At 39.1% G+C, this 115,343-nt stretch carries 115 protein-coding genes, 1 rRNA gene, 1 pseudogene, 3 riboswitches and 1 other annotated feature; of the genes and pseudogenes, 27 read left to right on the plus strand and 90 right to left on the minus strand.

Annotation, left to right across the window (positions count from 1 at the left end; genetic code table 11):
• The 9 genes from E2K98_RS21100 to E2K98_RS21140 all read right to left on the minus strand — a co-directional run.
• Positions 1-111, minus strand: a 16S ribosomal RNA gene (locus E2K98_RS21100); the annotation flags it as partial.
• Positions 112-551: 440 nt separating this feature from the next.
• On the minus strand, positions 552-776 hold the full coding sequence (locus E2K98_RS21105; RefSeq protein ID WP_133337652.1) for a hypothetical protein: 225 nt from the start codon (positions 774-776) through the stop codon (positions 552-554).
• A 97-nt stretch (positions 777-873) separates the two neighbouring features.
• Positions 874-2,208, minus strand: a complete 1,335-nt coding sequence (locus tag E2K98_RS21110) for a flavin monoamine oxidase family protein (RefSeq protein ID WP_133337654.1) — start codon at positions 2,206-2,208, stop codon at positions 874-876.
• Between the two features lie 24 nt (positions 2,209-2,232).
• Positions 2,233-3,657, minus strand: a complete 1,425-nt coding sequence (locus E2K98_RS21115; RefSeq protein ID WP_133337656.1) for an amino acid permease — start codon at positions 3,655-3,657, stop codon at positions 2,233-2,235.
• 80 nt (positions 3,658-3,737) lie between these two features.
• Positions 3,738-4,835: an aromatic ring-hydroxylating oxygenase subunit alpha gene (locus E2K98_RS21120; protein WP_133337658.1), complete on the minus strand. Its 1,098-nt coding sequence runs from the start codon at positions 4,833-4,835 to the stop codon at positions 3,738-3,740.
• A gap of 310 nt (positions 4,836-5,145) precedes the next feature.
• The gene (locus E2K98_RS21125) at positions 5,146-5,889 is read right to left on the minus strand and encodes an amino acid ABC transporter ATP-binding protein (RefSeq protein WP_133338056.1); all 744 of its coding nucleotides are present in this window, start codon (positions 5,887-5,889) and stop codon (positions 5,146-5,148) included.
• Positions 5,890-5,926: 37 nt separating this feature from the next.
• Positions 5,927-6,589 carry an amino acid ABC transporter permease gene (locus E2K98_RS21130; protein ID WP_133337660.1) on the minus strand — a complete coding sequence of 221 codons (663 nt, stop codon included), beginning with the start codon at positions 6,587-6,589 and terminating at the stop codon, positions 5,927-5,929.
• Between the two features lie 56 nt (positions 6,590-6,645).
• Entirely contained in the window at positions 6,646-7,809 is a 1,164-nt protein-coding gene (locus E2K98_RS21135) for a saccharopine dehydrogenase family protein (RefSeq protein WP_133337662.1), read from the minus strand.
• A gap of 60 nt (positions 7,810-7,869) precedes the next feature.
• Positions 7,870-8,670 (minus strand): transporter substrate-binding domain-containing protein, encoded by an 801-nt coding sequence (locus tag E2K98_RS21140; RefSeq protein WP_133337664.1) that lies wholly within the window; start codon positions 8,668-8,670, stop codon positions 7,870-7,872.
• Positions 8,671-8,907: 237 nt separating this feature from the next.
• On the opposite strand from E2K98_RS21140, the gene E2K98_RS21145 reads away from it, so the two are divergent.
• The gene (locus tag E2K98_RS21145; RefSeq protein WP_133337666.1) at positions 8,908-9,582 is read left to right on the plus strand and encodes a GntR family transcriptional regulator; all 675 of its coding nucleotides are present in this window, start codon (positions 8,908-8,910) and stop codon (positions 9,580-9,582) included.
• Between the two features lie 186 nt (positions 9,583-9,768).
• Positions 9,769-10,989, plus strand: a complete 1,221-nt coding sequence (locus E2K98_RS21150) for a CdaR family transcriptional regulator (protein ID WP_133337668.1) — start codon at positions 9,769-9,771, stop codon at positions 10,987-10,989.
• Positions 10,990-11,454: 465 nt separating this feature from the next.
• Here E2K98_RS21150 and E2K98_RS21155 read toward each other — a convergent pair whose 3' ends face one another.
• A complete protein-coding gene (locus E2K98_RS21155; RefSeq protein WP_133337670.1) occupies positions 11,455-12,621 on the minus strand; it encodes an NAD(P)/FAD-dependent oxidoreductase in 1,167 nt (388 codons plus the stop codon).
• Positions 12,622-12,874: 253 nt separating this feature from the next.
• Here E2K98_RS21155 and E2K98_RS21160 point away from each other — a divergent pair, with 253 nt between their 5' ends.
• The gene (locus E2K98_RS21160) at positions 12,875-14,107 is read left to right on the plus strand and encodes a CdaR family transcriptional regulator (protein WP_133337672.1); all 1,233 of its coding nucleotides are present in this window, start codon (positions 12,875-12,877) and stop codon (positions 14,105-14,107) included.
• A 125-nt stretch (positions 14,108-14,232) separates the two neighbouring features.
• On the opposite strand, the gene E2K98_RS21165 is transcribed toward E2K98_RS21160, so the two are convergent.
• The 14 genes from E2K98_RS21165 to E2K98_RS21230 form a co-directional block, all read right to left on the minus strand.
• The gene (locus E2K98_RS21165; RefSeq protein ID WP_133337674.1) at positions 14,233-14,940 is read right to left on the minus strand and encodes an ABC transporter ATP-binding protein; all 708 of its coding nucleotides are present in this window, start codon (positions 14,938-14,940) and stop codon (positions 14,233-14,235) included.
• Between the two features lie 2 nt (positions 14,941-14,942).
• Positions 14,943-15,707, minus strand: coding sequence for an ABC transporter ATP-binding protein (locus tag E2K98_RS21170; protein ID WP_133337676.1), 765 nt, complete (start codon positions 15,705-15,707; stop codon positions 14,943-14,945).
• Positions 15,704-16,717 carry a branched-chain amino acid ABC transporter permease gene (locus tag E2K98_RS21175; protein WP_133337678.1) on the minus strand — a complete coding sequence of 338 codons (1,014 nt, stop codon included), beginning with the start codon at positions 16,715-16,717 and terminating at the stop codon, positions 15,704-15,706. The genes E2K98_RS21170 and E2K98_RS21175 overlap by 4 nt, the downstream gene beginning before the upstream one ends.
• Before the next feature lie 13 nt (positions 16,718-16,730).
• Complete coding sequence (locus E2K98_RS21180) at positions 16,731-17,630, minus strand: branched-chain amino acid ABC transporter permease (protein WP_133337680.1); 900 nt, start codon at positions 17,628-17,630, stop codon at positions 16,731-16,733.
• A 20-nt stretch (positions 17,631-17,650) separates the two neighbouring features.
• Entirely contained in the window at positions 17,651-18,811 is a 1,161-nt protein-coding gene (locus tag E2K98_RS21185) for a branched-chain amino acid ABC transporter substrate-binding protein (RefSeq protein ID WP_133337682.1), read from the minus strand.
• Between the two features lie 346 nt (positions 18,812-19,157).
• A complete protein-coding gene (locus E2K98_RS21190; RefSeq protein WP_133337684.1) occupies positions 19,158-20,237 on the minus strand; it encodes a tartrate dehydrogenase in 1,080 nt (359 codons plus the stop codon).
• 10 nt (positions 20,238-20,247) lie between these two features.
• Positions 20,248-21,243 (minus strand): hydroxyacid dehydrogenase, encoded by a 996-nt coding sequence (locus tag E2K98_RS21195; RefSeq protein WP_133337686.1) that lies wholly within the window; start codon positions 21,241-21,243, stop codon positions 20,248-20,250.
• A gap of 20 nt (positions 21,244-21,263) precedes the next feature.
• Positions 21,264-22,457 carry a thiolase family protein gene (locus E2K98_RS21200; protein ID WP_133337688.1) on the minus strand — a complete coding sequence of 398 codons (1,194 nt, stop codon included), beginning with the start codon at positions 22,455-22,457 and terminating at the stop codon, positions 21,264-21,266.
• Positions 22,458-22,474: 17 nt separating this feature from the next.
• A complete protein-coding gene (locus E2K98_RS21205; protein WP_133337690.1) occupies positions 22,475-23,623 on the minus strand; it encodes an acyl-CoA dehydrogenase family protein in 1,149 nt (382 codons plus the stop codon).
• A gap of 15 nt (positions 23,624-23,638) precedes the next feature.
• On the minus strand, positions 23,639-24,415 hold the full coding sequence (locus tag E2K98_RS21210) for an enoyl-CoA hydratase/isomerase family protein (protein WP_133337692.1): 777 nt from the start codon (positions 24,413-24,415) through the stop codon (positions 23,639-23,641).
• Between the two features lie 24 nt (positions 24,416-24,439).
• Positions 24,440-25,120, minus strand: coding sequence for a 3-oxoacid CoA-transferase subunit B (locus E2K98_RS21215; protein ID WP_165976333.1), 681 nt, complete (start codon positions 25,118-25,120; stop codon positions 24,440-24,442).
• Positions 25,101-25,814 (minus strand): CoA transferase subunit A, encoded by a 714-nt coding sequence (locus E2K98_RS21220; protein ID WP_133337694.1) that lies wholly within the window; start codon positions 25,812-25,814, stop codon positions 25,101-25,103. Before E2K98_RS21220 ends, E2K98_RS21215 begins: the two co-directional genes overlap by 20 nt.
• Positions 25,815-25,831: 17 nt before the next feature.
• Positions 25,832-26,680, minus strand: a complete 849-nt coding sequence (locus tag E2K98_RS21225; RefSeq protein WP_133337696.1) for a 3-hydroxyacyl-CoA dehydrogenase — start codon at positions 26,678-26,680, stop codon at positions 25,832-25,834.
• A gap of 25 nt (positions 26,681-26,705) precedes the next feature.
• Entirely contained in the window at positions 26,706-28,130 is a 1,425-nt protein-coding gene (locus E2K98_RS21230; protein ID WP_328591990.1) for an NAD-dependent succinate-semialdehyde dehydrogenase, read from the minus strand.
• Between the two features lie 233 nt (positions 28,131-28,363).
• Here E2K98_RS21230 and E2K98_RS21235 point away from each other — a divergent pair, with 233 nt between their 5' ends.
• Positions 28,364-29,017, plus strand: coding sequence for a GntR family transcriptional regulator (locus tag E2K98_RS21235; RefSeq protein WP_133337700.1), 654 nt, complete (start codon positions 28,364-28,366; stop codon positions 29,015-29,017).
• Positions 29,018-29,118: 101 nt separating this feature from the next.
• Here E2K98_RS21235 and E2K98_RS21240 read toward each other — a convergent pair whose 3' ends face one another.
• The 9 genes from E2K98_RS21240 to E2K98_RS21280 form a co-directional block, all read right to left on the minus strand.
• Positions 29,119-29,835 carry a FadR/GntR family transcriptional regulator gene (locus tag E2K98_RS21240; protein ID WP_165976334.1) on the minus strand — a complete coding sequence of 239 codons (717 nt, stop codon included), beginning with the start codon at positions 29,833-29,835 and terminating at the stop codon, positions 29,119-29,121.
• A gap of 301 nt (positions 29,836-30,136) precedes the next feature.
• Positions 30,137-31,039: a DMT family transporter gene (locus tag E2K98_RS21245; RefSeq protein ID WP_133337704.1), complete on the minus strand. Its 903-nt coding sequence runs from the start codon at positions 31,037-31,039 to the stop codon at positions 30,137-30,139.
• 111 nt (positions 31,040-31,150) lie between these two features.
• A complete protein-coding gene (locus E2K98_RS21250; RefSeq protein ID WP_133337706.1) occupies positions 31,151-32,521 on the minus strand; it encodes an MFS transporter in 1,371 nt (456 codons plus the stop codon).
• A gap of 134 nt (positions 32,522-32,655) precedes the next feature.
• Positions 32,656-33,822, minus strand: coding sequence for a saccharopine dehydrogenase family protein (locus E2K98_RS21255; protein ID WP_133337708.1), 1,167 nt, complete (start codon positions 33,820-33,822; stop codon positions 32,656-32,658).
• Between the two features lie 24 nt (positions 33,823-33,846).
• The gene (locus E2K98_RS21260) at positions 33,847-34,800 is read right to left on the minus strand and encodes a 2-hydroxyacid dehydrogenase (RefSeq protein ID WP_133337710.1); all 954 of its coding nucleotides are present in this window, start codon (positions 34,798-34,800) and stop codon (positions 33,847-33,849) included.
• A gap of 28 nt (positions 34,801-34,828) precedes the next feature.
• The gene (locus E2K98_RS21265) at positions 34,829-35,266 is read right to left on the minus strand and encodes a Rieske (2Fe-2S) protein (protein WP_165976335.1); all 438 of its coding nucleotides are present in this window, start codon (positions 35,264-35,266) and stop codon (positions 34,829-34,831) included.
• Positions 35,267-35,290: 24 nt separating this feature from the next.
• On the minus strand, positions 35,291-36,427 hold the full coding sequence (locus E2K98_RS21270; RefSeq protein WP_133337714.1) for an amidohydrolase family protein: 1,137 nt from the start codon (positions 36,425-36,427) through the stop codon (positions 35,291-35,293).
• A 343-nt stretch (positions 36,428-36,770) separates the two neighbouring features.
• Complete coding sequence (locus tag E2K98_RS21275) at positions 36,771-38,252, minus strand: aldehyde dehydrogenase family protein (RefSeq protein WP_133337716.1); 1,482 nt, start codon at positions 38,250-38,252, stop codon at positions 36,771-36,773.
• A gap of 15 nt (positions 38,253-38,267) precedes the next feature.
• Positions 38,268-39,443: an LL-diaminopimelate aminotransferase gene (locus E2K98_RS21280; RefSeq protein WP_133337718.1), complete on the minus strand. Its 1,176-nt coding sequence runs from the start codon at positions 39,441-39,443 to the stop codon at positions 38,268-38,270.
• Between the two features lie 233 nt (positions 39,444-39,676).
• On the opposite strand from E2K98_RS21280, the gene E2K98_RS31110 reads away from it, so the two are divergent.
• On the plus strand, positions 39,677-39,838 hold the full coding sequence (locus E2K98_RS31110) for a hypothetical protein (RefSeq protein ID WP_165976337.1): 162 nt from the start codon (positions 39,677-39,679) through the stop codon (positions 39,836-39,838).
• A 71-nt stretch (positions 39,839-39,909) separates the two neighbouring features.
• On the opposite strand, the gene E2K98_RS21285 is transcribed toward E2K98_RS31110, so the two are convergent.
• The 10 genes from E2K98_RS21285 to E2K98_RS21330 form a co-directional block, all read right to left on the minus strand.
• On the minus strand, positions 39,910-40,680 hold the full coding sequence (locus E2K98_RS21285) for a class I SAM-dependent methyltransferase (RefSeq protein WP_133337720.1): 771 nt from the start codon (positions 40,678-40,680) through the stop codon (positions 39,910-39,912).
• Positions 40,681-40,787: 107 nt separating this feature from the next.
• Positions 40,788-41,540, minus strand: coding sequence for an exodeoxyribonuclease III (locus E2K98_RS21290; RefSeq protein ID WP_133337722.1), 753 nt, complete (start codon positions 41,538-41,540; stop codon positions 40,788-40,790).
• Positions 41,541-41,685: 145 nt separating this feature from the next.
• Positions 41,686-42,492: a formate dehydrogenase accessory sulfurtransferase FdhD gene (gene fdhD / locus E2K98_RS21295; protein ID WP_133337724.1), complete on the minus strand. Its 807-nt coding sequence runs from the start codon at positions 42,490-42,492 to the stop codon at positions 41,686-41,688.
• 9 nt (positions 42,493-42,501) lie between these two features.
• Positions 42,502-42,861 carry a DUF2294 domain-containing protein gene (locus tag E2K98_RS21300; protein WP_133337726.1) on the minus strand — a complete coding sequence of 120 codons (360 nt, stop codon included), beginning with the start codon at positions 42,859-42,861 and terminating at the stop codon, positions 42,502-42,504.
• 80 nt (positions 42,862-42,941) lie between these two features.
• On the minus strand, positions 42,942-43,547 hold the full coding sequence (locus tag E2K98_RS21305) for a trimeric intracellular cation channel family protein (RefSeq protein WP_133337728.1): 606 nt from the start codon (positions 43,545-43,547) through the stop codon (positions 42,942-42,944).
• Between the two features lie 83 nt (positions 43,548-43,630).
• Positions 43,631-44,128: a DUF1641 domain-containing protein gene (locus E2K98_RS21310; RefSeq protein ID WP_133337730.1), complete on the minus strand. Its 498-nt coding sequence runs from the start codon at positions 44,126-44,128 to the stop codon at positions 43,631-43,633.
• Entirely contained in the window at positions 44,128-47,085 is a 2,958-nt protein-coding gene (gene fdhF, locus E2K98_RS21315; protein WP_133337732.1) for a formate dehydrogenase subunit alpha, read from the minus strand. Before fdhF ends, E2K98_RS21310 begins: the two co-directional genes overlap by 1 nt.
• Positions 47,086-47,399: 314 nt before the next feature.
• Positions 47,400-49,103 carry a 2-isopropylmalate synthase gene (locus E2K98_RS21320; protein WP_133337734.1) on the minus strand — a complete coding sequence of 568 codons (1,704 nt, stop codon included), beginning with the start codon at positions 49,101-49,103 and terminating at the stop codon, positions 47,400-47,402.
• A gap of 64 nt (positions 49,104-49,167) precedes the next feature.
• Positions 49,168-49,387: a binding site (T-box leader), on the minus strand.
• Positions 49,388-49,551: 164 nt separating this feature from the next.
• Entirely contained in the window at positions 49,552-50,340 is a 789-nt protein-coding gene (locus E2K98_RS21325; protein ID WP_133337736.1) for a divergent polysaccharide deacetylase family protein, read from the minus strand.
• A 218-nt stretch (positions 50,341-50,558) separates the two neighbouring features.
• Positions 50,559-50,999 (minus strand): peptidylprolyl isomerase, encoded by a 441-nt coding sequence (locus tag E2K98_RS21330; protein ID WP_026576902.1) that lies wholly within the window; start codon positions 50,997-50,999, stop codon positions 50,559-50,561.
• Positions 51,000-51,189: 190 nt separating this feature from the next.
• Here E2K98_RS21330 and E2K98_RS21335 point away from each other — a divergent pair, with 190 nt between their 5' ends.
• Positions 51,190-51,789 (plus strand): NADPH-dependent FMN reductase, encoded by a 600-nt coding sequence (locus E2K98_RS21335; protein WP_133337738.1) that lies wholly within the window; start codon positions 51,190-51,192, stop codon positions 51,787-51,789.
• A gap of 212 nt (positions 51,790-52,001) precedes the next feature.
• Positions 52,002-52,871 carry a cation diffusion facilitator family transporter gene (locus tag E2K98_RS21340; protein WP_133337740.1) on the plus strand — a complete coding sequence of 290 codons (870 nt, stop codon included), beginning with the start codon at positions 52,002-52,004 and terminating at the stop codon, positions 52,869-52,871.
• 170 nt (positions 52,872-53,041) lie between these two features.
• Here E2K98_RS21340 and E2K98_RS21345 read toward each other — a convergent pair whose 3' ends face one another.
• The gene (locus tag E2K98_RS21345; protein WP_235824899.1) at positions 53,042-53,503 is read right to left on the minus strand and encodes a CBO0543 family protein; all 462 of its coding nucleotides are present in this window, start codon (positions 53,501-53,503) and stop codon (positions 53,042-53,044) included.
• A complete protein-coding gene (locus E2K98_RS21350) occupies positions 53,430-54,488 on the minus strand; it encodes a DUF2515 domain-containing protein (protein WP_133337742.1) in 1,059 nt (352 codons plus the stop codon). Before E2K98_RS21350 ends, E2K98_RS21345 begins: the two co-directional genes overlap by 74 nt.
• A gap of 164 nt (positions 54,489-54,652) precedes the next feature.
• Between E2K98_RS21350 and shc the strand changes: the two genes are divergently transcribed.
• Positions 54,653-56,518 (plus strand): squalene--hopene cyclase, encoded by a 1,866-nt coding sequence (gene shc, locus E2K98_RS21355; RefSeq protein WP_133337744.1) that lies wholly within the window; start codon positions 54,653-54,655, stop codon positions 56,516-56,518.
• Between the two features lie 37 nt (positions 56,519-56,555).
• On the opposite strand, the gene E2K98_RS21360 is transcribed toward shc, so the two are convergent.
• The 21 genes from E2K98_RS21360 to E2K98_RS21460 form a co-directional block, all read right to left on the minus strand.
• Positions 56,556-57,062 (minus strand): mismatch-specific DNA-glycosylase, encoded by a 507-nt coding sequence (locus E2K98_RS21360; protein ID WP_133337746.1) that lies wholly within the window; start codon positions 57,060-57,062, stop codon positions 56,556-56,558.
• 86 nt (positions 57,063-57,148) lie between these two features.
• Complete coding sequence (locus E2K98_RS21365) at positions 57,149-57,733, minus strand: YitT family protein (RefSeq protein WP_133337748.1); 585 nt, start codon at positions 57,731-57,733, stop codon at positions 57,149-57,151.
• Positions 57,734-57,936: 203 nt separating this feature from the next.
• Positions 57,937-58,365, minus strand: coding sequence for a cell wall hydrolase (locus tag E2K98_RS21370; RefSeq protein WP_026576895.1), 429 nt, complete (start codon positions 58,363-58,365; stop codon positions 57,937-57,939).
• 231 nt (positions 58,366-58,596) lie between these two features.
• Entirely contained in the window at positions 58,597-59,358 is a 762-nt protein-coding gene (locus E2K98_RS21375) for a nucleoside phosphorylase (RefSeq protein ID WP_133337750.1), read from the minus strand.
• Entirely contained in the window at positions 59,351-60,016 is a 666-nt protein-coding gene (locus E2K98_RS21380) for a sulfite oxidase-like oxidoreductase (RefSeq protein WP_133337752.1), read from the minus strand. The genes E2K98_RS21375 and E2K98_RS21380 overlap by 8 nt, the downstream gene beginning before the upstream one ends.
• A 15-nt stretch (positions 60,017-60,031) precedes the next feature.
• On the minus strand, positions 60,032-60,952 hold the full coding sequence (locus E2K98_RS21385; protein ID WP_133337754.1) for an ABC transporter permease: 921 nt from the start codon (positions 60,950-60,952) through the stop codon (positions 60,032-60,034).
• Entirely contained in the window at positions 60,936-62,006 is a 1,071-nt protein-coding gene (locus E2K98_RS21390; RefSeq protein WP_133337756.1) for an ABC transporter permease, read from the minus strand. The genes E2K98_RS21385 and E2K98_RS21390 overlap by 17 nt, the downstream gene beginning before the upstream one ends.
• Positions 61,981-63,507, minus strand: a complete 1,527-nt coding sequence (locus tag E2K98_RS21395) for an ABC transporter ATP-binding protein (RefSeq protein ID WP_133337758.1) — start codon at positions 63,505-63,507, stop codon at positions 61,981-61,983. The genes E2K98_RS21390 and E2K98_RS21395 overlap by 26 nt, the downstream gene beginning before the upstream one ends.
• A gap of 91 nt (positions 63,508-63,598) precedes the next feature.
• Complete coding sequence (locus E2K98_RS21400) at positions 63,599-64,612, minus strand: BMP family protein (RefSeq protein ID WP_133337760.1); 1,014 nt, start codon at positions 64,610-64,612, stop codon at positions 63,599-63,601.
• 126 nt (positions 64,613-64,738) lie between these two features.
• Positions 64,739-64,847: riboswitch (SAM riboswitch) on the minus strand.
• A 142-nt stretch (positions 64,848-64,989) separates the two neighbouring features.
• Positions 64,990-65,403 (minus strand): hypothetical protein, encoded by a 414-nt coding sequence (locus tag E2K98_RS21405; RefSeq protein WP_133337762.1) that lies wholly within the window; start codon positions 65,401-65,403, stop codon positions 64,990-64,992.
• Positions 65,404-65,458: 55 nt separating this feature from the next.
• The gene (locus E2K98_RS21410) at positions 65,459-66,868 is read right to left on the minus strand and encodes a S1C family serine protease (protein ID WP_133337764.1); all 1,410 of its coding nucleotides are present in this window, start codon (positions 66,866-66,868) and stop codon (positions 65,459-65,461) included.
• 161 nt (positions 66,869-67,029) lie between these two features.
• Positions 67,030-68,454 carry a sensor histidine kinase gene (locus tag E2K98_RS21415; protein WP_133338062.1) on the minus strand — a complete coding sequence of 475 codons (1,425 nt, stop codon included), beginning with the start codon at positions 68,452-68,454 and terminating at the stop codon, positions 67,030-67,032.
• A complete protein-coding gene (locus E2K98_RS21420) occupies positions 68,444-69,145 on the minus strand; it encodes a response regulator transcription factor (protein ID WP_133337766.1) in 702 nt (233 codons plus the stop codon). Before E2K98_RS21420 ends, E2K98_RS21415 begins: the two co-directional genes overlap by 11 nt.
• A 468-nt stretch (positions 69,146-69,613) precedes the next feature.
• Positions 69,614-70,588 (minus strand): quinone oxidoreductase family protein, encoded by a 975-nt coding sequence (locus E2K98_RS21425; protein WP_133337768.1) that lies wholly within the window; start codon positions 70,586-70,588, stop codon positions 69,614-69,616.
• 8 nt (positions 70,589-70,596) lie between these two features.
• The gene (locus E2K98_RS21430; RefSeq protein ID WP_133337770.1) at positions 70,597-71,664 is read right to left on the minus strand and encodes a phosphotransferase family protein; all 1,068 of its coding nucleotides are present in this window, start codon (positions 71,662-71,664) and stop codon (positions 70,597-70,599) included.
• A 97-nt stretch (positions 71,665-71,761) separates the two neighbouring features.
• Complete coding sequence (locus E2K98_RS21435) at positions 71,762-72,328, minus strand: TetR/AcrR family transcriptional regulator (RefSeq protein WP_133337772.1); 567 nt, start codon at positions 72,326-72,328, stop codon at positions 71,762-71,764.
• 83 nt (positions 72,329-72,411) lie between these two features.
• Positions 72,412-73,185, minus strand: coding sequence for an SDR family oxidoreductase (locus E2K98_RS21440; protein WP_133337774.1), 774 nt, complete (start codon positions 73,183-73,185; stop codon positions 72,412-72,414).
• 14 nt (positions 73,186-73,199) lie between these two features.
• Positions 73,200-74,408, minus strand: a complete 1,209-nt coding sequence (locus E2K98_RS21445; RefSeq protein ID WP_133337776.1) for an acyl-CoA dehydrogenase — start codon at positions 74,406-74,408, stop codon at positions 73,200-73,202.
• 93 nt (positions 74,409-74,501) lie between these two features.
• The gene (locus tag E2K98_RS21450; RefSeq protein WP_133337778.1) at positions 74,502-74,696 is read right to left on the minus strand and encodes a hypothetical protein; all 195 of its coding nucleotides are present in this window, start codon (positions 74,694-74,696) and stop codon (positions 74,502-74,504) included.
• A 147-nt stretch (positions 74,697-74,843) separates the two neighbouring features.
• A complete protein-coding gene (locus tag E2K98_RS21455; RefSeq protein ID WP_133337780.1) occupies positions 74,844-75,821 on the minus strand; it encodes an alpha/beta hydrolase in 978 nt (325 codons plus the stop codon).
• Between the two features lie 21 nt (positions 75,822-75,842).
• Entirely contained in the window at positions 75,843-76,382 is a 540-nt protein-coding gene (locus E2K98_RS21460) for a helix-turn-helix domain-containing protein (RefSeq protein ID WP_133337782.1), read from the minus strand.
• Between the two features lie 159 nt (positions 76,383-76,541).
• Here E2K98_RS21460 and E2K98_RS21465 point away from each other — a divergent pair, with 159 nt between their 5' ends.
• Entirely contained in the window at positions 76,542-77,420 is an 879-nt protein-coding gene (locus E2K98_RS21465; protein ID WP_133337784.1) for a VanW family protein, read from the plus strand.
• A gap of 33 nt (positions 77,421-77,453) precedes the next feature.
• On the opposite strand, the gene E2K98_RS21470 is transcribed toward E2K98_RS21465, so the two are convergent.
• The 3 genes from E2K98_RS21470 to E2K98_RS21480 form a co-directional block, all read right to left on the minus strand.
• Positions 77,454-77,756: a hypothetical protein gene (locus E2K98_RS21470; RefSeq protein WP_133337786.1), complete on the minus strand. Its 303-nt coding sequence runs from the start codon at positions 77,754-77,756 to the stop codon at positions 77,454-77,456.
• Between the two features lie 94 nt (positions 77,757-77,850).
• Positions 77,851-78,432, minus strand: coding sequence for a YkoP family protein (locus E2K98_RS21475; RefSeq protein WP_133337788.1), 582 nt, complete (start codon positions 78,430-78,432; stop codon positions 77,851-77,853).
• A 124-nt stretch (positions 78,433-78,556) separates the two neighbouring features.
• Complete coding sequence (locus tag E2K98_RS21480) at positions 78,557-79,399, minus strand: metallophosphoesterase (RefSeq protein WP_133337790.1); 843 nt, start codon at positions 79,397-79,399, stop codon at positions 78,557-78,559.
• Positions 79,400-79,552: 153 nt separating this feature from the next.
• Here E2K98_RS21480 and E2K98_RS21485 point away from each other — a divergent pair, with 153 nt between their 5' ends.
• The 3 genes from E2K98_RS21485 (at position 79,553) to E2K98_RS21495 (ending at position 80,994) form a co-directional block, all read left to right on the plus strand.
• A complete protein-coding gene (locus tag E2K98_RS21485; RefSeq protein WP_133337792.1) occupies positions 79,553-80,263 on the plus strand; it encodes a class I SAM-dependent methyltransferase in 711 nt (236 codons plus the stop codon).
• Positions 80,264-80,400: 137 nt separating this feature from the next.
• Positions 80,401-80,634 (plus strand): hypothetical protein, encoded by a 234-nt coding sequence (locus E2K98_RS21490; protein ID WP_133337794.1) that lies wholly within the window; start codon positions 80,401-80,403, stop codon positions 80,632-80,634.
• 105 nt (positions 80,635-80,739) lie between these two features.
• The gene (locus tag E2K98_RS21495; protein WP_133337796.1) at positions 80,740-80,994 is read left to right on the plus strand and encodes a sigma-G-dependent sporulation-specific acid-soluble spore protein CsgA; all 255 of its coding nucleotides are present in this window, start codon (positions 80,740-80,742) and stop codon (positions 80,992-80,994) included.
• A gap of 445 nt (positions 80,995-81,439) precedes the next feature.
• On the opposite strand, the gene E2K98_RS21500 is transcribed toward E2K98_RS21495, so the two are convergent.
• The 5 genes from E2K98_RS21500 to E2K98_RS21515 all read right to left on the minus strand — a co-directional run bounded on the left by E2K98_RS21500 (position 81,440) and on the right by E2K98_RS21515 (position 86,718).
• The gene (locus E2K98_RS21500; RefSeq protein ID WP_372512773.1) at positions 81,440-82,300 is read right to left on the minus strand and encodes a YitT family protein; all 861 of its coding nucleotides are present in this window, start codon (positions 82,298-82,300) and stop codon (positions 81,440-81,442) included.
• 180 nt (positions 82,301-82,480) lie between these two features.
• Positions 82,481-82,636, minus strand: coding sequence for a hypothetical protein (locus E2K98_RS31115; protein WP_165976332.1), 156 nt, complete (start codon positions 82,634-82,636; stop codon positions 82,481-82,483).
• A 1,162-nt stretch (positions 82,637-83,798) separates the two neighbouring features.
• Positions 83,799-85,598 carry a DHA2 family efflux MFS transporter permease subunit gene (locus tag E2K98_RS21505; protein ID WP_133337798.1) on the minus strand — a complete coding sequence of 600 codons (1,800 nt, stop codon included), beginning with the start codon at positions 85,596-85,598 and terminating at the stop codon, positions 83,799-83,801.
• An 8-nt stretch (positions 85,599-85,606) separates the two neighbouring features.
• Positions 85,607-86,272: an HlyD family efflux transporter periplasmic adaptor subunit gene (locus E2K98_RS21510; protein ID WP_133337800.1), complete on the minus strand. Its 666-nt coding sequence runs from the start codon at positions 86,270-86,272 to the stop codon at positions 85,607-85,609.
• Between the two features lie 5 nt (positions 86,273-86,277).
• Positions 86,278-86,718: a MarR family winged helix-turn-helix transcriptional regulator gene (locus E2K98_RS21515; protein ID WP_133337802.1), complete on the minus strand. Its 441-nt coding sequence runs from the start codon at positions 86,716-86,718 to the stop codon at positions 86,278-86,280.
• A gap of 262 nt (positions 86,719-86,980) precedes the next feature.
• Here E2K98_RS21515 and E2K98_RS21520 point away from each other — a divergent pair, with 262 nt between their 5' ends.
• Positions 86,981-88,237: an erythromycin esterase family protein gene (locus E2K98_RS21520; RefSeq protein WP_133338066.1), complete on the plus strand. Its 1,257-nt coding sequence runs from the start codon at positions 86,981-86,983 to the stop codon at positions 88,235-88,237.
• Between the two features lie 46 nt (positions 88,238-88,283).
• Here the strand turns inward: E2K98_RS21520 and E2K98_RS21525 are convergent, their stop codons facing one another.
• Complete coding sequence (locus E2K98_RS21525) at positions 88,284-88,625, minus strand: YmaF family protein (RefSeq protein ID WP_133337804.1); 342 nt, start codon at positions 88,623-88,625, stop codon at positions 88,284-88,286.
• A gap of 145 nt (positions 88,626-88,770) precedes the next feature.
• Here E2K98_RS21525 and E2K98_RS21530 point away from each other — a divergent pair, with 145 nt between their 5' ends.
• From E2K98_RS21530 to E2K98_RS21540, 3 genes are all read left to right on the plus strand, one after another.
• Complete coding sequence (locus E2K98_RS21530; protein ID WP_026576867.1) at positions 88,771-88,974, plus strand: DUF1657 domain-containing protein; 204 nt, start codon at positions 88,771-88,773, stop codon at positions 88,972-88,974.
• Positions 88,975-89,067: 93 nt separating this feature from the next.
• Entirely contained in the window at positions 89,068-89,271 is a 204-nt protein-coding gene (locus E2K98_RS21535) for a DUF1657 domain-containing protein (RefSeq protein WP_133337806.1), read from the plus strand.
• Between the two features lie 19 nt (positions 89,272-89,290).
• On the plus strand, positions 89,291-90,151 hold the full coding sequence (locus E2K98_RS21540) for a DUF421 domain-containing protein (RefSeq protein ID WP_133337808.1): 861 nt from the start codon (positions 89,291-89,293) through the stop codon (positions 90,149-90,151).
• Positions 90,152-90,347: 196 nt separating this feature from the next.
• Here the strand turns inward: E2K98_RS21540 and E2K98_RS21545 are convergent, their stop codons facing one another.
• Positions 90,348-91,163: a YitT family protein gene (locus E2K98_RS21545; protein WP_035425019.1), complete on the minus strand. Its 816-nt coding sequence runs from the start codon at positions 91,161-91,163 to the stop codon at positions 90,348-90,350.
• Positions 91,164-91,488: 325 nt separating this feature from the next.
• A riboswitch (Lysine riboswitch) is annotated at positions 91,489-91,680 on the plus strand.
• Positions 91,681-91,822: 142 nt separating this feature from the next.
• On the opposite strand from E2K98_RS21545, the gene E2K98_RS21550 reads away from it, so the two are divergent.
• Positions 91,823-93,304, plus strand: a complete 1,482-nt coding sequence (locus tag E2K98_RS21550) for an amino acid permease (protein WP_133337810.1) — start codon at positions 91,823-91,825, stop codon at positions 93,302-93,304.
• A gap of 142 nt (positions 93,305-93,446) precedes the next feature.
• On the opposite strand, the gene E2K98_RS32360 is transcribed toward E2K98_RS21550, so the two are convergent.
• On the minus strand, positions 93,447-93,665 hold the full coding sequence (locus E2K98_RS32360) for a helix-turn-helix domain-containing protein (RefSeq protein WP_133337812.1): 219 nt from the start codon (positions 93,663-93,665) through the stop codon (positions 93,447-93,449).
• A 167-nt stretch (positions 93,666-93,832) separates the two neighbouring features.
• Between E2K98_RS32360 and E2K98_RS31120 the strand changes: the two genes are divergently transcribed.
• A complete protein-coding gene (locus E2K98_RS31120; protein ID WP_165976338.1) occupies positions 93,833-94,006 on the plus strand; it encodes a hypothetical protein in 174 nt (57 codons plus the stop codon).
• A gap of 62 nt (positions 94,007-94,068) precedes the next feature.
• On the opposite strand, the gene asnS is transcribed toward E2K98_RS31120, so the two are convergent.
• Positions 94,069-95,460 (minus strand): asparagine--tRNA ligase, encoded by a 1,392-nt coding sequence (gene asnS / locus E2K98_RS21560; protein WP_133337814.1) that lies wholly within the window; start codon positions 95,458-95,460, stop codon positions 94,069-94,071.
• A gap of 238 nt (positions 95,461-95,698) precedes the next feature.
• Here asnS and E2K98_RS21565 point away from each other — a divergent pair, with 238 nt between their 5' ends.
• The gene (locus tag E2K98_RS21565; RefSeq protein ID WP_133337816.1) at positions 95,699-95,929 is read left to right on the plus strand and encodes a hypothetical protein; all 231 of its coding nucleotides are present in this window, start codon (positions 95,699-95,701) and stop codon (positions 95,927-95,929) included.
• A gap of 6 nt (positions 95,930-95,935) precedes the next feature.
• On the opposite strand, the gene E2K98_RS21570 is transcribed toward E2K98_RS21565, so the two are convergent.
• A complete protein-coding gene (locus E2K98_RS21570; RefSeq protein ID WP_235824901.1) occupies positions 95,936-96,409 on the minus strand; it encodes a GNAT family N-acetyltransferase in 474 nt (157 codons plus the stop codon).
• A 142-nt stretch (positions 96,410-96,551) separates the two neighbouring features.
• Here E2K98_RS21570 and E2K98_RS21575 point away from each other — a divergent pair, with 142 nt between their 5' ends.
• A complete protein-coding gene (locus E2K98_RS21575; RefSeq protein WP_133337818.1) occupies positions 96,552-96,695 on the plus strand; it encodes a BA3454 family stress response protein in 144 nt (47 codons plus the stop codon).
• 43 nt (positions 96,696-96,738) lie between these two features.
• Here E2K98_RS21575 and helD read toward each other — a convergent pair whose 3' ends face one another.
• Positions 96,739-99,057: an RNA polymerase recycling motor HelD gene (gene helD, locus E2K98_RS21580; RefSeq protein ID WP_133337820.1), complete on the minus strand. Its 2,319-nt coding sequence runs from the start codon at positions 99,055-99,057 to the stop codon at positions 96,739-96,741.
• A gap of 382 nt (positions 99,058-99,439) precedes the next feature.
• Between helD and E2K98_RS21585 the strand changes: the two genes are divergently transcribed.
• Positions 99,440-99,970 (plus strand): YceI family protein, encoded by a 531-nt coding sequence (locus E2K98_RS21585; protein ID WP_133337822.1) that lies wholly within the window; start codon positions 99,440-99,442, stop codon positions 99,968-99,970.
• Between the two features lie 92 nt (positions 99,971-100,062).
• Here the strand turns inward: E2K98_RS21585 and E2K98_RS21590 are convergent, their stop codons facing one another.
• Positions 100,063-101,004 (minus strand): ATP-grasp domain-containing protein, encoded by a 942-nt coding sequence (locus tag E2K98_RS21590; protein ID WP_133337824.1) that lies wholly within the window; start codon positions 101,002-101,004, stop codon positions 100,063-100,065.
• A gap of 362 nt (positions 101,005-101,366) precedes the next feature.
• Between E2K98_RS21590 and E2K98_RS21595 the strand changes: the two genes are divergently transcribed.
• Positions 101,367-103,763, plus strand: a complete 2,397-nt coding sequence (locus tag E2K98_RS21595) for an immune inhibitor A domain-containing protein (protein WP_133337826.1) — start codon at positions 101,367-101,369, stop codon at positions 103,761-103,763.
• Between the two features lie 50 nt (positions 103,764-103,813).
• On the opposite strand, the gene E2K98_RS21600 is transcribed toward E2K98_RS21595, so the two are convergent.
• A complete protein-coding gene (locus E2K98_RS21600) occupies positions 103,814-104,302 on the minus strand; it encodes a L,D-transpeptidase family protein (RefSeq protein WP_133337828.1) in 489 nt (162 codons plus the stop codon).
• A gap of 276 nt (positions 104,303-104,578) precedes the next feature.
• Here E2K98_RS21600 and E2K98_RS21605 point away from each other — a divergent pair.
• The 3 genes and pseudogenes from E2K98_RS21605 (at position 104,579) to E2K98_RS21615 (ending at position 106,637) form a co-directional block, all read left to right on the plus strand.
• Positions 104,579-105,472: pseudogene (locus E2K98_RS21605) on the plus strand (LysR family transcriptional regulator).
• A 104-nt stretch (positions 105,473-105,576) separates the two neighbouring features.
• Entirely contained in the window at positions 105,577-105,945 is a 369-nt protein-coding gene (locus E2K98_RS21610; protein WP_133337830.1) for a CidA/LrgA family protein, read from the plus strand.
• On the plus strand, positions 105,942-106,637 hold the full coding sequence (locus tag E2K98_RS21615) for an LrgB family protein (RefSeq protein WP_133337832.1): 696 nt from the start codon (positions 105,942-105,944) through the stop codon (positions 106,635-106,637). The genes E2K98_RS21610 and E2K98_RS21615 overlap by 4 nt, the downstream gene beginning before the upstream one ends.
• Before the next feature lie 46 nt (positions 106,638-106,683).
• Here the strand turns inward: E2K98_RS21615 and E2K98_RS21620 are convergent, their stop codons facing one another.
• Together E2K98_RS21620 and E2K98_RS21625 are read right to left on the minus strand one after the other, a co-directional pair.
• Positions 106,684-108,189, minus strand: coding sequence for an aminotransferase class V-fold PLP-dependent enzyme (locus E2K98_RS21620; RefSeq protein WP_133337834.1), 1,506 nt, complete (start codon positions 108,187-108,189; stop codon positions 106,684-106,686).
• Positions 108,190-108,317: 128 nt separating this feature from the next.
• The gene (locus E2K98_RS21625; protein WP_133337836.1) at positions 108,318-108,665 is read right to left on the minus strand and encodes a hypothetical protein; all 348 of its coding nucleotides are present in this window, start codon (positions 108,663-108,665) and stop codon (positions 108,318-108,320) included.
• A 361-nt stretch (positions 108,666-109,026) separates the two neighbouring features.
• Positions 109,027-109,104: riboswitch (glycine riboswitch) on the plus strand.
• A gap of 85 nt (positions 109,105-109,189) precedes the next feature.
• Here E2K98_RS21625 and E2K98_RS21630 point away from each other — a divergent pair.
• Together E2K98_RS21630 and E2K98_RS21635 are read left to right on the plus strand one after the other, a co-directional pair.
• A complete protein-coding gene (locus E2K98_RS21630) occupies positions 109,190-109,465 on the plus strand; it encodes an ACT domain-containing protein (protein WP_133337838.1) in 276 nt (91 codons plus the stop codon).
• Positions 109,466-109,483: 18 nt separating this feature from the next.
• On the plus strand, positions 109,484-110,845 hold the full coding sequence (locus E2K98_RS21635) for a PFL family protein (protein ID WP_133337840.1): 1,362 nt from the start codon (positions 109,484-109,486) through the stop codon (positions 110,843-110,845).
• 239 nt (positions 110,846-111,084) lie between these two features.
• On the opposite strand, the gene E2K98_RS21640 is transcribed toward E2K98_RS21635, so the two are convergent.
• The 6 genes from E2K98_RS21640 to E2K98_RS21665 form a co-directional block, all read right to left on the minus strand.
• Positions 111,085-111,909: a DUF2935 domain-containing protein gene (locus E2K98_RS21640; protein WP_133337842.1), complete on the minus strand. Its 825-nt coding sequence runs from the start codon at positions 111,907-111,909 to the stop codon at positions 111,085-111,087.
• Positions 111,910-111,995: 86 nt separating this feature from the next.
• Positions 111,996-112,730, minus strand: a complete 735-nt coding sequence (locus E2K98_RS21645) for a polysaccharide deacetylase family protein (RefSeq protein WP_133337844.1) — start codon at positions 112,728-112,730, stop codon at positions 111,996-111,998.
• A 68-nt stretch (positions 112,731-112,798) separates the two neighbouring features.
• Positions 112,799-113,452, minus strand: coding sequence for a DUF2306 domain-containing protein (locus tag E2K98_RS21650; RefSeq protein ID WP_133337846.1), 654 nt, complete (start codon positions 113,450-113,452; stop codon positions 112,799-112,801).
• A 13-nt stretch (positions 113,453-113,465) separates the two neighbouring features.
• Positions 113,466-113,984 (minus strand): GNAT family N-acetyltransferase, encoded by a 519-nt coding sequence (locus E2K98_RS21655; protein WP_133337848.1) that lies wholly within the window; start codon positions 113,982-113,984, stop codon positions 113,466-113,468.
• Positions 113,985-114,055: 71 nt separating this feature from the next.
• A complete protein-coding gene (locus E2K98_RS21660; protein WP_133337850.1) occupies positions 114,056-114,652 on the minus strand; it encodes a TetR/AcrR family transcriptional regulator in 597 nt (198 codons plus the stop codon).
• 22 nt (positions 114,653-114,674) lie between these two features.
• Entirely contained in the window at positions 114,675-115,316 is a 642-nt protein-coding gene (locus tag E2K98_RS21665) for a VC0807 family protein (RefSeq protein WP_133337852.1), read from the minus strand.
• Positions 115,317-115,343: the final 27 nt, after the last annotated feature.

Raw genomic sequence — 115,343 nt, forward strand, 5'->3', positions numbered from 1 at the left:
CACCCGTCCGCCGCTAACCAACAGGAGCAAGCTCCTATTGATTCGCTCGACTTGCATGTATTAGGCACGCCGCCAGCGTTCGTCCTGAGCCAGGATCAAACTCTCCAAGAAAGTTGATATAGCTCATTTGTTACGTTGGCTCATGTTCTCTATATAAAAGAAGAAACATGATTATTATTGTTTGTTGACGTTTTTGTTTGTTTAGTTTTCAAAGAGCAAGTTGACTCATTTTTTAATCAATCGCTCAGAAGCGACTTTATTATTATACTAACATATCATTTAATATGTCAATATCTTTTTTTTGAATGTGTCATCTAAAAACTGTTTGTTTTTCAGCGACTTTTATACTTTAACATCATTATCGCATTTAAGCAAGATAATTTTTCATATTAAAATATCCTGTCACATTAAATAATATTCTTCCATTAATCTATTTGTTTGTTTTACAAGATCTTTTACCCTCTGTCTTAAAAGATGAACTTATTTTAGATTGTTTCTTTTACCTTTTCCTCTAAACCAAACCTCATCCGGGCAATGCAACCCTCTTCCTTTTACCTTTTCCTCCAATCCAAGCCCCATTCGGGCAATGCAACCCTCTTCCTTTTACCTTTTCCTCCAATCCAAGCCCCATTCGGGCAATGCAACCCTCTTCCTTTTACCTTTTCCTCCAATCCAAGCCCCATTCGGGCAATAACAACCCTCTTCCTTTTACCTTTTCCTCCAATCCAAGCCCCATTCGGGCAATGCAACCCTCTTCCTTTTACCTTTTCCTGCAAACAAAACCTCATCCGGGCAATGCAACCCTCAAACAAATGAACCCAATCACAGCAAAAAAATACACGGGCCAAAGAACCCGTGTATTTCTTTCGAATATTATTTCATTTCATACATTTGATTAGGTACCTTTTCTCGCGTAAGATGTTTATGCACCTTTCTCCCCGTGGTAATCCCGCTCTCAATCGCCCCATCAATAAAGCCAGCCCAGCCATTTGCATAAGTGGTACCGGCCAAAAACACATTATTTTCCGGCGTATTCCATTCCTTATGATAGGTGGTCAACTGGTTCGGCTTTAACATCGGCCAGGTTTCCCTGGAAAACTCATCATTTACCCAATCATGACCGGTACTTTCTAGCACCTCAATATCCGGAATCCAATGCCTTAATGCTGACTCCACCCCAGCCCTGTCAGTTGGGCTAAGCATTGCCGCGCTTGGTCCAAACCCTACCACAATCGTATCTTCACCCGAATACCGATCCACGTGAACCGAATTTAACGGATAACTGCCTGGGGCGAGAGCATCAAATGGGTCGTACTTCCCTTTTACGAGCGCCCATACTTTAACCCCTTTCGCAGTTTGCCCTTCCTTAGATGAAGCTTGTTTTTCGCAAGAAAGTGCCGGTACAAATTCAATATCCTGAAGTGTTGAAAGCGGGACGGTGACAATGATTGCTTTTCCCGTAAAAGAAGAACCATCAAATGTCGTAACTTCAACAGAACCTTCATCATGCTCGATTTTTTTTACAACGGTTGATAGCTTGATTTCAGCGTCAGCATCTTCTGCAATAGACTCCACCAAAGCCTTTGTCCCCTTTTTCAACCGGTAACTCGATACCATAGCACTATGGGTTTCCCAATTTCCGCGTGAAAAAATCCACCAACGGAAAATTTGAGTTACTGCTCCTTCTTCAGGTGCACCGCAGTAGTCAGAGGCCACCCAACCGTGTAAAATATCATATTCCTCTTGCGTTAGGCCAAAATCCTTCATAAATTGGGCTGCAGTAACCCCATCAAGCTTTCTAAAATCAGGTGAATGTAAAGGTTCAAATGGCAGAGGCATATATTTCATGCTCTCGCTCATTAACCTTTCAACCGTGTTCTTGAGCTTATTTTTAAATTCAGATACTGGAGCAGAATGCATCTTCCCCTCAGCAATCCAATAGACCTTTTCCGTTTTTGGACCAGTAGCTAGTTCCAGGCCATAGCGGGTAATTTCTGTCCAAACATGCGGCTGATGCCAATGGACGTAAGTTCCTCCCATTTCAAGCTCCGAACCTAGACGGGTGTCCACCCATGTCCTGCCGCCAAGACGATCGCGAGCCTCTAAAATCAGGACACGATGTCCTAATTGCCGTAACTCCCTTGCAGCGGTAACCCCCGAAAATCCACCGCCGATAATGATCACATCATAATCTTTTTCATTTACCATTCATCTTTCCTCCCATTCCAATCGTTAAATCTCTTCCGTCTCAATCGCAATCGCTTTGGTTTCCTGATGAATTGGCAGCGTGATATTTCTTCGTTTGAACCAAAGGTAATAATATAAGTAGCAGGCAGCAATAAACCCAAATCCCCAATATAACGATGCACGTTGTGTTGGATCAAAGGCCATAAAGCCGAAAATGAACAAACACATAATAATACAGAGAATCGGGATAAAGGGATAGAATCGAACCTTATATTTCAAATCTTCCACTTTACCGCCATTTTTAATGTATTGTCTTCGAAATCCCATTTGGGCAACCGCTATCGCTAACCACGTCAGCGTTCCACCGATTCCACTGACAGCCAATAGAACAACAAATAATGTATCAGCAGCCACAACACTAGTAAGAAGTGATAGTAACGCAAAAATTAAGGTTACTAATAAGGCGTTAAAAGGAATTCCGCGTTTGTTAATTTTGCCAAGTGCTTTCGGGGCCATCCCATTTTCCGCTAAAGAAAACATCACACGCGTACAAGCAAACAGGCCGGTATTTCCAACGGAAAGAATCGCGGTTAAAATTACAAAATTCATAATGTCTGCTGCATAGGGAATCCCTACCATATCAAAAACAGTAACGAACGGACTTTCTAGTACACCGGCCTTTTTCCATGGAACAAGAGCTGATAAAACAAACATCGCTAATACATAGAAAATTAAGATACGGAAAACGATATTGCGGATCGCCCGTGGAATATTTTTTTCCGGCTCTTCCGTTTCCCCTGCTGCCACTCCCATAATTTCCGAGCCCTGAAAGGCATAAATTACACTCATCATGGAAACGAAAACACCAACCATACCGGCAGGGAACAAGCCATCACCTAGAAAATGTGTAAAATATGGGGTGGATTCATGTTTCAGACTTATTCCTCCGAACATAGCTCCTAACCCAACAAGAATGAACATAATTACAGCTAAAACCTTAATGCCCGCAAACCAATACTCTGTTTCGGCGAAGGTTCTTGTCGTAAGAGAGTTAATAGAAAAGAGAAGGACAATAAAGATTGCACACCAAATCCAAACCGGAACATCTGGAAACCATCGCTTCATTAGCACACCGGCCGCTGTAAATTCAAGCCCTACATACATGGCCCAGCTCAGCCAATAGACCCAGCCGACCACAAACCCGGTAGCAGGTCCAATAAATTTTGTCGCATGGGCTTGAAAAGACCCGGATACTGGCATAACAACGGATAATTCCCCTAAACAAACCATGACTAAATACATGAGAAGGCCGCCGACTAAATAGGCTAGGATCGCTCCTAATGGACCAGCCTCACCGATTGCGTACCCAGACCCTAGAAACAGGCCCGTTCCAATAATCCCTCCTAAAGACATCATAAACAAATGCCTGCTCTTCATTGCCCGTTTCAATTCTACTTTGTTATTTTCCATTATCTCACCTATCTTCCACAATTGGTTTATATTAAGGAAGCGCTTACACACAGGTGATGATTAAGAGATATTTCTATCTCTTAAAAGGTCTTGGATGGATCTGCAGTTTGCAGCGGCAAAACTGTTTCTAAATCCCTTTGCAGCAGTAAATGGAATTGATGAACTAAATTTTCAGTAAGAGAAAATCTTCCTTGGGTATAGGCCCCGGTCTCGATCCCTTTCTGCACCACTTCACAAATATCTAAATCCTCTTTTCTCACCAATTGATCCATCGCCATTAGTTCTTCTTCTTCCTCCGTAATTTCATCGGTCATGAAAAAAGTAGTATAAACATACTTAGTAGTTTTATGATCGATTGGGATCGATTGGTGGATTGATAGATTTGCAGGACCAGGATCGAAAGAGAACCAAGTATTTGGATAGAGCCAATAATATCTGCCCCCTTGACCAAGTCCAAAGTCACTATTTTTACCTTTTAACGGGGTGCCTTGGTAAGAATAGTATTCTAGCATCTCCATCTCGTATAATTTCATATCAAGCTTAGAAACTAAAGTTTTATGAACAATCGAGCAGTGGTCGCATTCAAGGTAATTATCAATCCCAATTTTCCAGTTCGATTTACAAATCGTTTCTTTTACGCGAATTTTCTTGAGTTTGCTCAGATCATATTTTTCTACATGTTTAAACAGATCCGGAAATTGAGATACCATGGAAGGAGCATCGGGGTCTAAATTGACAAAAATAAAAGATTGGATGATTTCTAGTTGGATTGTTTTTAAACAAAAATCCTGGTAGTCAAAATGTTCACAACCGCCCATATTTGGCGCTCTTAACAGAGAGCCGTCTGTCCGAAATGTCCATGCATGATAGGGGCAGGTAAAGACTTGTTTATTCCCCTCCCCTTCTGCTAACTTTGCCGCACGATGTGTGCAGACATTATAGAAGGCATGAATTTCACCATCCTGTCCGCAGCTTACAATAATCGGGCGGTCTGCCACTTCAGTGGTAAAATAATCACCTGGCTTAGTTACTTGACTAATATGACCAACGTATTGCCAGGTTTTACAAAAGATTTCTCTTTTCTCTACTTCAAGAACTTCAGGCTTGGTGTAGAGCCATGAGGGCAATGTATGGGCTTCACTAAGATTTTCACTTACTCTTACTTCTTTATTGTTCATGCACATAACCTCCTTTTACCTTTTTCAACATAGGGTAATTGTAAATTAAAAATATTCTGAATCATATGTACAGTTTAACTAAAAAAACAGAAATAGAGAAATCACTTTTTGTCTTTTTTCACTAAAATTAACTAAAAAATACGGAAAATTATGTGCTTCCTGTGCAATCTTTCCAAAGAATCCGGCTGCTTTTTCTTCATTTTCATGGAAAATACACAGTTGATTTTCTTAAACCAGATGGGAACTTCAAAAATTTCACTTAATAAAAAATTGCAGTCCTACGATTGTAGAACTGCAGTTTTTTCTATTTTTATATTACCTTCATAAGGAATCTTTTTGTTCTTTCTTCCTTTGGATGGTTGAAAACTTCTTCTGAAGATCCTTGCTCGACAATGACTCCCCCATCCATAAAAATGACACGATCAGCAACCTCTCTGGCAAATTGCATTTCATGTGTTACGACAACCATTGTCATCCCCTCTTGCGCTAAATCCTTCATGACCTGTAGTACCTCTCTAACTAGTTCTGGATCCAATGCAGAAGTAGGTTCGTCGAAAAGAATCACCATCGGTTTCATGGAGAGTGCCCTCGCTATTGCCACGCGTTGTTGTTGCCCACCTGATAGCTGAGAAGGATAATGGTTACACCGTTCTCCTAAACCTACTTTTTCAAGAAGGGTCTGAGCGAATTTTCTTGCTTCCTCACGCTGAACGCCTTGTACGACAATTGGTCCTTCCATCACATTTTCAATGGCTGTTTTATGTGGGAAAAGATTAAATTGTTGAAAAACAAATCCTGTGCTTTGCCGTAACGACCTGATTTCATTTTTCCGTTTTCGAGTAAGCTTTTCACCTGCTGGTAACATATGCTTGCCAATTTTAATAATCCCTTCGGTAGGTTCTTCTAAAAATGTAAGGCACCGCAATAGTGTTGACTTTCCCGATCCACTTGGTCCCATTAGAACAACCACTTCACTTTTATTTATCGAAAGATCAATTCCATGAAGAACTTCAAGATCGCCAAACTTCTTTTTAAGGTTTTGTAACTGGATGATACTCATTACTCCTCTCCTTCCTGCAAAGCTTTTTATTTCAATTGCCAAGTGTTATATGCTGAGATGAACGTTTTTCAAGTTTGTCTAATAAGTTTGAGAAAAAGGCTATAATGATCCAATACAGCACGGCTGCCAATAAATAAATGGTTAATGGTTCAAAGGTTTTCGCGATGAGTAATGATGACATCTGCAATAATTCTGTAACGGTAATAACGGAGATCAAGGATGTATCTTTAATTAAAATGATAAAGGTGTTTGACATAGTTGGAATCGCAATTCGAAGGCTTTGAGGCAAGATAATTCTTTTTAGGGCCTGACCATACGTCATACCCAATGAAACCGATGCTTCCATTTGACCCTTATCGATAGATAATATGGAAGCACGAAAAGATTCCGACAAGTACGCTCCTGCATTTAAACTCAACGCAAGGATTCCGGAGGGGATCGGTTCCATTTCGATACCAATTTGCGGCAGACCATAATAAATGACGAATACCTGTACAAGTAATGGAGTTCCACGGAAAATGGAAACATAAAAGGCAGCCAATTTGGCCAAAGGTTTTAGGTTAGATATCCTTGCCAATGCTGTGAAAAATCCAAGGACGAGAGCGATTAGAATGGAAACGACAGCTAAAAAAATCGTCATTAATGTCGCATGTAATAATGCTGGCAGGGATTCTATTATTATTGAAAGATCCATGAATTTTCCTCCAGTCTAACAAACATCGATCTATGAAACTGCAAAATTATGGATGATTATCGATTCGATACTAGAACCTCTTTTCGAAACGAAATGTCAATTCCTAAAGCTTTTAATTCTTCCATAAATGGGGTAAAGCGATCCCCGATGATCACATTTTCAACGGGAACAATTCCTACTTCATTTATTTTTTTAGCAGCAATCCAATTGGCAAGTAACATTGCCGGGAGTGCGGTCGTTTTAGCCATAGAAGTTATATTACGTTCATGATCATAAAAATCGACCATTTCCCATGTATATTTCACTTGCTGTCCAGCTTTTAGACCGCTAACCTCTACTCTTAATACCGTAATATCCTCTTTTGACTCTCCCTTCATATTCGGAACCAATATTTTCTCTGTAAAGGCACGTGGACTTGAATAATTCCCATTCACTTCAATTGGCTCCTCATCAAAAAAGCCTAATTCTTTTAAAGTATCCATTTTCCCCCAGTGTCCTTCATATCGAACGGTTTTTTCATATAATTTTTTCACTTTATCTTTTAGTGTATAGGCCGTACTATGCGCATCCGTAATGACGGCTTCACAAGCCCCAACAGGTTCTGGGAAAGTCATTTTTTCTAATCCTGAAAGAGGAGGAAATTCTTTAAGCTTCCCGTTTTCAGCTGCCTTTGCCGGTCTTGTATAGAGTCCAAGCACACTCTCAAGTCGGAAAACCACCTGGTACCATAATGGAGGTTTTGGGAATCTAGGAATTCCACCGCAAACCATCACAGCTTCATCAGCCTCATCAAGCATTTCGATTCCTTGTGCTGCCAAAAAGTTTGTAATACCCGGTGCAACCCCACACCCTGGCATAATAATGACACCTGCTCCTTTGGCTTGTTCATCCAATTCTAACTTTTCCTCAATTTTAGAACCGACTAAGTCTACGAGATGACATTTTGCTGAAATTGCCGCCTTAATAGCTGGTAAACTTAATGAATGTGGTAGACATGCAACAGCAACATCTGCATTTAGTAACACGCTTTTGATTTCTTCAATCGTTCCTAAAGAAGTACATTTCCCAATCACTTTCGAGTTATTGGCAATTTCTAAACATTTATTCACACTATCTTGATTTGCATCGACTGCCGTTACCGATTCAATATTTGAAAACTTCACCAGTTCACTCACTACTGTTGTTCCAATCATTCCTGTTCCTAAAACGACTGCCCGCATCCTTTCTACCTCCTATTAATCTTTTAATTCATCACATATTAATTTCCAAAACCCAATCATTTATTTTTCTAATGGCTCTGTACCAAACCACTTTTTGTAGATTTGGTTGTATGTTCCATCCTTCTTCATATCAGCTAGGGTAGTATTCACTTTCTCAACAAAATCTCCATTTTCTTTTTTTACTGCCATCCCAATTTCATCTTTATTTAGAATATCGCTTGTGATTTTAATTGGTAAATTCTTTTCTTTAATGTTGTAACTCATTAATAATTGGTCATTGATAATGACGTCCAATCTTTTGTTCGCTAAATCCGCAATATAGTCATTTACGGATTTATATAACTTTACATTCGCTCCATCCACACTTTTTGCGACTTCCTCAAACGTTGTTCCCCCACCTACTCCAACGTTTTTCCCTTTAATATCTTCTAGCTTTGTAATATTATTGGTATCCTTTCTAGTGACTAAGACTGAACCCGTAACCACATAAGGATTGGTGAAATCAACACTCTTTTTACGTTCCTCGGTTACAGACATTTGGCCGATAATAATATCGAATTTATCCGATTTTAACCCGCCAAGAAGACTATCCCACTTTGTAGCGACGAACTCTGTCTTTACACCTAGACGTTTAGCGATTTCGTTCGAGATGTCTACATCGAAACCATCATATTTTTGATCATCATTTAAAAAATTGAACGGTGGATAGGTTCCTTCAAATCCTACTTTTAATACCTTTGATTTTTCTACCCGGTCCAAAACACTAGTTTTACCATTCCCACTCGCTTCCTTCCCGCTACAGGCTGATAGAACACCGATGATCAATAATCCAATAATCGTAAATAACAAACCTTTTTTCATTCAAACTCCCCCTCGGTATTTTACCTAATTAATAAAGCGCTTTCACAAAAAAAGAATTGCTCCTCCTCTTTCAATAAAAAATGTCGTTCCAAATTGTCGTCCCAAATTGTAGTACAATTAATTAAAGTGTATACTCTACTTATATAGTTGTCAATATTTTTTGAATATTTTAAATATTTCTATATTGCTATAAAATAATTGGTTTGATAAAATAAAACAGAGTAGGTGAAAAGTCATATGAAAGAAATAACCGTTGAGAAACATGTATATGACCAAATAAGAGCTGCAATATTAGGTCGTCAGTTGGCGCCAGGTAAGCAATTAGTGGAGCATAATATTTCGAATACTTTAGGCGTAAGTCGCACCCCTATCCGGAATGCGATTAAAAAGTTATCACTCGAAGGATTAGTAGATTTGATTCCAAATCGCGGCGCATTTGTAACCAGTCCTTCTAAAGAAGAGGTTATTCAGGCATATGAATTACGTGCAAAATTGGAATTTTTAGCAGTACAGAAATCAATGTTGGTTATGAATGAAAATGATTATCTTAGTATTCAGAAGATCATAGAGGATGAAAAAAAGAGTCTAAAGAATCGTCATTCAGAGGAGTTTGTAAACGCCAATAAAGCTTTTCATATCGCTATCACCCAAAAATGCAATAATAAATTTTTAAATGAATTTATTGAGAGACTAATCAACCAAACAAATATTTATCTTATGCTTTTTGATGAATTTTTTTCAAACCCAGGACAAGAACCTTATAGTCCAGATGAACATCGCTATATATTAGAATTAATCCAAAATAAAGATGAAGCCAATTTAAAAATGGCCCTAGAAAATCATTTTAAGCACTCTATAACAAGTATTGATATCCGTTATAACGGATATAAAGACCTAGATGAAATTTTTTAAATATACTATTCCCATCCGCTGCCAATTATGGTTGCGGATTTTTTTAAAGAATAAAATTTTATATTTTCCAAATAAAATGTACATTCAATGCAAAAATGGTAAAATTATAGAGAAATTTTGTTTTGTCATTAATGTGTTATCAAAAATTCACCTCTTTTTGTTGGCTGATTGAAAGGAGTTTAAGATATGAAAATCCTCGAACACATAGCCCAGGATATTGTTGAAAAAACGAGTGAAATATTACAATATCCGATCAGTATCACGGACAAAGAAGGAATCATTATTGGTTCAACAGATAAAAACCGAATTGGGCTCTTCCATCAGCCTTCCCTGGAGGTCATTAGAAAAAATAGGGTGGTCAATTGTAAAAATGAAATCGAAAAGAGAATTCTTCCAGGCGTCTCGACCCCATTGAAATTTAACAATAAAGTGATTGGCGTTCTGGGGATTGTCGGGGATCCAAAAGAAGTTAAAAAATATGTCCAGCTTGTTAAAAATCAAGTAGAAATGATGTGTCAAGAAGCCTTTCGAAAGGAAATGGTGGATTTAAAGGAAAAAATGGTCGAAATGTTTGTCCACCAACTCATTCATTATCGGGAATCTATGAATGAGATCAATGAACAAATTCTTCAATCGGCTAAATTACTTGAATTTGACTTACATACTAACCGGGTTTGTCTGTTAATCGATCTCGATAATTTTTCCGAAAAGATTTCCGCGAAGAAAGGAACAGACGATTTTTATGAAAGCTTTCCAATGCAATATTTCCAAAAAGAGCTTTTAAGCTTTTTCCAATTAATTTTTCAAGAAAATAATGATGATATGATTTCCTTTCTAAGTCTGGAGCGTTTAATCGTCATAAAGGCACTTCCCTATCCACGCTCGTTTTCGGCTTTAGTGGAAGGTTTGCCAAATAAACTGGAAAAAATCAATACGTTTCTTGCGAAAAAATATGGTGTGACGGCTGGTATTTCAGCCGGAAATATCAGCAGTACTCTGAGTGGTATTGCCGAATCCTACCATAATGCTGTAAAAGCCATGTCGATCGGAAAGCAATTCAACCGGGATTCGGGAATTCATATTTATAATGAGCAGGAAATGCTCTGGAGGCTTCTACCGAAAGAACTGACATCGGAATATAAGGAAAAGCTTGTACAATTCATTGCCCCTTTGATCAAACAGGATAATTACGAGATTTTATCCTCTACCTTTATCGGTTTTTGCCAATATAATATGAATTTAAGTGAGGCATCTAGGAACCTATTTATCCACCGAAACACGATTATCTATCGGCTTGAAAAAATTAGTGAAATTACCTCTCTCAATACGAGCAGCTTTGAGCATTGTATGCTCCTTTATACAGCAATTCAATGCTATGAGGAATCTAGAATGGAACCTGTACACTAACAGGTTCTTTTTACTTTTTTTACTGTGTTAAACTGGGTGTTGGTCTAGACTCTAGGCGCTTCACTCTCCGTTGCAAAAAACTATGGTGAAATTACAAAAAACTCGGATGATTATCTTGTGCTTTTTGTCCGTAAATCCACTTTAGGTATACTTTCTGCTCCTTTTTCTGCCTTTACGGTCATCTTCATCCGCTTTCGGTTACCTCTTGGCTTCTTTTTCTGCTCTAACGGTCACCCAGAATCGTGGGTTGGATATTATTTAGGCTAATAAAGAATCCCCACCGATTAGCCCGTGACAAATTGACCTTTTTTATGCGAAAATCCGACTCTTTTATTTCTGGACCCATATAATGTTCCCCAATCGACCGATTTAGTTTTTTTATCATCAAAATTCAATCCTCTCCTTATAAAAAAACATAGCTCCAGAAGGAAAAATCTCACCTTCAAAAGCTATGTCATTACTCTTTTAATAAATCGCATCCTCAATAATTAATTGATTTTCAGCAAATCGTTCTACCCTTAGTGGAGATAAATCCAAGGTTTCATATTTACCCATGCGAATCAATTCGGAAAGACATTTTCCAACAGCGGGTGCCTGCTGCATCCCATGTCCGCTAAAGCCGAAAGCAACAAAATACCCCTGCATCGATGGATATTTCCCTAAAATAGCATTATGGTCTTCGGTGTTAAAATCATAAAGCCCGGACCAACCTCTTTCGATTTTTGCATTCTCAAAATTTTTAATTCGATTGGCCAGCACCGGCCATATGTTTTCAACAAATGCCGATCTTCTCCATTTAAAATCAATTCCAGGTTCAATTTCCTCGGCATACCCGGAAATAAACTTCTCACCTTCATGTCGGAAATATACTCCTGTTGGGTCCATGGTTAACGGAAGATAGTTTTGCAGTGGTGTTTCAATATCAAACTGAAAAATTTGTCTTGGAAGGGGTACAACCGGGAGAGGCAGACCAGCTTTTTCACTCAAAAGAGACGCCCAGGCACCGGCACAATTGACGACAACCGGTGAAAGAAATTCACGTCCATCCGCGAGCCTAACCCCTTTTATGTGATCCTGGTCGGTTATAAGACTATCTACAGCGTCATAAATATACTCCGCTCCTAATCTTTTAGCATTTCGAATATACCCCTGCATGACAGAGTAAGGGTCCAAATACCCACTCTCTGAACAAAAGAGGCCCCCGGCTAAATCTTCTGTATTTAGTTCTGGAATAATCTTCATCAGGTCATTTGTATCGAGCAACTGCGAATTGATCCCGTTTTCATTTTGCAGTTTTAAATGCCTTTCGAATTTTGGCATCATTTCATCTGTTGCTAAAAATAAATAGCCTCTCTGTTTAAAGTCGATTTCCATTTCTTCTCCGTCGATGGCCATCGATTTTGAAAAATCTTTATAGATTTGAAGACTATATTTACTAAGCTGCATATTCACCACCGTCGTATAAAGCTGTCTAAAACCACCCGCACTCCTTGGAGTAGAAGCATATTCGTATAAACCATCTTTCTCAAAAAGGACTACCCTGCCATGAAAACCATCCTGTAATAAATGATACGCGATACTTGAACCAATGACTCCACCACCAATAATGATAATATCTGCTCGATTTGACATGGAAACTCCTGCCCTTCTTTTATATTATTTAACAGCTGGGATAGAAATCGCGTCGGGATCGAAAAAGCACTCGCCAATGGAAGTTTCACCCTATATTACTACTGTACTCATTTCGTAACTCTTAATCTATGTGCATTTTTTACGGTAAATTGAATAGTTAGAATTGTTTTAATAGTCAATTTTAACAAGGAATTTTCACTCCATAGCTAGAATGTATTAATCTAGGATTTTATTCATTTAAAGGAGTGGTAAAATGGCTTTCTTAGAGGATATATCCCAAACGATTGTGGAGAATACCTCCAGAATCATTGGATATCCAATCAGTATTACCGATGATAAGGGATATATTATTGGGTCAAATGACGAAAACCGTTTAGGCAGTTTTCATCAGGCATCAATCGATGTTTTAAAAAGGAAGGAAACGATTTGTTACGAGTATGATGAAGTAAAGGAACTTAATAATGTTCTACCAGGTGTAGCTGCCCCCATCATTATTAATCAAGAAACCGTCGGTGTGTTAGGGATTGTTGGAAATCCGGCAGAAGTGAAAAAATATGCTCAGCTTGTGAAGAGTCATGTGGAATTGCTGTGCCATGAATACTTAAAAAAGGAAATTCGCATTCTCGAATCTAAATCATTGGATCATTTAGTTCATAATCTCCTAAGTTCAGATACGATCGAAGACATGAGCCAAATCATCCGCTTTGGAAAAATGCTTGGTTACAATCTGGATAAAGAGTTCAAACGCGTCTGCCTCATTATCGAAATGGATATGCTGTCAGAGCAATTTACTGGAACACACCCGAAAATCCCCAATACGTTTTCATGGCAATTTTTACAGGATAATATGATGGATATACTGCGGCACTATTTAATAGATAATAAAGAGGATATCCTTTCCTTATTGACATTAGATCAATTTATTTTAATAAAAGCAATCGATGCAGCCGAGTCCTCTGAATGTTTTAACAAACAATTAGAACACAAAATTAGCCGGATGAGTGAATATATTCAATCGAAATATCAATTTAATGCAAGAATTTCGATTGGAAGCATGAAAAAAGGGATTAACGGAATTAAAGAATCCTATGAAGAATCACTTAAAACGTTAATTGCCGGTAAAAAAACAACTATTTTTCCTGAGGTTTACTATTATAATGATTTGAATATTATTCTTGAACTAATTGGAACAGATTTACCTCCTTACATAGCGGAACGACTTTCCGATAAACTGACCTGTTTTTATCAACATGTTAATTTTCCTACCCTATCTAGTACCTTTATTACCTACTGCAAATGTAATATGAATATTAGTGAAACTGCCCGGAGCCTATTTCTCCACCGAAATTCCTTAGTTTATCGTCTAGAAAAAATTAGTGAATTGACCTCTTTAGATATTACGAACTTCGAACATTGTCTACTGTTATATTTTGCAATAAAAAACTCCAAACTAGAAAACACACCAGCCCATTCATTCATACTTTAAAATGTTAAAGGAACCACATATATCATCTACCTAAATAAACAGGGGATATCCCAAGAATCATCATGGGATACCCCCTGTTTGTGCAAATGAAAAGTGATGTGTCTATTGCCAATCTTCTTTCCTGTTTATCCACCAAGGTAAATTTTCTCGATCACTTTGTCTTGGATTAAATTTTCAGTTTCATCTTCTCGAACAATTTCCCCCAATTCCATCACATATGCTCGTTTTGTTAATCGTAGTGCAGCTCGGGCATTCTGTTCTACAAGGAGAATCGTCGTTCCGGTTTCATTGATTTTTTTAATGGTATCAAAAATTGTCCTCACAATAATGGGTGCAAGGCCCATCGACGGTTCATCCAACAGCAGCAGCTTTGGCTTCCCCATCATCGCCCTTCCCATTGCAAGCATTTGTTGTTCCCCTCCCGAGAGGGTTCCGGATAACTGTTTTCTCCGATCAAATAACCTCGGAAATAACTCATACACCTCTTTTAGCCCATCATGTAAATGGTCTCTTGCACAATAGCTTCCAAGCTGAAGGTTTTCCTCAACTGTCATAGTGGAAAAAACGCGTCTTCCCTCCGGTACATGGATCAAGCCCTTTTTTACAATCTCATGGGCATTTCTTTTATGAATGGGCTCACCATTATAATGGATGCTCCCGCATTTAGGCCGGATCAGTCCTGAAATGGTCCGAAGCGTCGTAGATTTACCTGCACCGTTGACACCAAGCAAGGCGACAATTTCCCCTTGGTTAACCTGAAGCGATATATTTTTGAGTGCAGGAACTTTTCCATAGGAAACTGAAACATTTTGGATTTCAAGTACCGTTGACATTTCTATCCCTCTTCACCTAAGTATGATTCAATTACACGTGGATCCTTTTGAATATCTTCTGGAAGACCCTCAACAAGCATTTCCCCATAATGAAGGACAATAATCCAATCTGATACTTCCATGATGAGCTGCATATCATGTTCGATGATGACCACAGTTGTACCGCTGTCCCGGATTGAATAGATTAGTTCCTTTAGTTCATTTTTTTCACTATGGTTCATTCCAGCTGCAGGTTCATCCAAAAGAAGGATTGCCGGATTGGTCGCCAGCGCCCTTGCGATTTCCAATTTTCGCTGCTCCCCATATGAAAGATCAGACGCCCGAATCGTTTCTTTATCCTCTAAACCAACAAATGAAAGAAGACGTTTCACCTCTTCTCGAACCCACTCCTCCTCTTTTTTACTTTTACGCGGATTAAAAAGAGTGGAGAGAACATTACTTTTTGTTCGAATATGAAGTCCTGACATGACATTCTCTTCTACCGTCAAGGTCTTAAATAATCGGATTGACTGGAAGGTTCGGGCGATTCCTTTTTGAACAATTTTGTCTGGAGAAAACCCTTTAAAAGGCTGTCCCTTAAATAAAACTGTACCTGAGCTTAGGTTTACAAACCCTGTCAAGCAATTGAACACCGTGCTTTTACCTGCCCCATTTGGTCCAATTAAAGATACTATTTTTCCTTCCTGCACTTCAAAATTCAGATTGGAAACAGCATGTAAGCCGCCAAATTTTACTCCTAGTCCTTGAGCCGAAAGTAATACACTCAAACGAAATCTTTCCCTTCCTGTGTATTGACTAAATCAAGCAAGCCTTCCTCTTCTTCTTTTCCTTTTTTCTTCGGTTTATTATATTTAACCCCCATCAGTCCCTGTGGACGGAAGATCATGAGGACTAGAAGTGCAGCCGCGTATATGACCAATCGCCATTCGTCAAAGGAGCGAAGAAACTCTGGAAGGGCTATGAGGATAAAGGCACCAAGCAGAACACCCGTATTTCTTCCCCGGCCTCCTAATATCACGACCATCAAAATATTGACAGACTGCATAAACGTAAAGCTTTCTGGATTAATCACAGACATCTTTACAGCGTAAAATGAACCGGCAACTCCTCCACAAATGGCCCCAAGCAAATAAGCAAGCAGTTTATAGCGTACAAGATTCACTCCAATCGCCTGTGCTGCCGACTCATCCTCCCTGATAAACATCCACGCCCTGCCAACTCTTGATTTGCCCAACTTGCTTGCTACGATCAAAATAAGGATGAGCAACACAAAACCTAGGTAATAAAGATCCGTTTTTGTAGCAAATTGAAAGGCTCCGATGGAAGGCTTAGGAATGGCATAAATTCCGTTTGGTCCACCGGTCCAACTCAAATTGGTTGCTGTAATCCGGATAATTTCACCGAAACCTAAAGTTACGATCGCGAGATAATCACTGCGAAGCCGTAATGTTGGGGCTCCAATAATCAAACCTAAAATCCCCGAAACAATCCCCGCTGCAATCAACGAAATCCAGAACGATACATGGAAATTTACCATTAATAATGCTGTTACATAAGCCCCTGAAGCATAGAATGCGGAATATCCCAGATCAAGTAGACCACAGTATCCAACGACAATATTTAGTCCAATTCCGAGCATTCCGTAGATGAATATTCCTGTCATGACATCCATAATGTATGGATCTGGATAAACGATTGGAATGAGCACTGAGCAGACTACCATAATTAGAAAGATAGGAGAAATGGACTTTGTTAAAGTAGAGAGTTTTTTTCCCATTACCTTACATCACCTACAACTTTTCTGCTTGTGGCTCTCCGAGAAGGCCAGTCGGCTTAAATACCAATACCAAAATTAAGATTACAAAAGCAAATACATCTTTCCAGGCAGGAGAAAAATATCCTGCACCAAGTGTTTCCAGTATTCCGAGCAAGAAGCCTCCGAGGACAGCTCCAGGGATATTCCCAATCCCGCCAAGAACTGCAGCAGTAAAGGCTTTAATTCCCATTAAGAATCCCATCATAAAATTTATTTGACCATAATAGCCGCCCATCATCACTCCAGCTGCACTCGCCAAGGCAGAACCAATAAAAAAAGTGATGGCAACAATGAAGCGAACGTTTATACCCATTAACTGGGATGCATCTTGATCGAGTGAAACGGCACGCATCGCTCTTCCTAAAAAGGTTTTCTTGATAAAAAGCTGCAAAATGATCATAAAAATAATACTGATTAGAAGCATGCCAACCTGTGTGTAAGAGATCTTTACAGAGCTATTGAAAATGGCCCCCCCAGCCGAGAGGTGGGGGTAAACCTTAAAACTTGGGCCGTAAAAAACCATAACTAGATTTTGAAGCAATAATGAAACCGCAAGGGCTGATATCATGATCGAGAGGCGAGGTGCATTTAATAGTGGTACATAGGCAATGCGATTGATTAATACACCGACTAATCCTGTGACGAACATCGAAACAATCATCGCAAGTATAAAACTTCCAACCCCGGAAGATGTTAACGAGCCAAACAGTCCGAGAATGCTTAGGCCCAGAAAGGATCCAACCATGTAAACATCGCCGTGGGCGAAGTTAATCAGCCGGATAATACCAAAAACCATCGTGTATCCCAAGGCAAGTAATGCATAAAAGTTGCCAATCGTAAGACCGTTGATTAATTGCTGTAAAAACTCTTCCAATTTAGGAACCTCCTAATCTATTAATTTTGTGTGGCTACAAACTTCCCATCTTGTACCTGGGTCGTAATATAGCTAATGCCTTTTCGGTCCCCTTTATCATCAAAATTAATCGTTCCTGTAACGCCTTGAAAATCTTTTAAGCCGTGAATGGTATCGATAATTTTCTTTCGGTCTTGAGATTTTGCTTCCTTAATCGCTTCAGCAATAATGTTAACGCCATCGTACGTATACGAAGAGAAAGGTCCTGCATCCTCGCTATAAGCTTCTTTGTACTTTGTTACAAAGTCACCTGCACCCGCATTATTCAGGAATTCTGTGGTAGGTGCCGTACTAACAATTACACCTTCGGATGCTGGGCCGGCAATTTTCATGAGAGTGGTGTCATTATTGCCATCTCCAGCCGCAAATAAAACGTTTAACCCAAGCTCTTTCGCTTGTTTGATGAGCAGTCCGCCTTCTGCATAAAAGCCCGTCCAATAGATGGCATCAGGTTTTAATGGCTTAAGCTTACTAATAATCACAGAGAAATCCTTCTCTCCTGGTGTAACGGCTTCAAAGAATGCAACCTTGCCGCCAAGTTTTTCCACACCGGTTTTTGCTTCTGTCGCTAATCCCTTAGTATAAGTAGTGTTATCATGTAAAATGGCTATATTTTTCTTGTGCTTTACATTGACTAGATAATCTGCCATGAACTTGCCCTGCTGGTCATCACGGCCAATCATTCTAAATACGTTGGTAAATCCTTGTTCGGTTAATTGAGGGTTACTTGAGGATGGTGTGATAAAAGGAATTCCATTTTCGTTGTAAACAGTTTCTGCTGGTAAAGCTGCACTAGAACAGTAATGCCCAACCACTGCATCAACGTTGGAAGTGACAAGTTTATTTGCCGCTTGGGTCGCAACCTGCGCATCACAGGCATCATCGATGGGTACAATTTTAATTTTTTTACCGATCACTCCGCCTTTTTCATTGAGCTCGGAAGCTGCCAGTTTTGCGGCATTTACGATGTCGCTGCCCATTTTAGCACTTTGTCCTGACAATGGTGCCGGCACACCGATCTTAATCACGTTCGATTTTTCATTACTTCCTCCAGCTACTTCACTTGATTTTCCGCAGCCAACAAGTGATAATCCAAGAAGTAAGGTTCCAGCAGTGATCACTAATTTTTTTGGAATTTTCAATGTAACCCCTCCATTATTTCAAATCTTTTATCATACCTTTTTAAAAACGATTAAAAGATTTCATTTTGATTTAAGGAAGCGCTTACAGACCTTTTCACTCGCCCTCCCTACACATCTCTCTCCGGTCCTCCTTTATAAATTATCTATTGTAAGATTAGGATTATTGTAAATTAAAAATATTCTGAATCATATGTATACTTTTCACGAAAAAATGTTTAAATAAAAATTAAATTTTCGTCCTTTTTTACTAGAAGGAATTTTCATGTAAGAATAATACTTAAAAATCAAAAATAGCCTGCTTAGCGCAGGCTATTTTTGATTTTTACTATTTTATAATATAGAGAGTTTAACCTAAACGTGCTCTCAGCTTTTTACAGATATAATCCCCTACCTGCTCCGTTGTCGCCTTACCACCCATATCCGGTGTCAGTACCTCTTTTTCCTGCAGTACATCTTCCATTGCATCAATAATCGCGGCAGCTGCCTCTCGCTGCCCTAAATGATCTAGCATCATGCTCGTACACCAAATCGAGGCAAGCGGATTGGCAATTCCTTTCCCGGCGATATCCGGTGCCGAGCCGTGAACAGGCTCAAACATCGACGGATATTTCTTCTCCGGATTAATATTCGCCGACGGCGCAATTCCAAGGCCGCCGACAATCGCCGCCCCTAAATCCGTTAAAATATCCCCAAATAAATTGGACGCGACCACGACATCCATCGTCTCCGGTTTGCTGACAAAAAAGGCCGCAAGTGCATCAATATGAACGGTATTATGCGTTATATCAGGATATTCCTTTCCAATCTTCTCCACATATTCATCCCAAAAAGGCATGGTATGATTAATCCCATTCGATTTCGTGGCAGCTGTTACATGCTTTCTCTTACCCTGTTTACGGGCCAGATCAAAGGCATACCGTAAAACCCGTTCCACCCCTTTACGGGTAAAAACACTGTTTTGTATCGCCATATCCAAATCGGTGCCCTCATACATCCGGCCGCCCATATTGGAGTATTCCCCTTCATTATTTTCGCGGACAACAAGGAAGTTCAAATCCTCTGCCGTTTTACCGGCAAGCGGCGATTGAATTCCTTTTAGCAATTTAACAGGACGCAGGTTGATGTATTGTTCAAACTGGCGTCTAATTGGCAGAAGCAATCCCCAAAGCGAAACATGGTCCGGTACACCCGGATAACCGACCGCCCCCAAGAAGATGGAATCAAAATCCTTCAAAATCTCTAATCCGTTATCCGGCATCATTTTGCCATTTTTCGCAAAGTACTCGCAACTCCAGTCAAATTCAGTGAAGGATAATGACAACCCGCCATGGAGTTTACACACCGTTTCTAATACCTTTCTTCCCTCGCGGACAACATCCACGCCAATTCCATCACCGGGAAGCAGGGCGATTGAATAATGATCCATATTTTTTCTCCTATTCTCCAGTTTTTATCTGTAAAACTTCTGGATTGCCAATAAACCGTGGCCTTTTACCATTTAAAATATTAATGACATTTTCCGCAACCGTTGTGGCCATTACATAATTACATTCCACCGTTGTCCCGCCAACATGGGGAGTTAACACAACATTCGGTAAGGATAATAGCGGCAAATCCTTAGAAGGGGGCTCTGGATCAAATACATCAAGACCCGCACCTGCGATCATGCTTTCATTTAACGCTCGATATAAATCATCTTGATTGACCACTGCCCCGCGTGAGGTATTTACCAAGAACGCTGATGGTTTCATTAATGAAAAATATTTTTGATCAATCGAATACCTTGTTTGCTCATTTAATGGAATATGTAAGGAAATAAAATCCGACTGGCTAAATACCTCCTCCATATCTGTACAAATATTTACCCCAATTTCATGTGCATATTTATGTTTTTCCGGAATAAATTCCCTCACCCAGGACGTTACTTCCATTTCAAATCCAAGCTTCAGCCGCTTGGCCACCTCTTGGGCGATGTTCCCGAATCCAATCAATCCTACTTTCTTTCCTTTTAACTCAAAGGATGGAATTGAATTTCGCGCATCATAGTTCCCTTTTTTCATATTTTCATGGAAGGGGACGACTGACTTTGCTAATGCCATGATCAGCATAACAGCATGTTCTGCAGTTGATACTTTATTGACTGAGGGAGCATGAACAACAGGGATTCCCTTCTCCGTCGCATAGGAAACATCAATATTGTCAAGACCTACTCCCGCACCGGATATGACTTTCAAATGGGGATTGGCATCCATCACTTCCTTTGTGATTTTAGCTGGTGCCCTTAGAACAATCGCCTCCACATCCTTCACAAGACTGCAGAGATGGGCAATCTCATAGTCATTTGTTTGGATGACTTCCGCCCCCTCACGTAAAACCTTTTCTCCGTTTGAATGGTACATAGGGAGGATCTGTAATACACGTGGCTTACTCATACATTTTCCCTCCAAGTTGGTTATACTCTTAAATTCTCTACTATGGTCGCGATTCCCTGCCCGCCGCCGATACAAGCCGTAATTAATCCATAACGACCGCCGCGGCGCTCTAATTCATTCATGATTTTAACCGTAAGAATGGCACCGGTTCCTCCAATGGGATGACCGAGGGCAATCGCTCCACCGTTGACATTTATTTTTTTCCGATCCATGTTTAATTCTTTCACACAGGCAAGTGCCTGCGCAGCAAATGCTTCGTTTAATTCAATTAAATCGATATCGTCCAATGTTAAACCGGCAAGCTTCAAAGCTTTAAGGGTTGCAGGGACAGGACCAATTCCCATAATTTCAGGTGCTACCCCAACGGAAGCCTGAGAAATTACCCTTAGACGTGGAGAAAGTCCGCGCTCTGCCGCTTCTTCTTTTGACATCATCACAAGTGCGGCGGCACCATCATTTCTTCCGCTCGCATTTCCTGCGGTAACTGTTCCCCCATCTTTGAAGACAGGCTTTAAGGATGCAAGCTTTTCAAGGCTTGTGAGACGTGGATGCTCATCCACTTGAAAGAGAATTTTCTCCCTTTTCACCTTTACTTCGTAAGGCACAATTTCATCCGTAAACCTTCCGGACTGAATCGCTTCGGCAGCTTTCTGCTGACTTTCGAATGCAAATTCATCCTGCTCCCCGCGGCTAATTTGATATTTTTCCGCGAGATTTTCTGCGGTTAATCCCATGGTTAGATTACCATAAACTTCAATTGGCTGCGCTCTTGGCTGACTTTCGGTATTTGGATCTACAATCTCGGCATTGCCTGCTCCGTAGCCATATCTTGCCTTTCTTAAATAATAGGGTGCCGTACTCATACTTTCCGCACCGCCCGCCAATACCACATCAGACAAGCCGCACATAATTTGCTGTGCTGCGTTATTAATAGCCTGAAGCCCAGAACCGCATTGGCGATGAACCGTATAACCCGGCACTTCAATTGGCAGACCAGCCCTCAAAGCAGCTAACCTTGCAAGATTTGGTACATCTGAGCTTTGCTTGGCATGCCCCCAAACTACTTCATTTACATCCTCACCATTGATCCTGCTTCTTGTTAATGCTTCTCTCATTACTTTTTCGGATAAAAAGTCTGCTTCAACATCCTTCAGTGTTCCGCCCATTCTTCCAATTGCGGTTCGAACACCATCGATAATCACTACATTCCTCATTTTCTCACCCCACCCTCTTATCTAAACTCTCGTTTTAATTCAGCTGCAATAATGTTTTTCTGGATTTGACTCGTTCCTTCGTAGATCTTCGTAATCCGTGCATCACGATAGAATCGTTCAATTGGATAATCCTTCATATACCCAATTCCAGCATGGATCTGGACGGCTAAATCTGCCACACGATTGTATGCTTCTGAACCGTAAAGTTTGGCCATTGCGGCCTCTTTTACCACTCTCATCCCTTGATCGGTCATCCAGGCAACACGGTAGGTAATCGAACGAAGCAATTCGATTTCCATCGCCATATCTGCCAACATATGCTGAACCGCTTGTTGTTCAAAAATCGGTTTATCAAACTGGACCCGCTGCATCGCATAATCGGTGCTTAATTCCAGCAATTTTTCACAGGATCCAAGGTTTCGCGCTGCTAAGCCAGCCCGTCCATTGGCAAGGATTTTCAAGGCATTCACATAGCCTTTTCCTTCTTCACCAAGCACATTTTCAGCCGGTACTTCAAGATCTTCGAAGAAAAGCTCAGCAGAATGGGAGCCGCGCAACCCCATTTTTTTCTCAACATTCCCGACAATGAAGCCTGGAAAATCCTTTTCAACGATAAAGGAAGTGATTCCTTTCGCTCCTTTACTCGGATCGGTTACGGCCATTACGGTAAAAACATTCCCGCAGACGGCGTTGGTAATATAATGTTTCGAGCCATTTAAAATATATTTATCTCCCTTTTTCTCCGCCTTTGTTTTTAAATTGGCGGCGTTTGAACCGGCGCTCGGCTCTGTGAGGGCGAAGGCACCAATCCATTCTCCGCTCGCCATCTTTGGAAGATATTTTTGCTTTTGTTCCTCAGTACCCAGTTCCACGATTCCGACAGAACCGATTCCGGTATGGGCCCCGATCAGAGTTGTATAGCCATTATGGGTCTTGCCCAATTCTTCATAGATTGCGCATTTCCCCACCATATCAAGGCCGAGTCCGCCGTATTCTTCCGGTATGCTTAGCCCGAATAAGCCCATTTCCTTCGAGGCTTCGACAATATGACTAGGAATTTCATCCTTTTCTTCTATTTCCATTGCAACCTTTTCTACTTCTTCCTGTACAAAATCATGGACGGCCTTTTGTAATAACTGAATATCCTCCGACAAAGTAAAATCCATTTTCTTATCCCCCTACTATTTTCCTTTAAATTGTGGTTGTCTTTTATCAAGAAAGGCTTGTGTTCCTTCCTGTTTATCCTCTGAACCCATTAAAACCGTCTGAGCAAGTTTTTCTAAATAAAGAGCGGTTTCCATTTCAACATCCGCACCGCGGTTTACTACTGCTTTTGCTAGCCTTAACGCTAACGGACCTTTTTGACTTATTTTTCGTGCATATTCCCTTACTCTGTCCATTAGGTCCTCTGCTGGAACGGCCTTGCTGACAATTCCCAACCTTTCTGCCTCATCGGCAGTAATGATGTCTCCTGTTAAGACGAGGTCCATCGTCTTCCCTTTTCCTATTAATCTTGTAAGTCTTTGCGTCCCGCCTGCTCCCGGGATAATCCCTAAGCCTACTTCCGGCAGACCGACCTTAGCATTATAGGAGGCAATCCGAATATCACAGGCAAGGGCCAGCTCTAACCCGCCGCCTAGAGCAAACCCATTGATGGCCGCTATTGTCGGCTTTTCATAGTCTTCGATTTTGCGATAGGTCGCAGTCATATTGGGCTGGAGCGCCTCTAGCATTGTCCTTTTATTTAACTGGCTGATATCTGCCCCGGCAGCAAACGATTTTTCACCGGCACCGGTAAAAATCACCACCCGAATTTCTTCGTTGCTCCTTAATTCATCTAGTGCCGTTTCAATTTCCTGTAAGGTTTCTACATTTAATGCATTTCTTTGTTCTGGACGATTGATGATAATAAACCCGATATTCTGATCTTCTTTTACTAAAATATTGGCGTAGTCCATTTTCGTTTAACACCTCTCATTCAATTAAAATGGCATTGTTTTAAGATTTTCAGATACGGTAAACTCAGCATCTGTTAATCTCTTTATTTCTTCTACTGAAGAGCCCTCTGCCACTTCGTCTAATCGTAACCTGCCGTTGTCGATTCGAAATACTGCTTTTTCCGTCACAATCATTTCAGCTTGCCGAATGCCGCTAGTAGGATAGCTGAGCTGTTTTACAATTTTCGGTATATTGTCTTTTGTCACTTGAGTGATCGCAATAATAATTTTATTGGCACTTGCCACTAAGTCCATTGCCCCGCCCACACCAAGAATATCCTGACCAGGAACCGCCCAATTGGCAATTTCCCCGGTTTCACTGACCTGAAGGGCACCCATCACAGCTACATCGACATGGCCACCGCGAATCATCACAAAAGAATCGGCACTTGAAAAAATCGAGGAGCCCACTCCGGTTGTAATCGGATGTTTACTAGCGCTAATCAAATCCATATCGATTTCCTCTTTAGGCGGGGTTGGTCCCATCCCTAACAGCCCGTTTTCTGACTGAAGATAGACGCGGGCATCCGGCTTTAAATAGTTTTGAATTAACGTAGGAATTCCCACACCAAGGTTCACAACAGTACCGTCTTCAAGCTCGGAAGCAATTCGTTTGGCAATTCGAATCCGGTCAGTATCTTGTTTTTTATCCGTGACGTTCAACATATTCACCTCCGATTTTTTCGTAGCGGTCATTTAAGACAAGGATGTCTACATAGGAATGCGGGGTCACGATTTGTTCCGGTTCGAGTGTGCCTGCTTCGACAATTTCATCCACTTCCGCAATCACTAGTTTTGCCGCCGTTGCCATCATCGGGTTGAAATTTCGGGCAGTTTTCGAATAAACGAGATTGCCCATGGTGTCAGCCTTTGCAGCTTTTATCAGAGCCACGTCTGCTTTTATTCCTCTGATAAAAATATAGCGCTCACCGTCAAATTCTCTTTCCTCTTTTCCTTCTGCTAGCTTTGTCCCGACAGCTGTTTTCGTATAGAATCCAGCAATGCCGGCACCGCCAGCCCGGATCGCCTCAGCTAATGTTCCCTGCGGAATCAATTCGATTTCCAGCTCGCCGCTTTTCCAGGCTTTAACCGCGTCACGATTGGAAGTAAAATATGATCCTACTGCTTTTTTAATATGTTTCGAGATGAGCAGTTTTCCAAGCCCTTTGCCCGCTTCACCTAAGTTATTGCTAATAATCGTCAATTCCCTGGCATGGTCTGATTCTGCAATCGTATCAATTAAGGTAAACGGTGTGCCGCAAAGTCCGAACCCGCCCACTAATAGTTCCTCCCCATATTCAATCCATTTGATTGCATCTGCAGCTGACCTTAATTTTTCACAGCTTAACGTTCTTTTCATTTTATAGAACCCCCAAGTCAACTTTCATAGGTGTAAAATCCCTGGCCGGATTTGCGTCCTAAACGGCCTGCTTTTACATACTTAATTAAGAGCGGGCATGGCCGGTATTTTTCACCTAGTGTTTTATATAGATATTCCATATTTCGTAATCTAGTATCTAAACCTACTAAATCTGCAAGCGCTAACGGTCCCATTGGATGGTTTAAGCCCAGCTTCATCGACTTATCGATGTCTTCCGCGGAAGCGACACCTTCCATTAATAGATTCATAGCTTCATTGCCGATTAAACAATTCATGCGGCTTGTGACAAAACCAGGGAATTCATTAACTTCCACTGTTTCTTTTCCAAGTTTCTTGCCAATTTCTTTTGCCTTTGTCATCGTTTCATCTGAGGTTTCGAGTCCTCGAACAATTTCAATTAGCTTCATTTTATGGACAGGATTAAAGAAGTGCATCGCAATACATTTTTCCGGTCTTGAGGTCTGAGCAGCTATCTCTGTAGGACTCATTGTTGAAGTATTCGTGGCGAGGATCGTATGCTCCGGACAAATTTTGTCTAACTTTTTGAAAATATCCACTTTCAGTTCCATTAATTCAAATACAGCTTCGATGACAACATCTGTGTCACCGGCAGCCTTTTCCAAACTAGTTGTATATTCAATTCGTTTTAGGGCAACTGATGCCTGTTCTCTTGTTAAGAACCCTTTATCCGCACTTTTGGTCATTTCGGTTTCTAAATAGAGTTTTGCTCTATCTAAATTCTCTTGGTTCACGTCGTTCAATGACACCTGAAAGCCGCCAATCGCGGCAACATACGCGATGCCCCTGCCCATCGTACCGGAACCAACAACGGTTAACTTTTCCATTATTTTAAGTCTCCTTTTCTACTGATTATAAATGGATTCTCGTAGAGGTCATTTTTACATTTAAATAGTCTTCAATTCCTTCAGTGCCGCCTTCTCTGCCTAAACCGCTTTCTTTCACTCCGCCGAATGGCGCCTGTACGGCGAATGGTGCCGCATCATTAATCCCTACCATTCCATATTCCAGTTTTTCGGAAACGCGGTATACCCGTGACAGATCATTTGTATAAAAATAAGACGCCAATCCATATTCAATATTGTTCGCTCGTTCGATTACTTCTTTTTCAGAGGTGAATCGAATTAACGGAGCAATAGGTCCAAATGTTTCTTCATGTAATATTTTCATATCTTCTGTACTGTTGACTAATAAGGTCGGGCAATAGAAGTGGCCATTGTCATAATTTCTGCCGGTAAGTCTTTTCCCCCCGTATAGAACGCCTGCCCCCTTCGCTCTCGCATCTTCCACCTGATCATTCATCTTGGCAATCGCCTGCTCGTTAATTAGTGGACCAATATTGTTTGCTTCATCAAGCCCATCTCCCACCTTTAATTGGGAAACTCTTTCTTTCAGTTTCGAAGCAAATTCATCATAGATGGTATCATGAATGTAAATTCGATTTGCACACACACACTGCTGACCTGTTGAGGCAAATTTACTCTGAATAACACCATCTGCAGCAAGGTCAAGGTCGGCATCCTCAAATACTATGAATGGTGCGTGACCGCCTAATTCCATCGAAACCCTTTTTACGGTATCTGCTGATTGGCGAATGAGTTTTTTCCCGATTTCGGTTGAGCCAGTAAAGGAGATTTTTCGAACATCTTTACTTTCCATCAAGGTTCCCACAATCGTATCCGAATTTCCCATGACTAGATTGACCACCCCTGCAGGGATCCCTACTTCATCAAAAATTTTAAATAATGCGGTTGAAGATAAGGGTGCTTCTTTTGAAGGCTTTAGTATAATCGTACATCCCGCCGCTAATGCAGGAGCCAATTTTCTCGCTGCCATCGATAATGGGAAATTCCAAGGAGTAACGGCTGCTACCACACCGACGGGTTGTTTCGTGACCGAGACCCTTTTATTATTTACTGATGCAGGGATAACCCTTCCGTATACTCTACGTGCTTCTTCCGCAAACCATTGAAAAAATGAAATGGTGCTCTGGACTTCATAACGGGCATTATGGATCGATTTTCCCATTTCTTTTGTAATTAATTGTGCCAGGGATTCGCTTTGTTCCTTTAACTTTTCCACTGTTTTATGTAAAAAAGCTGCACGGCTTTCTGCGGGAAGTTGGGACCAGTTTTCAAATGCTGCTTTTGCAGCTTTGATTGCCTCTTTCGTTTCCTGGACGCCTACCGTATAAACCTGGTCGACCCATTCGCCCGTGGCCGGATTGTACACCTCTATTGTTCCATTTGTTTGAATCCATTCTCCGTTAATGTACAATGTTTCCACTCCTTCCATTTGATTGAATATAAAGAATTTTTTAATAACTATATTATGTTATTTATCATATACCAAATCATATATGATTTCAATTAAAAATATTCAGAATTATATTTTTATTTTTAGGTTTTCTTAAAAGAAAATTTAGTAAAAACTCTATGAATCATACAAACAAGCCGTTTAAATCGTGAAATTTGATTGATATCATATATAAAATCATATATAATTTAATTATGAAAAAGGATAATAAACAGGAAATTGCGTATAAAGTCATTCGGTCTCGTATATTAGAAGGTTTTTATGTTCAAGGTCAGCGTTTGGTCATTGATACATTAGGAAAGGAGTTATCTTTAAGCCCGATTCCTATTCGTGAGGCAATTCGACGATTAGAGGCAGAGGGACTAGTAAATGTAAAAGCATATAGCGGCGCTGTAGTTTCCTTTATTGATGAAAATGAATACTTTGAAGTTCTTTCAACATTATCTGTACTTGAAGGATATGCTGTCTCGATAGGTAGTAATTTTGTTTCAAACGATCAGATTAAGAAATTACAAGAAATCAATATCCAAATAAAAGAAGCTTTAGAGAATTTTAATTTTAATGAGTATATTAAATTGAATAAGGAATTCCATCTGCAATCAATTAATAATTGTCCAAATAAATCCTTATACTCTTTAATTGAACAAACGTGGGAGAAACTCGATACAATTAGACGATTAAAACCTATGTACTTTCCTACTCGAGCTATAGAAGCGATTAGTGAACACAATACCATTATTTCGCTTTTAAAAACGAAAAAATCGTCTCAAGAAATTGAACTTTTCGTTAGGCAGCACCATGTTGCTGCAATTAAAGATTTTACGAAACAACCCAATAACAGTTTTTAAAAAAATAAAGGCCAATACTAAAGGCCTTTTGTTTTGCCACTATTTTTCTAAAAACTAAACTTTCAGAAATAAAAGCAGGGTTCCCTGCTTTTATTTCATTTTTACAACTCATCTATATCAGAATGATCGATAATTGGTAATTCAGGATCTTTGCCCTGCGTAATCATTTTCAGTTCACTTTCTAAAGAATTTAAGTGCTCCATCATTATTTTCTCTGCCAAGTCCAAATTCTGCTCTTTTATTGCTTTAAAAATCACATGGTGTTGGGTATATATTGCATTATCCATTCCGTTATATTGGCCTAATTTTTCTCGAGTGATAGCCAAAGATTCTCTAAATAAATCAGAGGTTGCATCCATCATAATAGAAAGAACTTTATTTTGACTGCACTTTACTAAGTAGGAATGGAATTCATGATCTGTTATAACACTTCGCTCAAAGTCTTTTTCGAGCATAGCCTGTTTCATTTCTACTAAAATTTCTGAGAGAACAGCCAAGTCCATACTGGTTCTCCGAGTAGCCGCTAATTTAATTGCTTGAATTTCAATTATTTTCCTTACTTCCAATAAATCAGAAATCGTGACGCTATCTAAAGCCATTGTATATGAAAGGGTGTGATAGACCCCTTTTAATTCCGGTTCTTTAATATATGTCCCGCCAGCTCTAACCTCAACAATCCCTAGCATTTCCAATGCTTTTAATGCTTCTCTAATTACCGTTCGGCTAACTTTCAACTGTGCAGATAATTCACGTTCAGATAATAAACGATCACCCGGTGATAAACCACCTTCAAGAATTAAGTGACGAATTTCCTCCATTATTTTCACGTATGACTTCACTGATTGCTCTTTGTTTAATTTTATTTTAACTCCCTCCTTTTGTTCTTGGCTCTGTTAAACTTAGTTGTTGATTTCCGCTCCAATCAACGCTGTTCATAAATCAAAATTGTCCTTTAACACAGCCTTGTTCTTAAATAAAAGTATATTTATAAAGTTTTAGAGCTAAACCTTGGTCTAACCATGGTGTTCCTATTTCAATATTATATTGAATCTCAATGATTTTTTCAAAGCACTTTTATACTATTTTAAATTTCCATACTTATTTTGACATAATTTTTTGTCAAAATTGTCCCTTAGGATTAAATAGTTTAAACCTTCCTTTGTGAACTCCCGTTGTTAAATAGACTCCTAAAAGTACAAATAGTCCTCCATAAATTTGAGCACTTGTTATTTTCCCTCCAATGGTTATCGCCATCAATGCCGTCATTAAAGGAATTAAATTTAATGATATCCCTGACTTGCTGAGTCCAATTTTCCGAACGGATAAATTCCACAGGATGTACGAGGATACACAAGGAAACAAAGCCATATAAATAATCCCAATAATAGCCATCGATCCAATTTTAGTCATTTCCAATCCTTCGAATAATGTAAAAGGAAACATAATAAGGACCGAAAAAAACGATGATACTGCAGTAGCTGTAATAGGAGGCGTCTTCAACCTTTTACTTATTAATGAATAAAATGACCAGAGAATAACTGCTACTAACATTAAAAGGTCACCTTGGTTATATCTAGTTAAAAAAAGCTCAAACAAATTTCCTTTTGTTAGTATGATTAAAACGCCCAAAAAAGAGATGATCAGCCCAGAAACTTGAATAAAGGAAAGTTTTTCACGAAGAAAAATGTAAGAAAATAATACAATTACTCCGGGCTGTAAAGAACTGACCAGAGCAGCGTTTGTTGCTGATGTAAACTCAAGTGACTTTAGCAAGAGGAAGTTATATCCTGTAATACCGAGAAAACCCATTAGAAAAAGAGAAATCCATTCATTTTTAATCATTTCCCACTTGGGATTCTCAGTAAAATAGGCAATTGGTAATAGTAAAAACAATGAAAAAAACCAACGTGCAAATGTTGCCCAAAGAGGTGATATGTCGGGAACAACAAAAGTTCCAAAAATAAAATTACCTGCCCAAAAAACATTGGCCCAGAATAAGTAAAACCATACTTTCATATTCATCCCATGATCCCTCGCAGCAGTTTTAATGATATTTACATTTCCTCACCCAATTTGGAAAAAGAGGACCTCTTGAACTTATTTAGTTCAATAAGTTCAATTGGCCCCTTCGTTTTAATAAATTGTTACACTCCCTTGACTATCCAAATCTCTGGCCTCTTCTTCCTGACTAGCTGTTTCTAGACTAAGATTCTTAGTTTCAGGAGCCATAAAAATGGCTACTAGTAGGCCGATTAAATTTAACCCTGCAGTGATTAGCATGGTCGTTCCGACCCCGTAGTTCGCTAAAGCGATTGGTAATCCGAATGTTCCTACTGTCGCACCAATCCTTGAAACTGTAGTTGAAAAACCGACTGCCGTTCCCCTAATATCTGTAGGGAATAATTCATTTGGGTAAGCCCATTCAAGAATAGCAGGGGCACCCGCAAAAAATGCATACATAAAGAACATACTGATAATAATCCAACTGCTTGCTCCAGGAGCAAGCCCCAATACCAGCAATGCAATCGTTGTAAATAAAAATCCATAGATTAATAATGCTCTTCGTCCAATTCGATCAATAAAGAAGGTTGCAACAGTACATCCGATTAAGAAAAGTAATGAGATTAAAGCTGAACCGATATGGGATAAATTTCCATTATCTAACTTGAAAGTTTCTAACAGTGTTGGTGCAAAAGTATATATCGCAAACATCGGTATTAATTGGAAATTCCAGAATAACATCACAAATAATGTACGTTTTCGATAGGCAGGAGAAAACAATTTTAAAAGACTTGGTTTTTGAACCGAACTAGTTGGGATATCTGCCAAAGTTACAGATTCCCCATAAATTGATTTCATAATTTTCAATGCCTCTTCATTTTTTCCCTTACTTAAAAGCCATCTTGGTGATTCAGGTGTTTTTGAACGCAAGAAAATTACAATGAGTGAAGGGATGGCGCTGGACGCTAACATCCATTTCCACGCATCTGGGCCGGAGTCTAATAAGAAATAACCTACAAAGTAAGCAATCGTAGCACCTAAATACCAGGATACTATAAGAAATCCAAGCAGTTTTCCACGATATTTCCTTGGTGAAAATTCAGTTAACAATGAGGTTGCAATTGGATAATCAGCACCGATTGCAATGCCCAGAAGGAGTCTTAAAACAAATAATTGTTCCACGTTTGTTGCAAAAATTTGCAATATGGAAAGGATTAGAAAAGCATATAAATCCAATCGATACATGCTTTCCCGGCCAACCCTATCCGTTAAATATCCGAATAGCAGTCCACCAATAAAGACCCCTATTAAGGCAGAAGAACCTAACAATCCGTTCCATAAACTGTTGATTTCAAATGATTTATTTAATGAAAGTAATGCCATTCCAACTATACTAAGAATATAGCCATCGAGGAACGGACCTCCTGAAGAAAATATTGTTAATTTAATGTGGAATTTTGTTAGTGGTGAATCATCTACAATACTACTTGCTTTATTTACCATTCATTTTCCTCCTATGATTCAATTTATTTTTCATGGTGTGGAAAACCGATTAAGTAATGAGAGATTCATTTATCCATATTATAGATTATTTTATTGAAATAGCAGGATTAAGAGTATTAAAAGAAGAGCATCTTCTATCGTGCATGTTCAACAATGTATGAATATACCTTCATGCCTCTTAATTCTAATTCTTTTAAGAATGGCGCTGTTTCGATACATTTTTCAGGCGGATATACTCCTTTTTGTTTTACTTCTCCCTTCGCAAGCATTTGAGCCACTATCGAAGGAGGTATAGATGTTTTTAATGCTCCCGCTGGAATATTCCATTTCTTTTCGGATCCAACATATACTTCCACCACAACTTTCTCTTTTCGTCCATTCTTTTCTCCAGTTACATCCACTCTAGTTACGCTATACTGATCCCTATCCACATTGGGTTGAACGAGTTTACTAGTGACCGATAATAATGCTTGACGCGGAGATAGCCGCACTCCACCCATTTCGATTGGTTCCGTACTAGCAAAACCCAGTCTGACCAAAAACTCTATTTTTTCATGGAATTCCTTAGGAAGCGCAATACTGAAGGTGGTATTTTTGCATCCGAGTTCTTTAAAAGAATGATAAAGCGTAACTGGTTCAGGATGAATGGTATAAACAGGGTGTGCTAATCCAATAGGTTCCTTAAACTCGATAGGTCTTGAAATTAACGGTTCAATCGTTGTAATTTCTCCTTCTCTAACTACCACTGGATTTAAGGAATATTCATCGATTATTGTATCCAACATGTAGGGTGTAACTAATGGTGAAGAATATTGTGTAAAATCTCTCATAGCAATGATGATATCGATATCTGACACGGTATCAAGTTGCTCTACCCCTGCTAAAGCCATCATATTAGAAATCCCGGGTGCACTTCCCACACCAAGAACAGCTGTAATTCCTTTGGCTGCAAAATCTTCTGTCAATTCTAATTGTTCTTCGGTTTCTTTTGGCCATGCTCCTAGGTCTACATAATTAACGCCTGCTTTTAATGCTGCTCTCGTAACATTAGGGCATAGAAAAGCAGGACCACTATTAATTACAACATCAAAATCTTTTATAATTTCTGCAGTCTCATCCTCATTCAGGACATTAATCTGAGCGGCAGTTAAACGATGATCCCCAATTAAGTTTACTCTTTCCTCAGCCTTTTCATATAGGATATCGGCCACCATTACCTCGGTTACTTCTTCATTTTCTAATAAGTCATAAATGGTACCCAATGCCTGAATTCCTGCTCCGCCTACAACGATAATTTTCAATTCATTACCCTCTTTCTTCTTATTTTAATTCACTACATTTAGATAATTCTTACTAAAAAATTGAACAAGGTTGTTTATTGCAATGGAGAAAATTTCTCGTGATGCTTCCGGGGTATTAAATGCAATATGCGGACTTAAAACAACATTTGACAGAGATAGAAGTGGATTATCCTTCTTTATTGGTTCTTCATCATATACATCAATACCCGCACCAGCGATTCCTCCCTCCTTAAGCAATTCAACTAACGAAGATGTATCTACTATTTCTGCTCTTGATGTATTTAGAAAAAACGAACCTTGTTTCATAAGAGAAAGTTCTTTTTTTCCCAACAAATTTCTTGTCTGATTGGTGAAAGGAATATGTAGCGATACAATATCCGCAGTTTTTAATAACTCTTCTAAACTAGTAAAGGTTAAATCTAATTTGTGTCCTCTTTCGCGATTTGGATTAAAGGTCCAGCAAAGGATCTTCATGCCCAGTGCTTTACATAATTCAGCCATTCTATGCCCAATTCCACCTAACCCTATTAATCCGATGGTTTTTCCTCTCAACTCGAAACTGCTATAGTTTTGATCCCAAATCCCTCTTGAGACATTCAAATGATTTTGATGAATATTTTTTGCTAATGAAAACAATAAAGAAATCGTATGTTCAGCCACTGCGTTATCAGCATATCCAGGAGTATTGGTTACTGTAATTCCAAGTGATGCAGTGTAGTTCAGGTCTACAAAATTTGAAGCTCCAATCCCTGTAAATGAAATAATTTTCAATTTGGGACAGTTCATGATCACTTCATTTGGAATGGACCAGCCTAAAAGAATACCATCTGCATCCTTTACCCTGTTTATAAATTCATCTTGGGTTTTCGGTCTGCCTTCATATATTTGAATGTCCGCAATTTGCTTTAGCGGTCTCAAGAGATCATCTGTCAAAATATCTAAAAACTGCGGATCCGCATCAGGATAAACGATTAACAACTTTTTTCACCACTCTTCGGATTCTTAGTTAATTACAAATGAGGCTGCAATGAAAGTCTGTAATACTAATAGATTTAGATTCTCTTTTAAGATAAAGGACAATCTGATTATCCTCATTTCGCACATCATAAGTTATAAGAGAGACTTTATTAGGAGAAAAAAGTGACTTTCCTGTTTTCAAGTCAAATTCCCAACCATGTAAAGGGCATTTTATTAACTGATCATCAAGGCCATATTTGTATTCTTTTGGATTTGAAGGAATCATAGTTCCTGTTACTGGACCATATATCATCGAAATTCCTTGGTGGGGACATTCATTTCTAAATGCATAAAGATTATTATCCACATTGATAATAGCGATTTCTAACTTGTCTATTTTTACTAACTTTCGATCCCCAGGTTTTAGTTGTTCAGCAGGAAATAAAACTACACGATTTCTGCTTTGTGTTTTTTCGTTTGTTTCCAAATAACTATCACCCCTTATGAAAAATTAAAATCTAAATGTTTGTAAAGCGTTTTCAAAATAAATTTTTCGTTTTAATTCATCTGGAAAACGAAGAAAAATTCTATTGAGATTATCCCCATCCCAATGAGGGTAATCACTGCAAAAAAGTAACATTTCTTCTGCATTTACCATCTGAATCATTTCGAGTAAATGGTTTGGTTTATATGGCTCTTCAATAGGTTGAGTACCTAAACGAATATTTCTCCTTATATACTCACTTGGTGGCATTTTTAACCATGGTACTTCCTGTCTTAGCCCCTTCCAATTTTTATCTAAACGCCACATTAAGTGAGGTAACCAAGCAAAACCATATTCAATAAAAGCAAATTTTAATTTTGGAAACTTCTCAAAAACCCCTTCAAATACTAGACTTGGAATCTGGCGCATAGCAATAATCGGTAATGTTGAGTGCCATTCAATATAAGTAGATGCAGGACCAATGGCTTGACTAGCTGAATATTCAGAAGTATTTTCTGCATCGGGATGTACTAAAATTGGCAAACCATATTCTTCCGCAATTTCATAAATTGGCCAGAAATGACGCTTTCCAAATGGGATGTTCACAACACGTAGATTAATCCCTACAATACCAGGCTTTTTACCAATTCTTTCAATTTCTTTAACACTGAGCTGCGGGTCTAATGGGATGACTTCCATTGTCATTTTATATCTTGGGTCACTTTTTACCCAAGAATCATACAGCCAGTCATTAGCTGCGCGAGTATATTCAGCAGCGAGCGTAACATTATGATGCGCCCCCATCGTTCCGTGACCAATATTAAGAATTCCGAATGTTGTGTTATATCGATCGAATAAATCTCTTGCCAAGAATTTTGGATCTGTTCCGGGAACCCCACCGCTCGGTGTAAATGCATCAATCCGGAGTACATGACCAGGATTACTATACCTTCCCTTAGGAAATTCGAATCCTCCATTATTCTGGTCCTTCAATAGATCGTTTCTAAATCTTCCAATATTTAATTGTTTATGATAGGCTTCATCCAAATATGGGACTAATTCATCTAAAGAAGTCAAAAATGGATGAACATCACAATCAATTAAACTTACATCACTGTTTTTAAAGTCTTCATTTCTTTTTTTCCCCGTTACAATAGTTTCCATTAATAATCACCTCTTTTTCCCTATTGAAGTTTTCCATAGTTATAATGATGTCTTTTAATCATTCGGAACTTGGTCTGACCATGGAATACCTTGATTATATTATAAAGCGCAATACTAGTCAAAATATTTTTAATATTTATAATACTTTTTTAAGACAGCATTAAATTCTGTGCGAAACTTTATTCAAAACAAAAAAGCCACCCATGGATGGCTAATTTTTTACTAATTTATAGGATCATCAACACTCGAAATCTAACATTATAAAAACAGTAAAAACAAAAGGAGTATTTATCGCATACTCCTTTTGTTTCACCCAATTGGGGGCGATTCTGATTTTAAAAAATTAATTGTTATCAATCTGCGCACGCTGTAATTTGCCACTGTAATCCACATAGATCGATTTCCATTCTGTGTACACATCCAACGAAGCTACACCAGAATCCCTGTGGCCATTCCCTGTTCCTTTTGTTCCCCCAAACGGTAGATGAATCTCCGCTCCAGATGTACCGGCATTCACATAAACAAGCCCTGTATCCAAATCACGCATGGCTTGGAATATCCGATTCACATCTGCGGAATAGATCGCACTAGAAAGCCCAAACTCAACGCTGTTATTGACTTCAATCGCTTCTTCTAAACTAGTAACAGCAATAATCGAAACAACCGGTCCAAAAATCTCTTCCTTCGCGATTCTCATCTCTGGAGTTACATCCGTGAAAATCGTTGGGGCATAAAAATTTCCTTTATCTAATCCGTTCTCAGAGACAATTCTTCCACCAGTTAGAAGCTTCGCTCCTTCTTCCTGCCCGATTTTCACATATTCATCAATCCGTTCTAAGGAAGAACGATTGATCACCGGGCCAACCTTAACACTTTCATCAAGCCCATCGCCCATTTTCAATCCTTCGATACTAGCAAGCAGCTTTCTTTCAAGCTCCTCTTTCACATCCTTGTGCACAATGACCCGGCTTGTTGCCGTACATCTTTGACCAGCTGTTCCAAATGCTCCCCATAAAATGCCTTCAACCGCTAAATCAAGATCTGCATCTTCTAAAACCGTGATCGCATTTTTACCGCCCATTTCTAAAGAAGTTCTTTTTAACAACGCACCGGCGCGGCCGTTAATTTCCTTTCCTACTTCATTTGAACCTGTAAAGGAAATTAAATCGATATCAGGATGATCGACCATCGCATTCCCCACGACACTTCCCGAACCATTGACTAGATTTAACAATCCCTTTGGCAGGCCGGCATCTTCATAAATCTTGACGAATTCTTCCGCTACCATCGGCGTTTCGGTTGCGGGCTTCCAGACCACTGCATTCCCGGTCACAAGAGCAGGAAGGGATTTCCAAGAAGCAATCGCAATTGGGAAATTCCATGGCGTAATCAGCCCGGCAATTCCGATCGGAACACGTACGCTCATCGCAAATTTATTGCGAAGTTCAGATGGAACAGTATCGCCAAAAAGTCTCCGTCCTTCTCCCGCCACATAAAAGGCCATATCAATCGCTTCCTGAACTTCCCCTCGTCCTTCCTCAATCACCTTTCCCATTTCACTTGTGAGAATTTGCGCCAATTTTTCTTTTCTTTCTTTTAATAGATAACCAACTTTATATAAAATATCGGCCCGTTCTGGAGCAGGTACTAATCGCCATTCCTTCTGCGCATTTTTTGCTGCTTGGACTGCACGATCCACATCTTCCTGCGTTGATTGTGTTACCTCAGCCAATACTTGACCATTTGCCGGATTTAGAACGGGAGTAAATTTCCCAGTTGAAGATGGACACCATTCACCATTTATATAGTTTAAGATTTTTTTCATCATATACCCTCCAGTTTAGCTAATCATTATTTTTAAATTTTGTTTAATTCTTTCAATCGCTTCGTGTAATCTTTCACTTGGAACGGATAAGGATACGCGGAAATAGCCTTCGCCTGAAGGGCCAAATGCATTTCCAGGGGTTAGAATTACACCCGTTTGTTGCAGAACACTTTTTACAAATTCAGAAGAAGTATATCCCTTTGGAACGGGAGCCCAGATGAAGAAGCTTCCCTTTGGCGGCTCCACCTTGACCCCGATGGATTTAAGCCCCTCCACCATTGACAGCATTCGCTGTTTATAGATTTGATTATGTTTGGCAACACAGCCTTGGTTACTGTTTAAGGCAAAGGCTGCGGCCTTTTGAATCGGCGTAAACTGACCTGTGTCTGTATTGCTTTTTAGGATGGAAAGTGCCTTAATGATTTCTTTATTTCCAACCACATATCCAATTCGAAATCCTGTCATATTATAGGTTTTAGAAAGGGATCCAAATTCGACCGCAACCTCTTTTGCTCCCGCAGCCTGAAGAATACTTGGTGCCTTATATTCATCAAAGGTGACCATATTGTAGGCTGAGTCATGGGCAATCGGGATTTGATGTTTTTGCGCAAATTCAATCGCTTGATTGAAAAATGAAAGATCCACTGTAGCTGCCGTCGGATTCCCGGGATAATTCAACAGCATCAGCCGGGCTTGTTTCACTATTTCTCTTGGAATAGCTGTAAAGTCAGGCTCAAAGTTGTTCTCAATCTTAAGCGGCATATTAAAATACTGTCCATTTGCAAGCATAGTTGCCATCCTATAAACAGGGTAGCTTGGATCTGGAATTAATACGTAATCTCCCGGATCGATTAATGTCGGAATTAAGTGGGCAATCCCTTCTTTTGACCCAATCAATGCCAGCACTTCCGTTTCCGGATCAAGCTTTACCCCATATTGCCGTAAATAGAAATCTGCAACCGCATTTCTAAATTCAGCGCACCCTGTAAAGCTCGGATATTTTAATTGATAGGGATCTTGAAGCTCCTCCACCAATTTATCGACGATATGCTTTGGAGTGGGGAGGTCAGGATCGCCAATCCCTAAATCAATGATATCCACACCTGACTCTATCATCGCAGCTTTTTTCTTATTGATTTCCGCGAATAAATAGGGTGGAATCTGACCTATTCTTTTCGATATGAAACTCACAACCTCACCTCTCATTTCGTGTGGACCTTCTATATTTTCAGAACATTCAATTTCCATATTCTTAATTTATCGGTTTTCACCTCATATAACTATGGTTGTTTTATACAAAAATAACTGCTTTTTTAGCTTGGATTCCGTATGATTTTTACAATCAGCATCTTCCGGTAGGATGCATATAACCAAACCACTTTTTATAAACATAGGTTAAGATGGATTTTTTTGGGGAAAAATATATGGGTAAAACTTCAGAAAAGGAGATGGTTTTATTGTTCCAGCAAAAGAAGGATGAACAAATTGGAAATGTTAATAGTGAAGAGCAGAATCTTGAAAATTCAGCTGCTGACGAAAGATTACCTGAATTTGATGAATTTGGTACGGCATTAAATGATATATAATATCGGTTAAAAACCACAAAAAACCCTTTGCAAAAAAGAGAGTGATCTTTTTCGTGCAAAGGGTTTTTTCATTATTTTTTCCTAGCCTTTAAAACGATTGCTTCGCCTTTAAATGAAACAACCTGATTATTCTCGATCCTAACCTCAAATTTATCTTTAATCTTGTCCGTGGACTTGAGAATGTATTGCGTCAATTCTTGTTTATCCTCTTGGGATAATTTCATCCGATCACACCATGGATCAAAACGGAACGTTTTATCAAACCGATGCCATTCAACGACATCCAGCCCATTTAATTCGAGCATCTTTAGCCATTCTGTCTTTTTCCAAGCGCGAAAATGACTGTAGTCCCGCTTTTTTTCGATGAAATTATAAAACTGGTCATATTCATCCTCTTCCGGGACCACATTGTCATCCAATAAAAACTGCCCTTCATGCTTTAAGACACGATACACTTCTTTTACAAATTGATCGACGTTTGGAAAGTGGTGCGGAGCAATCCGGCATGTGACCATATCAAAGGATTCATCAGAAAACGGCAGATTTTCCGCATCACCATGAACAAAATCAACGTTTTGGTGACCATTTCCCTTGATAAATTTTTCAGCGGCCTGTAACATTTCAGCGGTAAGATCAGCGGCGGTCACTTGTTTGACCAATGGCGCAAAAGCATTGGCCATATGCCCGCCTCCCGTTGCCACATCAAGAAGAGCTTCAGCTCCGCTTACCTCCGCCATCTGCAACAATATTTGCAGATCTTTCCCTTGCTTATGAATCTCGCTAGATACATAGGAGTCTGCACTTTTTCCAAACTGCTGTTGAACGTCTTTTTTAATATCCATGTTCATTTCCCCTAACCGTAATGGAGTAATATTAACTATAAACCACATCTACGGTAAAAAAAATGACGGTTTTTTTATGAATTTTGATAAGAAAAAGTTATCATCTTCTACTTTATTTCTAGTAAAATTGGACAATGATCACTACCCAAAACGGTTGAATGAATGTTCGCATCGACTAAACGATCACGCAACTGCTCAGAAACTATAAAGTAATCAATCCGCCATCCAATATTCCGCTCGCGGACCTTCATCATGTAAGACCACCATGTGTAGGCCCCTTCCTGTTCAGGGTAAAAATGCCGGAAACTGTCAATGAATCCTGACTCCAGCAACCCGGTCATTTTCCCGCGTTCTTCCTCGGTAAAACCAGAATTTCCCAGATTTGATTTTGGATTGCGCAAATCAATTTCCTTATGGGCAACGTTTAAATCCCCACATAACACAACCGGCTTGATCGCATCTAATTTTTGAAGATGCTCTAAAATTCGTTCCTCCCACTCCAAACGAAACGGAAGTCTAGCTAAATCCCGCTGTGAGTTCGGTGTATATACATTCACCAGGAAAAAATCATCGAATTCCAGCGTGAGAATACGGCCTTCTGACTCAGAATCCTCATCTAACAGTCCATATTTTACCGAAATCGGATCCATTTTTGTAAAAACAGCTGTGCCGGAATAGCCTTTCTTTTCGGCATAGTTCCAATATTGCTTATATCCCTCTAAATCTAGCTCAATTTGCCCCTCTTGCAGCTTCGTTTCTTGAATACAAAAAATATCTGCGTCGACTTCTTTAAAATAATCTAAGAAGCCCTTTTTTACACAAGCCCTAAGGCCGTTTACATTCCATGAAACTAATTTCATTTTTCTGTTTCCTTCTCCCTTGTTGCCTTTTTCTTTTTATTTTGATGGAAACTTTGGATTGTGACAATGGAAAAAATTAAAAAGCTGGAAATTTTATATGATGAGTTCGTTTGAATTACTTAAAGTGATTAGGAGATAAAAGGAACTAATATACCAGACTACTAATCTTTATTCTTTCTGGACAAGTATAAATATTCAAAGATTGATTGCGGATAAATCCTACCGTTGTGATCCCAAGCTCTTCTGCCAGCTGTAGAGCTAATTCTGTTGGGGCCGATTTTGAAAGGACTATCTCACATCCTATTTTTGATACTTTTAATAATATTTCTGAAGAGATGCGTCCACTAAAGACAATAATTTTTTCTCCAATTGAGATGTTATTTTTTAAGCAATATCCGTATATTTTATCCAAAGCATTATGCCGACCTATATCCATCCGACTTAAGATTATACCCTCTCCATCGCAAAGAGCTGCGTTATGAACTCCTCCTGTATCTTGAAAAGTTGTCGCAGAATTTTGCAAATCTTCCATTAAGCGATAGCATTGATCTGTAGAAAGGGTCACTCGAATATCATTCATTTTTTTAGCATTTAATGCATCGTTTACAAAGACAAAGCCTTGTCTGCTCATTCCACAGCATGACGTTATATAGCGTTTGCTGTGGAAATTTTGATAATAAGGATTCAGTTTATCTGTTTCTACATATACATAACCATCATTTTCTCGAACCCAAATCTCTTTTACATCTTTAAAACTTTTTATTATCCCTTCAGATGCTAAATACCCTATTACCATATCTTCAATATACTCTGGTGTACAAACCATTGTCACAAGCTCTTGTCCATTTATTTTTACTGTAACAGGAGACTCTGTCACAATACTATCTTCAGTTATTTGCGTATACCCATTTGTACATTTTAGAATTTCTCGTTTTTTCACTATTGGTTTCATCAAAGGATCTCATTCCTTGTCCATAATAGATTCATCAAAAACAAAAACCGTCATTGCAGTATCAATTTCTATATTGATATCAGTAAAGATACTCACAATTTTTGCATTCATCATTTCCTCTATTCTTTTCACCAGTTCAGGATCTTTATAGATATTCTTCACTAATTCGGTTCGAGCCTCATGAACCATCAACTCTCCCTCTTTTGAACTTATCATAAACTTTTCAACATTTGTTAAATTACCTTTCATCTCACAAATTACCCAAGGACCTGTAATACGAGTAGTAATTTCTCTCGGCCCATTCCCAATATATTCCTTTCGTATTTCACGAATCAACATACTAAATTTATGTTCCAAATTCTTTGTCATTATATCCTCCACAGATCATCAAGTTTATTTCCATCAAGGTTTTCGTTAACAATTTACGATACGTCATTAACACAGTATTATTATTGTTTTTCAATCCGATTGCAAGGTAGTTCAAGTCTCCAATTATTATGAATCGAGTACATTCGAATAAAAACAACGAAAACAACTACGGTCGTCAATTCTATAGGGCTGCTCCACCCAGACCAAATACAAACAGCACACAAAAATGTAAGGATTGCATGGATTTCTTCCTTTAATGCAAGGGGAGGTCTCCCCGCTAATAAATCTCGAACCATTCCGCCGCCAACACCAGTAAACATTGAAGCGATGACAATAATGCCAAGATCATGTTGCAGGCTTTTTGCTAACTGTCCCCCTTGTATCGCAAAGGAAGCTAGACCAATAGAGTCAAAGAAATATCCCCATCGTTTCCAATGATTAACCCATTTCCTATTAACGATTACGATGGTAGTTAACGTTATTAGTACAATCAATAAGGATTGACGATCCCAAATGGAAGAAATAGGGACATCGAGAACTATGTTCCTGATTACTGCTCCACCAAAAGACGTTGTTAGACCAAGAACAAAGATTCCAATAAAAGAATATTTGGCCTGCAAAGCAACAAATGCCCCACTAGCTGCATAAGCTATAATTCCGATTATGTGTAAAACCGACCAAGTCAATTGACACTTTCCCCCTTATATATTTGAAAACTAAGTCCTTTTTCTTGTAATCAGTGAACCCAAGCAATAAATGAATCTTAAAATTACTTGTTCTCTTTTGAATGCTCCTTTAATCCTTCTCCAATTCCTTGTAGTAAATATAATGAAAATGCCAAAGCATGGTTAATATCATTGTCTCTCATGAGTTTTACTAATTTAAAAACACCGATTTTTTTATTTATTCGAAGTTCCTTCTCTGCTTTTTCAATTCCTCTTGTCATCCCGCTCATTATCTTCTTTGTCATTTCGGGATTGAGTTCTGTCAGGGCTCCCGCTGCAGCCATCCCATTGTTAATCGCATTGGTAACAGGAGGACGCAACAATTGTCCTACCGCAATTTTTGCAACTTTTTCTTTCGCCTCAATAAGACTATTTAGAGCTTCAAGAACACCACTTTCGTGAAGCTCTTGAAGAAGCTTAATTGTTTCTTTAATTCCATCCGCGTTTTCTGCTAAATCCTGTATAACACTTTCAAGTCTATCAACCTGTTTTTCCTCTTCTGAAAAAATAGGTTCTTTTATCTTGGTAATTGGTTTCGCCATCACTTTTTCCCCCTTGAAATATCGTTCAAGTCTGCAATCGGCTCATAATCATTACGTGCCCATTTTCGTTCCACCTGTACACCGAGTTGTGGAGTTCTCTCTGCATACCGAGGATTATACGACGGAAGCGGTGTACGACCTTTTACATTTATTAATTCCATTTTTACTTTTGTCTGCTTATAGGCTGGTGTTTGTGTCCGAACATCTCCCACGCTTCCAGTTAATAGATTGATAGCATTTTCATGACTGACAGAATGCATGGGGACATAGAGTTCTTTTCCGTGTACCCGATCTGTTACGATCGTCCGAAGCTTAATCGCACCATAAGGTGACACAAGCCGTACTAGCGAGCCGTCTTTTACACCGCGTTCCCGGGAAAGTTCCGGAGAAACTTCTACGAATACTTCAGGTAACTTATACTGAATCCCTTTCGATTTATTCGTCATATTCCCTTCATGAAAATGTTCTAAAAGTCGTCCATTATTCAAGGTTAGGTCGAATTCATTTGAAAATTCAATAGGAGGAACATATTCCTCAAGGGAAAAACAAGCTTTTCCATCTGGAAAGTTAAAACGTTCCGTAAAGAGAAGCGGCTCATCCGTACCATCTTTTTGCACTGGCCAATGTAAACTGTTCCATCCCTCAAGCCGTTCATACGATACACCTGCAAAAATCGGTGACAAGCTAGAAATCTCATCCATAATTTCGCTTGGGTGTTCGTAGTTCCAATTAACACCCATGTATTTCGCGATTTGTTGAATGATCCACCAATCCGGTTTAGAATCACCTAATGGATCAAGTGCACGATACAGCCGTTGAATGCGTCGCTCTGTATTGGTGAAGGTTCCATCTTTCTCAAGTGACGGAGCAGCCGGTAAAACAACATCTGCAAATTGTGCTGTTTTCGTTAGGAAAACATCCTGTACAACAAAGAATTCAAGTTTGCTAAGGGTATCATGCACATGGTTTGAGTTTGAATCGACCCATGCCATATCTTCTCCCATTAGATACATGGCTTTTAATTCGCCTTGCTCCACTGCTTCTAACATTTCAATATTTGTTAACCCTGGCTTATCGGAAATTTCGACTCCATATGCTTTCTCAAACTTTGCTCGGGCCATATCGTCTGATAAACGTTGATTCCCTGGAAGCCATTGTGGAAGGGTCCCCATGTCACAGGAACCTTGTACATTGTTATGACCGCGAAGAGGATATGCCCCCGCACCATGACGGCCAAAGTTTCCCGTTACGAGCAAAAGATTAGCGATAGCTGCTGATGTATGGGAACCAGCAACATTTTGAGTGACACCCATTCCCCATAAAATAGAAGTTCCATCTGCCTCATGAATCATTCTGGCTGTTTCAATAAGCTGTTCTTTTGAAAGACCCGTTAATTCCTCTGCATATTCAAGTGTGTATTTTTCAAGGAGTTTAAGGTACTCATTGTATTGATTTACACGTTTTTCAATAAATCTTTCATTATGCCAACCTTGATCGATTATATATTTGGCAACAGCCGTAATCCAAACATAATCTGTTCCCTGTTTTGGATGTAAAAACAGATCAGAACGCTCAGCCATTTCATGTTTTCGAAGATCGGAAACAATCAATTTTTGGCCGTATAATTTCTTTGCGCGCTTAACCCGAGTCGCTAGCACTGGGTGTCCTTCAGTTGGGTTCGCGCCAATAATGATGACAAGACCGCTGCTTGCAATATCTTTAATGGTCCCGGAGTCCCCTCCGTATCCAACCGTGGTAAGCAATCCATCTGATGCAGGTGACTGACAGTATCGCGAACAGTTGTCAATGTTGTTTGATTCAAATACTTGACGGGCTAATTTTTGCATAAGATAGGCGTCCTCGTTTGTTGTTTTGGAAGAACTTACAAATCCTAATGCACGCCCGCCATAGGTTTGTTTAATCGTACCCATTTTGTCCGCTATCAATGTCAAGGCTTCATCCCAAGTTGCTGGAACAAACTCATCCCCTTTTCGAATTAAAGGGGTAGTAAGCCGCTCTTCACTATTGACAAAATCCCATCCGAACTTTCCTTTCACACAGGTAGAAACGCTATTTACAGGACCATTTTCAGTTGGTTCAATTTTTAAAATTTCGCGGCCCTTTGTCCAGACTTCAAACGAACAGCCTACTCCACAAAACGTGCAAACGGTTTTGGTTTTCTTCGTACGGGTCTCCCGCATCGATGCTTCTACTTCGGATAAAGCAAAAATGGTCTTATAGTCCGGTTCAACTTCTTTAATAAGATCAACCATTGGGTTTAACAAATCTTTCGGAATGGCTGTCATAAATCCAGCTTCGCCCAGCATCGATTTTTCCATTAGTGCATTACATGGACATACTGTTGCACATTGTCCGCAGGATACACAGGATGATTCATTGATGGACTTGCCATTATCCCACAAGACACGTGGCATTTTTCGTTCCCAATCAATCGTTAAAGTTTCATTAACTTGCAGATCTTGGCACACTTCTACACAACGGCCGCAAAGAATACATTGATTGGGATCGTATCGGTAAAAAGGATGTGACATATCTACTTCATATCCTTTTTCTCGGAATGGACGAGTTTGATGTTCAATTTCTAAAAATTCCGCTGTATTATGAACACGACAATTCCCGTTATTATTGTCGCAAACCGTACAATAAAGTAAGTGATTCTCCAAAATACGATCCATTGCTTCTGTTTGTGCAGTTTTGGCCATTTCTGAGGAAGTCATAATATTCATTCCTTCCTCCATTATCGTAGAACAGGCCCGCATAATTTTTCCATCGATCTCACACATACACGTATCACAGGTTTGGATTGGCCCTAATACCTCTGAATAACAGATATGCGGGTGCTCTATTCCTTGTTGCAACAGATAGTCGAGAATACGAAGCCCCTTTTCTACCTCACGTTCCTTGCCATTTATCTTCACTCTCACTATTTCAGACAATGTAAACTCTCCCTTTTCCAAAATAAAAAGCCCGCCATAAAATAGTGTGTGTATGACTTTACACAAACTATTTTATGGCGGGCTAATATCTAAGCAGTTTATCCTACTAGTTATCCGTCTCACCAATAAAAATATAAAAACAACATAGAAGTAAGCAATTTGACATTACTTAACATCCATGAACTTTAATACTGTAATTATAGTACATTTAATATTTAATCTCAATAACAAATTGAATGCTAATAGTATTAAACCCTACGAGTTGATCCAACTTGACCACTAAAAACAGCAAAGGCACTATTTCTATAGCCTGCTTATTTATTTGAAAGAGAATATCCTGTTTCAATTTTTGGTTTGACACTGGATATCATGTTGTTAACTGAACTAAACAGAGCTTTTACAGAGGAGGTCATAATATCTGCGTCAATCCCACAGCCCCAATAAACAGCACCATCCAATGCGGTAAACCCTACATAAGATACAGCATTTGATCCCGAGCCGATTTCTAAAGCATGCTGCTTATAAAGTAAATCTTTATATTGAATACCTAATGTCGTTTGGAGAACATTGCTAATTGCGTCCAGTCTTCCATTCCCCACACCTAATGCTTCATGAACCTCGTTATCGATTTTGATGGATAAATTGGTTTCATAATTTTCATTTTGAGTAAATCGGTAATTGATAAACTCAACAGGAGTATTAATATTCACATATTCATTGATGAAAATGTCATAGATTTCATTTGGCATAAGCTCCTTGTGCAAACGGTCCGATACATTTTTAACATGATATCCGAAGCTTTCACGCATTTCCGCAGGCAGATCAAGCCTATAATTTTGCTTAAGCACATAACCAATGCCCCCTTTACCGGATTGGCTGTTAATACGGATGATATCTCCCTCATACTGTCTTCCAATATCCTTTGGATCAATCAATAGGTAAGGTACTGTCCAATACTGACGTTCCTCTTCCTCACGCCAGTTCATCCCTTTTGCAATCGCATCCTGATGGGATCCTGAAAATGCAGTAAAGACAAGTTCACCGCCATATGGATGTCTTTCAGGAACCCTCATTCTTGTTAATTCTTCATACTTGCCAAGGATGGTAGGGATATTTTCAAAATTAAGCTTTGGATTTACTCCGTGCGAAAACATATTTAAGGCAAGCGTTACGATGTCGACGTTTCCTGTTCTCTCGCCATTTCCAAACAGTGTTCCTTCTACTCTCTGCGCTCCGGCAAGCATTCCCAGCTCTGCATCTGCAACCCCTGTTCCCCTGTCATTGTGTGGATGGAGTGACAGGATCACATTGTCTCGGTAGTTCAGATGATCACTCATATACTCAATTTGACTTGCGTAAACGTGAGGCATTGACATTGATACTGTAGCCGGAAGGTTGATAATCACCTTGTTCTCGGCAGTAGGCTGCCATATATCAAGTACCTGGTTGCATATATCAAGTGCGAACTCCATCTCTGTACCCGTGAAGCTTTCCGGTGAATATTGAAACTGGAAATTCCCCTCGGTTTCAGCAGAATATTTCTTAAGTAGTTTTGCTCCAGTTACAGCAATGTCGATAATTTCTTCTTCCGTTTTTTGAAAAACTTGCTCACGCTGTGCCAATGATGTCGAATTGTAAAGGTGTACGACAGCTTTTTTTGCTCCTTGAAGCGATTCAAACGTTTTTCTTATAATATGTTCTCTGGACTGTGTTAACACTTGAATCGTTACATCGTCCGGAATCAGATCCTTTTCAATCAAGGTACGTAAAAAAGTATATTCTGTATCCGATGCAGCAGGAAAACCGACTTCTATTTCCTTGAAACCTACATCCAAAAGCAATTGAAAATATTCCAGCTTTTCCTCCAAACTCATTGGTACGATTAAAGCCTGATTTCCATCTCTTAAGTCCACACTGCACCATGTAGGAGCTTCCTCTATGTACTCCTTGTCTGTCCATTTCAAGCTTTTCACTGGGGGCATAAAATATCCTCTAGAATACTTTTGAACGTTTTTCATTCTGACGACCACCTTTATATTTTTTTATCGTTCGTTTAGTTAAAATAAAAAAGCCTATCATCTCATAAGAGACGACAGGCTTTGCCTACGTGGTACCACTCTTTTTGATTCGCATACAAACAAACGAACCCACTTCATGACTTGATTACGGCTGTCAACCGGTAAAGCCTACCTATCAGCTTTACCACTCCTGGGCGAGTTGGGGAATTTATTGACTGTCTCTCACCAACCGACAGCTCTCTAAGCAATAAATATTCCTTAATACTCCCATTCAATGTGTTTCCATTTATTTAACTTTTTAATTTTTCTAATTTTATAACAGAATTACCTAACAATCAAGCTGTATTTTTAATTTTTTCAATATTTAAAAAGCATTTAAGAAAAATGAAATTAAATTTTCGAAATTAAAAACGCCGACTCTTAAATAGCTCGACGTTTAAATCCTATATTAATAAAGGGGAAATGTTTTCTTCTTCATTTTTTTAGCAAAGAGCTCTGACACAGGTACGATTTTAATTTGTCGCTTATTAAATTCATCTAGTGATTCAAAAATACCGATCGAACAAACTTTTCCCGTAATCCCGACATGTCCAATTGCAATCCCTTGTCCCTTGATTTCTGTCACCTTTGCAAGTCGAATCATTTGTTTTCTCACATATGAGGACGATGAAATATCATCAAGAAACACATCTCTTTTTAAAAGCGGTACACCTAATTCTTCAGCGACTTTTGGAAATTTACTCTGTGGACTTGTCCCACTATCAATAATGTAGAGACCTTTTTCCTTGGCAACTTCTACTATCGCCCGGACAATTGGCTCGTTCTCCACCGCAAGTGAACCCATATGATTGTTCAGTCCTACAGCATATGGGACGGTACTAATCGCCTCCTCAACACGAGCTTTTACTTCTTTTGGAGAAAGATCTACGGTAATCGGTTTTGGACCGAGCCATGATCTTTTTCCTCTTTTCGGTTCCATCGGTAAATGGACGATAACCTCAAAACCATTTTTATGAGCCCATTCGGCATGTTCCTTTGATTTTTCTGTAAAAGGCATAACGGCAGCTGTAATTGGTATATCTCCTTCTAAAAAGTCACGCACACCCCCGGTTCCACCGCCGAAATCATCAATAATAATGGCCGCTTTTAATTTGTAAGGTACATTTTTTGCTGCAAAAACAGGAGAACCGATAAAAAATACCAGTAAGGAAATGAAAATAAAAGCAAATTTCTTCATATAGCCCCCCAAAATTAGGATTTGAAGATAATTTGCCCGGATTTTGAATAATTTATCTGCGTAAAAATGAAATTTATCTGTGATGCATATTGATTTATCTGCGGTTAAGGCTTTTTTATCTGCGTAAAGCCCGACTTTATCTGCGAAGCTGAATTCCCCCCAAAAACACAAAAAAGGCCGTCCAAAAAGAAAACTTTCCGGACAGCCTTTTTCAAATCCTATTCTTCGTCAAATACTTCGACTTTCTCCATTACATCGCCATTTCTCATTGCTTTTGCATGTTCAAGTCCTGAAGTCACTTGTCCGAAAACGGTGTGAACACCATTTAGGTGAGGCTGTGATTCGTGAACAATAAAGAATTGGCTGCCGCCAGTGTCTCTGCCCGCATGTGCCATTGAGAACGCACCTGGAACGTGTTTATGCGGATTTCCTTCAGTTTCACATTTGATGGTGTAACCAGGACCGCCAGTCCCTGTACCGCTCGGGCACCCGCCTTGACTTACAAAGCCAGGGATGACACGGTGGAATGTTAATCCATTGTAGAAGCCTTCTTTTGCTAATTTTTCAAAGTTAGCAACTGTACCAGGTGCTTCGTTTGGATAAAGTTCAAATTCGATTTTGTTTCCATTTTGCATTGATATGTATCCCTTTTTTGTCATTCCATTCATCTCCTAATACTGATTTTTTCATACCTAACCCAAGAAGTTATTATATCAACTATTTTCCTTCATTTCAAACAACTGTAACTAAGGAGTTTAGGAATAGAGTATGACTTCGTTCCTCATAATAAAATTGTTAGAGCCATTAAGAGAAAGAGCAAAAGGATATGAATAAGAGGCAGTTGATCTTATGGGTCTTTTAAACAAATTATTCGGAAATTCCACAAAGGAGGAAGAAGTAATGGCAAATGAAAAACTAAAAATAGGAATTATTTTAGGTAGTACACGCCAAGGCAGAGTGAGTCCGCAAGTTGGAGAATGGGTTAAAGGAATTGCTGATAAACGTGGGGATGCAGATTATGAGATTGTGGATATTGCCCAATTCAATCTGCCATTTGTTTTTACAACTGCAGGAGATGAACCTGGATTAAAAACTTGGTCAGAAAAGCTGGCTTCTTTAGACGGTTTTGTATTTATCGTTGCGGAATATAATCACAGTATTACAGGTGCATTAAAAAATGCATTAGATTCTGCTCGTGATGAATGGAATAATAAAGCAGCAGGTATTGTCAGCTATGGCTCTACTGGCGGTGCTCGTGCGGCTGAACATTTACGTGGAATCTGTGGTGAGCTACTAATAGCTGATGTTCGAGTACATCCAACATTATCATTATTTACGGATTTCGAGAACGGATCCAATTTTAAACCTCAAGATTTACATCTTAATAATGTAAATGCTATGCTTGATCAACTTATCGCATGGAGCGGTGCATTAAAAACTTTAAGATAAAGCGTTCGCAAAAAAGGAGGGGTATAAAAAACCCCCCTTATTTTTTTATGGGTAAAGAATTATAGTTGTTTTCATTTTTCTTATCAATTGTTTGCCATAAGAAACTTTTTTTCATGCTCATTACTAAGTTAGAAAAGGGACAAAAGGTTTCTCTAGACCCACTAGATATTTTTATTTAATAATAGAAAGGAGAAATAGTGGAGGATAGAAAAATGAATGAGCAAGGATATATAGATCTTAAAAGAGGAGAACGAGGAGCAATTATAAGTATTATTGCCTATATTTGTTTGTCCTCATTAAAATTATTCATTGGTTATGCAGCCAATTCCGAAGCCTTAAAAGCAGATGGTTTAAATAATGCCACAGATATAATTGCATCGATTGCGGTTTTGATTGGACTAAAATTATCACAGCGACCTGCTGATGACGACCATCCTTATGGTCACTGGAAGGCAGAAACAGTTGCCTCAATGGTTGCTTCGTTTATTATGATTGGTGTCGGAATACAAGTTACATATGAAGCGATTTCTAGTACTTTTAGCGGAGAAAACGGATCTCCAGACTTAGTTTCGGCATGGACTGGACTCTTTTGTGCTTTCGTCATGTATCTTGTATATCGGTATAATAAAAAACTAGCATCGGAAATTAATAGTCAATCGGTAATGGCCGCAGCGAAGGATAATCTCTCAGATGCATGGGTTAGCGTAGGAACATTCATCGGAATTATGGGTGCCCAGTTTGGCCTTCCTTGGTTAGACCCTATTACTGCTATAATTGTTGGACTCATAATTTGTAAGACTGGTTGGGAGATTTTTAGAGATACATCGCATCATTTAACTGATGGTTTTGATGTAAAACAAATAGAATCATATAAAGATACGATTATTAAGTGTTATGGTGTAAAAGGTGTTCAAGACATTAAGGCTAGGAATTACGGAAATAACGTGGTTGTGGACATCGTAATCCTAGTAAATTCTGATTTAGATATTCGTGGAGCTCATGATATTGCAACCAAAGTTGAAAATGAATTGATAAAGGAACATCATGTCTTTGATGTCCATGTCCACGTAGAACCTAATTAAATTAACACTTTTTAAACAAGAAAAGAAAGTTTGAAACCATCTTTATTTTTTCCAAATTTGTGGTAAGCTAGAGGTACCCTTCCGAACATTCGCTTGTTGCGGGACACTTAACCACTGTACGGACGGAAGGGGCAGGTGCCGCTTACGCGGGTACCTGAAAAGCCAAGACATTAGTCTTGGCTTTTGTTTTTATTCTCCATCCAATGAAAAAAGCTATAAATCACCGTTAAAAAAATTAAATAGCCTCCTGCCGTATAAAGGTGTTTCCATTCACTGGAATGAGCGAACATCCCTATCATCTCTAATAACTTTTCCATGATTGGCATGAAAAGACTTAAAAATAGGACAATTCCCGCCTTCCCCCAACCATTTACCTTTTTCATCAAATAAAGATAAATAAAAATAAAGACAGGAAGCACCACAAGGGTGAACACAATATTAATCGAAAAAATTTCAGGATAGGGCCGAATTGGAAAACGATACATTTGTTTTTCAACAAAATAAAGGTCTAAATACGTTCCAAGAAGTGAGCCAAGCAGCATTGCCGGAATATACGTCTTAATCCAAAATAGATATCGCTTTTTTCGCAAGGGCGGCAAGCTCGAGCCGTTCAAGTGTTTTACAGTATTCATTCTTAATCTCCCCATCATAAGATTCATTGTCCTCTTTTAAATAATCCACAACTCGCCAGTCGAGAAACCAATCACCTTTTTCCGCTTCAGGATGAGATCGATTTTTCCAAGCGGATTCCAAATTGGGACTAAATATTTTTCTTTCACCAGGCCGCAGACGGCAGGATTTTAAACGCAGCTGGTAAGCCAGGCCCGGAACTCCTTCATTGACATGATTGAAAACATCCGGCCAGTAATCCTTTCTTGAACCTGTATGCGGATGACTTTTTGCCCATTCTACCACACCCTCAAAAATCTCCCGGTCCTGATATAAAACAGCATATAATCGTTTACCTAATAGAATTCGCTCATTGACCGAGCCAAATTGATGAAGGGTCTGGCCAACCATCTTTTTATTTCCATACGGAAAAAGAATTTGGTTAAAGGAAAGCAAATCCTGCAGTTTAAACTCCAGTTTATTGAACACCTCCTTCTTATATTGAGGATTTTGCACGACTCTCTTTTCTAAATAGCTTTGCTCATTGACAATAAGGGCCATCGTAAGGATGTAGGTGTCATGATTTTGCCAAAAATGATTCCAAATGGTTTCCATGAAGGTCGAAATATTTAGGTATGGAAATAAGTAAAATAACGGTTTATGGACAGTAAGGCTTTCGCGATAAAGTAAAAATTGTGGATAGGCATCCTGGAAAATCAGCCAATTACCCCGCTCCAGAAAGGAAAAAAATGAATTCCTTTCTTTTTTCGATAACAATCTCGTCAAAAATTCTCCTTTTAAATCGGTCATATTAAAACCGCCGTTCCTTGAAACCATATGACCTAAAAATGCCCAATGTATTTCGGGATGGTATTGATAAAATTCAAAATACGCTCGCGTCCTTGTGACATTATTTAGATTATGTTCTTGGGTTTTCAGCCTTATTTGTTTTAACAGTAAGCGATCCTGTTTCGGTAACAGCTCTTCATGAACAGAAGCCTTCCCCATCAGTTTGCTTTTCTTCTTCAGTTCTTCGGCAATACTTTCAAGCGGAGATTTTTCACGATTTCGCAGAAAAAATATGACGCAGCACCTCCCCTACGAATTCTCCTTACCTAAAGGGAATATGTATAGATAAGAATCCATTAATGGGAGAGGAATGAGATTATAGAATGATCACTGCAAGTAAGGGCATCGACTGGATTGTAGGAAAGCTGAAGAATGATCAATCTCCCGACGGCTCATGGAACTATCCCTTTGAAACAGGAATTTCAACAGATGCATATATGATTATTTTATTAAGGACATTGGAATTACATGATGAAGAATTAATCCAAGGGTTAGCTGAGCGATTATTATCCAGGCAGGAAAAGAATGGGGCTTGGAAAATATTTTACGATGAGGGCGAAGGAAATCTGACAGCCACCATTGAGGCCTATTACGCTCTACTTTATTCAGGGTATTATCAAAAGAACGACCGACGTTTGAGGGCAGCCAAAATATTTATTTTGGCGAATGGCGGCTTAGAAGAAGCAAGCATGTATACAAAGGTGATGCTGGCCATAACCGGACAATATAACTGGCCGAAATTTTCTCCGATGCCGGTTGAAATCATTCTTTTGCCGCTTAGTTTCCCCGTTAACTTTTACTCTTTTTCCGTTTTCGGCAGGGCAAATCTTACTCCCATTATGATTTTGGCAGATAAAAAGTTCACCCTCACCACAGCAAAAAGTCCAAATTTATCGGAATTGCAGATAGACCGAAACACACCTGACCCATGGATTCGAACAAGCGAAATGCGGTCGCTGTTTTCCTTCCTTGAAGATGGTGTGAAAAATTTACTCGGATTACCTGGTGACCTCCACAGATTAGCCATCGAACGGGCCAAAAAATATATGCTCGACCGAATAGAGACGGATGGTACGTTTTACAGCTATTATAGCTGCACATTTTTAATGATTTTCGCACTCCTCTCACTGGGGTACAAAAAGACAGACCCGATTATTATCAATGCGGTAAATGGAATTAAGTCTATGAAATGTGAGATCAAAGGCCTGCCCCATATGCAGTACACGACGGCAAATGTTTGGAATACCTCATTAATTGGTTATGCGCTGCAGGGGGCAGGTATTGTACCGGAAGATCCAATGATCGTGAGGGCAAACCAATATTTATTAGAAAGGCAGCATCATAAGTTCGGTGATTGGGTGATTCATAATCCGAACAGTCTGCCGGGGGGCTGGGGGTTTTCCCATGTGAACCATATACTCCCGGATGTTGATGATACCACCGCCTCACTGCGCTCGATTTCAAGAATCGCTTCCACTCATCTTAACACTTGGGATCGAGGGATTAATTGGATTTTTTCGATGCAAAATGATGATGGCGGCTGGGCAGCCTTTGAAAAAAACGTCAATTCGAAGATTGTTGAGTTTTTACCCGTTGAAAAAGGGAAGTATATGTTATTGGACCCTACTTGTGCAGATCTTACGGGCCGGACCCTTGAATTCTTCGGGAATTTTACGAATCTATCACGCAACCATGAGGATGTGAAAAAAGCTGTCAAATGGCTTATAAAAAACCAGGAAAAGAACGGATCTTGGTATGGAAGATGGGGAATTTGCTACCTTTACGGGACATGGGCAGCGATCACAGGACTTTTATCGGTCGGAGTCCCTGCCGCTGAACCGGCTGTCGTAAAGGCGGTAAATTGGCTGAAGAGCACTCAAAATGATGATGGTGGCTGGGGCGAATCTTGTCACAGTGATAATCAGGAAACCTATGTCCCGCTCCGCGCAAGTACGTTGACGCATACCGCCTGGGCACTTGATGCCTTGATCGCAGCAACGGATCAGCCAACAAAAGAGATTGATAGGGGAATTTCGTATTTGCTCGCTTCGCTCGAAAAAGAGGATTGGACAATAGACTATCCAAAGGGCCAAGGTATGGCGGGCGCCTTTTACATCCACTATCACAGCTACCGCTATGTTTTCCCGTTAATCGCCCTTACGCATTATCAAAAGAAATTTGGATATTAAAATAGCAAAAACATCGAAGGCACGCCCCTCGATGTTTTTATTCTTCAATTAATTTGGTTAGTTGCTTGTATATCTCAACAATCTCCTCCATCCTCATTCGGACAAGTCCACTTGAGGATGGTGCGATAAAATCAATCGTCCCCGGAACAACCGATTCCGTTTGTACCCCCCATGGCGCCGTTTTTCGGCCACTATATTCCTGGTACACGCCTTTCCCGACAAAACAAACCACTTTCGGTTTAAACCGTTGAATCTTTTCTTTTAAAATTTCTCTACCCTCGCGATATTCTTCCTTGGTAATTTCATCCGCCGCCTTAGTTGGCCTGGCCACAATATTAGTGAACCCATAACCCCTTTCTACTAAATCCCCATCCTCTGAGGCTTCATATTTTCTTGGTGTCAGCCCCGCTTCAAAAAGAATTTTCCAAAAGCGGTTGTTTGGATTTGCATAATGATGCCCTACTTCACCTGAACGAATACTTGGATTAAATCCCACAAATAAAATCGTTAAATTTTCCTTTAAATGATCATCAATTGGTTTCATTATCCTGCCTGCACCTTAAATATTTATTTTAGTTCCCTCTAATAGTTTATCAAAATAAATGTGCTTCCAAAAATAGTTTCCAAAGATTAAGAAATAAAAAATTGCACACCGCGAAAAGAAGTAATCATGCTTGCAAGCAATCCAACAATCGAGACAATCAACAGCGAATAAAAAAGTTTTGCATCCTGGAGCAAAAACAAGGCAGCAAAAATGATCATTGTGTCCATTGCAAAAATAATCACACCGACATTGACCTTTGACCATTTTGCCAAAAGCAATGCTAGTAAATCCATTCCTCCAGGGCTAACATGATTTCTTAACATCACCCCGACCCCAATCCCAATGATGACTGCACCGATAATCACACTGCTCATAATCGGTAAATGGATGACGCCGTTTAATGGAATCAGCAATTCAATCATCAGTCCGGAGATGATGGCTCCAATAATCCCATTAATAAAATAAAGCGGATTGGATTTAAAGGCAAACATATAGACAGGAAAATTAAGGAGAATGAAAATTAATCCGGCTTTAAATCCCCATAGATAATTTATAATCAGGCTTATTCCTATAAACCCGCCATTGATTAAATGAAATGGAATAATAAATCCATTTAGACCGATACCAATTAATGTACTCCCAAAGCCAATAACCATCATTTTTTTTACCATGCAATCCATCCTTGTCCTATACTCTTTTTACTACATATATGTCCAAGAGAAAAACTTATTCGACCAGATGGAATTTAATGATATTCTAATTCATACTTAGGTGTGTTTTCCGCTCCAATCAACTTTGTTTTGAAAAATCAACATTGTTCTTTAACACAGTCTTTAAATAAAATAGAGCCGTCAGCATAACGGCTCTATGAGTGTTAAAAAGTATTATATACATTCGCGCATGTGTCGGATGTTGGTTCATAAAAGCAATGCAGCTTGTATCGAGAAACAAACGGCTGATCATACCATGTACTTGGGCAATCACCATCCGGTCTAAAATACCATAGGCTGAATTTTGCCGGCCAAAATCTTTGCCCGTCGATTACCTTTTGCGCTAAACGTCTTTCAGATGATCTTGGTGATTGATAAAAATATCCATGTGTAACTGCTTCAAATGCATGTGGTTGAAACACCATTTGCGGAATGGTGCGAAGTCCTTTAAAATCAGAACAGTTTGCACGTATTCGGTTAATTCCCACATTCCCGATGAGAAGCATCCCAAGATCCCCTTCTCCCTCACCTTCAGCCCGAAGCAACCTGGCTAACAGGTCGATATCGGATTTTCTTGCCCTCACTACAGCCATCACGCCACCTCCATGTTGTTCACCTATAGCATATTCTTAGGAGGGAAGTGATGACCAATAATTTTTTGGCTGTTTTCATGAACTTTGTTGCTCTCTTACTGATTTTACTCACATTAAAACTATTGTACAAAGCTGAAGATTTCCAAGGCGATCAAGTCCGAATGAATCCCTCATTTAGACTGAGATGTTGATTTCAAAGACGATTGAGTCTTAATCAACAGGCCCTTTTATCTATTCTAAAAACAATATTCTTTGTAAAAACAGCCTTTTATAAAGTGTAACCAAGGCATCTAAGGCTATTTTTATTCCATCATCCACTGCCTCTTTAACCTTGTCCGTATGCGGATTGTATGTATTTCGTAAATCGGCATCGGCATAACCGTCAATGGCCACAATCGCTCCAGCCTTCATTCCTCTTAAAGACGAAATGATATATAAAGCGGAAATTTCCATTTCAACTGCAAGAACACCGGCCTTCTGATAAAGGGCATGAGGAAATTCCAAAACTCCTTGATAAAATACATCTAAGGTCAAGGTGATTCCAGAATGAACATCAAGTTCATTCCTTTTCGCTGCATCAACTAACGCCTCCACAATCTTAGCGTCCGCAACAGCAGGGAAACCTTGCGGGACTAACTGGCTTGTCAGCCCGTCACAACGGACAGCGGCCTTACTAATCACAAGACTGCCCGGTGTTACATCAGCTTGATAGGAGCCGGCTGTTCCGACCCGGATGATTTGCTGTACTCCCCCAAGGGCCAATTCTTCAAAACAATCGGCTGCACCAGGAGAACCTACCCCATGACTAACCACGCCTACCTCGACACCGTTCCATTTTCCTTTGAAACTATGATACTCCCTGCTTTCTGCTAAAAGCGTGGCATTTTCAAGTAGAGAGGCAATTTTTTTTGCCCGAAAAGGGTCACCGCAGACTAGAACTCGTTTTGGCAGCTCCTCTAGATTGATTTTTAAATTTGGCAGCTTATTAGTCATAATCTTTGTGCTCCCATTCATCCTCTGGAATTGGCAGATCTTCTCCTGAAAATCTTTCCTCTTTAAAGGGATCGCCATTTAAATGAAAACCGTTTTGTTCCCAAAAGCCCGGTTGGTTTTCCTTCATAAATTGGAATCCCCGCACCCATTTGACGCTTTTCCAGAAATATAAATGCGGCAGCACAAGGCGAAGCGGCCAGCCATGCTTAGCAGAAAGCGGCTTTCCCTCAAAAGTATGTGCTAAAAGACAGTCATCCCGTAATAAATCTTCAAGTGGTACATTGGCAGTATAATCCTGATCGCCATGGACCATCACATATTTTCCAGTTGGATTTACTCCAGCAGCTTCTAGAAAATCTTTAAAAAGAACGCCTTGAAACGTATTATCAAACCTAGACCATCTTGTTACACAATGTATATCACAGGTAACAGAGGATTGTGGCAGGGCTAGAATATCTGCATACTTTAAAACCTTTTCCTCTTCAAGTTCACCAAATAATTTGAGTGTCCAAGTGTCTAAATCATAAGTTGGGATTTCTCCCTCATGAAGAATTGGGAACCGTTCCGTGAGAACTTGCCCTTGTGGTAGCCGGGAAGATAATTCAGGATTATCATTAACCGGTACTTTCATTTTTTTAATTTTTTCTGCTTTATTCATTCTATTTTCTCCTCCTTAACGAGAGCTTTGCTGGCCTGATTGATTTTGATCGACGCCCTTATCCTTTAAGAAGAACATGGCGAGAAGTGTTAAGACAAACGGGATCATCATTGTAAATTGAGTCGGAACCGATAAACCTTGTAATCTTGTACTTAATGCATCCATTAATCCAAATAAAAGACTTGAAGCTAAAACTCCAATAGGATGTGACTGTCCCAGCATCATTGCCACCAATGCAATAAATCCCCTGCCGGAACTCATACCTTCTGAGAACATCGTTACCTGCCCCAAAGAAAGCTGTGCACCTGCAAGCCCACAAAGCGCACCGCATAAGGCAATGGCTAAGTATTGCCAGGTCTGTACTTTTATACCGACTGTTTTGGAAGCTGCTGCATTGAATCCAACAGCAAGCATACGAAAACCTGCAACGGTTTTGTAAAAAAAGATATAGAATAAAATGGCTAGAATAATGGCCAAATAAACAAATGGGGAGTGCCCAGAAAAAACATCACCTAAAAAAGGAATTTTATCGATCACTGGGATCTTCCAGTGTGGTAAGCCCTCCATATCTTTGTTGTAATACGCACCTTTCACATGAAAGATCGTTCGTAAAAAGAAAGTCGTCAGGCCTAATCCTAAAAAGTTAATCGCGACCCCAACCACAATTTCATTGGCCTTCATTTTAATCGTCATAAAGCCAAATAAAAGTGAAAGCAGCACACTGCTCGCTGCGGCCATGAGGACAGCTAAAATTAGGTTATGAGTATAGTAATTTCCAACAACCGCTGTGAAGGCACCTGTTATGATCAGCCCTTCTAAGCCCACATTAAAAATTCCGACCCGGGTGCAAAGCATTCCGCCAAGTGCAGCTAACAGAATCGGAGCCACCATGCGGATGGTTGAACTTAACAACGAAACATCAAACAGCTGCTCCATCTGCCTTCCTCCTTTTCTTGATGACTTTAAAGCCTTTAAAAGCAAACTTAGCTGATATAAATAGAATAATGACGGCCTGAATCACGCTAGAAATCTCAAGCGGTACATCTGTATTTCGTTCTACTCCCATCGCTCCTGTCTGCAATGCAGCAAGTAAAATCGATGTAAAGATGGTCCCAATCGGATTCGAATTGGCCAATAAGGCAGCCATTAAGCCTGTCCAGGCATAGCTTGGAGCAGTTAAGGCACCGTCAATAAAACGGTAATGTGTCCCCATAATTTCAAACGTACCGGCAAGTCCTGATAAAGCCCCGCTGATAAACATCGAGAGTAGCGTAATTTTTTGCTTATGAATCCCCCCATAGGACCCAAAAAAAGGATTTTTTCCCAGCATGGAAATTTGATACCCTGTCGAAGTAAATCGGAAACAAATATATAACACGAGGGCAAATAGGATAGCGAAGACAAATCCAAGGTGCAAGGGCATACCCGCAAATAATTTTGGCAGCCAGAGATGTGCATCAAGCATTTTGGTCTGGGCTAATGCAGCCGATCCGGTCCGGTCTTGAAACGGTTTTGAAACTAGATAACTAGCAAAATAAGTAGCAATATAGTTTAAGAGCAAGGTAGAAATAACCAATTGAACCTTAAACTTTAACTCCATCCAGCCGGCTAATAGTGACCATACTCCTCCCGCCATAATTCCTGCCAAAAGGGCACCGATCATTTTCACAACGAATGGTCCGGGTAAATACAACGCCGTTAAGGCTGCAGCAATTCCGCCAAAAACCAGCTGCCCTTCCGCACCAAGATTAAAGACCCCAGCTCGAAATGCAAACCCGACACCTAGGGCAATGAGTAAAATTGGAGTCGCTCTCGCTAAAGTGGAAGTAACGAAATAGAAGTTCCCAAAGGCGCCATTCCACATTTCGGTATAGGTTTGGATAATCGATCCATGGACGATTTGAATGGCCGCCATACCAACAATCAGGCCAAGAACGATGGCTAGAATCGGCTGTATTAGGGCATTAAGCTGTTGTCTCAATCGATTCATTTAAAGTTCCTCCTGCCATCAAAATACTTAATTTTTCTTCGGTTGCCTCTTTCCCGGATAACTCCCCAACCACTCTGCCTTCATACATAACAAGGATTCGGTCCGATAAAGTCATAATTTCCGTTAACTCAGAAGAGACGAGAAGAATCGCTCCACCCTCGTTTCGTTTTTCCATAAGGGCATCATGAATGACCTCCATTGCACCGATATCAACCCCTCTTGTCGGTTCAGCAGCGATGAGAAATGGTGTCTCGTGTCCGAGCTCTCTGGCAACGATCAGTTTTTGTAAATTTCCGCCAGATAAATTCCCGGCGTTGTTGTTTAAGTCACCAGCCTTTATTGAATATTTGCCAATCCATTTTTTGACGATTTGTTGAAAATCTCTTTTTAATAACCAATTCTTTTTCGAAAAAACAGGGTTACGATGGTATCCCATAAAGGCATTTTCTTCGACACTTGCCTCTTTTGCCGCCCCCCATAAATAGCGGTCTTCCGGGATATGGGCTAAACCCGCTTCTCTTCTATACTTAACGGACGAAAGAGTAATCTCTGTTCCCCCTAATTCAATCCTGCCTTGCTCCACCTCGATCAGTCCCGATATCGCCTGAAGCAATTCGGATTGGCCATTGCCGGAAACACCGGCAATCCCGACAATCTCACCCTCAGAAACAGAAAAGGTAATACCATCGAGTAAAGGTTTTTCGGATTTCCCTTGGACCGTTATTCCCTGAACCTTAAGGAACTCATTTCCAACTGTTTGTTTACGATCCTTTAATTGAACGAGGTCCCGGCCAACCATCCTTTTCGCTAATTCATCTGCATTCGTATCCGCGATTTGAAAAGTTCCAGTTACCTTACCTCCTCTTAATACCGTTACCCGATCTGCCACTTCCATTACTTCATGCAGCTTGTGGGTAATAAGGATGATGCTCTTCCCCTTTTCTGCTAAAAACCGAATCGTCTTCAGCAATTCTTTTACCTCTAAAGGGGCTAACACCGCTGTCGGTTCGTCCAAAATGATGATGTCGGCCCCTTGGTAAAGGACTTTGACAATTTCGATGCGCTGCTGTTCCCCGACAGAACACTCCGACACCTTAACGGTTGGTCTAACAGGAATTCCAAAATTGTTTGAAATTTCCGAAACCAATTCAGCCGCTTTCTTACGATTAAAAAATCCTGCCTTCTTAGGCTCGCGGCCAATGACAATATTTTCTGTCACCGTTAAATTTGGAATTAACATAAAATGCTGATGAACCATACCGATGCCATGACTTAGAGCATCTAATGGACTCTTAAAGTCAACCTTCTTGCCATCCAGCAAAATAGTGCCGGCACTCGGCTGTTCTAATCCATATAACATGCGCATAAGTGTAGTTTTTCCTGCCCCGTTTTCCCCCACGATGGCATGGACTTCCCCGGGATTTAAGGTAAACGATACATCAGAGTTTGCCTCAAAATTCCCGTAACGCTTTGTCATGTTTTTCATTTCCAATCGAGGCATCCTTTTTTCCCCCTTTAAACCTGTTTTTCATGGTGAAAGGGAAGCTATCTTCTAAAAATCTTTAGATAGCTTCCCTACTATGATTAAGCGATTATTTTAACGGGTCTGTTACCGTTACTTTACCGGAAATGATGTCATCTTTAATGGCTTTTACCTTATCGATATTCGCTTGTCCAACAAATGGATTAAGCGGACTCTTGCTTTCTTTTGTTACATACGTTAGTCCGACTCCATCTTCCTTCAAGCCATAGGAAACCACTCCTGCTTTGTATGAGCCTTTTGCGAAATCTTTAATGGTTTCGTAGGCAGCCGCATCCGTTCCCTTTAATTGAGAAAGAACAACATGCTTTGGATCCACTTCGGTTCGGTCAACATCTTGTCCGGAAGTAAAGAATCCTTTTTCTTTTGCTGCTTCAAATACTCCTAAATCACCAACGGCTGAAGCACCTGCAACAAAATCTGCACCCTTAGAGGCTTGAAGCAGGGCAAGTTCTTTTGCCTTTGCTGGGTCTGTAAAGCTGCCAACATAGTTTACAAGAAATTGTGCTTTTGGATTCGTTGCTTTCAATCCTTCTTGGAAGCCGCCTGTCCATTTCTTCATTAACGGTGCATCGATGGCTACAACCATCCCGACTTTATTCGTTTTAGTCGCAAGACCTGCAGCTGCTCCTAAAAGATAAGCTGCTTCTTGTTCACGGAAAGTTACACTGCGGACGTTTGGTAAATCAACGGTTGTATCAATGATGGCAAATTGTTTATTTGGATTTTCAGTTGCCACTTTCTTTAAAGCATCTTCTGACTCAAAGGAAGAAGTAATGATCAAATCGTAATTCTCCGCTACAGCTGTACGAAGATTTTGTTCAATTGCTGCTTGGTCAGTTGACTCAATAGTTTTTACATCAACGTTAAATTCTTTTCCAGCCTTTTTAGCGCCTTCATCCATTTGTTGGAAGAAAGGGTTAACCCCAATTTTTTCCGGTAAAATTAACGCAACACGCTTCTTTTCTGAACCTTTCTCCTTGCTTTTTGAAGAAGAAGAATTTGCCCCTGAGCAGCCTGCTAACAAAAAGGCAAAAATCGTAACTATTAATGCTAGTTTCTTCATGATGATCCCCCTTATTTATTTTTATAATATAATTCCATCCTTTTTTAGGAAAAAGTTAACCATGATGATGGAGAGCAAAAAAAGTGCCCTTCCCATAAAGGAAGAGCACTTTTTCACCTCGACTCTCCCTTATCTTTCAGAGTATATACTCTGCAGGATTTAGCACCTTCTGTTTGAATCAAACAGCGGTTGCCGGGTTTCATAGGGCCTGTCCCTCCACCACTCGCGATAAGGAATTATTTATTTTTTTAAAAAAACTTATTTTTACTATATCTATAGTGTTTATGCCTGAATTATTTTAAAGTTTACAACTTTAAACCGAAAAAGTAAATATACTTTTTCAAAAATTTTAAACCTTTTAAATTATTACTTATAAACTATCTTATATATGATTTTCTTGAACCATATCGCCTGCGAAAAACAAATTTCCTTAAATCAACATCTTTTAAATTCCCGTCATAGCATAAAAACAATAAGGATTGAAATTCCTTATAATGCTGCATGACAAAAAGAGCGAACTCTTTGCGTTCGCTCTTCATTTTCAATTTTACCTCTTCCTTTGAAAGAATGTCATTCAGCTGATCCTGATAATAAGCCTTCGTGTCTTCCCATTTCTTCTTGCGATTCACCAAAATATCTTGCCCATATTCCGGTAATTTTCCGATGACAATGTCGATATACCCTTCAGACCACATCAGCATTTTATCCTTCTCTGGAAGATCCAGAACCATTTTTAACAGCTCGGTATCCTCTACATTCTTTCCGCTCGCATATTTTCCGACCCGATTCATCTCATCACCTCTGACGTGATTCTTTAGGTCTTATTTTGCATCAAAACATGAAAGCTTATTTAGATAGCTTTACATCGATCGTTTTGAGCTTGCCATTGCGGTATACCCCAAACTTTACGGTATCTCCTACATTCACTTTCGTATATAAATATTTACGTAATTCGGAAGAGGACCCAATTTTCGTGCCATTCATGGAAACAATAACATCCTTCACTTCGAGCCCAGAACTTGAAGCAGCTGAATGGGGATCCACTTGCGTAATCATCACGCCCTTTTGGACACTGCTAGGCAGGTTTTGCCAATAAATTTGAGGAATTTGATCTAAATCTTCGAGACCAATGCCGATATATGGACGTTCAATTTTTCCATTTTTTATCAATTGATTGACAATTGGAATCGCGTCATTACTCGGGATCGCAAAGCCCAAACCTTCGACGCCGTTCTCTGAAATCTTTAGGCTGTTAATGCCAATTACCTGTCCTTGTGAATTGATTAACGCACCACCGCTATTCCCCGGATTAATGGCAGCATCGGTTTGAATGACATTTGTGTCCCAGCTTCCTGCCGAGGTATCAACTGCAATGCTGCGGTTGGTTGCACTGATAATTCCCTGTGTTACTGTTCTAGAAAGGTCAAGTCCCAGCGGATTACCGATTGCATACACTTGATCACCAGGTCGAAGTGTGGATGAATCCCCAAAGCTTGCGGTTGCATTCACATATTTTGCATCAATTTTTAAGACAGCCAAGTCCGTTAAAGCATCGGTACCAACGACCTCTGCCTTTGTTTTTTCACCATTATATAAAGAGATTTCAAGTTTTGAAGCCCCTTCGACTACGTGGTTATTGGTTACGATATAGGCATCATTATTATTTTTTTGAAAAATCACCCCAGATCCAGAGCCTGTTTCAACACTTTGAGAGGAGGGGCTGGAATTACCAAAGAAATCACTATTTTGCTGTTTTTGATAGTTTTCAATTCCGACTATAGCTTTTGAGACCTTTTCAACTGTATCGGCAATGGATGCACCCGAACTTTTTGCCACCGTTGGCTGTGCCGTCACTGCTTTTACTTCCGTTGCAGCAGATTGGTTATCTGCTTTCTCAAAATAATTTTTCATATAGTCTGTATGCGGTAGAATCGTTAAGGTCAATACCGACCCGATTACACCTGCAGCTAAGGTTGAGGCGAAACCTTTTAAATTTCTTTTATTGTTGGGTTTCGGTTCTTCTTTGGAACGGGTTGCTTCTCCACCATGAGAGGCTGTAGTATATTCTCTGTAATTTGTTTCTTGTGTATGATGAGCCTCATAGGCAGATCGGCCAAAATCATGTGTGTTGGTTTCTTGGTCAACATTTGGTTTTTCTGCGTCCGATTCGTTTTGCGAGCTTGCCGGCATGGTAAGGTCAATGGATTGGGTTTCGTTTTGTTCGTTTTCTGGGTTTAAATCATCTTTATAATTCATAAGCTTTCGATCTCCTTTTGCTTATTATTGAATCATGTATTTATTCTTACTTTATCCAACAAATATGACGAAATTATTAACAAACTTTAAATGGTTTTGTAATAATACAAGAAAAAATATGAAAACTCGACTATTTTCTCCATATGAAAAAGCTGCAGCTTTTACACCGCAGCATTCTTTTCATTTTTAAAACGAATGATGAATTTTGTTCCTTTGTCTTTTTCACTAAAAACATCAATTTCCCCGTTATGAAGAACAATCAATTGTTTTACAATCGAAAGCCCTAAGCCAAATTCTCCGTATGGGTTACTGGTTCTTGAGATATCCGCTTTATAAAAGCGATGCCAAATATTCTCAACTTCTTTCGGGTCAATACCCACTCCAGTATCTTCAATTTCAATAATCGTATCGTTTTGTTCCGACCTGCCTCTCAGCCAAATCGTTCCATTTGTTGTGAATTGGATACTATTTTTAGTGATGTTAATCAAAATTTGAATGAGGCGGTCATAATCCGCATTCACATGTACATCAGGGTCTGCTTCCACAATAATTTGATTACTTTTCTCTTCTGCTTGCAGATATAATTGCTCTTGAATAATTTCAAGCACTTCCTGCAGCTGTATATCTTCACGGAACAACTGGATTTGATTCGAGCGGATTTTATCATAATCCAGGTTTTCATTGACGAGGCGGATCAATCGTTTCGCTTCCTGACTGACAAGATTGATTCCTTTTTCCTTATCTCCCTCAGGAATCATATTGTTTTTCAGTCCTTCAATCACCCCGCTGATGGTCGTTAAGGGGGTTCGTAATTCATGCGAAACATCGGACATAAACTGCCTTCTCCGATTTTCCAAGCTTTCAATTTCTTCCATAGAACGGTTGATTTTATTGACCATACGGTTAAAGTCGCTGGCTAATTCACCGATTTCATCAAAGTTGGAAGCAGGCACATTGACGTGGTAATTCCCCGCTGATACTTGCGATGTTGCTTCTTGGAGCCGTTTAATTCGATTTACATGTAATCTAGATAATAGCCAGCTAAGTAAAAATGAAACTCCCAGTGCAATGAGAATGGTATAGAGTAAAAATTGATTAACTTTTTCAATCATCGCACTTGTTCCGCTAATTGGTGAAGCTATAAGAATACCACCGTAAAATCGCCCATTATTTATATACGGTTTCACGACAAAGGTTACGCCTTCTGAACCAAAGGTTTTATAATCGGCATTGACCACAAGGGTATGGCCTTTGGCGATCTCCCTTAATTGTTCGGGTTCTAAATTGGTAATGGTCGGCCCGCGTTTACCCACCGAGTAGAGATTAAAACCTTGATCGAACATACTAAAGGTCATTTTCCTTTTGGATAAGACAGTGCTGTATTGATTGATAATTCGGCCAGTATCCTCTGGATTGTGGTCAATATCGGATATAATGGCCTTGCCATATGAAACCAGCTCATCCGCCTTATTTTCATAGACCAAACTTTCAATATAATGGGCAAACAATAGACTTAAAACTAAAAAAGCAACAATTATTATGCTAATATGGCTAAAAAATTGTTGATAGGCATACCTAAATTTCATCCGTTTTAATCGACTCATCGAATTTATATCCAACTCCCCATACAGTGTGGAAGAAAGGTTTTCCTGTCATTTCAACTTTTTTCCGCAGCCTTTTAATATGAACATCAACGGTCCGTTCATCACCGTAAAACTGGTAGCCCCAGACTCTTTCCAACAGCTGTTCTCTTGAGAAAACTTGCTTTGGATGCTCGATCATATAATATAACAAATCAAATTCTTTTGGCGTTAAATTGGTGATGTTCTCCCCGTCGACAATTACCTCTCGGGTATTTTTGCTGATTTTAAAATGCTCGGTCTCAAGAAATTCCTCTTGGGGATCTGTTACTTGGTTTTGAAATCTCCGTGTTACCGCTTTGATTCTTGCCATTAATGTGAGAGGACTAAACGGCTTTGTTACGTAATCGTCGGCACCCATTTCCAGGCCAAGTACCTGGTCTGACTCGCTGTCTTTTGCGGTTAGCATAATAATGGGCACCGAATGTTTATCTTCTCTAATTTTCCGGCAAATGGTGACTCCGTCCATTCCCGGTAGCATCCAATCGACAATGAGTGCGTCCCAGGTTTCGCTTTTAAAACGGTTATAGCCTTCTAGGCCGTTATTGATAAATTCTCCTTGTATTCCTTCTTTTGCAAAAAACATTTCAATCATTGTGCATACACTTTTATTATCTTCAATCACGAGTATTTTCAATATGATTCATCTCCTACATAAAAAACTACCTATTTCAAGTGTATACCAATTTTAGAGCTTATCAACCAAATGGAGGATTTCTTACATACTCTTTAAAACTTTGTTCATAGTTTATTAATAATTGGGATTGGTGAGGAAGTTTTGTGTGAGGTATTTGGTTTTTCAGAGAATTTTACTATTGGGAGTTGTGATTTTGTCGTTTATCGGGGCTATTGGTGATAGTTTGATGGCTTGATGCTGCTATTTTTGCCGCCTGTTAATGTAAAAAAATTACAAATTCTAAAATTCCCATTTTTATAGTGCCCGGCCAACTCTTTTTTACAACTGCACAGGCACCATGAACCCTTGTCAGTGCCCGCGCAACTCGTTTTTTCATCTGTACGGGTACTATTAGACCCTGTCAGTACCCGCTACAATCGATTTTCCACCTGCACGGGCACCAACCAACTAACTTACTCCCCCATAAATTCACGGCTCCAAAATCAACTTACCGCTAGTCTTTCGAGACTGGAGCAAACGATGAACAGAAGCAGCTTCCCGCAATGGGTAAACGCCCCCAATTGTAAGCTTAAGCTTGCCGTCCCCAAGATAAGTAAGTAACTCCATCAAACTCGGCTGCAGTAACTCCGGTTTTCTCATTATTTGCGGCAAGAAAAACCCAATGACCGATTGATTTCGTGCCATCAAGCTAGACGGATAAAAACGGTTCTGCTCACCGCTCGCCACCCCATAAATCACTAATCTGCCAAAAGTAGCAAGACATTTCAGCGTTTTATTAAACACCTCTCCGCCCGCCATTTCAAGCGCAACATCAACACCCCTGCCACCGGTCGCTTCTAGAACCTGCAGCCCCCAATCTTCCTCGGTATAATTGACTAAAACATCTGCCCCCATCTCCGCTGCAAGCGACAACTTTTCAGCACTGCTTGCCGTCGCAATCACCTTCCCAGCACCAAACAATTTCGCCAGCTGAACGGCAATCGTCCCAACACCGCCCGCAGCCGCATGAATTAGAACACTTTCGCCCTTCTCCAACCGCCCCATTGTTTTTAAGATATGATAAGCACTCAGGCCTTGGAGTGGCAAAGCAGCTGCAGTCCGGAAATCTAATTGTTCAGGAAGGGGAATCAAGGATTGTTCATCCACAACTGCAAATTCCGCATATCCGCCCGATTCAATCAAGGTCACAACCCGATCGCCAGGCGACACATTTTTAACTTGATCACCCACCTTGCTAACTACACCGGCAATTTCTGCCCCCGGAACAAATGGCAGCGGAGTTGGTACCACATACTGACCTTCCCTTCGTGCGGTGTCCGCATAATTAACGCCAATAGCTTTAATTTCAATTAACACATTACGGCCAGTTGGTACAGGCTTTTCTTTTTCCACCAATTGAAGAACTTCTGGACCGCCATATTCACTAAATTGTATTACTTTCATCTTATCTCCTACTTTCCTCGAATTCCTGCGGCATGCTGAATAAGGCTTTTCACAAATTGATTAAAATGAGCGAAACGTGAATCAGTTGTCTGCCCCATTTGATAGCGGTAATAGATTTGCTGGCAAATCACCGCAAGCTTAAAGTAAGCAAAAGTTAAATAGAAATGAATAGTAGATACATCCCGCCCACTCTTTTTCGCATATAAATCAATAAATTCATTTCTTGCTAAAAATCCATCCAAAACTGTTACCGGCGGCTTTCCAAATGCGTTTTTCAATAAATCTGGATCATCCGCTTGAATCCAATAACTCATCGCCGCCCCTAAATCAACGAGCGGGTCGCCGACTGTTGTCATCTCCCAATCAAATAAACCTACCATTTCAGTTAACTTTTCATTAAACATCGCGTTATTCAATTTATAATCGTAATGAATGATGGCTGCCTCGTGTTTTTTAGGAGTATGATCCACCAGCCATTTCATTAATCTATTCACTTCAGCTACCTCATCTGTCTTAGAACGTTCATATCTTCCTATCCAGCCATGGACCTGTCTTTCCATAAACCCCGCTGGTTTGCTTATTTCGGCAAGACCTGTCTGTTGATAATCAATCGAGTGCAGTTTAACAAGCTTTTCAACCATCACTTCAGAAATCTGACGGCAAAGCTCCTTCGTTACCCCAACACCCTCTGGAAAAGAACTATCAAGAACGATCCCTTTTTTCCTTTCCATAATAAAAAACGGACTGCCCACAATCTCTAGCCTATTGGAAAATAATATCGGTTTCGGTGCCACAGGAAAAATCGGATGAAGTTCAGAAAGGATTTTACACTCTCTTTTCATATCATGGGCTTTGGGGGCAACCGGACCTAAAGGAGGACGTCTAAGCACCGCTTCCCAATCCCCGATCCTTAATTGATAGGTTAAATTCGAGTGACCGGCCGAAAATTGCAAAACTTCAAGTGGATGATTCGGCAAATTTTCAATATTAGCCCGTAAAAACTGTTCAAGAATAGGAAGATTTAAGCACTCACCTTTTCGAACCGGAATAGTATCATGACTTATTTGATGTGGCATCGTATCCCTCCACTTTCGTTCACCAAATTCATATTTCATACTAACTAGTCAGTATGAAAACGATCGTAGAAAGGTGTAAAATACCCTCTACATCGATTTATTTTACTTGAATTCCTTTTAGAATCATTTCCACAAAAATTTCAGCAACCTCGCTGTCAGAGGATTTACCGCTTGGATTAAACCACTGATAGCTCCAATTCGTAATCCCAAGAATCCCAAACGTAATGATAGAAGCATTTAAATCGGGACGGAATTCGCCGAGCTTCATCCCTTCAATGATCAAGCCTTCAATATTTAAACGGAATTGATCTCTTTTTGGGACAACAATGGCAAGGCGTTCTTCACTTAGATTCTTCATTTCTCTGAAAAAGATTTTTGCTGCCTGTCCCTGGGTTTTAATATTCGTAATCAGCATACGGACAATCTCAAATAATTTTTCCTTACAGCTTTTGCTGTTTTCGTTTAAAATCCGTTCCTGGTGCTGCAGCAATTCATTGATATAGCCAAGATGGATATCTAAAAGTAATTCTTCTTTACTGGAAAAATAATAATAAAACGTTCCTTTTGTGACACCAATTGACTCAACTAAATCCTGTATGGACGTTTCGCTGAAGCCCTTTTTTTCAAATAAACGGATGCTTTGTTCTGTAATTTTTTCTTTCACACCTATGTCCCCGCAATCTGTAATAAATCTAAAGAAAATTATACCATATCTCTGGATCGCTCCCTTATACGCATTTTCGTTTTTTACATTGCTGCTGTTCCGCCATCAACTACTAATATATTACCCGTAACATAGTTTGAGGCATTTGAGGCAAGAAACAGTGCGGCGCCTTTTAAATCGTCATCTGTACCAAATCGGTGTAAAGGGGTTCCCGCCAAGATCGCTTCTTTTCCATGTTCAATTAATCCCTTTGACATTTTCGTTGGGAAGAACCCAGGGGCAATTGCATTCACATGAATATTGTATTTCCCCCACTTCACGGCGAGATCCTTTGTAAATGTTATAACGGCCCCCTTGCTCGTGTTATAGCCAATCGCATCCATTAATCTTGGGTCGGTTCCGCCAAATCCGGCAACGGAAGCAATATTGATAATTTTTCCTGACCGCTGTTCAATCATCTCTTTTCCCACTGCCTGACTCATCAAAAAGGTTCCGGTTACATTGACATCAATGACCTTTTTCCAAGCTTCAAGCGGCATTTCTGCTGCAGGTGCGCCCCATGTTGCCCCACTGTTATTAACAAGGATATCAATCGAACCAAAAGCCTTTTTGGTTTCTGCAATAACATGGGCCACATCCTCCGGATTGGCAATATCACATTTAAGTGCAAGCGTTTTTACCCCTAGTTTTTCCAACTGCCCAGCCACTTCTTGGCACGCCTCCACCATTCGTGAGCATAGAACAACATTTGCCCCCGCTTCTGCAAAACCTTGGGCAATTTGGGCACCAAGGCCGCGGCCTCCTCCTGTAACAATCGCTGTTTTACCCGTTAAATCAAAAAGTTTTAATACTTCCATTTTACGATTCTCCTTTATTGATATTTTTTTAATTCAAGCTTGGCAACCTGTGCTCTGTGGACTTCATCTGGTCCATCTGCAAGACGTAAGGTCCGGGAATTTGCCCATAAAGCGGCAAGCGGGAAGTCACCCGAAACACCTGCGGCTCCAAATGCTTGAATAGCACGATCAATTACCCGAAGGGCCATGGAAGGCGCAACCACTTTGATCATTGCAATTTCTGTTTTCGCCACTTTATTCCCGACTGTGTCCATCATATAGGCAGCCTTTAGCGTTAGCAGTCTCGCTTGTTCAATCTCCATACGCGAATCGGCAATCCATTCACAAATCACCCCTTGGCTTGATAATGGTCTCCCAAAGGCCACCCTACTTTGGACGCGCTTACATAATTCTTTAAGCGCTCGCTCCGCCGCCCCAATCAACCGCATACAGTGATGGATGCGCCCTGGGCCGAGACGCCCCTGAGCAATCGCAAATCCCTTTCCTTCTCCCAAAATAATGTTGCCTGCCGGAACACGGACATTTTCGTAAGTGATTTCACCGTGTCCGTGCGGGGCATGATCATAGCCGAATACCGGCAGCATCCGTTCAATTGTCACCCCAGGAGTATCGAGTGGTACAAGAATCATAGATTGCTGCTCATGACGATTGGCATTCGGATCCGTTTTCCCCATGACAATCGCAATTTTACAACGCGGATCTCCAGCACCTGAAGACCACCATTTCCGTCCATTGATAACATATTCATCGCCATCCCGTTCGATTCTAGCCTCAATATTGGTCGCATCCGATGAAGCTACATCCGGTTCCGTCATCGAAAAACAGGAGCGGATTTCGCCTGTTAATAACGGCTTTAACCACTGTTCTTTTTGTTGTTCGGAGCCATACCGGACAAGAACTTCCATATTTCCCGAATCAGGTGCATTGCAATTAAACACCTCAGGACCTATCAAGGAACGCCCCATTATTTCACATAGTGGTGCATATTCTTGATTTGTCAGGCCTGCCCCGTATTCACTCTCCGGTAAAAATAGATTCCAAAGACCAACCGTTTTTGCTTTTTCCTTCAATTCCTCCATGATGGGCGGCACTGCACTCCAGCGGCTCTCCTGTTGATTTAATTGTTGTTCATATACATGCTCGTTTGGGTAAATAAATGCTTCCATGAAATCATTTAATTTCTGTTGTAAATCTCTCACTCTTTGAGAATATGAAAAGTCCACTTTTCCACCTCTTTCTACATACTAACCAGTTGGTATGTTATAGGTATAATTATACTCTCTGGATTTTAATATTCAAACAATTTTGTAAATATTCTAAAATCTTTTATTCATTTGTTTCTGTTTTTTCATCACTTCATAGTACTTTTCGATAATATCTGTTAAAACATCACCCTTATATACCCGGCCTACTTTCAAGTTTTCCTGATAATATTCGACAATTTCATCCAGCTTTACAGCAATTTCCTTCGATACTCTTACATTTAATTGGACACGTCCATTTTCCGTCATGTTTTCCACTCCTATATATAGGATAGCTTTCTGCTAGCATAAGCTATCCTTCTGTTATAACTACTGCTACTATACTATTTTTCTACATATTTTTCATTGATTTTTTAAAAAAAGTGAGAGACTATTTATCCCCCACTGTTTTTACCATTATATAATAATCGGCTCATCAGAGTAATTGAACGTACATTGTTTTTCCAGCCATTTCTCCAGTACTACTAATAGTTCAGGATGAATGGGCAAATTGCCATCCGAGATGATATCCTTCTTTACTGAAAGAATATTCGATGTTTTCTCTTGAAACTTACAGGAATGCCCCATATTTTCGACAATGTAGTATTCTGATTCACCCTGTACGTATTTGGAAAGATCCTCTAAATCCTTTGGGTTTGCTTGGATATCTCTTGCCCCTGTAATCGCAAGAATCGGACTTGTTACTTTCGCTAAGTCCTCTCTTATATTGTGTTGAAAATGTTCCCGCATCCACTTTGCGTTTATTTTCGAAAAGCCGACTTTCATTACCTCTTTATTCGAACTAAGAACTTTATCTGTAAACTTTTTAGCTTGTTTTTCAATTTTATTTTGAACTCCAAGCATTCTCAGTAAAAATCCTTGAAAGCCTTTTAACTTCATCACGTCTTGGCTCGCAATATCCCGTTGATATTTTAATGCCTCGCTCAGGTTTGCAACTGCCCCGGAAAGCAAAATGGCCCCTGCTAATTCTTCTCTTGCAGCTACTAACGTCCCGATCATACTTCCTTCGCTGTGACCTAACACCATTACTTGATCAGGGTTGACCTCAGGTAGATTTTTCAAAAATTGAACTCCGGCTCTGGCATCATCCACTAAATCCCAAAGTCCTGTTTTATAATAATCCCCTTCGCTTTCTGCAACTCCCCGCTTATCGTAGCGCAAGCTAATGAATCCTAAAGAAGTTAAGAATTCAGCTAACTGGCGATAAAGTTTTAAATCCAGCTTTTCATTTACTTTTCCATTGCGGTCCAATTTCCCTGTACCGCCTAAGATCAGTATTGCCGGCCCCTTTTCTACACGCACATTTGGTAAACTTAGTGTCCCTTTAAGCGCAACCTTACTTTGAATCGTTACGTCCTTCTCCCTAAATTCCATTTTGGAATTCCCCCTATTATTTTATTTATTCTTTTTATCCGGAATAATAATGGTGCCAACGGTTCTCCGTCTTCTTTCTTTTGAAGGTTTATTATTGATTACTTTTGAAAAAGCCTTAACTAAGTCCTGAGCAAACTCGGAAAATTCTTCATCACTTAAATAAATGGAAGCCTGGCGGAAGGTTACTCCATCTGCAGCAAAATCTTTTTTTTCCTGCTGTAAATACTGTTCAAACTCCGCCATTAAATTAGCCATAAATTTAATAAACAACCCCATTTGCTCATCCTTGGGTAATGTATTGATTTCTTCAGGGCCGATTAAAGATTTATTCGGATTTTGAATGGAATAAACTTTTTCGATGGTTCCTCGATTCGGAATCTCCTCAATCACATGAATAATTTCGGCTTCAGCTAATTTTTTTATGTTCCGATATAAAGATGCCTGCGGGATATCTGGAAGCAATTCCTTCAATTGCTGGGCAGTGAGTTGTTGGTTTATTAAGCACTGTATAATTCTCATACGAACTGGATGCAATATCACATCAACGGTTGATTCCTTCATTCTAAAACATGCTCCTATTTTTTATTATCATTCTCAATAATGATAATATTATACTTTTTGATAATTGTAAAGGCAAAGATGGAAAAATAGTTAATTTTTTTCCAAATTGATTACATGAAATCATTTTTTCGAACCATCCTAAAGTGAGGAGGGTTGATCATGTTATCTTGGTTATTAGGATTAATGGTTTATACTGGGCAAATGCTCCCGCAGGATACTTTATCAATTACAAAGGATGGCCGGACCATTTCTGTCGTTAAACGGGCAGAATTCTCCTTTCAATATCCCGGGTTACCAATTATTGCTGAAAAAAAATACAATTCCTTTCTAGATCAGTTGGACCAACAGCTCACTGTTCCATCAAAGGACGCCATGCTTGATCAGAATGGGAATATTGTAGCGGAGCAGGTTGGATACCAAGTTTACCGCAAAGCCTTTACTGAACAATTTTATGCTTTCTATTTTGGAAATAACTCGGTTAATCTCGAAATTCCCATGCTACCTGTATATCCAAGAGTAGATAGTGAATTGTTAGCCGATATAAAAAGTAAAAGAATTGGCCGATATGTAACCTCCTTTAATTCAGGGAATAAAACGAGAACCAATAATATTAAATTAGCGGCAAAGGCTATTAATAATTATGTTATTTTTCCGGGTGAGAAGTTTTCCTTTAACCAAGTCGTTGGAAAGAGAACAGCGGAAAAAGGTTATTTACGGGCTCCCGTTATTGTAAGGGGGGAATACGCTGAAGATATTGGTGGTGGAATTTGTCAGGTATCGTCCACCCTTTTTAATGCCGTTGATAATGCAGGACTGCAGATTGTCCAGCGGTTTTCACACACCAGAGAGGTTCCTTACATCCCAAAAGGCCGCGATGCAACCGTCAGCTGGTTTGGACCTGATTTCGAATTTAAAAATAAATACAATCAGCCGGTTTTAATTCGTGCTAAAACATTAGGGAATTTATTAATCATTAAGCTTTATTCCTCTGAAGTCATAAATTATCAGCCAAAAGAAGTACCAAATCCACCTTATTGAAAAAGTCCGCTCCTGTGAGCGGACTTTTTTCGACTATTGTCTTTTATTTCTTAAAGCGCTTTCTAATAACTCCTCAGAAAACTCTGTTAATGCTGCGTTATCCATCATACCTATATTGGTTTTCGGAGTGAAGGTTTTCACCATATTTTGCATATTATTTTGCATATTATTTTGCATATTTTGTAAAGGAAGTGCTGAAATTTTTCGTTTTCCTCGGGTAACTCCATAAACAGCAGCACTTAAACCAAGACCAAATAGGGAAGCCCACATAGCCCCTCGACTTTTTCGTTTTCGTTTAAACATATTGAAAAACGGTTCCATGTTAACGTTCCTCATATCAAAGCACTCCTTCGAATTATAATAAAAAGGTTTTACCCTTTCAGTAGCTTAATTTGTGCACTTTAATCTGAGCTTATGTTTGGGAATGTACTCATTGATTGTTATTTGCTGGGAGACTGCGTCCATACCGTTGATAAAGCTTATCTTTAGACATCAATAAATAATTCAGTTTATTTTTTTGAAAATTTCTGAAGGATGATTTTGTAAGCAGAAAAATAGGAAATTGGCCGACTTTTTTGGCACGCCGGTAAAGGCGGTTATTTGGTCTAAAAGTTTCAAACCCTAAGGGTACAACACCTTTATTAATCGTCGTGATTCCAATGATCCCCTTAATTTGCGTTTCTCTTGGATGCGTGTTTACATAACGGGCAAGTGAGGGCATCGACCTCAAAACGGTCTTATAAATCTGTCTTGCCCGATTTAGGTCATTTTTCATTTTTATATATTCATTTAGGAGCCGGACATTGTGTAAATGAATCTTAATCAAAAGATCGTTACGGCAAATTAACGTACCGTCAGATAAAATGATGTTTTTCCCTTTATATTTGGTAATCCTCACTCTAAAAATTGATTTTTTCTTATTCTCTTCCTGGATATAATGTAATCGTGAACATAAATAAAATAATGGATCAATTAATTTCCACATCCATAAAATCGCTAGGCGTATCCTCATGGCCAGCTCTCCTTCTGCCAGTGTTCCTTTTTAGGATGTTTAAGAATTACCTTTTTAGTTATGGTAATGTCAGGATATGTTTTTGGAGATAAAATGATAAAAGCTGGGGACAATGCCCCAGCTTTTACGAAATATGATGGAAAGTTATTTCTGGACGACTGCCAATCCGGATATTCACTCCCGTTTGGCCTAAACCTTCACTAATATAAAATGGCTTCCCTTCATGGTAATGTAAACCTTTCACAATGTTCATCCGAATCAGCTTTCCCATTTTTAGCAAATGATAAGGTTTTGGCCAATGGATTTGTCCGCCATGAAAATGACCAGATAAAAGATAATCATACGGATAGTTTTTCATTTTCAGCACCACATTAGGGTCGTGCGTTAAAACCAAATTGTAGCCATCCTGCAGGTTCCGGTAGGATTCTTCTAAATTACTTCGATGTGAATGATGGTCATCAATCCCAATGATGTTGACCACTTCCCCATCAACTTTAAAAGAAACATGCTGATTTTGAAGTGTTATACATCCATTTTCTTCTAATGTCTGTTTAAGAAGCTCAAAATTTTCTTTTTTTAAAAAATAATCATGATTGCCATATACAGCATACATTCCAAATCTGGGATTCAAACGTGATAATGCTGAAAGATATGGAACCAATTTTGGTATACTTCTTTTACGATCTAAAAAATCACCCGTAAGCGCAATTAAATCAATTTTTTGATTTGAGACGGTTTGAAACAATTCTTCTGGGGAAATAGATATATTTTCAAGATGTAGATCGGATAGATGAAGGATATTAAGTGGCTTATCCGTTAATTTTGAATGTGAAACCGTAATATTATTTAAAACAACATCCTTTGTATTTTTATGTGCTTTATAAAAAAAATAAATGCTGAAAACGCAAAAAATAATACCAAGTAAATAAATCAAATAATCCCCTCCCACTTCTAAGTATAGAATCATTGGGGGATTCCTTATAGTGGGAGTTAATGGGATTTGTATTTGGTTTACATAATAATATTATTGTCCATTTTTAAAAAATTAAATCTTTGAAAAAGAACCCATCCATGTCCTTTTACATAGTATGCAAAAAAAGAGATTTGGGTGGTGTGTCTGATGGGAGCCTTAACCTATTTTGATTTTTTAGCCAAGTTTGGCGTTGGCGGTGCTCATCCCGGTGGTATCATTTTAACAAAAGAATTACTTGCAAATGAAAAAATCACGAATCAATCACATATACTAGATGCTGGATGTGGAACAGGGCAAACGGCAGCATTTTTAGCCCAGCAATACCAAGCAAACGTTACAGGGGTCGAAATCAATCCGATTATGATTGAAAAAGCGAAAAATCGATTTGAAACCATGAAATTGCCGGTTCAACTTATTCAAGGATCCGTTGAAGAAATTCCTTCTGCGGCCAATTCTTTTGATTTCGTCTTATCTGAGTCGGTTTTGGCTTTTGTTAATAAACCAAAAACATTAAAAGAATTCTATCGGGTATTAAAAAAAGGCGGTCGCTTTATCGCAAATGAAATGACGATTAACCAAAAGCTTTCGATGCAAGAGGAGCAAGAAATAAAACAATTTTATGCACTGGATTCTTTATTGTTGGAGGAAGATTGGAAAGAGCTATTAGAAAAAACGGGATATAAAAATATAGAAGTAAAAAAACAAAAACAGTCCTTAGCAGAAGGAAACCATGCACCAGAATTCAATTTTTCAGCTAATTTCGAACCAGAATTATTTGCAATTTTTAACATGCATGCGAATATGGTTTTAAAATATCAGGATATCCTTAGCTATCGGATTATTACCTGTACAAAATAATGATTGAAAAAGAGCTTTTCCGTCAATCGGGAAGCTTTTTTTGTAATCTAATTGGACAAGAATGGTTAACCGCCCTTTCAACTTGTACTCTCTTTACATAATTTATAGCAAGTCCCTTGCGGAAGGAGGATTCTTGCATGAATTATGAAAGAGCACGCCATCTTGAAGGTCAAATGATTCGGTTTAAAAACGAAAAAGGAGACTGGGTGATCGGGAAAGTTGTTCAGGTTAAAGAAGACGGTTTTGAAGTGGCTGAATTAAATTCAAAACAACCGCATGAAGGCTATGGGTTTGGATTTTTTCCTGGGCCATTTTTCGGAAGACCATTCTTTGTACCGTTTGGAGTTGGATTCTTCCCATTTTTCTTTTAATTCCATTTAGAGCAATGCCTTCGTGCTTGCTCTTTTTTTCTTTTAAACGTATATAAATATTTTTCCGTCAAAAAATAAGAACGGGAAAGGTTTGGTGAAAGAAAAATGGATAAAACATTAGGATATCTCCGTGAAATATTATCAAATTACAATGACGAGCATCATTCAGAGGGCCGCCGCCTATTTCGCAAGGTGTCAGAGGGGAAATTTACCTCCGAGGGGGACTTTGTTCGCCATTTAAGTCAAAAAGAAATTGAATTTTTAAATGACATCCTGCCAAAAGAAATTATGTATGCGAAAGAAGAACTTGATGCAAAAAGGGCACATGAATTAAATGAAGTATATGAGTTATTGTTTTAATCTTACATAAAAAGATGGCGGTGTGATTCTGCCATTTTTTTATTGAGTAAATTTCCTGTATTTTCTGATAATATTTCCTAGGTAAGCGCATTTTTTGACAAAATACCTTCATTCTTCTCTTTAAATTCATCAGCAAACGACAAAAATCTCCGCAGAAACTCTGCATTTCTGACATTGAAAATAATATTTTCGAAGTTAGAATAGTTGATTTCCGCTCCATGCACTTCGCTTTCCGCGAGGGTGCCGGGGAGCCTCCTCGTGCTTTGCTCCTGCTGGGTCTCCCCTGCCCCATACTCCCACAGGACATTGAATTACTTCCTCGAATCCGCACACGCACGAAGGAAATGCGATAGCATTTCCGAGGAATCTTCGTGCCTTCCGCTTCAATCAACTTAGTTAGGAAATTAACATAACCCACAAAAAAATAGAAGCTTTTCGCAAGCTTCTAATGGATGTCTTTTTTCTTAAATCTTCCTCCACGCACTTCAGCGATGTCCGCGACGGCTAAAAAGGCATGATCATCATTTTCGGAGACAATTTCCTTTAATTTTGCTTCTTCAAGACGATTGATGACACAAAAGATTACTTTTTTATCATCTCCGGAGTAAGCCCCCTCACCCTTCATATAGGTCACACCACGGCCAAGCCGGCTCATGATGGCATCCCCTATTTGTTTGGCGTTGTCACTTATAATCCAAACCGATTTAGATTCATCCAGACCGGTCACTGTGATATCAATCGTTTTGTAAGCAACAAAATAGGCAATTAACGAATACATGGCCCGATCCCATGAAAAGACGAAACCGGCACTGCCTAAAATAAACAGATTAAAAAACATGATGATTTCCCCAACCGAAAAAGGGAGCTTATTGTTAAAAAGAATCGCAAGGATTTCAGTTCCGTCTAAAGAACCACCATAACGAATGACAATACCGACTCCAATTCCGAGAATAATCCCTCCAAACACAGATGCAAGCAAAATATCTTGCGTAAAAGCAGGGACTGGATGAAGTAATGTTGTAGCAATGGAAAGAATGATAATTCCATAAAGAGTGGATAAAGCGAAGGTTTTTCCAATTTGTTTATATCCGATGTAGAAAAACGGCATGTTTAGTATAAAGAGGAAGATACCTATTTTCCATCCAGTAAGATAGGAAAGCATAATGGAAATACCAGTAATACCTCCGTCAATTACATTGTTGGGAACAAGAAAAATTTCGAGCCCAACTCCCATTAATGTCGCCCCTAGCGTGATTAATAAGATTCTTTGAAATATCTTTCTTTTTGTTAGTCTCCGGTGCTGCATTCTATCCAAAAGCGCTTCCTGTTGTTCGGTAATAGAGATATTTTGAATTTCTGCCATTAACCTGCCCCTTTCATTTGATGTTCTAATTTAAGTATATCGAACTATGACTGATATTAATATTCATTTGCTCCAAATTGGAACAAAAAAACTGCCTGGTATATCAGGCAGAACGGTTGGAAATCAACTTGGATCTACTTCATCATATGAAAGGGTCGTGACACTTGTATACTCTCCTCTTTCAACCTCTTCTTCCGTTGCACTTTGCTCCAACTCTTCCTGGTCATCCATTCCGGGTGCAACAGTCGGATCTTTTTTCTTATCCATTCGGTTATACATAAACAAATCCACTCCTTCCAATCTAATTTTTTCCTACAATATCCGTGATTATTCCAATTTTGAGCGGTAAAGATTTTTAACGTGTGGTTAATCTGGATTGTCATTGAAAAAATAAGCCTGTTTAACTAGTTGTTGATTTCCACTCCAGGCACTTCGCTTCAATCAAGGTTGTTCAAAATGATCATTGTTCTTGAATAAGACCAAAATATAAAAATAAAAAACTGCCGTTTGATCCGGCAGCTTTTAGGTTTATAACATCTTAGGAGACCCAACCATGACATCCGCCAATTTGTTCATTCATTCCCCTTCCTATTTACCAGAAGGTTTGAACCATTAGCCGATGTGTGTTTGTTCCGTTGAAGGAATTAATTCTCATGTAAATGGAATTCAAATTCCTAAAAAGAAACAATTTTTGGTGTGTTACCGATTTATTAGACTCATTTTCCTTCCATTTGGTATGGTCTCATGGCAATGAACAACTTGATTGGAAGAAGGTTAAGATAATTAAATTCGCATCCTTTTCCAATTTACTTTTTTCATCGCTCCTCCTATCCAAATATTTGTACAGATTTACCTTACTACTCGTTCACAAACGGAACGAACACGTATGGTTGAGTCTCCTAAGATGTTAATTTGTTTTATTAACCTCTACACCTATAGTATAGCACTGAAAAAAAAGAATTCACCCTTTACCTGTGACAAAGATGTGAAATATTTGGGAAAAGCTCTAAAAATAAAGTGGCTGCCAGAGAAGTCTCTAAAAATAAATCTTCTAAGCCTTGTTCAGTGTTTTCCGTAATTCAATTTACTAAAAATGAACATTTTTTTGTGAACTTTTTAATACCCATGTTAAGCCGAATGTTCATATTATGCACTCTATTGATTGGAGCGGAAGGCGCGAAGACTCCTCAAAAATGCTAACGCATTTTCTTCGTGCGTGGGCGGATTCGAGGAAGCAATTCAGTGTCCTGCGGGAGTACGGGGCTAGGGAGACCCCGCAGGAGCAAAGCGACGAGGAGGCTTCCCGGCACGCCCGCGGAAAGCGAAGCGCCTGGAGCTGAAATCAACAGACCTATTTAAACAGCCGAAAAATTAAAAATAATAGGGGCTACCAAAGGTCAGTTACCTGACTTTTGGACAGCCCCATTTTTTCAGCTTAAAATTATTGTTCTTTTATACGTGCGCGTTTAATAAAGAAAGCGAGAACCAATGCAACCGCTGCAATAACCGTTGCAACAACGAATGAATCATTGATTCCATCAATGGTTGCCTGTTTCATGGTTTGCCCATAAATCATATACAAACTCAGTTGGTTACCAGCCCCTGCAGGTACATGTGCAAGCGCCGCAATACCTTGACCTATTTGTGATACTTTTCCTGCGATAAATGGGTTAGCACTTGTAATCAGGTTTGAATAGTCTCCCAAATGGGCCTCTTGTCTAGTCGACATAACTGTAACAAGAAACGCTGTTCCAATACTTCCGGCAACTTGTCGAGCTGTATTAGAGGCAGCAGTACCATGGGCACCAAGATGACGAGGTAATTGGTTTAACCCTTCTGTCATAACCGTCATCATTAAAAAGGACATTCCAAACATCCTCATTACATATAGGAATAAAATATGAGAATAACTTGTCGTCATACTTAGGCTAGAAAATTGCCAAGTTGTAATAACTGTTATCGTTAACCCGACAACGGCTAACCATCTAGCCCCAATTTTATCAAATAATGCACCAGATATGGGTGACATAATTCCCATCACAATTGCTCCTGGCAGTAACAGAAGGCCCGATTCTAGCGCAGTAAATCCACGAATATTTTGCAGATAGATTGGGAGCAAGATCATTGCACCAAACATCGCCATATTAATAATCATACTGATAATCGTTGTTAATGCAAAAATATCATACTTAAAAACGCGCAGTTCTAACATAGGATGATCGGTTGTAAGCTCGCGAATAATAAAGGCAATTAAAGTTATGATCCCAATGACAAGCGAGATCACTACCGTTCCACTCGACCACCCTTTACTTCCGGCTTCACTAAATCCATAAAGGAGGAAACCAAATCCCAATGTGGAGAATAATACACCTGGGAAATCAAACTTTGGATTGGTGATTTTCGTTACATCCCTCATCCAAATAAAGCTTAAGATTAAATCAATAATACCAATTGGGATAACAATATCAAACAATAATCTCCAAGAATAATGTTCAATCAGCCACCCTGATAAAGTTGGACCAATGGCAGGGGCAAACAGCATAACAATTCCCATCATCCCCATCGCCATTCCCCGTTTTTCTGGTGGGAAAATAGCAAAGAAAACAGTCATCAACAGAGGCATAATGATACCTGCACCGGATGCTTGCACAATCCTGCCGATCATAAGAAAGCTAAAATTTGTTGAAAACGAACATATAAACGACCCGATTGTAAAAAGCATAATCGCGGTAATAAATAATTTTCTTGTACCAAACTTCTCAATTAAATAGGCAGTGATTGGGATACAAATTCCGTTCACAAGCATATAGCCAGTTGATAACCATTGAACAGTTGTTGCTGAAACATTTAAATCCGACATGATATGTGGAATGGCAACATTGAGCAAGGTCTGGTTCAAAATTGCGACGAAGGCCCCCAACATCAAAGCTGTAAGAATCTTTCCTTTTCCAACTTCTCTTTTCGCCTCTTTCACTCTTGATAATGTTGGTGACTCCTCTTCCTCAATCGGTTCTACATTTGCTTCAACATATTCCAATGCTGGCTCTGTTATCGCAGATACCTTCAATAAATCTTCTACTTCTTCTTCCATGTTCCTTTTGGGATTCTCATCCTGAACACCAGGAGTTGAATTCTTTACAGAACGATTCTTGGGTTTTCTGCCTTTTTTCATAAACATAAAATTAAACAGTAATAGCACCAATATGCTTAAAATGACATAAACCGTGATATATATTGACATCGAATCACCTACTTATGAATTCTCACGGTCACGTTCATACCAGGGACAATCTGAAGTCCTTTGTTATCATCAATTGAAATTTTAACAGGAATTACTTGTGTTACTTTTGTATAGTTACCTGTACTGTTGGAACTTGGCAGAAGAGAAAAAGTACCTGATGTTGCAAGACCAATTTTCTCCACTGTTCCTTTTAATGTTGAATTAGGAAAAGCATCTACATAAATATCAACATCTTGTCCTTCAGCTATTGCATCAATTGAAGTTTCCTCAATATTAGCAGTTACCCATAACTTATCAAGATCATATACCTGAGCAAGCGGGGTACCAGCAGCTACAAAGGAATTTTTCACAGCATTTGTTTGTACAATTGTGCCACTAGTCGGAAGAGTTATATTAATGGAAGTTGGTGCAGCAGCTGCCCCCGCCCCCGTTCCAGCAGCTAGAATGGTTCCGATTTTTTGATTCTTGGAAAAATGATCGCCTACATTTCCGTTCCAATCTGTTAATTTCCCATTAGCTGGTGCAGCAACTGTCACCTGCTGCCCTGCAATTTGAGCATTGTCAGTAGATAAATAATTTACTGTTTTGTTGTAGTAGGAATAGGCTGCAAAACCCCCTCCGACTAAAATAAGTAATATCAAAATGTTTACTAAAATCAGCCGTTTAGTGTTCATATAAATTAATCCTCCTCAATTGAAAGCTTCGATAGAATAAGCCTGTGTAAACTTAATAAATGTTCAATCTCTTCTTTTGGTAAATCCATAACATCATTTAATTTTTTTCTTAGGATAGATTCAGAAGAATAAACCTGATCTAACAGCTCTTTTCCAGCTTGGGTTAAATGAATCAAAACCGCTCTGCGATTTTCAGGCGGAACAATCCGCTCGACCAAACCACTTTGAACTAATCGATCAATTACCCCACTGACTGTGCTGTTCGTTAACCTTAATTTATCGGCTAGGTCGCCCAAGCCAATCTTAGGGTTTGAAGAAATTCTATAAAGGGCCTTCAGTTGAACAACCGTAATTCCCATTCGGTCTGCCTCAGTCTTAATAAGCCGATAAATGGCCTTGTTTATTTCCGAAAATGACTCAACAATTACATTGTTTAATTCGTACATTTCTTCCTCCTTTGCCTCGATAGTCTAAGGTCTCTAAATCGAATATTTCGCATACGAATTGATTTATTACAAGATAGAATTATATATAGATACCCTTTAGTATGTCAACAACAAAATATTTCACTCTTACGTTCAGTAAATACTGATTTCAACATAATAACTCCCTCTTTTTCCCAATGAAAATGAAGGCGTCTTTTTCTTTAGGTTTAAATAGACTAGGGAACATTATTTACAGACCTTCATTGAGTCTAAAATGAAAGGAATGGATAGAATGCAGGAATCCATTAAAAAACATGCCAAACAGTTTTCTTCCATTAATGATTTAGATCCACTTATCCAGCAAATTGGGGAAGCAAAATATGTACTCTTAGGGGAGTCATCACATGGTACTTCCGAATTTTATACACTTCGTGCTGAATTAACAAAAAAATTAATTACGGAAAAAGGATTTTCGATAATCTCAGTTGAAGGAGATTGGCCAGCTTGTCAAAATATCAATCGCTATATAAAAGGATACGGCCAACCAAAACAGAATGTTAAGGAAGTATTAGAGGCATTTGAACGATGGCCAACCTGGATGTGGGCAAATCATGAAATGATCGGCCTTATCGAATGGTTAAAAGATTATAATCAACAAAGTAATCAAAATATTGGTTTTTACGGTATCGATGTCTACAGTTTATGGGAAAGCTTGGATGAAATTATCCATTACCTTGAAAAAACACAATCACCAGAACTTGAAACAGCTAGAAAAGCTTTTTCCTGTTTCGAAACGTATAATCGTAATCATGAATCTTATGCTGTTTCAGCTGGTTATTTATCAGAAAATTGCACCAATGAATCACTCCAATTATTATCATCCATTCAAAAAAATAAATGGAAATACCAGGATGACTTCGAGGGAAGCCTGAACATGGAAGTGAACGCACTTGTTACGGCCCATGCGGAAGAATATTATCGCATTATGGTGCGAAGTGATTCAGAGTCTTGGAATATTCGAGATCGTCACATGGCTGAAGCGATTGAAGCCATTATCAACTATTATGGGGACGATGCAAAGATCATTATCTGGGAGCATAACACACATGTTGGCGATGCTCGGGCAACCGACATGAAGGAAGAAGGGATGATCAATGTTGGACAATTGCTTCGAGAGAGGCATCCTAAAAAGGATGTTTACATCGTGGGCTTCGGTACCTATAGCGGCACTGTCATTGCTTCTAGAGAGTGGGGCTTGAATTTTCAAATTACGGAGGTGCCTCCTGCTCAATATGGAAGTTGGGAGTATCTTATGCATTTAAATGGAGAATTTAATCAGTTTCTTTTGTTTACAGATGAACATCGCTATGAATTCGACAATACCATTGGTCATCGGGCAATCGGTGTTGTCTATCAGCCGGAATATGAGCATTTTGGAAATTATGTTCCTTCTCAAATGGGTGAGCGTTATGATGCGTTCCTATTTATAGACCAAACCACTGCTCTAAATCCCCTTGTTTTGGAAAAAATCATTTTTTAAACCTTAAAGGTCCCCCTTCTACGGAAGAGCGACCTTTTTGTTTCTGTTATTTTGACCCTGGGGCGGGGTGATCGACGCCTTTTACATGATGGCTATGGCCATTGTCTTCTGTAGTATGAAAATCATAATAATGAACATGCATACCATTGCCGACAGGAATAGCTGGACCTGAATAGGCCTTGTAATAATGGGTATGTCCATCCTCAAATAGTACATACCCTTCCGTGTAATGAATATGACTTCCATCCTGAGTTTGAATTGGGGGCGATGTTACATCTAGGCACTGATGGACATGGTTTAAACTTAAACCTGTATAATCAACAGAACCATGATTATGATGGGGAACAAAACCTTTTACAAAATCATCTTTTCCTATTTCATCTCTCACACTCTTCCCTCCATGTTTGAAAATTCATCCTGCTTAACTATATGCGCGAAATTTTTAAAAAAGAAAACAAAAATGTACATAGGCTAATGTGTAAGTTCACATACTACTTTTGTAATTGAATTCAATGAAAAAGAGGGATCACTAAATGACAGTTGGAACACAAGTAAAGCAAGCCTTAGCTAGTTTAAAAAGTGCCCAAGCAAGTTTTGAAACCTTTGCATTAGCCACTGATAACCAAAACGCAAAACAGCTTTATCAACAAGCTGCCCAGCAAACTCAATCAGTGTTAGATAGCTTAGAACCACGCCTTCAAGAAATTCAGGCCGAAGAGCCACAATACAATCAATAATAAGCAAATAGGTTGGCGTTTCTGCCAACCCCTTTTTCATTTCTGTAGTGAATCTCATTACATAGTAAGTCCTTCAAGAAAGGAAGATGCATTGTGACCGTTGCTTCTAATGTAAAGACAACACTTGCAACGATTAAAGATATTGAGGCACAGTTATCGGCTCTGGCTCTCAACTCACTTGATGAGGAAGCGAAAAGAGTTTTTCATGAGACTGCCCTTACATTTGAACATGTAAAAAAGGACATTCAGACAAGAGTATATGAACTTGAACGTCAAGAACCGCAATACAAAGGATAATGGATTGAGGTGAGAAAAGATGCCTGGATGGGTTTTAATTATTGCTCGATCACTAATCTTCTTATTATTAGTATTTCTAACCACTAAACTTCTTGGAAAAAAACAAATCTCCGAACTTAACTTCTTTGAGTATGTTGCAGGCATTACTATAGGCAGTATTGCTGGTGAAGTAGTGACTGGGCTTGAAAGTAATGCATATCATGGGGCGTTGGCCATCATCGTGTTTGGCCTGATTACTTTCATGGCTGACTTCCTTTCATTAAAAAGCAAAAAGTTCCGTGATGTTATGGATGGTAGAGGAGCTGTAGTAATTAAGGATGGAAAAGTTTTGGAAGAAAATTTAAAGAAGGAAAAATACACGATTGATGAATTATCCGCCCTGCTTAGGCAGAAGGACATTTTTAGAATCGCTGATGTTGAGTTTGCTGTTCTTGAACCTAAAGGGAATTTGAGTGCAATGTTGAAAAAAGAGAATCGACCTCTCACTCCCAAAGATTTGCAAATGAAAACCGCAAATGAAAAAGAGCCCCAAACTGTTATTATGGACGGTAAAATTTTAGATGAAGCACTTCGTTCATCAGGAAAAAGCCGTGGCTGGCTTACTACAGAATTAGAAAAACTCGGGGTTACACTTGATAATGTTTTTATCGGACAGGTGGATTCATACGGGGAATTAACCATCGATATTTATGATGACAAATTACAAGTAGCTTCCCCACAGCAGCGCCCGCTATTAATGGCGATGCTGAAAAAAACCCATGCAGACTTGGAGTTATTTTCATTAGCCACTAACTGTGAGGAATCAAAGGACATGTATATGAAAAATGCAGCCATTGTCCAAAATTCAATCGATCAGTTAGCTCCTTATTTGAATGGTTAAAAAGGAAGATCCTTATTCAATCAGATAAGGATCTTTTCGTCTTTACGCACTTAGTACAGCAGATGTGAATCATTATTTAGACTCTTCATAGTTATCCCGGTCGATACTAGAAAATGGTTACCACTTTATTTCGATAAAAAGCCGATGGCATAATGAAAAGGCTTGTTCCTTAAACTAAGAACAAGCCTTTTGTGTACTAATTTGGACTGGGTCGATGAAACAGTCCCATTACTTCGATTGTTTCGGTAATATTAACAAATGCTGAAGTATCCACCTCAGAGATGAGATTTTTAACATCATTTAATTCATACCTGGAAATAACCGTGACTAAAATATTCCTTTTGTTATTGGAGTAACCGCCTACTCCATCCATTATCGTTAAACCTCTGTACAAATTAGACAGCAGATGTTTTCGCATTTCTTCGCCTTTTTCAGTAATAATCATAATGGTGAGCTTGGCATGGTCCGTGTAAATGGCATCGACCACTTTACCGGTAACAAAAATGGAGACCAATGTATTGAGAGCAGAATCCCAATTAAATAAAAATCCACTGATGATTATGACTACACCGTTCATCCCAGATAGAAGGGCACCAATTGGAAAATCCATTTTTCTAGCTAGAATCATGCTAATGATATCAAAACCGCCTGTAGATCCAGAGCTGCGAAATACCATTCCGACCCCAAGTCCCGTAATAGCTCCCCCAAATATAGAAGAAAGTATTTTATCTTGCGCGATGGCATGAACAGGAATGATATAAAGACCAATCGAAATAATGATTACGGATAGGATGGAATTAATAATTAACCTTCTACCGAGCATTTTATATCCAATAATTAATAACGGAAGATTCAAAAGAAAGTTCGCAAATCCCGTATTTAACGGGGTAATCATCCCTAGAATCATGGAAATTCCGCTCATTCCTCCACTTAAGACTTGATGAGGAATTAAGAAAAGATTAAATCCAAAAGCAACAATGAGAGAACCGAAAACTATTCCAAGATATTGCAAGAAAGTGCCCCTCCTACTATCTATTCTTTTCAAATATCATACCGATTCTCGGACCCCAAGTAAATTTAATAGTTTTTTACAATAATATACAATTATCTGATAAATATAAATTTTCTTTTATTAATCTTTTCGGATATTTTACCAATATTATTTAAAAAAACCTGATAAAATTGAATTTATATGTAAGTTATGTACTATTTATTCAGTGTTTTATTTTTCCCTTATTTTGATAAAAATTATTCTTCAAGAAAAACAATTGACAATTCTTTAATATTATTTATACTTTATTAATATATTAACTTTAATATTTAAATCCTCATCAAGCCGATGAGGTAGAGGTCGCGGTTTTTATTAGTAATGCGGACGAGATGTGAGAGACATCGTTAACTCCGTTTGAAAGGAAAAGCCGCCGAAGCGTATTTTTTTCTCTTAAAAAAGTATGCTGGGGCTGTCTCCGAATAGGAACAGAACTGTCATGATTAGCCCTACCAGCCAATCGTGTTGAGCTATCTTTCGGAAGGTATGATGCGGGGTATTGATATGCCACCTGAATCTACTTCGGTGGCATTTTTTATTCCAAACTCCTTCCTATTAGAAAAGCTGTAGCACCTTTTTTTAGGTGCCGTAACTAGACAGCAAAGAAAAGGAGTATAGATAATATGCAAACTGCACGTGTATCAAAAGAAAATTCAAGTGCTGATGTTCTAATCTCGAACAAAGAAAAATCAGGATTAAAGCGCAGCTTAAAAGCCCGTCACCTTACAATGATCTCCCTCGGGGGGACAATCGGGACAGGTTTATTCCTTGCAAGCGGCGGGGCAATCGCTACTGCCGGACCTGGTGGCGCGATTCTTTCCTATCTAATCATTGGGATTATGGTTTACTTTTTAATGACAAGCTTAGCCGAAATGGGCTCCTATATGCCGGTTGCTGGAAGCTTTAGTACGTATGCAAGCAAATTTGTTGACCCTTCCTTAGGATTCGCTCTTGGGTGGAATTATTGGTATAACTGGGCCATCACCATTGCTGCAGAATTAGCAGCTGTTACAATGATCATGAAATTTTGGTTTCCGCACACCCCATCTATTTTGTGGAGTGCCATCTTTTTAGCAATTATGTTTCTACTAAACTTTATTTCGGTTAAAGGCTTTGGTGAAGCGGAATATTGGTTCTCCTTAATTAAAGTTGTCACAGTTATCATCTTTATTATTACTGGAACATTAATGATATTTGGTATTATGGGCGGACATGTTATCGGTTTCAAGAATTTCACTGTTGGGGATGCCCCTTTCCATGGTGGTTTCATGACCATGCTTGGAATCTTTATGGCAGCCGGATTTTCCTTCCAAGGAACAGAGCTTCTTGGTGTGGCAGCCGGTGAAACAGACAATCCAGAAAAAGCAATTCCTCGTGCTGTTCGTCAAGTTTTCTGGCGCATTCTATTATTCTATGTTTTAGCTATTTTAGTAATTGGTTTATTGATTCCATACACGAACAGTAACTTAGCAAACAGCGATGTAACAGTCAGTCCGTTTACACTTGTATTCCAAAAAGCAGGGATCGCCTTTGCTGCATCTGTCATGAATGCTGTTATTTTAACTGCGGTATTATCAGCAGGAAATTCAGGGATGTATGCCTCAACTCGTATGCTTTGGGAATTAGCTCGTCAAGGTAAAGCACCAAAATTTCTTGGCAAATTAAATAAAAATGGTGTACCTGTTAATGCGTTAATTGTTACTACTTTAGTTGGCACTCTTGCATTTCTTGCTTCCCTCTTCGGAGATGGAACTGTATATATTTGGTTATTGAATGCTTCAGGTATGTCAGGTTTCATCGCTTGGTTGGGAATTGCGATATGCCATTACCGTTTCCGCAGAGCCTATGTTGCACAAGGCAGAGACTTAAGCAAACTTCCATATAAATCTAAGCTTTTCCCATTTGGTCCAATCTTTGCCTTTGTTGTGTGCGGATTCGTCGTTTTAGGTCAAAACTACTCCGCATTTACCGGAGACCATATTGATTGGAATGGTGTATTAGTCTCCTATATCGGATTGCCATTGTTTATCATCTTATGGTTAGGATATAAATTTACAAAAAAGACGAAATTAATTCCTTTAGATAAATGTGATTTAAATAACTAATTAGAATAGCACGCTAAGGCGTGCTATTTTTTTTCAAATTGATTTTTTAAAACAGCTAATACTCTTTTCATCAGCGTAACGTCTTTTCTTCCCTACAAAATAAAAAACAGACCCAAAGATGATGAGACTGTTTTTAACTATATTATTTATCTTCTGATGTCCAAACATACAGATCTTCAATTTGGCAATTCAATTCTTTGGAAATAGTCATGGCATTGTTCAAATTCATTACTCTCTTGGATAAGTAATCATTGAGTTGACTTTTAGGAATATTCGTATTCCTTTCCAAGCTGTCTAAATCCATACTGTTTTTTGATAATAATTCTTTGAGGTTACTCTTTTTCGCCTTATAATTCGTCAAAATGACACCTCACTTTTTATTTAGTATAACATACTATTTCAAAATTGGAAGGTAATAGATAGATGAGTAATATTTTTCCAAAAAATAATAAAGTTCCTCTCCTATAACAAGGAGTATTTTTTCATACTATAGTATAATGGAGGTAGAATATTAAATGGGGTGTTAATTTGGGAAGTTCAAACAACCGCTATAATAGTGGAGAGATTGTATATATTAAAGGAACGGAAGAGATGGTTACGATTTTGAAATGGCAATATGTAAAAAACATGAAAAGATATTCTTATGTTGTTAAAGAGCACCCGTCCACATTTTTCTTCGAAGAGGAGTTACACCGTCCGTAATTCCTCGCTACTTCAGTCAAAAAAAGAAGACCATTCCGGCCTTCTTTTTATTTTGTTTTTAATTAAAAATCTGCGTTTCCTGTTGTTCTTGGGAATGGTATAACATCTCTAATATTCGACATGCCTGTTAAGTACATGATTAAGCGTTCGAAACCTAGACCATATCCGGAGTGCTTTGTACCGCCGTACTTTCTTAGCTCCAAATACCACCAATAATCTTCCTCGCTCATTCCAAGTTCTTTGATTTTTGAGGCAAGAATCTCTTCGCGCTCCTCACGCTGACTGCCTCCGATTAGTTCACCGATACCAGGCACAAGTAAATCGGTCGCAGCAACTGTCTTGTCGTCTTCGTTTAATCTCATATAGAAAGCTTTGATTTCTTTCGGATAATCCGTAACAAATACTGGCTTCTGGTAGACTTTTTCACATAGGTAGCGTTCATGCTCGGTTTGTAAGTCTAGTCCCCACTCAACAGGGTAAGCAAACTGCTCTCCGGATTTTTGTAAAAGTTCAATTGCCTCCGTATAGGTTACACGGCCAAAATCTGCCTTATGGGCGCTATTAAGGCGATCTAACAAGCCTTTTTCAATAAAGCTGTTAAAAAAGTTCATTTCTTCAGGTGCCTGTTCAAGAACATAACCAATCACATATTTGACCATGTCCTCAGCAAGATCCATAATATCTGGAAGCTCTGCAAAAGCAACCTCTGGCTCAATCATCCAAAATTCAGCTGCATGCCTTGCCGTATTGGAGTTCTCTGCCCTAAATGTCGGACCAAAGGTATATACATTTCGGAATGCCAACGCAAAGGCTTCACCGGATAACTGACCGCTCACCGTAAGATTTGTTTCTTTTCCAAAGAAATCCATCGTGTTATCAACTTTTCCTTCTTCATTTTTCGGAAGGTTGTCCATATCCAAGTTGGTCACTCTGAACATTTCACCAGCACCTTCCGTATCACTGCCAGTGATGATTGGCGAATGAACATACACGAAGCCTTTTTCTTGGAAAAATTGATGAATCGCATAAGATGCTAGAGAGCGTATACGGAACACTGCTGAAAATGTATTTGTTCTTGGCCGTAAATGAGCAATCGTTCTTAAATACTCAAATGAGTGCTTTTTCTTTTGTAATGGGTAATCTACATTCGAAGTACCTTCAATGGAAATTTCAGTTGCTTTAATTTCAAAAGGCTGCTTCGCTTGAGGCGTATGAATAAAATCACCGACAACCTTAATCGATGAGCTGATTGGGAGCTTAGCGATTTCTTTAAAATTATCCAATTGTTCGTCAAAAACAATTTGAACCCCTTTAAAAAAGCTTCCATCATTTATTTCAATAAAGCCAAAGGTTTTGGAATCACGAATGGTACGAATCCAACCCGATAATTGAACTTTTTGATCAATATAATTTTCTGTATTTCTGTACAAATCCTTAATTAAGGAATTTTTCATTACAATAGACCTCCTAAAGCATTTAAATATGTAAAAAAACCTCTCACCCCAAGCGGGATGAAAGGTAAATCCACGACAAAAAGTTTTTCTTTTATCCCTTCAATATTATATAAAAAAACTGCTCTAAAAAACAACCTTCTACCATTTTTGCGATTTTTCTGGAAATTTGCAGGAGTTTTTTAGATGATAGTCGAATTAGTATAGAATCAATCGATTCTTGATATGAGGAGTGGTTCTTGTGGATAAAGTTACATGTATTGCTTTCCTTCTTTATGAATCTTCAAACAGTCAAGACATCAAAGAAAAAGCCATCCAATTACTGAATGGCGATGTATCACTGCGGGAATTAAAAAAAAATGCTCAGGTGCAACATTATCTTGTCATTGTAGAATCTTTATTAAAGAAGAATAAAATAGACAAAATCCAGGTACAGCGTTTTGCTGAGGAATTTATGGTTCTCGAGGTATAGCATCGTCTAGTTTTGTTCTAACTGCTTTTCATAGCATGAAATCTCAATTTCTTTTTTCCATAGTGCTTTTTTAAAATATTTAAATCCTAATGATTCCCAAAAAGAATGTGCCTTGTGATTATCTTTTATCACACCAATTCGGATACATTTTAATCCTCGATCTAACATTTCATTTTCGTATATTTCATACGCCTGAACACCAAAGCCATATCCCTGATAATCTCTGTGAATGATTAATAGTCCTAACCAAGGAGTCTGATCTTTTGGATTTTCCAGCAAGTAATCAATAATCCCGATATAGGTGTCATCTAATTTAATAAACACACTAGTTGATTGTGAATTTAGAAATTCTTTTTCCATATCGTCAATCGTTCTAGTGACATTGCCGTTTTCAAGTTGATTATACTCTGGATTTGAGTTGATAATCTCTAGCGCAATATAAAGTGTATCTTGGGTAATTTCTTCAAAATACATGGACATAATCCTGCCTCCGAACCTATATACTTTAACAAACATTATAACAAATCTGTCAAAAACATTTCGAAATCTAAGGTCATAAAATTTAATTATTGGCATAAAATGAATCGTTTTGATTTTGATAGCATAAAGAAAGGTGATTTTAATGATGCAAGTAAACGTCACGGTATCTTACCAAGGAAAAAACTATTTAACGAATGTGATTACAAACCGAAATACGTCAGATGAAGAAATTTTTCGATTAGCATATGAACAAGTGCAAAAACAATACGAAAGAAAAAATTTATAATAAAGAAAAAGCTGTATGATCAACTGATCATACAGCTTTTTTGTTAGTCAAAAATATAGGCAGTTTGCGGTACATTTTCCATTAACGGACTAACCCCATCCGATGTCAGCAGATGCAGTTCATGCATCGCCCTGGTACAAACCGTATAAAATAGTTTTCGTTCCTGTTCATCTTTATACTGTGAGCTATCATAGAGAATGACAGCGTCAAATTCAATTCCTTTTGCCAAATAGGAAGGGATAACGAGAATCCCTTTCTCATACGATATCGTCCCTTTTTCAATTAAATGAAGAGGGATTCTACCCTTTAATATCTCATACGCTGCCTTACTTTCCTTTTCTGTTCTGCAAATTACCGCAATCGTCCGATGCCCTGCACCTTGCATTTCCGTAATTTTATTTAGGATCACTTCATCCATCTGATCTTTTTCAACTTTCTTGACCGCCGGTTTCTTCCCTGTCCGGTTAAAGGGTTCAATTTGCTCCCCCCCTTCAATCAAAGCACGAGTAAACTCAACAATCTCCTTTGTCGAACGATAGGTTTTTGTCAAAACAATCCTTTCAACCTTATCACTGCTGATTTCAAGGTCGGTCAAAACCGTATCAGAACCGGTTGCACCGGAGAAAATTGCTTGATTAAAATCACCTAATAAGGTCATTTTACTAAATGGAAATAACATCTGAAGGAAAGCAAATTGAAATGGTGAATAGTCCTGTGCTTCATCTATAAAAATATGCCGAATCGAAGTATTGGAAGTACGCCCCTCAATAAGATCCTGCAAATAAACAAATGGGGTGGCATCTTCATATGCAATCTCCAGCTTTTTTAATTTTTGAAGAGTTTGTGCACAAATTTGAGGCCAACCTTCAGGAAAAGCCCCCTCAATATGATCTTCAAAAAGCTGCTCGTATATAGCCGGCATATCCACAAACTTCAATCTTTTGACTTTCGAAAAAATTGGTTTAAACTTTTCTTTTACAACCATTTCCGCAAGCAGCTTTTGCTCACTATCAAAATCATCAAAGCTATTATGCGTGAACCGGTTCTTTTCTTGCAATTTTTTATATACATCTAAGTAATCTTCTTTTTCTAGAAATTGCGTTTCTTCCTCGACCCAGCTCTTTGAGCGCTCCTTTCTCACCCTCCTCTTTAATTCTCTTAATAACCATTCCTTAACCAACTGCATTCGGTTCGGAATCGAGTAAGATACATCTAAAGAATAAAAGTAATCATGAATCGTTTCTTTTGAAAAAAGCACCTCTCCTCTGAAGGTTAGATCCCTAAAAATTAAACCTTGTTTAGACAAGTTCAAAGCATATAAATCCATAACATCTTTAAAAGCTAAACTAGCCTTGTAGCGAATACCTTCAACCCGTGTTAGATATTCCTGCCCTTCTTGCCCATTTAACAAATATTCCATTTGAGAAAAAGGGTCTTCGACCTCAAATTCTTTTCCAAGCCGGTGGTTCAGGTACTCCTGAAAGGTAACCTGCTGCATATTTTCTTCCCCTAATTCGGGGAGGACAGTGGCTACATAGCTATTAAATAAAGGATTCGGGGAAAACAGCATAATATTTTCCGACTTCAATGTTCCGCGGTAACGGTAAAGCAAATAAGCAACTCTTTGTAAGGCTGCTGATGTTTTTCCACTCCCAGCCACTCCCTGAACAATCAGTAGATTGCTTCGCTCATCGCGGATAATCTGATTTTGTTCCCTTTGAATGGTCGCGACGATACTTTTCATTTGTGTGCTGGCGTTATTCCCAAGCACTTCTTGAAGCATTTCATCACCAATGGTAACCCCGGTATCAAACATTCCTTTAATTTCGGAAGACCGAATGATAAATTGACGCTTTAAATTCATTTCCCCTTCAATAGTTCCTTCAAGTGTTTCATATTTAGCCGGACCCGGAGGATAGTCATAATAAAGACTTGATATAGGGGCACGCCAATCATAAATTAAAAAGTTCTCATCTTGCTCATCCATGAGTGAGGCAATTCCAAGATATACTTGATCAGCGGACTTTTCCCCGTTCTCCCAAAAATCAATTCGACCAAAGTAGGGCGAATATTTTAATCTTGCTAAAGTGTTTAGCTGCTTATCAATCTGTTTATGTGTCCGCTCCCGTTCTGAAAGTAATTCAGCCTGCTGCTTAATACTTGCGGCAGTCTCAATAACGTCATCCGGTTCATCCATATTGACCGTTACATCTTCCCAGAAAGTTTTTCGTAACTCGAGAACATCAGAGCTGACATTACCGGCACCTTGCTTGAATTTTTTTGTCTTTTTGTCAATTTCCTTTACAACGAAATCAACACGATCCTGTTCTGTTCGCCAGTCTAAGTTTTGTAAATCGCTCATCGAACCACTCTCCAGAAAAAATTTGGCCTATTTTTTTGACAAACATCAAAAAATGTGATAATGTTATTATAGGATATTTATATATAGCTTTTAAAATTACCAATTAGACCAATATTAATTTTAACATGCCTATTTTTAACATTCAACCAATATTTCAAACTCAAAACGCCAATTTGGCGTTTTTTTTTATGTCCATTGTTAGTATTTGTTTTCTGCCCTCATTCATTCCTTCTCCCCTGTTATTCCTTTCAATAAATAAATCGAAAAAAATTTACGAAAATTGATTGACAATATACTTGGATTCAACATATAATTTACCTTGAATTAAGTTATTTTAATTTCAAGATAAATGATTTCAAAACAAAACTGGAGGAGAAATAAAATGACAAAAACAAAATGGGCTCTTGATACTGCACATAGCAGTGTAGATTTTTCTGTTCGCCATATGATGATTGCAAACGTAAAAGGTACTTTCAATAATTTCAGTGCAACGATTGACGCTGATCCAGCTGATTTAACAACAGCAGCAATTGAATTCTCAATTGAAACTGCCAGTGTAGATACTCGCAATAAAGATCGTGATGGTCACTTAGTTTCTGCAGATTTCTTTGACGCAGAAAATCATCCTAACATGACTTTCCGTGCTACCAAAATTGAAAAAACAGATGAAGGTGAATACAACCTTACTGGTGATTTAACATTACGTGGCGTAACTAAACCAGAAACTTTCGCTGTTACGTTTGAAGGTCAAGGAAAAGATCCATGGGGAAATGAAAAAGTTGGTTTCAGCGCACAAGGTACTATTAACCGTTCTGACTACGGTTTAGTTTGGAATGCAGCACTAGAAACTGGCGGCGTGCTTGTAGGCGATAAAGTAAAAATCAACTTACAAATCCAAGCTGCAAAAGCTTAATAATATAGCAAATTGTGGCAGATTCTTTGAGCATCTGCCCTTTTTTCAATAAAAAAGCTCTCCAATTTACATAGAGAGCCTTCAAATAAACCTTAGTCATTCAATTTTTCAAGTTCAGCTTTCAAGAATTTTGCGAGTTCCAGCATGCCAAATTTCCCGGCCTTGGCTTCAGCATCTGAATTATAGTTCGTATTCGTATTGATATCATAGGTGAAAATTTCACCTTCCACATTGCGGATAAATTCGATACCAGCAATCTGAATCCCATTATCTGCTAACACCCGCTGATATTTTTCAATGATTGGATCTGAAAAACCATCAATAATTTGGAACTTTGGTTTATTCTCTACCTCTTCCCCCACAGGGCAGAACAGGTCACCTATTTGGCATGCGTCTGCGGGACATAATTGGAACCCTTCCGATGTGTCTACCTTAACCGCATATACAAATTCCCCGCCAATGAACTCACAGCGAGTAATATAGCTTTCAGGAGCCTGAATATATTCCTGGATTAATGTAATTCCATCAATCGATTCATCAAACGCTGGACCTTCAACATAGGAACGAAGGGCCTCAGAGGATTGAAATAGCTGAACCCCAAGTCCTTTTCCAGCCCGATTATGCTTTGTAATAAAGGGTGTACCTTCAAATTCGCGGGCCGCTTCGATCATTTGTTCTTTTCCAACAGCCGCAATCGTTCTTGGTGTACGAACTTCATGTTTATTCAACTCTAAGTATTGTAAAACCTTACTTACCTCCAGCTGGAGAGCCCGTGTGCCATTAAATACTTTACGGCCATGTGATTCAAGCCATGCAAGAACTTGGGCAGTCAATTCGGGCGCAAAGCGATGTCCTCTTGTGTGAGAGGATGCACTCATTCTGTTATAGAAAACCCCTTCTGGCGGTTCCTTCGCTAAATCAAGTCTCCCGTTATCTAAATGCCATTCTTCGTATGGGACCTCCAGTTCGTCTAAACGCTTTGTTAAATGAACAGTCCACTCGCTATTTTCATGTATAATATATACCTTTTTCAAAAGAAGATCTCCTCTCATTCTGATTTTACTAGTCTATCCGTTTTGAATATACCACTATAAAAACTTCCCTATTTCTATAATAGTATAGTTTTTGCGTTTTTTTCAAAATTAATTTATCACAAATATTATTATTAACCTTGTATTTCTCATACACTTTAAAGCAAAAAAGCGTTTTTTGAAATTATTCTTGAAAATTAATAGTTTATCCAAAACACTAAAAATTACCTATTATTATTTTAATTCCATTTTACTGCATTTTCGGAACTATTTTGAAATTTTAAGAAATTAGTCTCATTGTCTTGTCATAATTTTCGGAATATTATGGAATTGTATCGAAAGAAAACAGTTTAGGGGGAATTTGGTTGAAAAAGTTTTTAAAAAGCGGTCTATCAACAGCCGTAATTGCCGGAACCTTATTTGCAGGTTTTCCTGGCAACTACATTAGCTCAACTGGGGGAGACATACTACATAAAAATCCTACTGTCTCACACTCATACGGTTCACTAGACTTATCTGTAGTAAATGAGGACAAGTTACTAGATTCATTAATTAAACGCGGAGTGATTTCTAAGAGTGCATCTTCTGCGGAAAAGCAAAAGGCTTTGCAAAACTATATAGAATTAAAAGGTAAACAAGACAAGGTAACGCAAGCTGACCCGCTTGCCGCTAAGGTCAAGGCAGCGGATGCTGAAAAACAACGGAAATTTAAAGAATTCAATAACGGTCTTTTAAAAGGAAAAGGGAACAAATATGGGCAGTTAAAGGGAAATCCGGATCCAGTTAAGGAAGGTGCTTCACCTGGAGTACAGAAAAAAGGGAAACTATTAACCTTGATGGTAGAGTATTCAGATTTTGAACATAACAACCTTAAGCCTGAAGAAACAGATAACTACTATTCAGACTATACTCCTGAACATTACGAAAAAATGATTTTTGGAAATAAAGGCGAGTTTAAAGGTCCACATGGTGAAGACCAAGTCTCTCAAAAGCAATTTTATGAAGAACAATCAGGTGGGACTTATACTATTGAAGGTAAAGCCTATGGATGGTTAAAAGTGCCTGGCACTGCCGCATACTATGGTGCTGATAAAGCAGGAGGTGGTCATGATAACGTAACACCTGGCGGTTCGAAGCAATTAGTTAAAGATACTCTTGACGCTGCAAAAGCTGCAGGCGTACCATTGCAAGACTATGATTTAGAAGACCCGCATGATTTAGATGGTGACGGCAACTTCTGGGAGCCAGATGGATTAGTTGACCACTTACAAATTATTCATTCCGGAATGGGACAAGAAGCTGGCGGCGGTACATTGGGTGATAATGCGATTTGGTCCCACCGTTCAGCAGTTTTCTATGATCCAGATGGATTAGGTAAAGGGTTACCAGGATTCTATGACTATACAGTAATGCCTGAAGACGGTGCTACAGGAGTGTTTGCTCATGAATATGGTCATGACCTCGGTCTTCCCGATGAATACGATACTCAATATACTGGTACAGGCGAAGCAATCGGCTACTGGTCCATTATGGCAAGTGGCTCATGGGCGGGTAAAATTCCTGGCGCAGAACCAACAGGATTCTCTCCATTTGCAAAACAATACTTCCAATCAACTCTTGGTGGAAAATGGACTGCACCAACACTTGTAAATTGGGATGAAGTTTCTACAAAAGGAACTCAATTCTTGCTTGACCAGGCCAATTCCCCACTTGGGAAAAATAATCAAGCAATCCGTATTAATTTACCTACAAAAATTACATCTATTAACAAACCAACCGGAACCTATGAGTACTGGGGCGGACAAGCAGATGAATCTGATACAAACATGGTTACCGATGTTGATTTAACTGGTAAAAACTCAGCAACATTAACGTTTGATGCTTGGTATGACATCGAGCCACAATGGGATTTTGCCTTTGTTCAAGTTTCTACTGATAACGGTGCAACTTGGAAATCGTTAGGGAATGCCAATACCCGTTCCGACGTGGTTCCTGAAGGTTATCCAACTATCTTAAATTCAATGCCTGGATTTACTGGAAAATCGAAAGGATGGCAACCTCAGTCATTCGACTTATCTGAGTATAAAGGTCAAAAAATTAAACTTCGTCTTCGCTATGCAACTGACTGGGGAAGCTCGTATACTGGTTTCTTCGCAGATAACATCAAAGTTGTTGCAGATGGGCAAACTTTAGTGGATGACGGGGCTGAAAATACGACTTCAGCATTTAAATTAAATGGTTTTACAAAAGAAGATGGAAACAAGTATAGCGATCATTACTATTTATTAGAATGGCGTAACCATAAAGGTGTTGACGAAGGTCTTGCCCATATTGCACGTGGTAAATCATTAATGAGCTATGATGGTGGTTTAGTAGTTTGGTATGTTGATAATAGCTTTACCGATAACTGGACAGGCACACATCCAGGAGATGGATTCTTAGGTGTTGTAGATGCCCACTTAGGTAACAACCTAGAATGGCTCCTAAGCACTGGAAAAACTGCCGAAGCAAGCACTCGCTACCATATTGCCGATGCTGCCTTTAGTTTAGATCCAACATCTGGTCTAAATATTGACTATCCAGGGGTACAAACATTGAATGCACCAAGTCAACCAGCTGTATCATTATTTAATGACAGCAACTCATTCAATAACACATTTATGCCGGATGCCGGTCGAAATATCGGTAATTATGGCCTAAAAGTTCGAGTGAACGGCGAATCCAAAGACAAATCCGTCGGCTCAATCGTAATCTATAAATAACTGTAAGAAAAAGGTCGATTCATGCTGAATCGACCTTTTTTCATAAGAAATTATTGGTGAATAACGACCCTGGTTCCATTCGGTACTGTATCGGAAAGTTGTAGTACATCTCTGTTGTACATTCTTACACATCCGTGGGAAACGGCCTTTCCAATCGAACTTGGATTATTTGTCCCATGGATTCCATAACCTAGTTTGGAAAGTGAAAGCCACATGACTCCAAAAGGTCCCCCGGGGTTCATTTGCCGGTTGACAATCACGAACTCACCCGTTGGAGTATTGGCCAGCATTTTCCCAACGGCAATTGGAAAAATTTTCACTAATTTTCCATTGTGGTATAACGCAAGTCTTCTTTTACCAACAGATACATCGATGGAATAAGGAATCGTATTTGGGTCAGGCAGTCCTGGAATTTGTACTTTTTGACCTACCTGTAAATGTCCAATTCCAGGGTTTGCTGCGTAGAGATGGTGCAAATTCACCCGATAATCAGCAGAAATCGACGCAAGTGTTTCCCCGCGTTTTACTGTATGAATCATGACTTCCCACCTTTTTATTTCCTAAAACTTATATGTGAATTTTGAGAATTGTCCAGGACCAGCGCCTAGCCCCTCGAGGTTGCTTCGGACCTGCCAATGAAATCAAAGAACGACTTCACCAACAGGTCCGAAGCACTTGTCGGGGCTGAACAAGGCGCTTCCGCTTTTCTTATTAGCATATGCCCGGACAAGTTTACCGTTGCCAACATCATAGGCAGAAGCTATTATGAACTGCGTCCTTCAATCGTATAATAAGCCTATAGGAGGTTTAAAAAAATGGATATACGTCAGCTAAAATATTTTTTAGAAATTGCCAAACACAAAAGTATTACAAAGGCAGCGGAATCTCTCCATGTTTCACAGCCCGCTCTTAGCAAAATGATGAAAGGCCTTGAAGATGAGCTCGGCATTCCACTCATCATTCGCTCAAATAAAACAAGTGATATCACAGATGCAGGCTTAATTGTCATGGAGTATGCTCAGAAAATGCTGCTATTAATGGATGAAATGTCTACAACCCTCAATGATATGACCAATCTATCAAGAGGACAAATTCACATCGGCATCCCCCCTATCATTGGCAGTCTCTTTTTTCCAAAAGTCTTGGCGAAATTTCACAAGACCTACCCGAATGTACATATCAATATAACTGAATATGGGGGAGCAAGGGTCGTAAAAAGTATTGAAGAGGGAGAGTTTGAATTAGGAGTGGCTGTCCTTCCTGTTTGAGAAAAAGATTTTGATGTCTATCCAATCGTCGAGGAGGAATTGAAATTATTAGTTCATCAAGATCATCCCTTAGCAGACCATGAAACGGTTAACCTCCATGAATTAAAAGATGAAGAATTTATTTTTTATAGTGAGGAATTCGCTTTACACCAATTCGTCTGGGATGAATGTATTAATCAAGGCTTCAAACCGAATATATTATGCAAAAGCTCGCAATGGGATTTTATGTCGGAAATGGTAGCGGCCAATTTAGGCGTAACGGCACTTCCGGATTCTATTTGTCACCGTGTCCTTAATCCTGAAATTAAAATTATTAAACTCCGTCCAGTTATTCCCTGGAAGCTGGCCGTTATTACGAAAAAAGGACGGTATATATCAAACGCTTCTCGAACCTTTATTAATTTTATTCTCAGTGCAAAGCAATTTTTCCATTATAACTAAAAGTAATGTATCTGATTCCAAATTTGTATTTTACGAATAACCAACTTCATCGTAACATTACCTAGTAATGACAAATGATGCTTTTTTCAAGGAAGGTTGTTAGGATGAAACTACTAAAAATTTGTTTACAAATCGCATTTATCGATTTATTTTTTATACTTGGCATGGCAATCAAGTCGTTTATCCACGGGCCCATTCCGGCATCCATGATTGGTTTACTCCTATTGTTTTTCGCTCTAAAGTTAAAAATTGTTAAACTTGCTTGGATTGAACAGGGCGGAAAATGGCTGCTCGCTGAATTGTTGCTCTTTTTTGTTCCTTCTGCCGTGGGGATAGTAAATTATAAAGAAATCTTGGGGTTTGAAGGGATCGAAACAATTGCTTTAATCATTTTTAGCACGATTATCGTCATGGGAACTACCGCGTTTGTATCTGAAAAAATCTATAACCATAAAAGAAGTGATGCAATATGAAAATTATTTTTTTCACATTGATTACGTATCTATTTTACCGCTTTTCTAAAAAGGCTTACGTGAAATGGTCTTTTCCGTTATTTCATCCATTATTGATTGCACCGCTTGCATTAATTGGTCTCATTAAAATGATCCATGTTTCAGCGGATATTTATCTAGAGTCGACCAACATTTTAAGTTACATGCTTGAACCGGCAACCGTTGCCTTTGCCATTCCAATCTATAAGCATTTTCATTTGATTAAAAAATATATTGGAAACATCTTAATCAGTATTACAACAGGATGCTTCATTGCTATTTTATCTTCTTTAGGACTTTCTAAGCTTATCCATTTAAATCCAGATTTTGTTGTAAGTATCCTGCCAAGATCCATTACCACACCGATTGCCATAGAAGTTTCGAAGGAAATTGGCGGACTTCCAACTTTAACAACGGTATTTGTCATATTAACTGGCGTTGTTGGTGGAGTTGTCGGTCCGATGGTGATGAAAGGCTTATCGATAAAAACACCGATTGCCAAAGGTCTTGCACTTGGAATGGCTGCACATGGTGCTGGAACGAATAAAGCGATGGAATATGGTGAACAAGAAGGAACCTTTTCAACTCTTGCGATGATTTTTGCTGCTTGGATTACCCTAATTTTTGGCTTTTCTCTCATTCCTGTATTAATGAACTTTATCCATTTACATTAAAAAACTGCCTTTCGATTTATCAGAAAGGCAGTTTTTTCTATTTGAATCAATCACTCAAACGGAACAGTGGTGCCATGTCTTCACGAATATGGTGGATATAAAAATAGTCATTACTAGCTGGATCGTAAACATAATCCTTTTTCCAAACCTCGATATTTGCAATAATTTCTTTAATTGCATGAATAAACAACCAAATTTCCTCATTTGTCATAATCGGATGCAGGGAAAAACGAACCCAGCCAGGTTTTGTAGATAGATCGCCATGGTTAATTTTATCTGTTATTTGCTTTGAGGCAGGTTGATCAATCTGATATAAATAATGGCCATATGTTCCGGCACATGAGCAACCACCCCTGACCTGAAAGCCAAAACGATCATTCAACAAACGAACGATTAAATTATAATGGATATTTTCAATGTAAAAAGAAATAATTCCCAAACGGTTTTTTACGTGACCGTCTAATATGTGGAAGGTTGGAATCTTTTCAAGCTGTGGTAAAAGGATTCCAAGCAGCTCTTTTTCTCTTTTCAATATATTTTCAACGCCCATTTGCTCTTTTAATTTCAAGCAAAGGGCTGTGCGAATCGCTTGCAAAATCCCTGGGGTTCCTCCATCCTCTCTGAGTTCAATATCTGGATAATAATGATGCTCCCCCCAAGGATTGGTCCAAAGTACAGTTCCTCCCCCCGGATGGTCTGGTACCAGATTTGAATAAAGCCTTGAATCAAAAACTAATACCCCGCTTGTTCCCGGCCCACCTAAAAACTTATGTGGCGAGAAAACGATTGCATCTAACCTTTCTAAAGGATCTTCCGGATGCATATCGATTTTGACATATGGTGCAGATGCGGCAAAATCGACAAAACATAACCCTCCATGTTGATGCATGATTTTTGCTAATTGACGATAGGGGGTTTCGATTCCTGTAACATTCGAACAAGCCGTAAAAGACCCTATTTTCAATGGACGTTCACGATATTTGTGGAGAAGCTCCTCCAATTGCTGAATATCAATCTCTCCCGTTGAGCTAGGTTTTAAAATGACGACCTCCCCGATGGTCTCAAGCCATGTTGTCTGATTTGAATGATGCTCCATATGGGTGATAAAAATAACGGGGCGCTCTTTTTCAGGAATTTGCAAATACCCTCTTAACCGTTCGGGCACTCGCAACCCTAAGATTCTCTGAAATTTATTGATTACTGAGGTCATCCCAAAGCCATCCAGAATAAGCGAATCCCGTTCATCCGCATTGACATGTTCTTTTATAATCTTTTTGGATTGTTTATAGATAGCGGTCATCATTAAACTTGTTGTATTGGACTCTGTATGTGTATTTGCCATAAATGGGCCAAATACCTCTGATATTTTCCGTTCAATTGGGCGGTAAAGACGCCCGCTTGCCGTCCAGTCCGTATAAATAATTTGCTTTTTTCCATAGGGTGTTTGATATTCATGATTGATTCCGATCACTTGTGAACGAAATCTTTGAAAATATTCCTCCAGGTTCTCTGGCAGTTTATACGTTTTACTGCCGATCATGGCGGTGATCATCTGCTTCACCTCTCCTCTATCCTGTTAATCAATATATGCAAGGTGAAGGAATGCGGATTCAAGTTCTAAAGCATCATAAAAAGCAGCCTTATACCATAAAAGCTGCTTCCATCGGGATATCTTCTTACTTATGAAACATTCAATTTAGCTGATTCTTTCCGAGTCACTTCGTCAATTTTTTGGATAAACATTTGAAAAACCTTTCGTTTCTCTTCAAGGTCTCGTATGTACACTTTTAGTTGGTTATAACTTTCCTCAAAAGGTTTGTGGTACATTTGCCGAATACTTTCTATGATCTCCTCATTTACCGTTGATTGAATCACTTGTTTCGTAATGTTGTATTTATATGAATATACCTTTAACTCTTGAGCTACCTCTTCATATTCTTTGTCGATTTCACCAAGGAAATTGGATATATCCTCTTTCCAGTCTTCCAATGATTTTTGTAAATAGGATTTTACTAGTGTCTCTTCCATAAAACCACCGCCTTATAGTCTTATCTATTAGTATAGCGGTGTTTGTTTACATAATAATTTCTGTCCGTTTACAATATAATTATTTTTAAATCAACAAAGACTTAACAAATTGTTAACATTTTTTTCATCTGTTTTTAATCGTTTCAGTTTATCATGTTTATCGTAGGTCAAAGTTGTCCGGGCTTAAAATACTCTGGTTAGGAGTTCACATGTTGGAGTGAGTTTTTGGCTATGACGCTAAGCTCGAACAACGGCCACACAAATTCTACATATTTTTCTTATTGACTGAAATCTCTTTCATTGATAAGATTTGTTTAATTCAATAAAGCAGGCAATGATGGTTGTGGGTCACACTATAACCGGAGCAGCTTCTGGAGAGACCGCACATTTGCGGCGCCGAAGGATTCACAATCTCAGGCAAAAGGACAGAAGAGAACGTTGTACATAAAACTACACACTCTTCTTTTACCGTGAGATTGGATCTATCCAATCTTTTTTTTATTTTATTCATAGAGGTGGAAGAAATGGAGCGAAGACGAGCAGTTGTAAGTGTAATTGGAAAGGATCAGGTAGGAATTATTTCAAAGGTAACAACCATTCTTGCAAATAACAACATGAACATTCTTGATATCAGCCAAACGATTCTACAGGATTTTTTCACCATGATGATGATGATCGATGTTACCGGAAAAGTAAATTTAAATAGATTAAGGGACGAATTGACCCTGGCCGGTGAAGATATGGGATTAAAAATTAACATTCAGCTTGAGGAAATTTTTCAAGCAATGCACCGCGTGTAAAAGGGAGAGATCGTTATTATGACAATTGCAATGGATGAAATCCTACAGACGATTCGCATGGTTCAAATGGAAAATCTTGATATTCGTACGGTAACAATGGGCATCAGCCTCCGGGATTGTGCCGATTCCGATTTTGAAAAAATGAATCAGCGAGTCTATGAAAAAATCACAAAATACGCTAAAAACTTAAGAGAAATGGCTGAGGAAACCGAAAAGGAATTTGGAATTCCAATCATAAATAAAAGAATTTCCATTACACCGATTGCCGAAATTCTCGGCAATGCAACGGTGGAACAAACTGTGGAGCTAGCGAAAACGCTTGACAAAGCGGCCAAACAATTGGGAATTGATTTTATCGGCGGCTTTTCTGCCCTTGTCCATAAAGGAACATCAAAGGGTGACGAAACATTGTTAAAGGCCCTTCCGGAAGCACTGAGTGTAACGGAGCGTGTTTGCTCTTCAGTTTCGGTTGCAACCACCCGTACAGGGATTAATATGGATGCCGTTAGAGAAATGGGTTTTATTATTAAAGAGGCGGCCGAAAGAACAAAGGATCAAAACGGGATTGCCTGTGCTAAGTTAGTGGTCTTTTGTAATCCTGTAGAGGACAACCCTTTTATGGCAGGTGCCTTTCACGGTGCTGGCGAAGGGGAAGCTGTTATCAATGTTGGCGTAAGTGGTCCAGGTGTAGTTTTAAGTGCGTTGAAGCGTTATCCAGATGCAGATCTTGGTGAGATTTCGGAAATCATCAAGAAAACAGCTTTTAAAATTACTCGTGCCGGGGAATTGATTGGCAGAGTTGTTGCTAGTCGGATTGGAATTCCTTTTGGGATAATGGATTTGTCATTGGCGCCAACCAATGCTTTAAATGATAGTGTTGCAGAAATTCTTGAAGAAATTGGACTTGAGCGAGTAGGAACCCACGGTACTATAGCTGCTCTGGCGCTTATGAATGATGCCGTGAAAAAAGGCGGTGCCATGGCGAGCTCTTATGTGGGTGGATTAAGCGGCGCATTTATCCCCGTTAGCGAAGATAACGGTATGATTCGAGGTATTATCGATGGCGCGCTAAATTTATCGAAGCTTGAAGCGATGACTTGCGTATGTTCTGTTGGTCTTGACATGATTGCTATAACAGGGGATGCGGCTCCTTCAACTCTTTCGGCAATGATTGCGGATGAAGCTGCCATCGGGATGATCAATAAGAAAACAACCGCCGTCCGGGTAATTCCGGTTCCGGGAAAAAAGGAAGGCGAAATGGTAGAGTTTGGCGGCCTGCTTGGCAGAGCACCTGTCATCGGGGTGAACCCATTCAGCTCTCAAAAGCTAATTAATCGTGGCGGAAGAATCCCAGCCCCTCTGCAGGCACTGATTAACTAAAGCAAAAAAGGGATGAGGGTCCGACAGTTGTAGGAGATATTCTCCCATTGTCGTTTGGCCCTCTTCTATTGTCGGATACTCTTCCCATTGTCGTTTGACCCTCTTCTATTGTCGCATAACTCTTTCCTATTGTCGTTTGACCCTCTTCTATTGTCGGATATCTCTCCGTATTGTCGCATGGACCTCTTCTATTGTCGGATAACCCTATCCCATGTCGGATACCTCTCCTAGCTAAAAATCTAACTAAACGATGGCTTCCTCAAAGAGCAATTTGTGCTTTCGGCTTGAAGCTCAGGAGCAAATTCCGCTAATTTTTTCACGAAATAACAGGTCTCCGGAAAATGATGCTCCAAAAAACGCAGTGTTGTTTTATTTAAGATCCGGTCACCTCGATATTTTTCCACCACCGACCTAATATACCCATTCATTTCAATAACAGTTTTTCCTACCTCCAATGCCAATTCTCTCTGCCTAGGAAACCCTTGCTCTGTAAATCTTAAAAAACCTTTTACATGATGGTTTTGTAAAATAAACATTTGAAATCGTTGTGCATATAGGTCTGTTTGCCGATCAACCGCTAACTCTATTGGATCTGTGATACTTCTTAATAAAATAATATGGCCAAGCTGATCCTCTAGCCATAAATCCAATAATTGGTCTAGACGCAGCGAAACCGACTCCTGTCCATTTACATAAAAGGATAGCAACCGCAAATACTCTTGATTTTCATTCAACGTGCCATTCAGGTAAGTAGGAGATAAATTAAGATTAATCTTGTTTTTTATCCGCAAATTTTGCAGATGGCCTTCAAAACGGTAATACTCATAAGCAACGGAGTAGGCTTGTTTAGCAAACGAAATTAACTCACTAGAGCGATAATCTAATGCAGGATCCATTTTTCCAAGATTAGTTTCTAAATTAGCAAATGATTGAATAAACCTTTTTGCAATCGAAATTTCCTGTTCATGTTCAACGGATAAATGATCACGTACAAAAATCGCATGATCATAAAGAATTTCAGTCCAAAATAAATGTTCTTCCCACACACTGATTGTAGCAGCCATAAACACAATCCCTCCCTATCTAAAGCATATTCCACGTTTGTCCCATTAAAAACCACAAAAAAACGATTACGATTTTCGTAACCGCCTTAATCCATATTTACAATTTTTGCGAAATCGTCTAATGATGTGGAATATTTGATATAGGTCCTTGGCAGAAGATAATGTTCGTTTTCAATTCCTTGTTTGATATAGGGACCTGGTGTTGTCGTCAATCCAAAAAGGTAATACTTTTTTGTCTCTGTCACAACCCTAGGATTAAAATTCCCGTAAGGATAGGAAATCGCGATTACTTCTTTATCAATTATTTTTTCTAATGCCCTTTTCGACTCTCTTAATTCTGGAACAAGATTTTCTGTTTTGGTCAAGTCAAGATGGGTAGCAGTGTGAGACTGGATTGAAATCAATCCGGATTTAGAGAGCGATTTTAAATCATCTTCTAACAAACGGTTCGCGCGTCCAATAAAATCTGTGATGATAAAAAAGGTTCCTGCCGGTTTAAACTGATTTGTTTGAAGTTTTTGAAAAACCTTAAAGGCATTCAAATTATTTTTATAGCCATCATCAAATGTGAGGAAAATCGGCTTCTTAACAAGATCAATCTTCTGCCATTGCTCAAACGTTAATAAGGTATATCCATGATCCCGTAAGTAAGTGATTTGCTTTTCAAAATTCTCCGGGGTCACATACAACTCCTTTTGGCCATGCCCTGTAAATTCCGCAATGGAATGATAGACCAGGATAGGCACCTTCTTTTGTGCAAATACTTGTGACGGAGGACCGACAAGCAGAAATCCAAGGATAAGAACTAATAATTTAAACATAGAATTCCTCTCTTTTGATGATTATTTACTTTTATTATCCCTAAGAGAAATCATTCTATGAACTTGCATCATACTGGATTTATCGAGGTTAACTTTTTGATCCCCTTAGATTTCCTATTTCTCCTCCATTCCATTATTCCAAGGTTAATCATGATGGATAAATATACAGCAATCGGGAAGGAAATAGAATGATTGAGAAAGATTGATAGCAGTATTAGAACGATTCTGAATGTGACAAAGACCCAGGTGATGGCATAGCTTCTCAACATCCACAATTTATGCTCCTGGACTTTTCGCTGAACTGCACGCATGCCCCCGAAAGATGTAGTCCATAACCAACAAACATCCAGGACAAGGAAAGCAATGGTGGACCCTCTCCCTCCTGTTGCAAAAAGGGAAAGATATGGTACGACAAGGATATTAAGAAAAATGGATCCTGCATATAGGTAACCCAATCTCTTATGGAGCTTTATGTTCTTCCCGCTTTTCATTGTTAATTGAAGTGGACCCAAAGCCAACGAAATGATTCCCAGCACAATATGCGGGTAAAAAAACCATTTCCATGTGGACAATGAAAAATCATGATTCTTCAATTTTGCTTTTACGATGGGTGCCTGCTCTACCCCATTGTTTAAAAACATAAAGAAGATATATAAAGTGAATAAAAAAATGATGGAATAAAGGAGCCCTGTTTGCAGAATTCCCTTTTTTGTATTTTTCATTCTTCCAATATCCTTAACTATTTATATGGTTCTCTACTGTTTTTTCAAAACATTTATAAGGGGCTTTGCGAAAAGGAAAGTAGATCTCTCCTCGTTCTACATACCCTGCTTTTTCATACAACCTGACGGCACTCGGATTCCCGCTAAACACATCAAGGCGAATACTCGTATAACCATTTTTGTCTCCAAATTCTTCAGCAAATAAAAGAAGCAAATTACCAACCCCCTTCCCTTGATAGCATGGGTGAACTGCTAACCTGTGAACAATCAATGGATTTCCAAATAGATCCTCCCATTTAACCTGTTCATACCGTTTGCTTCCATTCACATCAAGAGTTATTGCGGCGACTAATTGATCTTCCTCAAAGATTCCATAGAGATTTCCTTTTTTAATATCACCCTTTATAACAAATCGGTTTGGATAAAAACGATCCCATTGGAAAATCCTCTTTTTCTTTAAATGATCAGTAATCTTTGTGTAAAATTGTTTCACATTTTTATAATCTTTTAAGCTGATGGATACAATCTCCATTCTTATCACCACTATTAGATACCGACCGTCGGTATGAAATGTTGATTAAGAATCCCCCTTAGGAAGACTCTTTAAGACAATGTCTTCATAATGAGTTGAAAAATATCACTCAAATCAACTTTATCCTCTTCTGAAGACGTTAATATTTGCGTGACCCGTAACCCATAGGAAAAAGTCATTAACAAAATTGACATTTTCGCTGCATCAATATTTGTAGGAATCACACCATTTTCTTGACCCATTTTGATCCATTGGGTTCCCGTCTCTTTGCTGTAATTAAAAAGATCATTAAGAATTTTTTTTACCTTTTCATTCTCCTGACTTAGTAGATAAATAAAGATGAGATTGCCAATATCCTTCGTATTTTGACGTGAGTGGAAAAATTGACCAACTACACCAAATCGGCTGCCATCATCTGCTTCTTCAATCGAGCGTGTAATTGTCTTGTGAAACTTTTCATTCATTTCGGTTATTTTCGATTTCAAGATCAGTCCAAATAATTCGTCTTTGCTATCTACATAATGATAAATGGCACCTTTAGAAAGTCCGGATTTTTCAATGATATCCTTTAAGGTAGTATTTCTACAGCCCTTTTCTAAAATGATTTCTTCTGTTGTGGATAAGATATGCTGAAAGCTCGGATTATCGTAGATTGTTGGATTTGACATAATTACTACCTTCCCTGCTTGTTTAATTATGAATGATTAAGTCTAAACGTTTTTTGGCATACCTGCGATAAATGATCGTAAACAGAATAGCCACACCAATAAAACAGTAAAAAATGATTTGTGAAACGGCTAAAAAAGAAGAAATTGAGAGCTCATATACAAGAACAATTTTTACCGCCGCTTCCCCCAGCAATGCAATGCCCCAAATCGCCGTCATTACCCTTAGAACAAATCGGAAATAGGGAATTTCCCAGTTTTTTGTAAACTGCCCCTTCTTTTCCCCTTGGTTACTTGCACTAAATCGAATTGCGAAATGATAAATCAGTGGTTTTGCAAAAAACAATGACCCAAGAAATATAAGCCCTAATAGACCGGTGACCATTGACTCCCGCAATAAAATTAACCGCTCATTCCCGCCTAAAACGAATGCCGCTAAGCTTAGCAGAAATCCTGTCAACATAAATATGCCAAAGGCATCAGCCTTTCGAAACTTTACAACACGATAAAGATTATCCCCTAATGGAATCAACGTAGCTAAAAGTAATGAAACAAAGCTTGAAAAATGACCTAAAAGTAGATTGTAAACCAATACCGGAATAGCCCCATTTATGACGATACTGAAAGCAATACTTAAAATCAATTTCTTTTTGGATGAAATCTTCATAACCTTTTCCTCCATTTTCCAATTTAT

The organism is Bacillus salipaludis, assembly GCF_004358205.1.

Bases quoted from the DNA above. Each gene is read 5' to 3' on its own strand.
- E2K98_RS21110 (WP_133337654.1), bottom strand. From the start codon at position 2,208: ATGGTAAATGAAAAAGATTATGATGTGATCATTATCGGCGGTGGATTT.
- E2K98_RS21115 (WP_133337656.1), bottom strand. From the start codon at position 3,657: ATGGAAAATAACAAAGTAGAATTGAAACGGGCAATGAAGAGCAGGCAT.
- E2K98_RS21120 (WP_133337658.1), bottom strand. From the start codon at position 4,835: ATGAACAATAAAGAAGTAAGAGTAAGTGAAAATCTTAGTGAAGCCCAT.
- E2K98_RS21130 (WP_133337660.1), bottom strand. From the start codon at position 6,589: ATGGATCTTTCAATAATAATAGAATCCCTGCCAGCATTATTACATGCG.
- E2K98_RS21135 (WP_133337662.1), bottom strand. From the start codon at position 7,809: ATGCGGGCAGTCGTTTTAGGAACAGGAATGATTGGAACAACAGTAGTG.
- E2K98_RS21140 (WP_133337664.1), bottom strand. From the start codon at position 8,670: ATGAAAAAAGGTTTGTTATTTACGATTATTGGATTATTGATCATCGGT.
- E2K98_RS21145 (WP_133337666.1), top strand. From the start codon at position 8,908: ATGAAAGAAATAACCGTTGAGAAACATGTATATGACCAAATAAGAGCT.
- E2K98_RS21150 (WP_133337668.1), top strand. From the start codon at position 9,769: ATGAAAATCCTCGAACACATAGCCCAGGATATTGTTGAAAAAACGAGT.
- E2K98_RS21155 (WP_133337670.1), bottom strand. From the start codon at position 12,621: ATGTCAAATCGAGCAGATATTATCATTATTGGTGGTGGAGTCATTGGT.
- E2K98_RS21160 (WP_133337672.1), top strand. From the start codon at position 12,875: ATGGCTTTCTTAGAGGATATATCCCAAACGATTGTGGAGAATACCTCC.
- E2K98_RS21165 (WP_133337674.1), bottom strand. From the start codon at position 14,940: ATGTCAACGGTACTTGAAATCCAAAATGTTTCAGTTTCCTATGGAAAA.
- E2K98_RS21175 (WP_133337678.1), bottom strand. From the start codon at position 16,717: ATGGGAAAAAAACTCTCTACTTTAACAAAGTCCATTTCTCCTATCTTT.
- E2K98_RS21190 (WP_133337684.1), bottom strand. From the start codon at position 20,237: ATGGATCATTATTCAATCGCCCTGCTTCCCGGTGATGGAATTGGCGTG.
- E2K98_RS21195 (WP_133337686.1), bottom strand. From the start codon at position 21,243: ATGAGTAAGCCACGTGTATTACAGATCCTCCCTATGTACCATTCAAAC.
- E2K98_RS21200 (WP_133337688.1), bottom strand. From the start codon at position 22,457: ATGAGGAATGTAGTGATTATCGATGGTGTTCGAACCGCAATTGGAAGA.
- E2K98_RS21205 (WP_133337690.1), bottom strand. From the start codon at position 23,623: ATGGATTTTACTTTGTCGGAGGATATTCAGTTATTACAAAAGGCCGTC.
- E2K98_RS21210 (WP_133337692.1), bottom strand. From the start codon at position 24,415: ATGGACTACGCCAATATTTTAGTAAAAGAAGATCAGAATATCGGGTTT.
- E2K98_RS21215 (WP_165976333.1), bottom strand. From the start codon at position 25,120: ATGTTGAACGTCACGGATAAAAAACAAGATACTGACCGGATTCGAATT.
- E2K98_RS21220 (WP_133337694.1), bottom strand. From the start codon at position 25,814: ATGAAAAGAACGTTAAGCTGTGAAAAATTAAGGTCAGCTGCAGATGCA.
- E2K98_RS21225 (WP_133337696.1), bottom strand. From the start codon at position 26,680: ATGGAAAAGTTAACCGTTGTTGGTTCCGGTACGATGGGCAGGGGCATC.
- E2K98_RS21235 (WP_133337700.1), top strand. From the start codon at position 28,364: ATGAAAAAGGATAATAAACAGGAAATTGCGTATAAAGTCATTCGGTCT.
- E2K98_RS21240 (WP_165976334.1), bottom strand. From the start codon at position 29,835: ATGGAGGAAATTCGTCACTTAATTCTTGAAGGTGGTTTATCACCGGGT.
- E2K98_RS21245 (WP_133337704.1), bottom strand. From the start codon at position 31,039: ATGAATATGAAAGTATGGTTTTACTTATTCTGGGCCAATGTTTTTTGG.
- E2K98_RS21250 (WP_133337706.1), bottom strand. From the start codon at position 32,521: ATGGTAAATAAAGCAAGTAGTATTGTAGATGATTCACCACTAACAAAA.
- E2K98_RS21270 (WP_133337714.1), bottom strand. From the start codon at position 36,427: ATGGAAACTATTGTAACGGGGAAAAAAAGAAATGAAGACTTTAAAAAC.
- E2K98_RS21275 (WP_133337716.1), bottom strand. From the start codon at position 38,252: ATGAAAAAAATCTTAAACTATATAAATGGTGAATGGTGTCCATCTTCA.
- E2K98_RS31110 (WP_165976337.1), top strand. From the start codon at position 39,677: ATGGGTAAAACTTCAGAAAAGGAGATGGTTTTATTGTTCCAGCAAAAG.
- E2K98_RS21285 (WP_133337720.1), bottom strand. From the start codon at position 40,680: ATGGATATTAAAAAAGACGTTCAACAGCAGTTTGGAAAAAGTGCAGAC.
- E2K98_RS21290 (WP_133337722.1), bottom strand. From the start codon at position 41,540: ATGAAATTAGTTTCATGGAATGTAAACGGCCTTAGGGCTTGTGTAAAA.
- fdhD (WP_133337724.1), bottom strand. From the start codon at position 42,492: ATGAAACCAATAGTGAAAAAACGAGAAATTCTAAAATGTACAAATGGG.
- E2K98_RS21300 (WP_133337726.1), bottom strand. From the start codon at position 42,861: ATGACAAAGAATTTGGAACATAAATTTAGTATGTTGATTCGTGAAATA.
- E2K98_RS21310 (WP_133337730.1), bottom strand. From the start codon at position 44,128: ATGGCGAAACCAATTACCAAGATAAAAGAACCTATTTTTTCAGAAGAG.
- E2K98_RS21320 (WP_133337734.1), bottom strand. From the start codon at position 49,103: ATGAAAAACGTTCAAAAGTATTCTAGAGGATATTTTATGCCCCCAGTG.
- E2K98_RS21325 (WP_133337736.1), bottom strand. From the start codon at position 50,340: ATGAAGAAATTTGCTTTTATTTTCATTTCCTTACTGGTATTTTTTATC.
- E2K98_RS21330 (WP_026576902.1), bottom strand. From the start codon at position 50,999: ATGACAAAAAAGGGATACATATCAATGCAAAATGGAAACAAAATCGAA.
- E2K98_RS21335 (WP_133337738.1), top strand. From the start codon at position 51,190: ATGGGTCTTTTAAACAAATTATTCGGAAATTCCACAAAGGAGGAAGAA.
- E2K98_RS21340 (WP_133337740.1), top strand. From the start codon at position 52,002: ATGAATGAGCAAGGATATATAGATCTTAAAAGAGGAGAACGAGGAGCA.
- E2K98_RS21345 (WP_235824899.1), bottom strand. From the start codon at position 53,503: ATGAATACTGTAAAACACTTGAACGGCTCGAGCTTGCCGCCCTTGCGA.
- E2K98_RS21350 (WP_133337742.1), bottom strand. From the start codon at position 54,488: ATGGGGAAGGCTTCTGTTCATGAAGAGCTGTTACCGAAACAGGATCGC.
- shc (WP_133337744.1), top strand. From the start codon at position 54,653: ATGATCACTGCAAGTAAGGGCATCGACTGGATTGTAGGAAAGCTGAAG.
- E2K98_RS21360 (WP_133337746.1), bottom strand. From the start codon at position 57,062: ATGAAACCAATTGATGATCATTTAAAGGAAAATTTAACGATTTTATTT.
- E2K98_RS21365 (WP_133337748.1), bottom strand. From the start codon at position 57,733: ATGGTAAAAAAAATGATGGTTATTGGCTTTGGGAGTACATTAATTGGT.
- E2K98_RS21370 (WP_026576895.1), bottom strand. From the start codon at position 58,365: ATGGCTGTAGTGAGGGCAAGAAAATCCGATATCGACCTGTTAGCCAGG.
- E2K98_RS21375 (WP_133337750.1), bottom strand. From the start codon at position 59,358: ATGACTAATAAGCTGCCAAATTTAAAAATCAATCTAGAGGAGCTGCCA.
- E2K98_RS21380 (WP_133337752.1), bottom strand. From the start codon at position 60,016: ATGAATAAAGCAGAAAAAATTAAAAAAATGAAAGTACCGGTTAATGAT.
- E2K98_RS21385 (WP_133337754.1), bottom strand. From the start codon at position 60,952: ATGGAGCAGCTGTTTGATGTTTCGTTGTTAAGTTCAACCATCCGCATG.
- E2K98_RS21390 (WP_133337756.1), bottom strand. From the start codon at position 62,006: ATGAATCGATTGAGACAACAGCTTAATGCCCTAATACAGCCGATTCTA.
- E2K98_RS21395 (WP_133337758.1), bottom strand. From the start codon at position 63,507: ATGCCTCGATTGGAAATGAAAAACATGACAAAGCGTTACGGGAATTTT.
- E2K98_RS21400 (WP_133337760.1), bottom strand. From the start codon at position 64,612: ATGAAGAAACTAGCATTAATAGTTACGATTTTTGCCTTTTTGTTAGCA.
- E2K98_RS21405 (WP_133337762.1), bottom strand. From the start codon at position 65,403: ATGAATCGGGTCGGAAAATATGCGAGCGGAAAGAATGTAGAGGATACC.
- E2K98_RS21410 (WP_133337764.1), bottom strand. From the start codon at position 66,868: ATGAATTATAAAGATGATTTAAACCCAGAAAACGAACAAAACGAAACC.
- E2K98_RS21415 (WP_133338062.1), bottom strand. From the start codon at position 68,454: ATGAAATTTAGGTATGCCTATCAACAATTTTTTAGCCATATTAGCATA.
- E2K98_RS21425 (WP_133337768.1), bottom strand. From the start codon at position 70,588: ATGAAAGTAATACAATTTAGTGAATATGGCGGTCCAGAAGTTCTTCAA.
- E2K98_RS21430 (WP_133337770.1), bottom strand. From the start codon at position 71,664: ATGCCACATCAAATAAGTCATGATACTATTCCGGTTCGAAAAGGTGAG.
- E2K98_RS21440 (WP_133337774.1), bottom strand. From the start codon at position 73,185: ATGGAAGTATTAAAACTTTTTGATTTAACGGGTAAAACAGCGATTGTT.
- E2K98_RS21450 (WP_133337778.1), bottom strand. From the start codon at position 74,696: ATGACGGAAAATGGACGTGTCCAATTAAATGTAAGAGTATCGAAGGAA.
- E2K98_RS21455 (WP_133337780.1), bottom strand. From the start codon at position 75,821: ATGGAATTTAGGGAGAAGGACGTAACGATTCAAAGTAAGGTTGCGCTT.
- E2K98_RS21460 (WP_133337782.1), bottom strand. From the start codon at position 76,382: ATGAAGGAATCAACCGTTGATGTGATATTGCATCCAGTTCGTATGAGA.
- E2K98_RS21465 (WP_133337784.1), top strand. From the start codon at position 76,542: ATGTTATCTTGGTTATTAGGATTAATGGTTTATACTGGGCAAATGCTC.
- E2K98_RS21470 (WP_133337786.1), bottom strand. From the start codon at position 77,756: ATGAGGAACGTTAACATGGAACCGTTTTTCAATATGTTTAAACGAAAA.
- E2K98_RS21475 (WP_133337788.1), bottom strand. From the start codon at position 78,432: ATGAGGATACGCCTAGCGATTTTATGGATGTGGAAATTAATTGATCCA.
- E2K98_RS21480 (WP_133337790.1), bottom strand. From the start codon at position 79,399: ATGATTCTATACTTAGAAGTGGGAGGGGATTATTTGATTTATTTACTT.
- E2K98_RS21485 (WP_133337792.1), top strand. From the start codon at position 79,553: ATGGGAGCCTTAACCTATTTTGATTTTTTAGCCAAGTTTGGCGTTGGC.
- E2K98_RS21490 (WP_133337794.1), top strand. From the start codon at position 80,401: ATGAATTATGAAAGAGCACGCCATCTTGAAGGTCAAATGATTCGGTTT.
- E2K98_RS21495 (WP_133337796.1), top strand. From the start codon at position 80,740: ATGGATAAAACATTAGGATATCTCCGTGAAATATTATCAAATTACAAT.
- E2K98_RS21500 (WP_372512773.1), bottom strand. From the start codon at position 82,300: ATGCAGCACCGGAGACTAACAAAAAGAAAGATATTTCAAAGAATCTTA.
- E2K98_RS31115 (WP_165976332.1), bottom strand. From the start codon at position 82,636: ATGTATAACCGAATGGATAAGAAAAAAGATCCGACTGTTGCACCCGGA.
- E2K98_RS21505 (WP_133337798.1), bottom strand. From the start codon at position 85,598: ATGTCAATATATATCACGGTTTATGTCATTTTAAGCATATTGGTGCTA.
- E2K98_RS21510 (WP_133337800.1), bottom strand. From the start codon at position 86,272: ATGAACACTAAACGGCTGATTTTAGTAAACATTTTGATATTACTTATT.
- E2K98_RS21515 (WP_133337802.1), bottom strand. From the start codon at position 86,718: ATGTACGAATTAAACAATGTAATTGTTGAGTCATTTTCGGAAATAAAC.
- E2K98_RS21520 (WP_133338066.1), top strand. From the start codon at position 86,981: ATGGATAGAATGCAGGAATCCATTAAAAAACATGCCAAACAGTTTTCT.
- E2K98_RS21530 (WP_026576867.1), top strand. From the start codon at position 88,771: ATGACAGTTGGAACACAAGTAAAGCAAGCCTTAGCTAGTTTAAAAAGT.
- E2K98_RS21540 (WP_133337808.1), top strand. From the start codon at position 89,291: ATGCCTGGATGGGTTTTAATTATTGCTCGATCACTAATCTTCTTATTA.
- E2K98_RS21550 (WP_133337810.1), top strand. From the start codon at position 91,823: ATGCAAACTGCACGTGTATCAAAAGAAAATTCAAGTGCTGATGTTCTA.
- asnS (WP_133337814.1), bottom strand. From the start codon at position 95,460: ATGAAAAATTCCTTAATTAAGGATTTGTACAGAAATACAGAAAATTAT.
- E2K98_RS21570 (WP_235824901.1), bottom strand. From the start codon at position 96,409: ATGTCCATGTATTTTGAAGAAATTACCCAAGATACACTTTATATTGCG.
- E2K98_RS21575 (WP_133337818.1), top strand. From the start codon at position 96,552: ATGATGCAAGTAAACGTCACGGTATCTTACCAAGGAAAAAACTATTTA.
- helD (WP_133337820.1), bottom strand. From the start codon at position 99,057: ATGAGCGATTTACAAAACTTAGACTGGCGAACAGAACAGGATCGTGTT.
- E2K98_RS21585 (WP_133337822.1), top strand. From the start codon at position 99,440: ATGACAAAAACAAAATGGGCTCTTGATACTGCACATAGCAGTGTAGAT.
- E2K98_RS21600 (WP_133337828.1), bottom strand. From the start codon at position 104,302: ATGATTCATACAGTAAAACGCGGGGAAACACTTGCGTCGATTTCTGCT.
- E2K98_RS21610 (WP_133337830.1), top strand. From the start codon at position 105,577: ATGAAACTACTAAAAATTTGTTTACAAATCGCATTTATCGATTTATTT.
- E2K98_RS21615 (WP_133337832.1), top strand. From the start codon at position 105,942: ATGAAAATTATTTTTTTCACATTGATTACGTATCTATTTTACCGCTTT.
- E2K98_RS21620 (WP_133337834.1), bottom strand. From the start codon at position 108,189: ATGATCACCGCCATGATCGGCAGTAAAACGTATAAACTGCCAGAGAAC.
- E2K98_RS21625 (WP_133337836.1), bottom strand. From the start codon at position 108,665: ATGGAAGAGACACTAGTAAAATCCTATTTACAAAAATCATTGGAAGAC.
- E2K98_RS21630 (WP_133337838.1), top strand. From the start codon at position 109,190: ATGGAGCGAAGACGAGCAGTTGTAAGTGTAATTGGAAAGGATCAGGTA.
- E2K98_RS21635 (WP_133337840.1), top strand. From the start codon at position 109,484: ATGACAATTGCAATGGATGAAATCCTACAGACGATTCGCATGGTTCAA.
- E2K98_RS21640 (WP_133337842.1), bottom strand. From the start codon at position 111,909: ATGGCTGCTACAATCAGTGTGTGGGAAGAACATTTATTTTGGACTGAA.
- E2K98_RS21645 (WP_133337844.1), bottom strand. From the start codon at position 112,730: ATGTTTAAATTATTAGTTCTTATCCTTGGATTTCTGCTTGTCGGTCCT.
- E2K98_RS21650 (WP_133337846.1), bottom strand. From the start codon at position 113,452: ATGAAAAATACAAAAAAGGGAATTCTGCAAACAGGGCTCCTTTATTCC.
- E2K98_RS21655 (WP_133337848.1), bottom strand. From the start codon at position 113,984: ATGGAGATTGTATCCATCAGCTTAAAAGATTATAAAAATGTGAAACAA.
- E2K98_RS21660 (WP_133337850.1), bottom strand. From the start codon at position 114,652: ATGTCAAATCCAACAATCTACGATAATCCGAGCTTTCAGCATATCTTA.
- E2K98_RS21665 (WP_133337852.1), bottom strand. From the start codon at position 115,316: ATGAAGATTTCATCCAAAAAGAAATTGATTTTAAGTATTGCTTTCAGT.